Below are 115343 nucleotides of genomic sequence, written 5' to 3'. Positions count from 1 at the left end.
ACCCTTTATAAAATTTTTGAATTATGATGAAAAATATTTTCACAAAAAACGTGACCGCAAAAAGAATTCTATCGCTAGCCTTGGTCATTATGGCGATAACTCCCGCATTTGCTCAAGGTGGTGCAACCGCAATCTCGAATGCGGCCAGTGATATCAGAGATTATTGGGATCCTGTTAAGCTGATCTTGAAAGCAGTAGGAGGTTTGGTCGGATTCATCGGTGGTCTTCGAGTATATAACAAGTGGACGAATGGTGATCAGGATGTCAATAAAGAAATCCTCGGTTATGGAGGAGCAATGATCTTTTTGATTGTAGTTCCGGAATTCGTAACAGCATTCTTTGCCTAACATGGGATTCTACCTCTACAAGGGGCTGAAAAAGCCTCTTGTATTCTTCGGACTCAAAGGGAAATACATCTTTTACGCAGTCGGTGTCATCGGAGGCGGAGTCATTTCAGCATTGGTACTCTCAAAGTTCGGTCTCTTAGGCTCTTTACTTGGTCTTGCAGTCACCGCAGGTGGAGTTTATTTCATCTTCAGAAGACAGGACAAATATGGTTTGTATGACAAAACCAAAAACTTCGATCACATCTTAATTTTTCCAAAAAGGTTAGACAGTAATAAACTTTTAAAGAATGGCAACAACAAAAAAACAAGTATTTAGCATTCCTTTTATCGGATATGATCATGGAAAGGATTTCAATTGGGATTTTGATGTTCTTTTCGGACAATACGGAAACCCTATTATCGGGATCAAGATAAAAAACATTGTCGAACAATATTCGGCAGATCCTGACAGCTATCTCAATTTCCACACGGTATTAAATCAGGTGGTGTCGATCATTGGAGAGGGAAGAATTGTTCAGAAGCTTGATATTTTTTCTAAGAAAAGATACACCGCTGAACAATCAAACCAGTTTCTGCAGCAAAAATATTCGGAACATTTTGATGGCAGGCTTTTTAAAACCATCGAAACGGTGCTTTTTTTTACAGATATCATCGATGATAAGCTGAAAAAGAAAACGAAGCATTATCATTTTTCGGATAAAAGCTATAAGGAACTACGGGATAAATGCCAGAAAGTTCTGATGCTTTTGAAACAGAATAATTGTGAACCTGAGTTTTTATTCGAGAAAGATTTTGAATACTATATTTCCGGTGTGCTATCGATGCAATTTTCCGAATCCCCAACATTTGATAACATCAAAAGCACCAACGAATTTTTACAGATCGGAAACCGGTTTGTGAAGAACATTTCTTACGTGGATGTAGAAAATATTGATCTGCCTTCAGAAATTGAGCCTTATTCTGTTCTCGGCGGTAACGGTGCAGCAGCTGAAACAGCAGTGGATAATTTTAGTTTTATCAATGAACTGGAAGACTACGAAACGATTGTCTACAATCAGATCATTACCATTCCGCTTCAGGCACAACAGCAGAGGGAACTCGACAAAAAAAAGAAAAAGCACGAAGGAGCAGCCAACAATTCTCCGTCCAACGCTATTATAGCAGATGAAATTCAGACTCTGCTTCATAATATTGCCATTGATGGACAGCTCGTTGTGAATGCCCACTTTTCCATCCTTTTTTCAGCACAGACACTGGAGAAAATGGAAAATATTCAGTCGATGATTGAAAATAAGCTTTTTACGAAAGGAATTATAGTTTCTAAAAATGCCTACAACCAACTCGAACTCTTTCGGTCAGCCATTCCGGGCAATGGAACAGAACTTAGAGAATACGATTTATTTATGACGACAAGCGAAGCGGCCTTGTGTTTTTTTTTTAAAGAAAGTTACCCCGTGAATGAAGAATCCAATTTCTATTTAAGATTTACCGACAGACAAGGCGTTCCGCTAAAAGTAGATCCTTCGGATTTACCGATGAAAACAGGAAAAATAAACAACAGGAATAAGTTTGTTTTAGGACCCAGTGGGTCAGGCAAGAGTTTTTTAATGAATAATATCATCGAGCAATATCTGACCTACAATTATGATGTAGTCATTGTTGATACAGGAGATTCTTATTCAGGAACTTGTAAATACAAAGGAGGAAGATACATTCAGTACACCGAAGAAAAACCTATTACTATGAATCCTTTTCTAATGGATAAGAAAGAATTTAATATTGAAAAAATCGAATTTTTGACCAATTTAATTTTCTTGATTTGGCAAGGGCCGGATTCTTCAATGTCATCAGCCCAAAAATCCATTTTAGATAATGTGTTATTGTCTTACTACCACGGTTATTTCAATTCTGGGACACAGTGGTATGAAAATAAAACTTCCGAGGAACTGATTCAATATCTGGGTAAATACAACATATATGAAGAGGATCTATTTTCTGAATCTGAGAATGAATCAAAGGGGCAGCATACATACTATGACATCTTGGGGATCAGTTTCGATGCCAGCTCTGATGAAATAAAGGAAGCGGGAAGAAAATTGTTGAAATTTTATCATCCCGACAAGAACATCAATAATCCGGAATATGAAAGCGAAAATTTCTATAAAGTTTATGAAGCGTATGACACGCTGAACGATGAAGAAAGACGGAAAATATACAATGAAACGCAGTTGATATTGATCAAGTCGAATGACATCATCAGGCAACCCAGATCAGCTGAAGAATGGAATGAATCCTTTAGAAAAGCCATTATCAGAAAAATAAAAGAACTGGAAGAAAAGCTGATCGTAACTGAACTTTCGTTCAATGGGTTTTATGATTATTGCGATCAATTTCTTCCTATCTACCTAAATAATAAGAAACACAATATCATAGAAAAGGAATTCAATCTGCGCACTTTTTTGTTTGTCCTGAAAGATTTTTACAAAGGAGGAAGGTACGGAACGACATTAAATGAAAGCGCAGACAATACCCTGTTTGAAGAATCTTTCATCGTTTTTGAAATTGATAATGTAAAGGATAATCCCAAGCTCTTTCCGATAGTAACGCTCATTATTATGGACACCTTTATTCAGAAAATGAGACTCAGAAAAGACCGAAGAAAAGCACTGATCATCGAAGAAGCGTGGAAGGCAATCGCAAGTAAACTGATGGGAGGCTACATCCTCTATTTATATAAAACGGTGAGGAAATTTTGGGGAGAAGCAGTAGTGGTAACACAGGAACTTGATGACATCATCGGAAATGCAGTGGTAAAAGATTCCATCATCAATAATTCGGACACGTTTATATTGCTTGACCAGACGAAGTTCAAGGACAATTTCGACAAGATTGCATCACTGCTTTCACTCAATAAAGTAGAGCGAAACAAGATTTTTACTATCAATAATCTGAATAATAAATTTGGTAGAAGTCGTTTTAAAGAATTTTACTTGAAACGAGGTTCCAAAGGCGAAGTCTATGGAAATGAGGTTTCATTGGAGCAGTATTTAACCTATACCACAGAAAAACCTGAAAAATCAGCAGTTGAATATTATGTACATCAATATGGCGACTATGATGAAGCATTGCGCAGAATAGTTGGTGATCTCAAAACCTTCGGAGACAGTCTGGAAAACTTGGTGTCACTCGTGAACTTATATCAAAATCCATTGGATGATAAAATCAATTCCTTTTACAGAATGATGAAAAAAGAACACAAAGGGATGAATGTTTTTAAAGTCATCTCGCAGGAATTGGAAGAACGTAATATCAGTTTTTCAGAATTCATAAATAAACAACAATATGAAAAAATATAGCATTTTATTTTTATGTTTTGTCAATATTCTTTATTCGCAAAACACCTACATAGACCCAACGGTAACGGCGGCAATGATTCTCTATTCTGAAAATTTAAAAGCGAAACAGAACGAAGTCATTGAGGAAACTTCAAAATTAAAGGACGCACAGACCTGGGTGGGGACTCAGATGGTGGCAGCTAATGACATTCAGAATAAAATTCTGAAGGGTTTAAAAGAAGTTTCCGGCACTTTACAAAACGGAATTCAGGCACAGGAAATCTACTCAGAACTCAATAAATGCTACAATTATTCCTCACAAGTAGTACAATTGGCATCAGAACATCCGGAATATGCCATTTTTGGAGTTAAAGCTTCACAAAAGACGTATGAGCAAAGTTTAAAGATTGTGACCGATGTATCTGATATTCTCGCATCCGGTGAACTGAATTTGGCTACTGCAGGAGATCGATACAAAATACTGCATAATATTTCCGGTAATGTGAAAAATCTGAAGCTTTGGCTTTTAGCAATCAAACTGCGATTAGAAAAAGCCAATCGATTGGGATTCTGGAATTCCATTAATCCATTTGCAGGCTACATCAATACCGACAAGGCTATTGTTGAAAATATAATGAACAGGTATAAACGGAATTTTTAATACCAAAAAGATGAAAAAGAAAATTGTTGTCAGTTTGTTTATTCCTGTAGTTTATTTCGTATTGACATCCTCCGGTGGTGGTTCTACACCAGCTTGGCAGCAGGAAAATGTTTCATTTCCAATGATGGATATAGAGATCAATGCCACGATGAAAGAACATGACCGACAAAAAGAAATGCGGCAAAAGCAAATTGCCAATGCTACCGTAGAAACGGCCAATAGAAACCAATGGAACCAATTCAAAGATAAGATTACCAAAGTTCAGGACAGATTGCGGATTGTTTCGTTTTCCATTCAAGCCATACCAACAGGAATAGCAATGAGCAGGGAAATAACCAAAATAACAAACAATCAGACTGCTATTATCAATGAAATAAACGATGCTCCTTATTCCATTATAGCTGTTTTGCCTTCTCAGGTTCAGTTTGTTGATGATCTGCAAATGGTGACACGGCTGGTAACAGGGATCATTTTGTCTTACGGAGCCATTAACCAAATGGAAAAATCAGAACGTAAAGCATTGTTAGACTATGCCTTGGGTGAAGTAAAAACCTTGAGCAGGAATTCCACGCATATGCTTTTGAAGATAAGGGATATTAAAGCCAAAGTAAAACGTAACAAAAGAGCCTTTCAATATTTTGTCAACAGGGATAAGCAAGTAGTTGAAAGCATAATGGATAACATTAAATCTTTCTAAAATGAAAAAAATATTTTTTTCCGGAGTTTTATTCTTCTCTGTTGCATCGGTAAAAAGCCAGCAAATAGTGATTAACGACAAACTTCTGTCACAGATCACCGTAAACCACGGAGTCAGATTAGGAAGTGAACAAGCTTTTCTGGATTCATACGAAAAGCAAAAGGAATTGTATGATGATATCAACAATAAAATCATGCAGATCATTGCGATTCAGGAGTATATCTATCAACAACTGAAAAATGTGAATTCAGCCTTGACCCAGAGTAAAAAACTTATATACCTCTATCAATATCTCGGTAAAATAGTGACGAACTCCAATAAAATGCTGGATTTATCCGCACAACATCCTGAATATTCGGCACTCATTTCAAAATATTACATAGAAATCGGGAAGCAGACGATGAAACTTCAGCAGGAAGTTACCCAGGATATTCTCAATGAAGACAAAGATTTTCTGATGGATGCGATGGATAGAGAAATGCTGATTGAAAAGATATTTACACGAGTAAGAAATATCAATGGGAACATTCTGTACATCAATCTGCGATTAGAGAATGCCAAGAAAATCCCTTATCTGTATCAGGTTCCGGTGCTTCGTAATTACATCAATATCGACAGAGCCATTGTTGGCGACATCATCACTAAATACCACTACATCTTTAATTAATTATTATGGAAAATTTACTAAAAAAAATCAGCCTATTTCAGTTCCTCTTGATTGCAGTCACTGTGTTTGGACAATTGAGTGTAAAGAGATTGAATGACCCTTCCATTGTTGCCCAGCATAAAAGAATGGTCTTTCAAGATTGGGGAGACTGGCGTCCTTATCCAAAATACTTTTTAGGTATTCAAACCAATTTTGCCTACGCGACGGTTTGGGGAATGTGGGCACCGAAGATCAACAGGGATTATAAAGACGGTGAAGATATTCGACCATTAAAACCTACTGGGGTGCAAAATCAGAGATTCTCTCAATTGAAGTTTCAGGAGGAAGAAGCAAAAAAAATAAAGGCAGCTTCAGATACCATTCATAAAAGAAGTGTTCAGGATTTTGCCCATTGGACTTCCGCTACGGTCGATGCCGATCCTCTTTGGCTTTTGTATTATAAACGAATGCTAAGACCCATTACCGAGTTCCCTGATATACCACAAAATTTTATCGAGTGGCGACTGAAAGACCAGCAAACCTTTGAAACACTCAGCTCAACAGGAACATTAAAAAGACTTCAGGAAGAACTGGATTTAATCAAAGAAAAATATTCAATGTCCCGGTCTATGGATATGCCAAGGGGAAAACGGTTCATTATGTATCACGAAACCCTTATCAAATGGAGAAAGTTTGTAAGGGAATTAAGGAAGCACAATAATAAGACAACACTTCTTACAGATTATAAAAACATTTTAAAGAACCATTCAAATTATGCTTTACCACAAGCTTGGGCTCCGGCATCAGACCAGCAAATTGTTCAAAATATGATGAATCATTATAAACACCGATATTAAAAATGAATAAAACAACCTTATTATTTTGCCTTTTGACAATATTACTGCCAATTATTGGCTTCGCCCAGACAGACGGCGATTACAGTAATCTACTCCAATTTTTAAAAGGAGACGGGGCTTTTGAGAACTGGTTTATGGAAGTTTTTACAAAGCTGGATAATAGCGTACAAGATAGTGCTGCCGGTTCTGCTTTGGTAGGAAAAGCAATAGGCGGTTTAGGCGCTCTTATGTACCTCGGATATATGGGTTGGCAAATGGCCGCCGGAGACAGGGAGTGGGAAATCACACCGATGCTGAAGCCCATTCTTATAGGATTTACCCTTGTTTACTGGAGCGGATTTGTCAGTATGATTCAGGCACCATTTGAGGCGATTGCCGAACCCGGAATTTCAATTTTCAGTGAGATAGAATCGGAAGTCAATGATTTAAGGATCGAGAGATTTAAGAAGCAGCAACAATTATTAGATGCTGTCATTAAATTAAAGGCGGAAGAAGATGCCAAACAGGAAGTCATTGAGAGTACTACTGAAGATGCGGATGATTCGTGGTATGACATCAGCGAAGGATTGGATAAACTCATTCAGCCCATCAAGGAATGGTCGATAAGAATGGAGTTCCAAATGCAAAAATTAGTAGCAGAACTCATTGAATTTTGTTGTCTTTCCATTCTTAGGATTTGTGTATATCTCATTTTCTTCATTCAAAAAATATGGTCTTACATTTTAATTATTTTGGGACCGATAGCTGTTGGAATGGCTCTTATTCCCGGATTTGAAAATTCATTATACAGTTGGGTCTCAAAATTCATCAATATCAATCTCTACACTTTTGTTGCCTACACCATCATCAACATCGGTCAGCAACTGATCGCTTCGGGTTATACAATGGAGATTGAAAGATACGATACGCTTTTATCCAACGGAACCATTACCAACTTAGACGCTTTGATGGTCTATGTGAGTAATTCGGGAATGATCTACAATCAGCTGTTTACATGTGTTGCCTATGTGGTTACAGGAATCGGAGTTTTAATGACTCCAACTATTGCAGACAGTATTGTTTCTGCGGGAGGAGCAGGATCAATGACCAAAATGAAAAATGCAGCAGGAAAAATAGCAAGCAGTGCCAAAACAGCAATATTGGCGGCTAAAACAGGAGGAGCTTCTGTCGCAGCGAGTGCAGCAGCAGGCTCAGCTTCGGGAAGAGTTAAGGAAGCGATGAAAAACGGAAAATAATCTCAAAAATTACCATAAATGCTTATTAAAAACATAGAACAAAGAATTAAAATCAACAAGGTTATTTCAATCTCAACCATTGCTTTTGCTGTTTTCATTGTCATTGCAGGATTTTTCTTTGCGTACAGAATGATCGAGGATTCCAGAAGATCCATTTACATTTTAGATAATGGGGTTCCGGTTCTTGCCAAGCAAACGGACGTACTTCTCAACCGACCTGTTGAATACAAAGCGCAGATAGAACTTTTCCACAGACTGTTTTTCACACTCGCTCCAGATGATACCTATATCAAGGATAATATTCAAAAGTCATTATATCTCATTGATGACAGCGGGAAAAAAGAATATACCAACTTAAAGGAAAAAGGTTTTTACAATCAGATCATCGCGTCCAGTTCGATGGTCAGTATCCATACCGATTCTATTGCACTCAATATGGAACAGAAGAAATTTAGCTTTTTCGGAAAACAGATGATCACAAGAAAATCTTCTGTCATTACCAGAATGCTCATCGCCGAAGGTTTCTTTGAAGACATCATTCGGAGCCCTAATAATCCTCACGGCGTGATTCTTAAAAACTGGCGAATCATCAATAACGAAGAACTATCCAATCAAAATAAAAACTCTTACTAAAAATGGAAACTACATTTAAAAAAAAAGGTCAGAAATGGCTGCAGTGGGCAGTTCAAAATCCGAAGAAATTCTTCACGTATTCAATGATTCTACTGTCGGTTTCATTTATAGGGTCTCTCATTCAAGGTATCTTTTTCCCTTCCGAAACGGCTTTCAAAATAAGGCCTCCGGTTCTCTATTCTAAGAGTAAGATGAGTCAAAATCCACCTGTGAACAATGATAAAGAGATGGAGAAAATTGTGAACGAACTGAAAACTTTAAAAGAAAAAAGAGACCAAAACGCTCTTGAAAAAGAAGACAGCTTACGAATTGACTATCTGTTCAACCAATACCAAAAATTAAAAAATGGCCGGTAGCACCGGAGGCAATTTATACAAAAATCAAAAATAAATGAAAAAAATAAATTTTAAAGAAAAAAAATATATTCTGCCTCTTTTGGCTTTGCCATTTCTTTTTCTTTTCGGCTATGTAGCAGCGCAGTTTGTCAAAGAGGACACTTCTGAAAAAGACAAGCCAAAAGAATTATCTCTTTCACTGGGTGATACGCAGGATTCTATTATGAGCAAAAATGATGCTTATAATGCTTTCTTCAAAAAAGAGGATAACAGAACAATGCTCGGTGGATTGGACAAAGAAGAAGACAGTTTATTGAACTATGATGACCAGTTGTCATTAGCGCAAAAAAGGAAAATAGATTCACTAAAAACGGTCAATAGTAGACAAAATCAATATGAGGCGAAAGGAAATCAATCCTCGTATTACAAACCAAATCAATCACAAAGGGACGATAAGGATTACAGCAGGTCTTCGGAGATCATCAAAATGCTGAATGATAAATCTTACGGAAACCAGGAAGATAAATACGCTGATACACCTAAAGAAAAGACACAAAGTGTCCAAACGGATCCTGTAAAATATTTGAAAGAACAAATGTTGGTAATGGATTCTTTAGAAAAATCTCGTGACCCGGAGTACCAAGCTAAACTCGCTGCAGAAAAGAGATTGAAATCAAATACGGATAAGATGGAAGATTTTCTAAATTCAACTTTCAATGTGAGCAAATCCGGAATCAACAATGAGTTCAATGCTTTCTATAAGGAGAAAGAAAATAGTTTTATCAAAGCAGTCATTGACGAAAACAACAAAGGATTTTTAGGAAGCAGGATCAGATTTCGATTGTTGGAAGACATCTTTGTTGGAAACAAAAAAATAATAAAAGGTTCCATTTTATACGGGCAAATCTCAGGATTTTCGATGCAAAGAGTCAATCTCAGTATTGTTTCGGTCTATACAAAAGGAGAAATCTATCCTGTCAATCTTTCGATTTATGATGTTGACGGTATGAAGGGATTGTACGTTCCACAAAGTGTTTTTAGAGATATGATGCGGGAAATGGGAACTAACTCGGTTCAGGGCACACAGATGGATATGGGCGGAAAAGGATTTTTCTCAAGCATTGGATCCAGCCTGTTTACATCAACATCTAAATCTATTGCCAACCTGATCAAAGAGAACAAAGCAAAATTGAAATACAATTCTTACGTTTTTCTCATCGACGAAAAACAATTGAAAGATTCACAAAACCAACAAAAAAAATAAAACAATGAGAACTTTATTATACATCCTTTTATTATTCACAGCTCAATTTTTGACAGCTCAAACTGCAACCAAAGAACAGATTATTTCCGATTTACCGGAGATTGAAATTACCGAAGGGATCAACCTGCATATTATTTCGCCGGAACCGATTCAGTATGTGGATTTGTCAACCGAACTGCTAACGGGCGATTTGCCAGCGACCAATATTGCTAGAATAAAAATCACAGACCATCCTGATTTTGGTGAGAAAGGAAAAATCAAAGCACCTTCCATTTTTTTTAATGGAGATAAAATCGGAGTGATAACCGTTGTTGCGCAGTCTTTCATCGCACAGTACAAAGTGGTGCATAGAAACCAGGACAACCTCAATACGATTACTAATATCCATATTCAACCCGAAGCGATGCAACCTATAGAGTTTGATAAAATGGTTTTCTCAAATCTTGAATTGCGAAAATTTGCGATGGATATTATTCGAAAAAAATCTGAGAAAAATCCAATTAGAGAAGAGAAAAATTTAAAACTCAGCTTTCAGCTCAATAATGTATATGTGATAAGCGATTACATCTTTTTGGATATGACTATCAAAAACAATTCTAATCTGAGCTATGATATTGAGGAATTGAAATTTTCGTTAGAAGACAAAAAAATCCACAAATCAACAAACAACCAAAGTGTAGATCTGACGCCCATTTTACAACTCAATCCTCAAAAGCACTTTAGGAAAAATTTCAGGAACATCTATGTTTTCAAAAAATTTACTTACCCAAACAGTAAAGTGATGATGATTCGTCTGATTGAAGAACAACTCTCCGGACGTACCATAGAAATGAAGGTGAACTATTCTGAAATTCTTAAAGCCGATACCTTTTAATTTAATGATTTATACAATGGAAAATTTTTCAATTACACTATGCTTTGTGCTCTTGCTATTAATATTCACCTACCATTCTATTTTGATAATCATTTTTTCTAAAAAACGAAAATTACTCTTAAATGACTATGAAAAGCTATTAAACCTTAAAGATTGGTATGAGAAAATATCTGAAGAAGCAAGCCGCTCATACATTATTGAGAGAGTCGAAAAAGAGGAAATGAGCTAATTAATCAATTGAATCTGTTGAATTCCAATCTTATTGCAATACAAGAAAAGCAAAAAAAATTGCAGGAACAGCAACAAAAGCTACACAGTAACTTATTAAAAGAACACAAATTACTTAATCAATACTTCGAAAATTATTCTTAATGCAAGAACAACAACATCAAATCAAGATCTATGGCTTTCTACAAAAAGCTGTCTATGCAGTCGTTGCATTGGATTGTGCTTCGCTTTTTTACCTTAATGCTGATGTTCCAATAGTATCCAACTTGTTAAAAAATTTTTCAAAGCTGAGTTTTATTTACCCGCCCATCAATGCCAAATTTGCAACATTAATTTTGGTTGGATTAGTAGCTGTAGGAACAAAAGCCAAGAAAAAGAAAGACCTTAATATTAGTAAAGAAATTATCGCTCCTATGATTTTCGGTCTACTGATGATTTTCTCTTCGCTGATATGGCAAACTGAGGCAGGTAATGCAACACTTCCAAAAGTATTTCCCGGCTTCAATCTCTATCAGGTAATTTATGCTGTTCTTTCTTTTTTTGGGGCCGTTATCCTTCAAATGGGTGCAGACAGTATTTCAAAACTGATGCAGCAGAAAATGGGAAAAGACCGATGGAATGTAGAGGAAGAATCCTTCGATCAAAACCAGAAGTTAGTGAACACTGATACTTCCATTAACATTCCTTATATCTTCAGATATAACAATAAGACATATAAAGGGTATATTAATATTGATCCTTTTAGAGGAACAATGGTCATCGGAACGCCGGGTTCAGGGAAGTCGTTTGGTGTCATCAATCCTGCCATAAGACAAATGATTGCAAAAGGTTTCTGTCTCTGCATCTACGATTTTAAATTCCCCGATCTAGCACAGATTGCATACTATCATTATTTATTGAAAAAAAGTAAGGAAGAAGACTACGATTATAATTTCCACGTCATCAACTTGAACGATGTCGAAAAATCAAAACGAGTAAATCCGTTTCATAAAAAGTACATTCAAACTTTGGCAGAAGCCCAGGAAATGGCAGAATCAATGGTGTCCTCTTTACAAAAAGGAGGTTCGAGTTCAGGAGGAGGCTCTGAAGCTTTCTTTACCCAATCTGCCATCAATTTTCTTTCGTCCTGCATTTATTTTTTTGCAACATTCGAAAACGGAAAATATTCTGATATGCCGCACATTCTTTCCTTTATGAACCGAAGTTACAAAGAAATTTTCGACACGCTTTTTACCAACGAAGAAATTTTCTCTTTGCTTTCACCTTTCAAAACGGCTTATGACAACAAAGCATTTGACCAATTGGAAGGACAAATCGGAACACTCAAAATTTTCCTTTCAAGATTGGCAACAAAAGAAAGTTTTTGGGTGTTTTCAGGAGATGAAGTGGAATTGAAGATAACCGACAGAGATAATCCTTCCATTATTATTCTGGCTTCAGACCCGGGAACACAGGATATTAATTCGGCCCTTTATTCCTCGGTGTTAAACAGTGCTTTAAGATTGATCAATTCCAAACACAATTTACCGGGAGGAATTATCGCAGACGAATTTCCGACGATCTATATTCATAAAATTGACAACATCGTAGCTACTGCAAGAAGTAATAAAATTGCTGTAATGCTTGGGCTTCAGGAAATTCCGCAACTCAGACAATTCTATAAAAAAGAAGTGGCAGACACCATTTCTGCCATTGTTGGAAATATCCTATCCGGTTCTGCCAGAGACAAAAATACATTGGATTGGCTGGAAAAACTTTTCGGAAAAATTAAACAAAAATCATACTCACAATCCATTTCGCAGCAAGGAACAACCACCAGTATCAATGAAAAGATGGACAATATGATTCCGGCAGGTAAAATAGCAGCCTTGAAAACCGGAGAAATGGTAGGAATGATCGCGCGGGGAGAAGAAAACGCTGCTGAGGAATATAAAACATCTGCAATTAGGGGCAAAATTAATTTGGATATGAAAGCCATTCAAGAGGAAGAAAGCAACTATGTGAAAATGCCCTCTTATTATTCTTTTGTGGATAAGAAAGGGGTTAACCGAAAGGAAGAAGTGTTGATGACCAATTTTAGAAAAATCAATAAAGAAGTGGAACTCATTGTGAATGAAAATATTAAAGCTGCATAAAATGAAAAAACTAAAATACACATTTACATTGATGGCGCTGTTTTACAGCTGCTTATGCTTTGCCCAATTCAATACGATTACACCAACAATACCGAAAAAATCTGAAAATCCAAAAGTATCAGATAAATCTAATATCGAAGAGCCGGTAAACCAAAAGAAGGCTAAGAAATCTTGGAAGCAAGTTTTAAATATCACCACAAAATCAGATTTAAAAAATGAAACCAAAGGTTCGACGAAGTGGTTAACGAGTCAAATAGATTCACTGAAAACACTGATTAAAGAGTATAACAGTGTAAAAGAAATACGAAAAAATGAGTTTGAAAAACTGAAAGATTCTTTGATGCTGCAAGCACAAAATAGAGTAGAAGAAACAAACCAAGCATCAAAAAAACAAAACTTTTTTACAACGTATGATTTTGTAGATGAACCGGCAGCATCTTTTTCAAAAATTGTAATGCCCCTTAAAAACAAAATTACCGTTACATCTCCCTTTGGAACAAGAACGCATCCTTTTTTCGGAACAAAAAAAATGCACAACGGGATTGACTTAAAAGCCAATTATGAAAATGTGTATGCTGTAATGGATGGAATTGTTACAGCAACAGGCTGGGATTCTAAAGGTGGGGGAAATTTCATAAAAGTAAAACATTTTAACCGTTTCGAAACTTCCTATCTGCATCTCTCAGAAATATATTATCGGGCAGGAGAACAAGTAAAAGCAGGCTTTATCATTGGGAAAAGCGGAAACTCAGGAAACTCTACAGGTCCACATCTGCATTTTTCGGTGAAAGAATTCGGACAAAGCATCAACCCTTCTCATTTTTTAAATGACATCATAAAAGTAAACAATTTAATAGCAAACCATTATGAACACTAATACTTTACCAACAGACGAACTAAAAAAATACGGAATTATTAATGAGGATAATTCTTTCTCTAAAAAGCTAAATATAGAGGATGTTCAGAAATTTCTGCAAGGATATACCATCGTTGCAGACCACGACAAAAACAGGGCAACTTTTCAGCTTACTGATAATAATACCCAACTGAAGGTCATCCATTTAGAACGAGACAAAAACCTACCGGAAATACTTAAAAACAGTAAGGACAGAGTTGAATATTCCGATATTCAAAAGGTCTCTAACAATCTGTTGCCGGAGTTTTCGAAGCTTGAGAAAAAAGCCTTCATTTTCGACAAAGAAACCAGCAAAGTTGTTGAGTTTGACTTCATCAAAAATGCTACGGAGCTTACTGCGATCATTGCTGATAAAAATGATACGGAAGAACTGAATCGTTATAAAGATGAATTGCTAAAACTGAAAAGTTATCTTTTGGATAAGATAGACCAGTATCCTGAAATAGCCAAAGAGATTACGAATGATCTCAGCATTGTTTCCAGAGAGATCAATACCGTAAACAGTATAGCGACCAACCACAAACAAATCTCCAAAGCAGACGATTCCGGCATTCAGCTGAATGTGAACGACCCGGATGTGTATCAGGATGCCAATCAAAGAAGGGACGATGAGCAGGAGCATGAAGAAGAAGTGGAGAAATCAAGAAGGTTTAGAAGATAAATAAAATGGAAGATAATCTAACCTGGTTTGATAAGAATTTAGTTCCGAGAACGAAGGCTTATAAAAATTTTGCGAAGGAAATGGAAAACACTTCACCTGAACAGTTTTTTCGGGACGGAGAGAGGATATTTACTGATAAAGAGAAAAATTTTATGGCAATTCATCAATCTAAAGGAAAAGAATTTATTCAAGGTTCAAATTTTACATTGAAAACATTTTTCAATTCAAATCAGGATTTCCCTATTAAGGATAAATTTAATATTCCCGCTGAATTAGTCAGATTTATTGAAAAGCAGCAACTAGCCAATAAACAGTTGATTATGCAAAATAACACGGAGTCTACTGAAATTACTATAAGTAACGAGTCCATAAAGCAGAAATTTCTCTCTGATCTCTGGGCTCAGGAATTGGAGAAAAAAACTGATTTAAGTTCCGGATTGACCTATACACAAATTGATGAAAAGCAAGCTTATCATTATCGAAATTATGAAGTTGAAGCTACAAAGTTATCATCAGAAGGAAGCCATCAAATTGAAATGACTGATCTGGAAGAAAATGCAGACTTTTTTTCAGATGAAGGCTGTGAAGAAAATTTAATCCCTGCATCTGACCTTCCGGATGGCTGGTTATGGCGCGACTACGATGATGGGAGCGGATCTCTGAAAAGCCCCGGTGGTTATAGTTACTACAGCTATGATCTGCAAACGCAGGAATATAGATTACCGTATGGCAGCAAAGAATGGACAGGTATGACAGATTTTTATAATGAACCAAAAACTTTGCACGACTTTAAAATATATGCGGAAGGAGACATAAAGGAAAAAGCAGTCAAAAATAATCTTTCTCCGAAGCTTTCTGTAGAAGAAAAAAACGATCTGCTCAATCACAAAAGTTTTAATAAAGAAAACAAATTCTTGCTGGAGAACTTACAGATTACATCAAACCAGAGAAAAGCTTTTTCAGAAAAAATAGAATTTGGAACAACAGATGGAGATTATTCGCTTATAAAGGAACAAATGGACAAATCCCAAATGTTATTGATGGTCATACGTTGTGAAAAAATGACAAATACGAATTGGCTTTCGGCCTATTGGAAAAACAGCTATATGGGGAATTCTACGAATTATTGGATAGCGGTAAAATTCTAAAAAATTATCTGGATGAAGATAGTTTGCCAAAAACTCGAATATTAAAAATCAACGAAATAAAATTTAACAATCAAAACCCAAACATTATGGAAACACAAAAAGAATTCGATCAGGTACAATACCTAAAAGACCAAATGAAATACCTCGGTTTCGGAGAGGGTGAAAAGCTTCACAAAGATTTGGAAAAAGGAATTAAATCTACCAAACAAGAGTTTGAAATTAAAACCACTTCAGACAAAACTTTGCCCGAAAACAAAGTAGATTTTACCTTAAAATTCAACAAAACGGAAAGTGGTGGTGTTTTTCTCAATTCTTATAATGCAACGCTTAAAAATAAAAAAGATGAAAGCATGTCGCATGAATTTTATGTAAACAAGGAAAATACATTTACTGCAAAAGAAGCGGTCAATCTTTTGGAAGGTCGCACTGTGAAAATAGAGTTCACCAATCCAAAAACAGAGCAATTAGAACCTGCCTTTGTGAAGCTCAATTTTGACGAACCGAAAACTGAAAAAGGAAATTATAATTTCCAGAATTTTTACAAAAATTATGGTGTTGATACGGCTCTGATCGTAGAAAAATCCAACCTTATTTTTGATAAGCCGGAATACAAAGAGAATACCATCAAATCTCTTGAAAAAGGGAATATCGTCAAGGTAAAATTTGAATTGGACGATAAAGTGGTAGAAGGCAAAGCGGTACTGAATCCGCAATACAAAAATTTGAATCTGTATGATTCCGATATGAACAGAATCAACACCAATAAACCTTTAGAAGGTTTGGAACAGGATAACAAGCACGAAAAAAATAACATGAAAGAACAAAGTATTAAACGATAGATAACACGTACAACCAATCATTTATTTCCCAGCGGTAAGTCAAATTAATTAGGCTGCCGCTTTTTTAAACCCTATATATCTATGAAAAAACTTTTAATACTACCCAGCTTGTTTTTTCTTTTTGTAAGCACTTCCTGCCACAAAGAAATCAAATCCGAAAAAGGAGGAATCGATGTTGTCTCCAATGTGTATTTTGATGTTTCCAAAAATCTGAACAACATCCAAAGCTTTCATTTGTCAAGCCTTAATTATTCGGGAGATTCTATTATAGAAAAGATTCCGGATGCTAATGCTCCCGAAATAACCCAACAGATTTATTTCATTAAAGATTCATTGTGCTATACCATTGAAAATGAAAATCCCGGCAAAATTATTCTGTCAGACATCATAAAGAAACAAAAGCCGCTTTCGGTTGAAAAGAAAAAAGGAGGAACATTGTTTTCTCAGGAAAAAATCCCCAATTACAGAAACAGAAAAAATCTGAGTGATACGGTTTTGTTCAAGAAAAAATACAAACGATTTGAAATCAACTCACCTTGGATGTACACCCGGTTTTACATTTATCCAACGGATACTATTTTACCGTACTCTATTTACAAACACGCGGAAAAGGACTACCACGGAAGGCTCGAAAGGATTGATTCTTACAATAAAAAGACGGACATATTCGTGACGCTTCAATTAATATCAAGAAAAAAATGGGACAGTGAAGCCAAAGAAATTTTTGAATTTAACCACTTCATAAAAAACAGAAAAAGTGAAAGATGAAGATTTTTTTAATGAGATAAATGATGACATTTCTGTAGTTGAAGGAAATAAAAAGGAACTTATTGTTTTCACAAACAGTAAGGATATGCTTTCATTCTTGGAGCTTCTTCAGTTGAACAAGCAATTCAATAATAGAACATTGATTACGCTTAATTCCGGTTCAAATAGCAAAAAGTTCCTCAATAGATACCAGAATTATGATGGTAAAATGTTTCTTTGTCTTACCGGGGATAGAACGGGAAATGCAATAACCAGGAAAATTCTCACAGAATTTAATGGCAAAAATATCAAAGACGTTCGTCCGTTGTATGAAATTTCTGAAAATGGGAATCAAGACCTGACCGGATATTTAGACAATAAACTCAATCGTCAAGATAAAAATACTAATTTAGTTGAACCAAAAATTTCTGAAAATGAAAGCAATGCAATTGAATCCGGAAGAACTTCCGATTCTCAGCAAGTGGGAAACGGAACACCTGAACACAACACTGGAAAACTTAGCCCTGAGATCCAATCCGAGCAAAACGGAAGTTACGGAAGCGGACAAGCAGTGGGCAGCAACGATGCTGGAAATGGACTTGCAGGCACAGAGCGGAGCAATTTGGGAAACCGAGACCGAGGAAGAGGATCCTATGACGACTCACAACAGAATAATGTTGGAGAGACTCAAGGACGTTTCGTGGGCGGAATCGTACCCGGGAGAATTGTATCCGATAGAGGAAGATCCGATGGAAGAATTACAGAAGGAAGACCTTCCGAGATAAGTGGAAATTCTTCAAACAATGTAGAATTAGATACTTTAATTTCAAAATATAAAGTTCAAAAAATGACCAATTATCAAGTTGCAGAAGTGGTTTCCGCAGCTTGTTTTGTTTCCGAGAATCACAAGGTTATTCTCAAAGAAAGCCTTAAAATTACCGATGATTTAAAAGAGATCTGCAACCAATTCCAAAGTGGCGGAACCGCAAAAGAAGGACGAGGAATTTTAGATGAATATTATACTCAGGATAAAATTGTTGATGCAGTCCGCAATCTAATCAAAGACCATTTCAAAACCCTCAATGAAATTTCGGTTTTAGAACCCAGCGTAGGAACGGGAAATTTCATCTATGCCACTAATGAACTATCTGTAAATTCTAAAATTACAGGATTTGAAATCAACGAGACCACCGCAAAAATTGCCAAAATTCTACATCCCGAGGCGGACATCAATCTTCGTTCATTTGAAACTGAATTTATTGATGATCGAGGTAATAGAAAAGACTCAAAAGATTTTTTAGAAAGATATGATTTGGTCATCGGAAATCCACCTTATGGCGAACATCGAGGATTTTACAAAGGATTGGGCGAAGAACCAAAAATTTCAAAGTATGAAGATTATTTTGTTAAACGGTCATTAGATTCTTTGAAACCCAACGGCGTTTTGGCGATGGTTCTTCCATCAGGTTGGCTCAACCGACAAAAGAATTTACAAAATGCTAGTGTTTTGGATGGATTTCGTTTGCCCAACGGAGCTTTTGCAGGAACACAGATCGGAACCGACATTATCATTCTCAAAAAAAACAATCACCAGATTTCTGCGGATATTTCCAATTATTTTGAAAGTAACCCAGCAAGAATTTTGGGAGAAACCCGAGAAAAAACCAACCGTTTTGGTCGCTTGGAAAAATATATTCACGGAAATTTAGATGAAGCTTTATTTAAGATTGACCAGTTTAAAAATAGGAAAGAAACCCAACGGATCGGAAATCTGTTTGAAGATTTGTTTTTAGAGGAAGAACATACAGTTCTTGTACCCAAAGGAAATGCAATAATCGACGATTCCGCGAGGATTGAAAACCAAAATGAAAATGAAGTAAATGTAACAGAAGCTAAAGAAAAAATTGACCAGGTGCTTTCCAAACTTAATGACATCAAGTTTAAATCTCCCGCAATTACGACTGAAATTAGCAAGTATCAAAAACTGCGCGAAGATCTAATCACAAAGTCGACTTCGTTTTCTGATGAAAAATTAAAAGAATTGGTTGAAAAAAGTGATAGGATAATTTCTATTCACAATACGAGAGCCGAGAAGGAATATCAAGTTCAAACAAAACCGCAACTAAAGAAAGGTGTTTTAAAATATCAATTCTCGAAACAGGATCAAATTGTCAATACTTCCTTGCAAAATAGTTCTGATATTACCAAAGAAAAAATTGAAGCATTCAGGGATACGTCTTATGACGGCACATTAAATAATCGTGGAAATCATTATCAATTTGCTAACTTCATTGATGGAAACTGGGTTCACGATTTTTATTACACTGAAGGAAATATTTATGCGAAACTGGAACAATTGGAGCGGGATTTTTGCCGAAGTTCGGCTTCCAATTTTTTAATTAATGATAAAATTGGCGCCGGCACTGCCGGTCAATACGAAAAACAAAAGTCATTATTAGAAAATGTTCTACCAAAAGCGAAATCTTTAGATGAAATTTATATCAGTCCGAACCACGAGTTCGTACACAAATTTGAGTTAGGACAAATAAAAAAAGACCAATATAATCATATTACAAAACGTACCGAATCAGTCATTGTAGATTACAATCTTGCGGAAAAATTCAAAGATTTTGTCGGCACTTTGTCAAGTGAAGCCTTTGTAGGTTCTTCAGCTTGGGAAGTACGAAGTTTTGTAGATAACGAAACAGTTACAGGAAGCGATAAAGAAAGAAATGCGTTGGTCAGAGAAAGACGAAAAGCTGCTGCGAATGATTTGTTTTACAAGTTTATTCGGGAAGAACTTTCCGCTGATATTAGAAATCGCTTTGTAAAAGAATTCAACAGAAATTACAATAACATCCACGTTCCGGATTATTCTAAATTCCCATTATTTTCCAAAATTTATCTGCATTTCAAAGGTCAAGAATTGCGTTTGACCGAAGTTCAAAAAGCAGGAATCGGAAGACAAACCACAAAGGGAGTAGGGCTACTAGCACATGAGGTTGGTTTTGGAAAAACACTTTCAGGAATTCTTGCTATGCATGAGGCAATGGAGCGAGGAAATTGTACAAGACCTTTGATTGTGGTTCCTAATGACAGTATTTTAAAACAATGGGTGGAAACGATATTTGAAACGATTCCCAATGCTAAAGTCAATGTTTTAGGGAATCTGGGGAAAGATTATGACCTTTCAAAATTTGATAATAAAGACGGAGAAATTACCATTGTTACTTATGAGGGTTTCAATAATATTGGATTTTCATCAGAAATTACCGAAGAACTTTCTTCAAAATTCAGTTACATCTCTGCAAGCGAAATGAAAGGCGTTACCAATACGGAAAGAGAACTCCAAATTGAACTTCAGAAAGAAAAGGAGATCGAGGGAAAAATGAAGCGTGGTAAAATCTATGACTGGGAAGATTTTGGATTCGACCATTTGACTTACGACGAAGTTCACAATGCCAATCATATTGTAGGAAAGGTAAAAATTGAAGACCGAAGATTTACTTCCGATTTCAGAAGTCAAAACCAACAGACTTCCAAATTGGGAATTAATACATGGATGGCAGCTCAGCACATTCAAGATAAAAATGATGGCAGAAATGTAACACTACTTTCCGCAACACCCTTTACCAACAAGCCTTTGGAATATTATTCCATTCTTTCATTGATAGCAAATAAAAGATTAGAAGAATCGGGATATTTCAACGTCAATACATTCTTCGAGACCTTTATGGAAGCGGATAATGATATGGAAATTGACGCAAAAGGTGATGTGAAGTTTAAAGCCAATGTTCGGAGATTTAAAAACAATTCGCTGTTTCAGCAATTACTTTCGGAATTCATTGATATAAAAGGAGAGGAGGATAACCCTGAATTGATCCGTCCGAATAAAATTAACAAAGAGTATAAAATTGAGCAGAATGATCTGACAAGAGAACAATATGACTTGCTCAATGAAAATTTCAGTGAGACTGAAAAGGGAGCAATTCTAACGCATATTCTCAATGCCCGCTTAATTGCAATTTCGCCATATCTATCACCATATTATGATGGTGAAGAACCTTCTGTAAAAGAATTTATAGAAAATTCTCCGAAGCTGAAACAGACGATGGATTTAATTTATCAGAACAAAAAAGATCTTCCCGAATCCGGACAAATCATTTATTCTGAATTAGCTGTTGCTCAATTTCCAAAACTGAAAGAATATCTCATTACAGAAATTGGTTACAAACCCGAAGAAATCGGAATTATTACCGGAGCTACCAGTAAAAATCAAAGAATTGCTGTTCAAAATGATTTTAATGAAGGAAAAATAAAAGTGGTTATTGGTAGTGAAGCCATTCAGGAAGGAATGAACCTTCAGGAGAATACAACGGATGTATATATGCTTACTTTACCCTACAATTTCACGTCTTTGCGACAGGTCGAAGGACGAGCGTGGAGGCAAGGAAATAAAAACGAAAATGTGAGAATCAATTTTATGTTGACCAATGACAGTATTGATGTTTTTATGCTTCAAAAACTGCAATCCAAACAGGCAAGATATTTAGAAGCGATGAAAAAAGGAGCCGATGTTTTGGATATTTCGGATATCAGTACACAAGAGCTTAAAACGTCTATCATTACAAATCCCGAAACCAGAGCCAATATTGAAATCGAATTGATGAAAAAAATGATTGAAAGTGAGAAAAATAAACATTTGGCCGATAGTGCTTTTGTTTTGAGAAAGTATGAAGACTTCTTGAAAGTGAAGGAACTGGTGAACAAAGCTGAGCATTCATATAATAGAATTGAAGGCTATTCAAAAAGTGGCGATGGAAATTCTGAATATTGGGCAACCCAATTGCCATCTTATCAAAAAACAATCGATCTGCATAAAACTCAAGTTCAAGAAGTGATTGAAAATCTCGCTGCAAAAGGGGTTAATGTTGCCGAAATTGCGAAGCAAACTAAAGCTACTGAAGAGAAGATTTCTGAAATGGATAAAAAGTTGGAAGAACTACCCGAAACGAAAGAGAATCTAATAGCAAAATATAAAATTGAAAAACAGAATAATTCCAACAACTCAAAGACTGACTTCAAATCAGAACGAGCAGCCGAAAACAAAATGATTTTCAAATTAGATCATGAAGCTTCAATTATATCTTCTAAACCTGAGAATTTATTAAATTATTTAGATATAATGAGAGAAGGCGAAAATTATGAAAATTCATATTTAGGTAAAAGGCGATAAAAGTTAACTAAGTTTTTAGTAATTTTTGAGTTGTCCTGTGATTAGCTAATATAGTTAGGGCTAACCAAAAATGATTACTTGCCGAGCAGATTTTACTTGCAAAGACTTCTATGATGAGGTTCATTTTGTCCACTACAAAAGATTAGAAAACACGTTGTTTTCTAATCTTTTTGGAATTAAGATGTTTTCAGCTTGTAGAACACTTTCTCCTAGCCTTAGATGCAGCTATCTTAAAAGATTAAAATAAATACCTAGTTACAACACAATTCGTTCACTATTTAATCCAACCAAATACTTTTTAGCCCAAAATCAGTGTTTATCTATTTTTAATAATCCAGATTACTCTTGAATAGCCTGCTGCACCAAATCCATATAGTTTTATTCAAAAATATTATAGATTTTTATTGAATAATAGCACCGACAATTCTATTTCTTAAACTAATAAATCATCAGTGATAGTAGTAAGTTGAAATTGAGTTTTAAAAGATTTCATGTAGTAAAGATTAACAATGGCTAAAAGGGAAATAATAAAATATCCGATTACTGAAAGCTCAAATAAATTTGAGTTGGAGTCGGTTATGAAATTTCAGGAATTGCCATTAAATGTAGCTATAAAAATGCTAAAGGATTCAGGCACTATCGTTTCAGATGACGAGGCTGCTGAAATTTTATTATTTTTTCATACACTGGTTAAAATTACTATCAAGGAGTTTTTATCACCTGAAGATTAATTCGTACTTTAGTGATTACAAAGTATTTAAATCTTACATTATTCTATTCTTGTAAAGATTCTCTTATTCCACTTTTAAATAAAAAATTATGAAAGTTGCTGATTTATATATTCGCGTGTCAACTGACGAACAAGCAGATAAAGGGTATTCACAACGTGATCAGGAAGAGCGTTTACGCAAACATTGTTCTTCTCTGAACATAACGATTGATAAAATTATTTATGAAGATCATTCTGCCAAAACTTTTGAGAGGCCTGAATGGAAAAAATACCTTTTTAGTATTAGAAAAGGAAGAGGTTCTAGACAAAACAAATTCTTATTTTTCACAAAATGGGATCGATTTAGCCGTAATACCAGTGAGGCTTATCAGATGATATCCAACCTTAATAAATTGTGTATTACGCCTCAGGCTATTGAACAACCATTAGATTTACGTGTACCCGAAAATAAACTTTTGTTAGCAATATATTTATCAACGCCTGAGGTGGAAAATGACAGGAGGGCATTGAATGTGACGTATGGGATGAGAAGAGCGATTAAAGAGGGTAGAATGATGGGTATCGCTCCATATGGCTATATTAACAGATGTACACAGGACGGCCGTAAGTATGTAGCGGTTAAAGAACCTGAAGCAACAAACATGATATGGGCCTTTAAGCAGGTGGCGAAAGGACATCTACCTACAGCAGTTATTTTAAAAGAAATGAACAGGAGAGAAGGCAGAAAGCTGACAAAAAATTCATTTATGGATGGTTTGAGAAATATAGCGTACTGCGGAAAATTATTTCTAAAGGCATATAACGATGAGGAGGAAAAAATTGTTGAAGGAAAACATGAAGCACTGATCTCTGAAGAACTTTTCATGAAAGTTCAAAGGGTTCTTCATCGTAAGAGTAATAAGGATGCTTTCTTACCAGCAGGAAGGATAATAAATGAAGAACGTTATCCTTTGAGGGGATTACTATTATGCCCACAATGCAATAAAACTCTTACTGCCAGTAGTGCTAAGGGAAGAAGCAAGCATTACTATTATTACCATTGTACAACCTCATGTGGTTTCAGGCATAATTCTGAAATAGTTAATGATCTTTTTGTCGAAGAATTATCAAAATTTAGATTCAGCATCGGTGCTGAGAAAATATTGAAAACAATTTTAGAACAGAACTTTTCAATAGTTTCAAATGGTCTAAATGATGAGAGAAAGGTTTTGCAAAATAAACTTAATGCTATTGAAGGAAGAATTGACAAAGCAAGAGATATGTATCTTGAAGATAAATTGGATGAAGAAGATTTTAAGAGAATTAAAATGAAGTATAAAGTGGAAATTGAAGATATCAACTTTAAATTAAATTCATTAAAAAATTCTGGTCATACTGATGATATTGAGAAGAAGATGACTCAAGCATTAAATGCCATTGTCAACATCTCTGAAAGATATAATAACGCAAGTACAATTGACAAGCGCGCAATTGTTGGTTTGATATATCCTGAAAAGTTAACTTTCGACGGTGAGTATTTTCAAACCACAAAAATCAACAGTCTTGCTGGTAATATCGCCTTGATTAACAGAGAGTTAGGAAATAAAAAAAACCGACAAAGAAGTGAAAAAACTTCAAATGTCGGTCTTGTGACCTCGACAGGATTCAAACCTGTAACCTTCTGAGCCGTAATCAGATGCGCTATTCAGTTGCGCCACGAGGCCGTCGTTTCCTTGATGTTTTAAGGTTTGCAAATATAGCACTTTTTTCTTTTCTTTGAAAGATGAAACAGAGAATTTTACTTTTATTTACAGTTATAGCGCTAATCTCCTGTAAAAGAGAACAAAAAATTTCGTCCTCAGACTGGACTCAAATCTCAAACCGTACCCAATTTAAGGAACATGACGGTCTTTTGGAACTGAAGTCGGGAAATTTTACCTATAATTTTAAGAGAAATCAGACTCCGTTTAAGAAAATTATCCTTTTAAATGCGAGCATGGCCGGGTATATTTCCGAATTGGGAGCCGAAGATCTGATCATAGGTGTTTCAAGTCCGGAATACATTTATTCGGAGAAAATTCAGAATCTTTTGAAGCAGGGGAAAATCCAGAATGTAGGAAGCGAGCAGAAGTATGATGTAGAAAAGATCATTTCCATGAAGCCGGATGCTATTTTCACCAACTATATTGCAAGCTTTGATAACGCGTATCAATTGCTGAAAAATAATGGAATTCAGGTTGTTTTTCTGGATGAGTACATGGAGCAGCTTCCGTTGCAGAAAACGGCTTACATTAAACTTTTCGGAGAATTTTTCGGAAAAGAGAAAGAAGCTGAAGCAAAATATAAAGAAATTGAAAAGAATTACAGCGACCTGAAGCAGATGGCCTTAAAAGCAAAAGATAAACCTGTAGTGCTTGCCAATGAAATGTATGGCGATATCTGGTATCTGCCGGGTGGAAAAACATCGGTAGCAAATTATATCAGTGATGCCAATGCTGCTTACATCATGAAAGACAATAAAGAAGAAAAGTCTCTGACCATGAGCTTTGAAGAAGTCTATGCCAAGTCACCCGGCGTACAGTATTGGGTGAATGCAGGAAGTCATATCTCTAAAAAAGAAATGCTGGGTACCAATCCTTTCTACGGAAAACTGGAAGTATTCAATAAAGGAAAGATCTACACCATTGCCGGGAAAGAAAAAAATAAAGCCAACGACTTTTTCGAAAGCGGGGCAGTGAGAGCAGACCTGATCCTGAAAGATTACATCAAGATCTTCCATCCTGAACTTCTTCCGGAATATCAGCTTACCTACATGAAAGAGCTTCAATAACTCGAAGAATTGTTTATTTTTGCAGTTCCTTTTTACAAAAAATTATGTGGAAAAAAATTAAACAGCTTATTTTCATCGTTCTTGTTCTGAATGTGGTCTTCATTATCTGGGGCAGGTTTTTTAATCCTCCCATTACCATCACGCAGATAGGAGGCATTTTTGAATTCGGAAAACTGCACAGAGACTATATTTCCTATGACGACATGGGAAATAATGTCAAAAAGGCGGTAATCGCTTCTGAAGACCAGAAATTCTTTGACCATAACGGGTTTGATTATACCGCTATTGAAAAGGCGATGAAGAATAATGAGAAAGGAAAAAAAATCCGTGGAGGAAGTACCATTTCGCAGCAGACTGCAAAAAATGTATTTCTCTGGCAGGGCAGAAGCTGGTTCAGAAAAGGACTGGAAGCCATGTATACTTTCATTATTGAGAAGGTGTGGAATAAGGATATTATTTTGGAAAGATACCTGAATTCCATTGAAATGGGGCAGGGCGTGTTTGGAGTAGAAGCCGCGGCTCAGTATTATTTTGGAAAATCATCCAAAGATCTAAGTGCTTCAGATGCAGCCTGGATCGCTGCTGTATTGCCCAATCCAAAGAAATATGACCCTAAAAACCCATCCCCTTATTTAAGAAAGAAACACAATTGGATCATGAGACAGATGAGGAATGTGAGTTTGAAATAGTATCTTTGTACTAATGAAATTTTTTAATTCCAGCACAAATTTTGAATCAGTTCTTAAAAAATATTTCTCTTTTAAGAACGAGACCCATTCGTTAGAACCTTTTGCCGAGTTTTTAGAGAGCGTTAAAAGGTCAGATTTTACGGATGTTCTGAATTTTCTGAGAAACAACCCGAATTTTGCTGAAAATTTTAAACATTACATCCACAATGTTTTTAAAGAAAGACCTTTCAATCTTTCCCTGACCGAAGCTAATATTCTTTCAGAAAACGCCTTCTTTCCGGAACTTAAGAAAAGAATCCTGAATAAAGTACTGCCGCCCGTAGAAAACGAAAAAACGGTGTGGTACATGATTGATAACGTCAGCCTGAGACCCAAAAAAGATCTGGCGTTCCTCAATAATCTTCCTGAAAATGAAATGGATGAGTTTTTAGGCCTTCTGGGAGCTTCAGATTTCATCATCAAACCCAATGTCAAAAAAGAGCTGATCTTCTCGATGAGCATTCTTTCCTGGCGTGTAACAGGAATGGCGATGGAAGTGGAGGTCGTAAGAATGGCTCCGCAATACAGAAATCTCGACAATCCGTTTCTTGCTCTTCAGAACGAGTTGGAAGCACTTACAGAGGACCTTAAAAAAGATCCGGAACTGCAGCTGAACTCCAAAGACAGCCGCTACAAACAGATCAAGATCTATACAGAACACTGTCACGAATTTGTCAATATTGCTTTTAAAAATTCTGCTAAATATGGAATTTCGGGCAAAATCAACCAGTCTCTTCTTAAGATCCGCCAGCAAACCGAAAGGATTTACGAGATTGTACAGCTTCTTGTGATTGATAATGAACAGGATGTCACCATCAAATCAAAGCAGTTGATTTTTAATATTCTGAATTATAAATCCCATAAAAATAATATTGCAGACCTGATCAACGACAGTACACGTCTGATCTCTCACCTTATTACCAATCACACCGCTGAAACAGGAACCCACTACATCACTTCTACCCGTAAAGAGTATATGACGATGTTTTACAAAGCCAGTGGTGGTGGAATTATTGTTGGCGCACTCTGCGTCTTAAAAATGCTTTACGGTTATATTCCCGGAAGTGATTTTTCCCATGCGTTTTTATATTCCATGAACTATGCGATGGGGTTTGTGATGATCTATCTGATGGGCTTTACCCTGGCCACCAAGCAGCCCGCAATGACTGCCGCGACCATGACCAAAGTACTGTCAGAAGAAGGGAACAACAAACGGAATAACACTGAATTTGCCCATCTTGTATCCAAGCTTTTCAGAAGCCAGTTCATCGCCTTCGTAGGAAATGTACTGCTGTCCTTTCCAATTGCTCTGGCGATCATCTATGGTCTCGATGTCTTTTTCTCACAGAATTTGGCCGTTGAAAGATCAGATAAATTATTAAAAGATCTCGATCCGTTTAAATCGAAAGCTATATTACATGCCAGTATCGCGGGTTTCTATCTTTTTATTTCAGGAATTATTTCAGGAAATATAGGGAACAACTCTGTTTTTTATCAGATTCCGGAAAGGATTGCAAAAAACCTTTCGATCAGAAATTTTCTGGGTAAAAAATTCGCTAAAAGTTTGTCTAAATATTATGCTAAAAACTGGCCGGGAATCGTGTCCAATTTCTGGTTTGGGGTATTTTTGGGAGCAACAGCACCAGTCGGTCTTTTCTTCGGACTGGACCTTGATATCAGACACATTACGTTTGCTGCAGGAAACTTTGCTTTAGGCCTTTACGGGAAGGATTTTTCAGTAGACTCTTATACGTTCTGGATATCTTTCGTTACCGTTTTCCTCATAGGATTCTTCAACTTTCTGGTAAGTTTCAGTTTATCCATGTTTCTGGCATTCAGATCAAGAAAAATGAACTTTGGGCAGGTAAGTGAGATCTACAAAGAAATTTTCAGGTATTTTGTAAAGCATCCATTCAAATTTTTCATTCCCCTGAGTTCAGGATTAGATAAAAAAGCGGATGACCTGATGAGCAGCACTCTTACCAATAAGTCTGAAGAACATTAAATTATTTTACAGCCATCTAATATGCATATAAGTGAAAATGCTCCCTGAAAGGAGCATTTTTTGTTTTGTATACATCTGTCAAATATAAATTACCAGCAAATATCCGGTGATGGACATCTGTTCGGGAGGGTAACATAAGATAAACATTCCCCAGTGTCACAATTAGCCTCACAGCATATTTTTACTCCGGAGCCCATAATCTGGCTTAAATTTTCTCTGCTTAGTTTTTTAATTGATTTTTTCATGTTTAGGTGATTTAATATTGTTTTCAAATATAATATTAAATCCAATATCATGGATTAATTTAATGAAAAATAAACCTATAAAATACGGATATCATTGAATTGATCCTCTCCAAACTTGTCCTGAAACTTTTTAAGATAAAAACTTTTACGCATTTGGAAATCGTGTTTGAGAAGAGGAGAATCTATTTTGATGATGATGCATTTATCTTCAATACCAACGCTTCTGATTTCATTAAAAAGACTATCATCAAGATATTCTCCAAGGAAATCTTTAATTTCAAAAGCAATCAGCTTATGCTCAAAGCCATGAATCCTCGCAAAAGATTTTACGAGTTCTGAGGATTGAAATTCACGTTTTTTATTCCTTTTCATTTTACCTCTAAGTATTGGGTTTTGATTCCTGCTGTATTAAAGAACTTTTCCAGCAGTCCGTAAATATTCTCACAATAAAAATCTTCTTCAAATAGATTCTTTGGTTCTTGCTTATTTCCATCGCACTCAAAACATAGTTCGAGATATGCGAAAACCTGATCATTTTCATCATAAAACAATACCGCATTTCTGGGAAAATAACATCCTGATTCGGATAACAGTCCTGTGGTATATCTGCTACAGGTATTATGCATGATATCAGTCAGCTGCCGGATTTCCAAAAGATTCAAATTCTTTTGCTGCTGAATGCCATTCAGATTTTCAGTCCCAAGAATAGTTTCTAAACGAACAGGTTTCTTTCTGTTTTCGTATTTCTTTATGGCCAAAGAATCATCAGGAGGTGGAGGGGTATCAAAAGGTTCTCTCTTAAAATCCAGATTGTAGGATATCAGTTTTATTTTGGAGGTTTTTTTAAAAGGAAAGCTTTTAATACTATTGGAAAACGGTTTGGGTTTAAAATTTTTTTTAATGAAACTGCTACCTGCTTCATTAGGAGCGGGCGGTGCTTTTCTTTTCTGTGCAAATGATAAAGAAAATAACAGCAAAATGATCAGGAAAGTGATATTTTTAATCATAATTCAAAAATTATACTCTCTTCATTAATCTTCTTCACGACACTTTCCGTACGTTCCCTGTGAGTATCCGTTATAAAGATCTGTCCGAAACTTTCCTGATTAACCAGCTCGATTAGCTGTGAAACCCGCGTATCATCAAGCTTATCAAAGATATCATCCAGCAGAAGGATGGGAGTCTTCTTCGTTAATTCTTTGACAAGGCTCATCTGTGCGAGCTTTAACGAAATCAGAAAAGATTTCTGCTGTCCCTGCGAACCTATTTTCTTGATCAAAACCTGATCCATTTCAAATAGAAGATCATCTTTGTGAATTCCTTTTGAAGTGTAGGTAAGCATCCGGTCTTTATCAAGGCTTTCTGTTAAAAGCATCTGAAAAGCCCTTTCAGGATCTGCAGCGCTAAAACTTTCACTGAGGTCAGACTGGTACTGTACCGAAACGGTTTCCTTTCCTCCTGAAATAATCCTGTAAAAATTCTGAACGATGGGGCCGAGCTTCTCAACAAAGTTTCTTCTTTTGATAAAAATACGGGTTCCGTACTTACTGATCGGAGCATCATAGATTTCCAGTGAATCCTTGTCCCAGGTCCTGTTTTTGGCAAAATATTTCAGCAGTGCGTTTCTTTGCTGTACTGTTTTTTGATATTGTATCAGATCAAAAAGATATTCCGAATCTGTCTGGGAAATCATGGAATCCAGAAATTTTCGCCTGCTTTCTCCCGAATCTGAAATCAGATTGGAATCATAAGGTGAAATCATGACGCTCGGCAGATATCCGATGTGATCTGCAAGCCTGTCATAGCTTTTATCATTCTTTTTAATGATCTTTTTAGCTTCTTTCGGCTGAGAGATTTTAATCACATCTTCACTGTCTTCATTCTGAATCTCAGCATCAATCGTGAAGAAATCTTCCTCCCTTTTGATGTTGTTGGCATCTGTATTTCCTAAAAAACTTTTTCCTACCGATAAATAATGAAGTGCATCCAGGATATTGGTCTTTCCGGCACCATTGTTTCCCACAAAACAGTTAATCTGCGGAGAAAATTCGAACTTCTTCTCCGAATGGTTTTTGAAATTATAAAGGGAAAGCTTTTTGATAATCATTCGTCAAAAATACTCCAATATTAGCAGAAATAAAAAAGGAAGTGCAGAGCATGTTTCTATCCAGAAAGAAAAATAAGTGTCATCTCTTTTATTTTCAGAGAAATAGATAAGAATAAACGTAATAATTCCGGAAAAGAAAAATGCAGCGCCATAGATCATTTTAAGATAAAAAATGGCGATCATGATACTGATGAAGACCAGAATGTAGGCAATATATTTCGTATTCTGAACACCGATGAGCTTTGGAAAAGTTTGAACCGTATCACTTTTCATATCACGGATATCAAAAGGAAGCACCAGCGCTGTAATGTAAAAGAAACTTATCAGAAATAAGGGAATACTGAATTCAGGAAGCGTGAGCCAGCAGTTGACCAGCGCCCACACCAGCCCCACATAAAATACTTTCAGCAGTGGAATTTTCCTGATATAAACATCAAGGAAAAAACTATTATACAAAAGTCCCAGAACGACAATAATAGACCATTTCAGAAGTCTTACCTCATTGTGATTATGGATGATGAGCAAAGCACAGATAACGCCGGCTGCTGCATTCAGAAGCAGTATTTTGAAAAAGTGCTTGGTATACTGATATTTAGTGTAAATATATCCGCTGAAATAAGTGATGAAAATTAATAGAATTGTAGGGAAACGGAATGTGTTTTGCTCTTTCATAAAAAATACTGCAAAAAAAGTTCCCATCAGGGAGACATATAGCTGGCTGTCAATGACAGTTTTTTTCAGTATTTTTAAGACATTCATTTATCAAAAATAACATATATGAAAAGATTTTCCAAGATTTTTATGCTTTTGCTTCTAATGCTGAGCTTTTCCATTGTTTCGGCGCAAAAATATTATGACGACCAGTGGAAAAAAGTGACTGACAACAGTGCAAAAGGTAGCTATAAATCTAATCTTCCCATCATTTTAGACCTACAAAACCATGCCATGAAAGAAAATAATGCTATTCAGCTCATCCGTTCCCTGAAAGCGGAATTCAGTATTGTGAATCTGACAGTAGACGACGAAAAGAATGATGCTGCTTCCAAATTTTTCACAAAACTTCAGGGTGCTGATGCGCAATTGAAAGGTGAAGAAAAACTCTTATATACCATTCTTCTGAACGGATTTTTCATGGATTATTATAATCAGCATTCGTGGGAAATAGAATCAAGAACGAATGTCAATACACAGGACTTGTCACAGATTGAAACCTGGAGCAAACTTGATTTTAAAAACTACCTGAAAAAAAGTTATCAGGAACTTGACCAGCAGAAGCAGGACATGAAGAAGGTGATTCTGACGAAGTACAAAGCTATTTTTACCGATAGCAGGGATATAGCCTATTTCCCGACTTTACTGGATTGGTATTCTATGAAAAAGATCAGTTTTCTTTCCGAAAACAACCTTTTTACAAAAAATGAACTGGCGGAAAACAGAACACAGATCAATGCCACTTTTGATGAACTGATTGCTCAGAACAGCGGAAATCCTAAGCTGTATTTCATGAAGGAAAAGCTGACGGAAAACTGTAATTACAATCAGTGCAAAGACAAACTGGAGAAGCTTCAGAGCCTTTTGAAATCTGATGTAGAAGGAGATTACAAGGTGATCGTCATGGAAGATATCATGAACGAACTTGTCGCAAAAAAGAAAGATAAAGAAGCTTTGGCTATTGTTGATCAGGCGAAAAAACAATATCCGAAGTCGCCATTTATTGAAAACATAAAAAATAAAGAGAATCAGATCACGAATCCTTTGCTCACGATTAAATACGAGCAGCAGACCCAGAATAATCTGCCTGTTCATTTTGTAGCGGACCATAAGAACGTGAAAGAATTTTCATTAAACATTTATGAAGTAAAAGAAGACCTGACAACATTGATGCAATATGTACAGAATTCTTACAACAATACTTTTAGGAATGTGAAAAAAAATCTAGTCAGAAAAGAAACTTTCCAGCTTGGTGACGCGAAAGATTATCAGATGCATAAAACCTCACTGGAGATCAAGCCTCTCCCTTCCGGAATCTATGTTGTGGAATATTCCGTAGCAGGATCTGATGCAAAGGACAGCAATGCAAGACAAAATTTCTACTTCCTTGTTTCTGGAAACAGAGTGATCTACCAAACAAAAACAGACAGAAACCAGCTTTCCAATGCGTTGAAATTAGTCAACAGTGAAAATGGAAAGCCTGCTGCTAATGAAAGTCTTACATTCTATGAATTTGTTGCCAATAAAACCTTAAATAAAATCGACGGAAAAACTGATGCGAACGGTGTTTTTAAATTCCCTTCCACAGCCAGCAGTGAATATTACAGAACATTTTTGATCAGCCAGCCTAAAACCAATGATTTCCAGATCATGCAGGTCTATGGAAACAACGGAAATGTGGAAAACGCCGAAAATTACAATCCCAATAAACAAACCCGTACCCTCGCTCAGATCTTTACGGACCGGGCGATCTACAGACCGGGACAGACCGTTTATTTCAAAGTCATTAATACAAAAATTGATAAAGAAGCAGAATCTGTAACCTCAGGTTTAAAACAAAAAATCACCCTTCTGGATGCCAACAGCCAGGAAGTTTCTTCCCAGAACTTCACCACCAATGAGTTCGGATCTTATCACGGAAGTTTTATTCTTCCTAAAGGCCAGTTGAACGGTGTTTTCTACTTAAGAACCGATGAAGGATCTCAGGGCTATAAAGACATTAGGGTTGAAGAATATAAGAGACCCAAGTTCGAAGTGACGTTCGATCCTGTAAAAGAAGAATACAAATACGGACAGACCATTGAACTGAAAGGAAAAGCAATGATGTTTTCAGGAGTCGCTCTGAGCAATACGACCGTTAATTATGAGATCAAAAAACACAACATCAGATGGAGATATTTCTGGTGGTACCCTCGTGGAAACGACAATGAAAACTCGATTCTTGGCGAAGCTAAAACCAACGAGAAAGGAGAATTCGTTATCCGTCTTGATCTGAAAAAAGATGAAAAGCTGGAAGGAATCCAGATTGATAACTATGAGATTAATGCTTCGGTAACGGATATTAACGGAGAAACGCAGTCTGCCAATACCCAGCTGAAAGTAGCTTCAGTGTCACACTATATTAAAGCAGATGGAATCAAAAATACATTCAGTGATGAAAATGTAAAATTAAAGGTAGAAACCTTGAATTACAACGAACAGGATCTTAAAAAATCTTACAACGTTAAACTCTCAAAACTTCAGACTCCAAACAGAATCTTCAGGGATAACTTCGCCCAGGAAGTGCAGGATCTTCCGAAATATACCAAGGAAGAGTTCATCAGCAAATTCCCGCACGATCTGTTTGATAAAAACGAAGAAACCAAAAACTGGAAAGCAGAAAAGGTAATTTCTGAAAAGCAACAGCAGCCCGTTACAGAATTGGATTTAGGAAAACTGGAAGCAGGTGATTATCAGTTGGAGCTCTACAATATCGAAGGGAAAGACACGATAAAATCATCTCAGAATTTCAGCATCTGGGATAAAGGTTCTTTAAAACCTTCTCAGAAAACTTTCTTAACCGTTATTGAGCCAAAAAATGAATTTTCAAGAGGGGAGAAGGCTAAAGTATATGTGTATTCAGCAATTCCTGATGCTCTTGTGAATGTATTTGTTCAGGACGGTTCCGGAAAAACAGTGTCAGAAGTACATCAGCTGAAAAAAGGTGTTTTGGAATACACGACAGATATTCCTAAAGACAAAGGCGTATCCGCATTAAATCTTCAGTTCCAGATTGCAGCATTCAATGATGTACAGACGCAGGCGGTGACTTTAAAAATAAAAGATACTGAACAACCTGTAAAAATTGAAACAGTAACATTCAGAGATAAACTGGAACCGAACTCCAAAGAAAAATGGACGGTAAAAGTTTCAGGAAGCGATAAAGAAAAAGTCAATGCAGAAGTCTTGGCCAATATGTACGACATGTCACTGGATCAGTTTGCAGTGAATACATTCAGCTGGCAGAATTTATATGAACCCTATTCTATTGTTACCTCTTACGACATCAGACAGTATCTGCTACAACAATACTATCAGAAAAGATTGAAGTATTACAATGGAAAATATGTAGATATACCGAATTTTAATTGGTTTGATGGTGATTATAGTAGTTATGGATTAGGTGGACGAGTGGCCGGATTACAGATTGAAAATATGGTAGCATCACCTCCTTCTCCTATTGCAAAAGCATCTTCGGCAGAAGAAGTTGTAATGATTGGAGCTGTACAAAAAAGATCAATGAAAGTGAGTGCAAACGCAGGTGCTCAGGAAGCTCAGGCTGATGCAGCAGTATCTTTAAATGAAATGACAGTTGAGAAAAAAGATCTGGAAAAAGTTCCCGTACGTCAGAACTTAAACGAAACCGCATTCTTTTATCCTGATCTGAAAACAGACGCAGAAGGAAATGTAAGTTTTGAGTTTACGTCTCCGGAAGCATTAACGAAGTGGAAATTGATGTTCCTGGCTCACACAAAAGATGCCAGAGCAGCTGTATTGGAAAAACAGGTGGTAACGCAGAAAGAATTTTCTGTAACACCCAACTATCCAAGATTCTTAAGAGAAGGGGATGAACTGAATCTTCAGTCCAAACTGTCCAATCTTACCGATAAAAAACTAAGCGGTTCAGCAGAACTTCAGATTCTTGATGCCTTTACGAATGAAAATATTTCTTCTCAATTCGGAATCAATGCCGGAACACAGAATTTTAATTTAAATGAAAAAGGAAACAGTGCGTTAACATGGAAATTAAAAGTTCCGAATAATGTATCTTCCATTATATTAAAAGTAGTGGCCAAAGCAGGAGCATATTCAGATGGTGAACAGCAGGCGATTGCCATACTTCCGAACAGAATGCTGGTGACGGATGCAGTACCGGTTTTTGTGAAAGAAGGTGAAACGAAAACCTTTGTTTTGGATAATCTTAAAAACTCAAACTCTACAACAATGACCAATGTGTCGAATACACTGGAGTTAACCACGAATCCAATCTGGGAAATCATGTTTGCATTGCCAAGTCTGAAAAACGATCAGAACAGCTCAGCCGATGTGATCTTCAACAAGTGGTTTGCCGATGTACTGGCCTCTGAGATCTTTAAGGCCAATCCAAAAATGAAAACCGTTTTTGAAGAATATCAGAATAAAGGACTGCTCAATTCAAATCTTGAAAAGAATCAGGAACTGAAACAACTTTTACTGGAAGAAACTCCCTGGGTACTCGAAAGTAAAAATGAAGGTGAGCAGATGCAGAAGCTGGCTCTCCTGTTTGATGCCAATACAATGAGAAATTCAATCAATCAGGATTGGAGTGATCTTAAAAAACTGCAGAATCCGGACGGTGGATTCTCATGGTATCCCGGCTATCCAAGTTCTTACGGAACGTCTCTCTATATTCTTAAAAACCTGGGTAAGATCAATACCTGGTTAAAAGATAATGCGAAAGATTATCAGAGCGCGGATCAGCAGGAATTGATTACTAAACTGGTTCAGTATGCAGATAATGAAATCGATAAATACTGGGATGCGAAGAAAGATAATATCTGGAACAACTGGGCGATAGACTATCTTGATACCCGAAACTATTGGGAAAAACAATACCCTTTAAAAGGAAAAGGAGCCTCATTGAAAACACTGGTGAAACAGAAAGCGAAAACAGCGAAGATCACAGATTTCACTTTCTTCGGACTCCATCGTGCCGCTTTATTAATGAATGACTATGGCTTAAAAGACGTTTCAGATAAATTAATGAACTACCTGAAAGAAACATCCACTGATACAAAAACTCAGGGCGTTTACTGGAAACAAAACCTGAACGACTGGGGATGGTTTGGATCTAAAGTAGTGAATCATGCAGGAGCTTTAGAGGCATTTAATAAATTAAAATCCAACGATCAGAAATTCGTCGAAGACATGAAGATCTGGCTGATCACCCAGAAGGAAGTGAATTCATGGGGAAGCTCAAGAGGGACTTCAGAAGTCATCTTTACCATCTTGAACTCAGGTAAATCCTGGACATCTGCTGAAAGTGATAAAGCAACCATCGTTTGGGGTGGAAAAGAATTGGCTCCGCAAACACAGGCGACAGGCTATGTAAAATCAACAGTGAAAACTGATGTTGTAGACAAAAACTTAGGAACCGTTACCGTTACCAAACCTGGTCCCGGAATTGTACAGGGAGGATTGTTCTGGCAGTATTATGAAGATCTGGATAAAATCAAATCTTCTGAAAACTACATTTCCGTTACCAAAGAACTTTACAAAAAAGTAAAAACGGTAAACGGAGAAGAACTTCAGAAAATTTCAGCGGATAAGCCTTTAAAAATAGGCGATAAAGTAACGGTAAGAATGATCCTGAATACAGACAGGGCAATGGAATTTATTCACATTAAAGATATGCGTGCGGCTGGATTTGAACCTACAGATGTATTGTCCGGTTACCAGTGGAAAAACAGTTTAGGCTACTATCAGTCTACCAAAGATGCATCCACGAATTTCTACATCCAGTACATGCCAAAAGGAAAATACGTCTTTGAATATGATGTGATCTCCAATGCGGCAGGGAAGTTCTCTAATGGAATTACAACGATGCAGAATTACTATGCACCACAGATGAATGCCCATACAAAAGGAAGCAATGTTCAGATTTTGGAATGATTTTTGGCTATAGGGAAGTAGTAAAATTTTTAAAATAAAATAAAATGAGATTTTCAAAAACTTTAATGACGGGACTGATTATGTTGGCAGGTGTAAATGCTTTCGCACAAAAGAAAGCAGAAAAGTTTGAGAAGCTGGAGATTGAAATGTTCCCAAAAGCTAAAGAAGGATTTAAGCAGGTATATATTCAGTTGCCTGTTGCCAAAAATGAAAGCGACTTAAAAGTAGAATTTTTTGTAGGGGCTGAAAAATTGCTGGATTGCAACAAACATTTTTTAATGGGGAATGTAAAAACACAGGATCTTCAGGGTTGGGGATACAACTATTATGAAGTAGAATCTACTGGTGAAACAGGAGGAACTTTAATGGCTTGTCCGGATCAGAAGAAAACAAAGAAATTTGTGACCCTTCAGCCGGAGATCGTAAGATACAACAGCAAGCTGCCTTTGGTATTCTATGTACCGAAAGACCTTGAAGTTCGTTACCGTATTTTGCGTCCTGATACTAAAATGAAATCAGCGGTTCAGAGATAATCTGATCACCTTAAATAATCAACTCCTCACATTTTGTGGGGAGTTTTTTGTTTTTCAGAGGGTCTATTCTGTGGCATCATCAAATATTTGTCCCGCAGATTACACGGGTTTCTCAGATAAATCTTGAAGTACTACAGATAGCATAATTATAAAATTTCAATATTTTGAATCATAAATTTTACACACTTTTTGATCTGTGTCATAGGAGACATCTACGGAAACTAAAAATTGAACCATTAAGGCGACATTAAGTTTTTAAGAATATTAAGAATAGCTCTGCTTTAAGAACAACGCTTAAAAAAATCTTTAGATTTTCTCTTAACTATTCTTATCTCCTTCACTCATCTTACTGTTTCGAAAAAAGATTACATGAAATTAGAAAGACAACTATTCCTATGAATAAAAGATAATTCAATATTTTTTCAATTAAAATGAATTTTAAATCATAGTTAAACGAATCTTCTATGCCAATCATCATGAGAGCGTTAAAACTAAACAATTTTTAAACTTAATTTAAATTCACCCTATTGGCGAGTTATCTCCATTGATTTAACAAATTTTTGCATTATATTTGTTATAAACATAAACCATGAAAAACAATTTATTGATTTTTACGTTTAGTTTTTTGACTTTCCCTGCTTTTTGTTGGGCACAGTCTGCGCCGGACTTTAAGGAACTTTTAGACAGTGCCATGGTTCGGGATTCCGATCTCAAAATGCAGATTACCCAAAACAAACTCACAGATCTTGACGAACACAAACTGAAAGACATCTTTCTTCCTACCCTGGAAGTAAGCGGACAGGTCGGATATCTAAATGCCACAGCGAGACTGACGTCGCCGGAAATAAATCTGGCTCCTTTTATCAATATTCCCGAAGGAAGTTTTAACAATAACCTGAATGTTTCCGGGTTTTCAGGAATTGCGAAAGCAGATGCCAAAATGCTTCTCTACTCAGGCGGAAAAGTAAAGTATCTGAAGAAAGCAATCGAAGAAAAGAAGATCTCCGAAGATATTCTCCTTGAAAAAACAAAAGATGATGTCATAGCCAATATTTCAAAAGCATACGACCAGCTGGCCCTGATCCATCAGTCTAAAAAAGTTCTTGATGAAAGTAAAAAAAGACTTGACATCAACCGTAAAACAGCGGATAAAGCTTTAGGCTATGGCCTGATCACTCCATACGATCACAAAAAAATAGAATTGGCACAAGCCACACTGAATGCCAAAATAGTAGAGTATGAGGGGAAAAAAGAACTCCTTCTTACCCAGCTGTATATTCTGACCGGGATTAGTAAAGAACGTCTTAAAATGATCGATCCGGTACTTTCTCCCGTAGAACTTTTATCTCCGGAAAGAGGAATCGAGGAAAGAGCTGAAGTGCGTGCACTGGAACATGGCATAACCGCGGCAGACTACAAAATAAAAGCTGAAAGAACATGGATGATCCCTAAAGTACAACTGATGGCATCCGCTTATTATATCGGTCTTTACGGAAGCCGTATTAAAACTTCAGAAAATGTAATTCCTGCAGTTCCTGCTTTGGGATATGAAGGGGCTAAACTGGACTGGCGACCTACCAATATCAATGTACTTCCTTTGTTAACGGCTGGTGTAGGTTTTAAATGGGAAATTTTTGACGGAAAAGAAGGAAAACATGCAGAAGAGACCGCAAAAGTGGGAAAAGAAGTTCTTCAGAACAAAAAAGAAGATGCCTTAAAAAAATTAACCCTTAATCTGGCTAATAATCAGACCAACTATGATATTGCAACCGCTCAGATCACTTTAAAAGCCAAAGAAAAAGAACTCGCTGAAAATGCACTGGTTCAGGCCGAAAAAGAATTCAGGTACGGAATGAGCAAATCATCTCAGCTCATTGATGCGGAAAATGATCTTGAACTGGTAGAACTCGAATATCAGAATGCTCTTTTTAACCAGAGAAGAGCCGGAATAGAACTCATGAGATCGACTCAGGAACTTGATATTACCAAATTATATTAACCCCTTACCATTAAAATAATGCATAAAAATATATTCATAGCCTTTGCCGTTCTTTTTCTAGTAGGGAGCTGCAGTGAAAAAAAAGAAAACCTTAACGATTCTGAAGGCAAAACCAAAAAGGATGTCATTTCCTTTGCTCCCAAGGTTACCGGAAGAATTTTAAAAATATATGTAACTGAAGGTCAGTCTGTAAAAAAAGGAGATACTCTGGCTCTGCTTGATGTTCCGGAAGTGTCTGCAAAAATTGCCCAGGCTCAGGGTGCTGTCAGTGCGGCAACAGCTCAGGAGCAAATGGCAAAAAACGGAGCTACCGCAGATCAGCTGAGACAGCTTCAGGCTAAATACAAAGGTTTAAAAGAACAGTATGAATTTGCTCAGAAGTCTTTTAAAAGAGCCAGTAATATGTACCGCGACAGTCTCATGTCTCCACAGGCATACGATGAAATTTATGCAAAAATGCAGGGAGCAAAAGCCCAGTATGACGCCGTTGTAGCAGAGCTGGATGATGTGCAGAGAGGAACCCGTGTAGAAAAAGTAGAAATGGCGGCAGGACAGGCTTCGCAAGCCAAAGGAGCCCTTCAGGAAGCCAATGTAGCCTATTCTGAAAGATACATTATTGCAACCAATGATATGGAAATTGAAACCATCAGCCTCAATACCGGAGAATTGGCTACGGCTGGTTTTGCATTATTCAACGGATATATTCCCGAGAGTACATACTTCAGATTCACAGTGCCTGAAAGCGCAATCTCAAAATATAAAAAAGGGCAGACCGTCACCATGCAGGTGGTTTATAACAAAGAAATGCTTACCGGAACCATTGTCTATATCAAACAGCTGACAAGATACGCAGACATCACTACCGCTTATCCCGATTATCAGCTGCAGGATGCGGTTTACGAAATCAAAGTGAAGCCTTCTGACATGAATAAAGCTAAAAGTATATTGGTGAATGCTAACGTTATCCTGAAATAATTATGAAAGAATTTTTCCGACTTTTAAAACGGGAGTTCAAGCTTTTTATAGGCAATTCTACCCTAAGGACCGTATTTTTTCTGGCTCCGGTATTCTATGCCACATTATTGGGTTTCGTGTACAAAAGCGGAAAAGTAGAAAATACACCGGTACTGGTGATCGATCGGGATAATACTCCTTTGTCAAGTCAGCTGACCGATATGCTTGATGACAATAAAAGTATCAGCATTATTAAGTATGCCCATGAACCCTTAAGCATAAAAGATGAGGTGATCAGACATGAAGCAGCGGCGGTCGTTATCATTCCATCAAGGTTTGAGGCAGAAATGCTCCAGAAAAAATATCCCGAACTGAATGTTTATATCAACACCGGAAACGTTCTTACCGCCAATTTTGCCTCCAAGGCACTTCAGCTTACGATAGGTACTTTTTCTGCCGGAGCATCCATCAAAGCACTGCAGAAAGCAGGAATGCCCGCAACCAAAGCGGCGACCCAATATGAACCATTCAAAGCCAATTATATCACCCTTTTCAATACTACAGGAAACTATCTGATCTTCATGTGGCCGGCCATGCTGGCTGTAGTCCTTCAGCAGGTTATTCTTCTTGCGATGGCAGTAAGTTTTGCCGCAGAGTTTGAAAGAGGATCTTTCGTGAAAGAATACGCGAAGATGAAAAGATGGGCTTTCCCGACCATGCTGATCAAAGTGTTTCCGATCTGGGTATTTTCCATCCTTATTGTCGGAGTCTATTACTTTATGCACATGATTTTCCGGGTTCCGATGCCGGAAGGAATATTTAATTTCATCCTTCTTACAGCGGTATTTGTAGGCTCCGCATCATTTTTGGGCGTATTCATCAGTATATTGATTCCTGATGCTTTAAAAGCGACTCAGATCCTAATGGTCATTGCGTCTCCAGCATTCATTATCAGTGGATTTACATGGCCTTTGAGTGCAATGCCTGCTTTTGTACAATTTATAGCTAACATTATCCCTTTAACTCCTTTTCTTCAGGCCTTTAAAATTCTGTTGATACAAAAAGGCTCTGTCGAACTTACCTTTCCTTATTTAAAACATCTAAGCATCCTGCTGGTAGTGTATGCTGTTATTGGCTGGATTGCTTTAAAAATAAAACTATGGTTTATTTTTAAAAAGGCCGTTCCGGTGGAGAGTAAGGAATTGCATGAGGAATAGAATTGCGGGTGATGCGAACGTTAGGGTAATTAATAGTCTCGGGGGGGGTGTTGTGAGTATTTAAAATATAACCAATTTCACCAATAATTGACCCAGCATTATGAAAACCTGCATCGCTCAAATAGCAACTCAGAACGGGCAGCCAATAATCGGTACTCCTTAAACTCGTTCCCTCAAATGCGTCACCGTTTTTTTTATCCCTTTGTAAAAATCAAAAGAAAAAACTGATATATTTGCTTTCAGATAATTAGACATAATATGGAAAATGTATTTGATGCAAAAGATGCTCAGAACTATATTGATAGGATAAATAATTTGGTGGAGGATACCCACGGACTATGGGGGAAGATGACGGTTGACCAGATGCTTGCGCACTGCTGTGTATCTTATGAAATGGTGTACGAACCGGAAAAACATAAAAAACCGGGATCTATTGCCAAATTTATTTTAAAAACATTTGTAAAATCTAAAGTGGTGGGAGAAAAGGCGTATCCCAGAGATTCCCCTACAGCGCCTCAGTTTTTAATTACCGGAAGAAAAAACTTTGATGACGAGAAGAAAAGACTCATCGGCTTTATCCAGAAAACACAACAGCTGGGTCCGGAAGCATTTGATGATAAAGAATCATTTTCTTTTGGAAAATTGAAATCTACAGAGTGGAATAATATGTTTGCAAAACATTTGAACCACCACTTATCCCAATTTGGAGTTTAAATAACACAATATGAAAAAATTTTTATGGATCCTCATTCTTGCCTGCAATTTTGCATGGGGGCAAATGCCGGATATTTCTAATGTCTGGCTCAACAACAGTAAACCTTATATCGGAACCATTGGCGACCGCGGACAGGAACTGAAATTGAAAGTCAATATTTCTGAACAGAACAAAAAGAATGATCAGGAATATTTTATTTCAGGGTATTCTCTTGTGGATAATAATTATTCCAAATATGAAGGAAAAGTTACCATCACAAAATATAGAGATGCCAAAAGTAAAGGCTTGGTATTCGGGGAATATGAACTTGCAGAAGAACCCAAAGGAAAACATTCAGGTATTTTCAAAGGTAAATTTGTGTATAGCTTTAGATGGAATAAAAAAACTGAAAAAGTAGATGGACAGTATATAGAATTCATTGGAGATTGGAAAAGTTATGACGGGAAACTGGACTTCAAAACCCGTCTAAAAAACCAATAATAGTGATAAGAAGAATACTGGCTGTTCCTGCCGGACTGATTGCGGGAATCATTTGCATTACCATCGTTGAAAAAATAGGTCATCAATTGTATCCTCCGCCTGCCGGAGCCGGAAGTGATGATATGGTAGCGATGAAAAACTATGTGGCACAAGCTCCTTTTATGGCGCTGTTCTTTGTGATTATTGCGTATGCTATAGCAGCTTTCATTTCAGGATTTACAGCTTCAAAAGTAGCAAATAACGGAAAACATACCTCTGCGGTAGTCTGTGGAGTTATTTTTCTATGCATAACGATCTATATGATGGTTTCTTTGCCCACACCGATCTGGTTTTGGATTTTGGGGATTGCTGTATGGGGATTGGTATTCGCAGGAAGTAAACTGGCTTTAAAAACAAAAAAAATATGAAATGGTCATGGGGTACACTCAATACAGATGGTCATTTAAAATGTAAAATAGATATGAAATTAGGAGCATTTTCAATCAGCTTAAGTGTAAAAGATCTTCAGAAATCCAAAGATTTTTACGAAAAATTAGGCTTCTCTGTAATGGCCGGAGCAATGGAACAGAATTATCTGATCATGAAAAACGGAAGTACTTTGGTTGGCTTGTTTCAGGCGATGTTCGACGGCAATATGCTGACCTTCAATCCCGGATGGGACGAAAATGCCCGGAATCTGGAATCTTTTGACGATGTTCGCGATATTCAGAAACATTTAAAAGAAAATGGAGTGGAACTTGAGAAAGCTGCCGATGAAACCACCTCAGGACCGGAACATATATTCCTGAAAGATCCGGACGGAAACATGATCTTAATAGACCAACATAGATAACCTCATGATGAAAATATTAAAAAGAATTATACTCGTTCTCGGTTCCATCCTTATTTTATGGATGATCGTAGCCGCTTTTATCTCAGGAGACTGTGTGTATGAGAAATCAATAACCATCAATGCACCATCCGAAAAAGTATGGCAACAGACCAATACATTAAAAGCAATGGACCAATGGAGCCCATGGAATGAATTAGATCCTCAGATGAAAAAAGACTGGACCGGAACTACCGGTCAGCCGGGCGAAAAAGTATGCTGGGACAGTCAGAAAGGGACTGCAGGAAAAGGATGTCAGGAAGTGAAAAAAGTAGATGCAGCAGCGAAAAGAATTGATACGGAAATCAAATTTTTAACCCCTTATGAAAGTGAAGCCAATGCTTACGTGAAAATCGTTCCGGAAGGCAAAGGAACTAAGGCAACATGGGGATTTACATCCAAAATACCTTATCCGTTCACCGTAATGAAAATGTTTATGAATATGGAAAATGCGATTGGAAAAGATTATCAGAAAGGACTTTCCAGATTGAAAGAATTATCTGAAAAACCTTCAACAGAGACTTATTAAAACTTAACTCATAAAAAAAATCAATCATGGCATCAGTAAACGTTTATTTAACATTTAATGGAAACTGCAAAGAAGCATTCGATTTCTATAAGTCGGTTTTCGGAGGAGAGTATCCTTACATCGGAACATTCGGGGAAATGCCTCCAATGGAAGGCAAAGAAACTTCCGAAGAAGACAAAAACAGAATCATGCACGTCTCTCTTCCTATTTCAAAAGAAACCATCTTAATGGGCAGCGATACTGCCGGAGAATGGTCATCTAAGCTGAAAGAAGGAAATAATTTTGCGATTTCCATCAACGCGGAATCTAAAGAAGAAGCAGATCAGTTATTCAATGGACTTTCTGCAGGAGGAGAGGTAACCATGCCGTTGGCAGATACTTTCTGGGGGGCCTATTTCGGAATGTTTACCGATCAATTCGGGATCCACTGGATGGTCAACTATGACGATCCTGCAAAAGCACAGCAGCATCCTTAAAATTCATTCTTTGTATAAGGGATATAGGAAAAACTTACCGGCTTAGATATCTGCCGGTTTTTATTTTAATAGTACATTTGCATTCCAAAAAAAATTAAATTTGGGAAGAGGTGAAGGAGCAGATGACAGGTAGCAGGTCATAGGGATTAGGGCGTGTTGATAAAGCTTATAGCTTAATGCCTAAAGCCTCTGGCGTAAAAAAACAAACAAATATGAAATTTACAATCGAACAAATTAAAGCGGAACATCGGAAAGTAAAAAGCGGAGCAGATTTTCCGGCATATATCCAGGCTATAAAAAATCTTGGCGTATCGGATTATACGGTTTCTGTAGCAGATGGAAATACCCGGTATTTTGACACAGAAAATAAAAAGGCAGAGACTGGAAAAAAGTACGATCCTATTCTCGTTTCCGGAAAATTAAATCTTGAACAATTTAAAACAAGATTAAAGCTTCATCAGCAAGGCCGTACAGATTACCTCACATTTTGCAATGACTGTGCGGACAATGGAGTAGAAGGCTGGAAGATGGATCTTAATGAGATGACTTGTACTTATTTTGATACAGATGGAAACGAAATCCTTGTAGAACAGATTCCAGGCTAATCTTTATGGTTATGCCTGTTTCTTATAGCCTAAACCCTAAAGTACTTTTTGTTTGCAATTATTGATTTAAATTATTAATTTTGTTCTGTACGATAGATAATAGTAATTGAATTTATGAGAAAGGTATTGACGAAGCTGGCATTTACAGTATTGAGTCTGGGATCCATAGCAGCCTCTGCGCAGAAAAGTGATTTAGGAGCATGGTATATGTATTTTGGAAATAACAAGATCAGCAAGAAGCTGAATTTACATAACGAAATCCAGTACCGGAATTTTGATGCCGTAGGAGACCTTGAACAGTTATTAATTCGTACAGGCATAGGATATGACCTGACTGAAAACAATAATAATGTTTTACTGGGTTATGGGTTTATTTTAAGTCGTCCGTATGTAAACGGCGAAAAAAAAGAAAATATAGAACACCGGATCTTCCAGCAGTTTATTACAAAGCAGAAGTTCGGACGTTTTAATCTTCAGCACCGATACCGTTTGGAAGAACGTTTTCTACAGGATGACTTCAGAATGAGATTCCGATATATGATAGGGTTGAATATTCCGATTACCCAGAAAGAAATGCTGCCGAAATCTCTCTATGCATCAGTGTATAATGAGATATTTCTGAGTTTTGATAGTCCCGTTTTCGACAGGAACAGAGTATATGGAGCTTTAGGATATGTCATTAATAAAAACATGAGGATAGAAGCAGGATATATGAACCAGATTCAGGAAAACAGGAATCGCGGGCAGATCCAGATCGGTTTCTATAATAATATTCCTTTTAATAAAAATTAATACAGACAGTCTCTGCCGGATGCCATGATGAAGAAAAAAAACTGTTAGTTTAGAATTTATAATCAACAGAACAAAAAACAAATAAACACAATATGCATTCAGGGAAAAGATTCGGAGCGCTGGAATTCGCGATTTGGACGAGACGAAGTATTTATATATTAACAATACTATCTGCCATACCAACAGTTTTATACTTTTCAGGATGGAAGTTTCTTTCCGTCCCTTGGCAGCCCATCGCTATTTTGGGAACTGCGGTAGCTTTTATCGTAGGTTTTAAAAACAATGCAAGTTACAGCAGACTTTGGGAAGCCAGACAGATTTATGGCGCCATTATCAATGACAGCCGTAGTTTTGGATATATTCTGAGAGATGCTCTATACGGAAAAGATCCTCAAAAAGTAAAAGAAATGTTTCACCGCCATTATGCGTGGCTTACGGCCCTCCGTTTTCAGCTTCGCGAACCCAGAACCTGGGAGAATATGGGGACAGCACAATACGATGAATATGCTAAGAAATATGAAATTCCGGAGAGACTGACCAACCTTAATGATGAACTGAAAAAGTATCTTTCTGATGCGGAGCTTCAATATATTGTAAGCAAAAAAAACAGGGCAACACAGTTAATGGCAAGTCAGAGCAAAGAATTGTCCGAAGCCTATGCCAGAGGAGATCTCAATGATTTTCAGTGGACACAGATCAACCAGCAGCTGGTGAAATTTACAGACGATCAGGGAAAAGCAGAAAGAATTAAAAACTTTCCGTATCCGAGAAACTTTTCATCAATTACAACCTATCTTTTGTTGCTGTTTATCCTTTTTGTTCCTTTTGGATTACTGAAAGAACTCGATAAATTAGGTGAAGGGACAGCTTTGGAGGGCTGGACCTTATGGTTTAATATTCCGTTTTCATTAATGGTAACCTGGTGTTTTCATACCCTCGACAGCGTAGGAGAAGCTTCCGTAAACCCTTTTGAAGGCAGCCCGAATGACGTGCCGATTACCCAGATCAGCCGTACCATAGAGATTGATATGAGAGATATGCTGGATGAGTCCGATCTTCCTCCAGCCATTGCTCCAAAGAACAATATTGTGTTGTAAAAGGTAATGATCCTGTACTTTAGATTCCAAAAACCTATGCGGTTTAAAAAGGAAAAAAGATAAAAAACAGATGAAAATCTTCGATTTTATCGCGCCTTACAAGCAGCCACTGGATACAAACTTGCGCCTTTGCGATCAACCAACAAAAGTTGTAAATATCGTCAATAAAGATAACCAACAGAAAAGGTTCAGTTGATCTGAAAGTTAACACCTTCAGTTTAACAAAAATTTAAAAGCAACTTAAAAAACATCTCAAAATGATTCACAGTTATGTTATAATATCCATTGCAGTCTTGCTGTCTGTGATGATATTGGTGATGATAGGGCAAAAGCTGAAAGTAGCTTATCCCATCTTCCTCGTGATTGCCGGTCTTCTGATTAGCCTGATCCCGGGAATGCCGCATATTGAAATAGAACCGGATCTGGTATTTCTAATCTTCCTTCCTCCCATTCTGTTTGAGGCCGCATGGTTTACGTCATGGCAGGATTTTCACAAATGGAGAAAGCAGATCTTTTCAATGGCTTTCGGGCTGGTATTTCTGACTTCAATTGTTGTGGCGTATCTTTCATCTTCCATTATTCCCGGACTTACCGTTGCCATGGGATTCCTGCTCGGAGGAGTTAATTCTCCGCCGGATGCGGTGGCTGCCACTTCAGTCTTAAAACATATGAAGATCCCTAAAAAAATCACGAGTATCCTTGAAGGCGAAAGTCTTATCAACGATGCTTCAAGTTTAATTGTATTTAAATTTGCTTTGGCAGCCGTAATTTCAGGTCAGTTTATCTGGAGAGATGCTATTCAGGACTTCTTCATGATGGCGGTGGGTGGAGTCGTAGTTGGTGTTGCTACAGGAATGCTTTTCGGAGCTTTATTGAGGATTATTCCTTCCAATTCTAATATTGATACCGTCATTACACTGATCGTTCCGTACATCATGTATGTGGGTGCAGAACATTTCCATTTTTCAGGGGTATTAGCCGTGGTTGCAGGAGGACTTTTGATGTCTTATAATTCACATTGCTATTTAAGCCATACCTCCAGGATACAGTCCGGAAATGTCTGGAGCGTACTGATATTCCTCATGAATACAATTATTTTCATCCTGATTGGTTTGGAGCTTCCCGTAGTCGTTGCTGCCATGAAAGACTATACCATTTCAGAAGGCATATTTTATAGTGTAGTGATTGGCGGAGCAATTATTTTGACCCGGTTACTGTACAGCTATGCCGTCATGTATTTCCCAAGACTCTGCTCTAAAGAATTAAGACTCAAAATTCCAAAACCGGACTGGCGCGAACCTTTCATCATCAGTTTTGATGCCATGAGAGGAGTGGTTTCACTGGCTGCCGCACTTTCCATTCCTGCATTTTTGCCCAATGGAGATGCTTTTCCTCACCGTAATATCATTTTATTTGTAACTTTCGTTATTATATTGATCACATTGGTAGGACAGGGACTCCTTCTGACTCCGATCTTAAAATGGTTGAAAATAGATGATGCCGGAAGCGAATTACCGGAAGAAAAACAGGAAGTGATCCTGATGCGAAAGCTTAAAGAAACAGCATTGCATAAACTGGAAAATGATTTTTCCGAGCTGGCTGTAACGAACACATTGGTACGCCATCAGAAACACAAGCTGGAAACCGAAATGATGTTGATGGCAGATAAGGCCCAGTGTATGGCTTCAACCGGAGATTATGTGAATGCAATCAACGAAAATAAAGATGTGCTTCGGCAGATCATCCAGGCTCAGAGAAATGAACTTCACAGGATGAAAAAGGAGAAAATATTTGATGATCATGTGATGAGATCTATAGAAATGCAGCTGGATTTTGATGAAGCTAAAATTACAGGGTTTTCTCATGGATAAATGGTAATGTAAACAAATGAACACGAAAAAGATTATTGTAAAAACAGAATCTTCCAATGTATGGTGGGGAATTTACGGCCTTTGCGATAAGGCAGGATGGGAAGATTTGCAATTGTTTTATGAATCTGATGAAAGGATTTGCGTAGTTTGCTTAAATACAAAAGGATATTTAAGAAATGCTTTAGATGATTTGCTACACCAAGAAGATGAAAAAGATTTTTCTGAGGCAGTTCAGCATTATCTATCTGATGAGGTCTGTCATTATTGGTTCTATTATGACGAGCCTGATGATGAAGACTTTCAAGAAGTCGATTATGATGCTCCCAAAAATGAAAAAGGGATTAAGCCTCGATTTATGGATATTTGGCATCCTGATGAAGGGATTGATCTTAAAACAATTGAAACAGCAGTAAGTTCATTTGCCAAAGATTTTTTAGGAATAGAAAACTGTATAGTTGAAGTTGTGCATGAAGAATCTTTGGAAGAATCTATTAAAAGCTTTAAAATACATCAGGAAAGTTTGGGTGAAGGTAATGTTTATATAAGGTTTTCAAACGAATTGGTTTTAGAATTATCAGAACGATGGAAAATGGGAAAAAAGGAGGTGTTGGAAAAGCTAAATTCAAGTATTTAGATCTTTTTTAATTAAAAAATAAAAATATGAACAACCCAATCACTGTTCAGTACAAAATAAATGCTTCCGCAGAAAAAATATGGAAGGCGCTGACGGATAAGAATGAAATGAAATCCTGGTACTTTACGATCCGGGATTTCGAGCTGGAAATTGGGAAAGAGTTTGACTTCTATGAATCCTGTGACGGTGGGAAATACCTCCATCTTGGCCGTATTTTGGAAATAATTCCCAACAGCAAACTAAAGCATAGCTGGTCTTATCCGGAACTTTCTGATGCCGTAACAACTGTGACATGGGAGCTTCAGCCGGAAAACGACGGAACATTAGTAACGGTGACGCATGAAAATATTGAAGGATTCGATGATCTGGGAGAAATATTTTCCAGGGCAAGTTTTATAGAAGGATGGAATTCAATTATAGGACAGAGTATGAAGGAATATGTAGAAAAATAGAACGAATGATTGAGCTTCAGATTTTTAAAACCGAAGATGCTCCAGAGCTGATATCCAAAATAAAAGACAAAAGAGCACTTCTTCAGTTTGCCGGCCCTGCTTACCATTTTCCACTGACCAGAGAACAGCTGGAAAATGATCTTGACAACGAAAACAGATTCATGTTCAGGATTTTTGATAAAACCGAACAAAGTGCTATTGGCCACGCTCAGATTTTTTTAAAAGAAAATACTTTTCTGCTCGGGAGAATCCTGATCTGGGACGAAAACAACAGAGGAAAAGGTTACGGAAAGAAAACGGTACTGGAATTGCTGCAATATGGCTTCAATACCTTTGAGAGAGAAACAGCAGAACTTAATGTGTACGACTGGAATACCGGAGCCATCGAATGCTACAAAAAAGTAGGTTTTGAAATTGATCCCGATGTGATGAACCAAGTCAGCATCGATGACGAACTTTGGCTTTCCATTAATATGAAGATCAGTAAAAGTAATTTTAAATCCTGGAAAGTATGACATTTACAGCACTCCGCCCCATACTCTGGACAGAAAATATAGATGAAACAATAGGGTTTTACACCCGGATTCTCGGCTTTAATTTAATCGGAAGAAATGATGAATGGCAATGGGCATCGCTTAAGAAGGATGAGGTAATGATCATGCTTTCGCAAAACGACTATGAAAAACCCAATGGAATAGGCTTTACAGGCTCATTGTATTTCAATGTAGACAATGTTGATGAACTTTGGGAAGATCTTAAAACAAAAGCAAAAGTCTGTTACGAAATTGAAACTTTTGAATGGGAAATGAGAGAGTTTGCGGTCTATGATAACAACGGTTATCTGTTACAATTTGGTCAGCCCGTGGATAATGTTGGCAATACGGAATAAATTTTGCTATTTTTGGGGAAATATTTAGAAATTAAATGAAAAAGAATATCATAGTAGGTTTAGCGGTGGTTTTGATGCTGGCGTCTTGTAATAAAGATGAAAAGATCCTGAACACGCTGAATGAATATAATAATACAATGGTAGAAAAAGGATATCATTTCGGTGATCAACTTGAACTTCCAAAAGAGGTAACGGAAAATGCAGAAAGTATCAGCATCAGCTTTGGAGACAAAGAAACTTCAAATTTAACAGTTGATCCTAAATTCTTTACGTTAGGCGACAATGCCGTTACTTTTAACATTAAAACAAAAGGAGGAAAAACTCTGAATCAGGATGCGACCATTAATGTATTTGCAAAAAATCCTGAGAAAAATATAGCCTACCAGATCATCGCAGAATACCCGCACGATCCGAAGAATTTTGTACAGGGGTTCCAGATCGAAGGAAATACCATTTACGAAAGTGACGGACAGAACGGCTCTTCCCAGATTCTGAAATATACTTTAGGGACCACAACTCCGTTGGCCTCTACAAAACAGGCACAGGAAGATTTCTCTGAAGGAAGTACGATCGTGGGAGATAAAGTGTACCAGCTGACATGGCACAGTAAAAAAGGGTATATTTATGATAAAAGCACTCTTAAACTCCTTTCTGAATTCGCTTATCCAAACGTTTTAGGCGAAGGTTGGGGACTTACTTACGATGGGAAAAACCTCATTGCATCAGACGGAAGCAAGCTTTTGTATTTCCTGGACGCCAACAACCCTTCAAAACTGATCAAATACGTAGCAGTAGCAGGAAGTTCACAAATTTATGACCAACTGAACGAACTTGAATACCACAACGGATTCATTTATGCCAATGTATGGCAAAAACCTGTGGTATTAAAGATCAATCCTGCAACGGGAGAAGTCGTAGGAACATTTGACTTTACAGATATTGCGAAACAGAATACCAAAGGAAGTGATGACGTATTGAACGGAATTACTTTCAAAGGCGACAATATGCTTGTAACCGGTAAAAACTGGCCAAAAATCTATGAAGTTCAGATCAAATAAACTGAATAAAGATCTATCCATAAAAAATAGCGTTCCTCAGGAGCGCTATTGTCATGTAAGGACTAAAAATTTACTATTTTTGACGAATGATTAAAAATTCAATGAAAAGAAATATCATAGCCGGTTTAGCAGTCATTTCCCTGTTGTCATCATGTAATAACAAGGAAAAAATGCTCGATTCACTGGCTGATTACAATAATTCAAAGGAAACAACAGGATATCATTTTGGAGACCGGCTTACTCTTCCAAAAGAAGTTACAGATCATGCAGAAAGTATTAGAATAAGCTTTGGTGAAAATGAAACTTCAAATTTGACGATTGATCCTAAGTTTTTCACCCTGGGAGATAATGACGTAACCTTTACCATTAAAACCAAAAGCGGAGAGACCTTAAACCAGGATGCGACCATCAATGTTTTCGCAAAAAATCCTGAACAGAATATTTCATACAGCATCGTTGCAGATTATCCTCATGATCCGACTAATTTTGTTGAAGGTTTTCTTATGGAAGGCAATACGGTTTACGAAAGTGCTGGCTTGGACGGTGCTTCTAAACTGATAAAATATACTTTAGGTTCATCTACTCCTGGTATTGTGGAAAAACAGCCCGCTGATATTTTTTCTGAAGGCTGTGCTATGGTAGGAGATAAAATTTACCAGCTGACGTATAAAAGTAAAATTGGTTTTGTATACGATAAAAATACGTTAAAAAAACTTTCCCAATTTCCGTTACCGAATGTCATCGGAGAAGGGTGGGGTCTGACCTATGACGGGAAAAATCTTGTCGCAACTGACGGTTCAAAAAACCTTTATTTTCTGGATGTTAATGATCCTTCCAAGGTAGTCAGAACAGTCGCCGTGGCAGGAAATGCAGAGATCTATGATAATATTAATGAACTGGAATATCATAAGGGGTTCATTTATTCCAATGTTTGGCATCAGCCGATTATTCTAAAAATCAATCCTGCTACAGGTGAAGTTGTAGGAAAGTTTGATTTTACCAAATTAACGCGTGAAAATGATCAGGGGAACAGCGAACATGTTCTAAACGGAATTGCTTTTAAGGGTGATAATATGCTGGTGACGGGCAAAAACTGGGCGAAAATTTATGAAATTGCTGTTCAGTAGTTCATTATTTAAAATTCAAATAAAAGGATGTAAATTGCTGACGTTCCCCGGAGGAAAGTTATCTTTGCCAAAATAGATTTTGAAACTACTTTATATCATATTGACCTTCTTTTTCTGTACAGTTTCTGCACAGAAATCACTTCCTTTGGACACCTTGAAACTAAAGGAAGCCAAAGATATGCTCGCCGACGATTACGGCTACCTGTATATCTATAAAAATAAAGATTTCAGTTTCACCAAATATGATTCTTTGGGCAGACAAATTGGCAAAATGATGCTCACGGTTCCCTATAAAGTACAGTCGGTACAAAATCCTCTGAGCCTCGCATTATTTTCAGAAAATGCTCAGGAAATGAAATTTGTAGATCAGAATATGAACGAGATCCAAAAGGTTGACTTCAAACAAAAATTTGGGTTTATCAAAATGGCTTACGCAGAAGATCTTCAGCAGCTATGGCTTCTGGATGACAGTACGAAACGCCTCATTCAGTACAATTTCAGAAATGATACCATGATCAACGCTTATCCTTTTGATATCAGCTTTGATGATCTGATGGATCTTTTGGTCTACGAAACCAAGGTCTATATTTTAACCAGAAAACATATCAGGATATATTCGCTGAAATTTGAAAAACTTTTTGAAGCCCCGCTGGAAAACGGCAAACGTTTCAGAAGAGAAAATGAAACTGTTTTGGTAGTCGCAGACAACGCGATTCTGAAATACGATCCTGAAAAAGGAATGGTGAAAGTTTTTGAAGATAAGGATGCACAAATTGTGGATAAAAACATCCTTTCTTATTTTGAAATCAAAGCCAACAAACTCTATATTTACAACCTGGAAAAAATAAAGGAAACTAAACTGCAGACAGAACCCGAAAACAAGCAGGAAACTGCACCACCGGTAACAGAGCCTTCATCTGAAAAAACGGCGGGAGAAGAAGGGAAGAAAACAGAGGAAGAGAAAAAGGAATCCATTGAGAAAGCTCCTGATCATACCTTACAGAAGCTGATGGAAGATACTTCCGAAGTTCAGGCTGCAGGTGTTTAGACCAATTAATAAAAAAAATACTTAGGAGAATGCATATTGCAGTTACAGGAAACATTGGAGCAGGAAAAACAACTTTAACCACGATGCTTGCCAAGCATTACGGATGGGATGCACAATTTGAAGATGTAGACCACAATCCTTACCTTGAGGATTTTTATGCCGATATGAGCAAATGGAGTTTTGCCCTTCAGATCTATTTTTTAGGAAGCAGATTCCGTCAGGTAAAAGAGATAAGAGAAAGTGGGAAAAATATTATCCAGGACCGTACCATCTATGAAGATGCCCACATTTTTGCCGAAAACCTGAATGATATGAAACTTCTTTCAGACAGGGATTTCAATAATTATATCTCTGTTTTTGGTTTGATGAAATCATTTGTTTCTGCGCCGGATCTGCTGATTTATTTAAAATCTGACGTTCCGAACCTTGTGAAAAAGATCTACAAGAGAGGCAGAGAATATGAAGCATCCATCAGTATTGAATACCTTTCAAAACTGAACCAGAAATATGAAAAATGGATCTCCGATTATACAGAAGGAAAGCTTCTTATCATCGAAGTAGACGATCTGGATTTTGTGGAAAAACCTGAAGATTTCGGATTTATCCTGGAAAAGATCGAAGCAGAACTGAACGGTCTTTTTTAACAAATTTTTATCAGAATTTAAGACCGCTTTCAATTCATTTCTTCCTAAGTTTGAAAGAAAGAGTTTCATCTTTAAAAATAATTATATTATGATGGTTAAGGTTTTACATAACGGAAACTGCTCAAAATCAAATGCTGTCCTGGAGTATCTGGATGAAAATGGTGTGCCTTTTGAGATCATCAACATCCTGGAAGATCCTTTGAGCATATTAGAGATTAAAACAGTACTGAAAAAGCTGAATCAGAGTGTATTTCATATGATCCGGAAAACAGATAAACTGTATATGGAGCAATATGCGGATAAAAATTATTCTGAAGAAGAATGGATCAAAATCCTTTCTGAAAATCCTTCCCTGATACAAAGGCCTATTCTGATAAAAGGATCTGTTGCCATGCTGGGAAGACCTATTGAAAATGTGAAATTTTTTATTGAAAAATAATGAACATAAAAAAAGTCAGCGTAAGCTGACTTTTTTGTTCTTTATAATAGAATAACGCCTTCTATTTTTGCTACCTCTTTATAAATAGTCACTACCTGATCAGCATCCAGAACAAATGCGTTGATATTGCATGCCGTGTATTTGCCGTTTTTACTTTCGCGGTTTCCCAGGGTAAATTTAATGCCATCAAAAACTTTATAAATTTCAGTAAGTTTTGCCTCGTCTGTAGGAATGATAAACTTGAATAAATAATCTTCAGGAAAGTCATGATGACCTTCCAGTTTTTCCTTAAGGGAATTATAAAATTCCTCTGGATTTGCGTGTTGGTTTCCTTGTAATATGTCCATCTGCCGTTGTTAAATTATATATAAATATAGCGAAAAAAAATCTATTTTCCAAGAGGTCCGAGCAGCGCTTTGGAGTTCTGATGCTCATAATCTTCGATAATATTGAACAATCCATTGACTAACTGTTCAGAAGCCAGTTTACTCAATCCGCCTGTATTTACATTGCTGTTGCCTCCGCCTAAAAGACTTCCAAGAAGATTGTTTCCAGAAAGAGCGGTATTAATGGTTTTTGCAATTCCATATTCATTTAATTTCTCATCTACTTTCGGAGCAATAGCTGCTACAAGCTGTTGAGAAGTTTTTTCCTTTAAAATTTGCGTCGCTGTAGTACCTTGGATGATTCTTGTAACATCCTGTGCATTTAAGCTGTTCACTGCATCCTGTAGAATAGGCTTTGAAAGATTCACAGTATAAGCTGCTGCCTGCGCAATAAAATCCCTTTCCTTGGCTACCAGCGATGGAGCAATCTTTTCCAAAGTGGAATTGATGTCTCTAAGTTCTTTGGGAAGGGCTTTGTCTACCATATTATTCTGAAGAAAGGCTTCTTTATTACTGTAGATTCCCATTCCTTTATCAATACCGTTCAGCAAAACCCTTTTTATGATGGATAAACCTAGGTCAGTCGTGGCCATTGTCTGGCATGATTGGACACTGGTTAAAACCGCGACTCCGGTTCCTATTAACAGTGCTGCCGAGATGATATATTTTTTCATTGATCTTTTATCTTATTTTTTCAAATATTGCGCCAAAGGTAAACACTATTCCTGTATTAACAAAATATTAAATTTCTGGTACCAATTTGGTGAATATTTTGTTAAAAACACTGGTTTTTTGATTGGTTATTTTATTGTAAATTGATAGTTATAATGTCATTTGCTTAATTAAGTCTGATTTATTCAGTTTTTTGTTTAACATTTATGTATTTTTTTTAAATTTTTAAGATATGTTAACAATGTTCATTTTTTTTTCTATTTTTGACTAATGTCTTTTTTTGAGAATTTAAATAACTCCACCAATAAGGACATCAGTTAAAATTAGATTGTACGAATAAAATTGAACTATATGAAACAACGTGATTTAAAGTATTCATGTCTCATTGCAGTTTTGTACTTCGGTATGAATGTCAATGGACAGACTACTCCTAAAGATACTGCTGCCAAGGAGCAGAAGATCGAGGAAGTAGTTCTGATCGGATATGGATCTCAGAAAAAAGAGAATGTTACCGGAAGTATCGGGATGGTTTCTGCAAAAGACCTTGCAGATAAGCCCAATGCCAATCCAATAAGCTCAATACAGGGTAAATTATCCGGTGTACAGGTGTTAAACTCAGGAACGCCGGGAACTTCTCCAAGAGTAGATATCAGAGGGGTCGGTTCACTGACAGGGAAGACTGTATTCATCGTAGACGGAATGATTACCGATGATATATCTTTCCTTAATCCTCAGGATATAGAATCTATGAGTGTGCTGAAAGATCCGTCCAGTTTGGCGATCTTTGGAGCCAGAGCAGCCAACGGAGCGGTAATTATTAAAACAAAAACAGGGAAAGGAAAGCCAGTTTATAACTTCAGTTCTTATTTAGGGGTGAAGAAAATCACCAACGTTCCTAAAATGCTTAATGCTGATCAGTATATTGAACTCTATAATGAAAAACTGATTAATGATAACGGAAGCAGCAACGGATCTATTTCCAGAGCCCAGTTTCCTTCTGATACTGATTGGTTTAAAGAGATCTTTACCACAAGTATCATCAATTCAAATGATTTTTCAGCATCCGGAAGTTTAGGAAAACTGAATTACTACGGTAGTGTAGGTTACCTGCAGGATGAAGGAAATTTTGCTGCAGGAAGAGGTTATAATTCAGGAACAGGATTTAACAGATTCAATACGAAGGTCAACCTGAGCTATAAGATCACGGATAATTTAACGATCGGAGATAACTTTTCATTTTCAAAAATGCGTACCGATCTTGCAAAAAATCCTTTGCTGAATGCATATAACGCCCCTCCGACTTTTCCTGTAATGAATCCTGTTTCAGGAGACTATCAGTATTTTAATGGATATTCTATTCCTAACCCAAGAGCTGTACTGGATCTTTACCGGTCGCAGATCAGACAGGAAAGAATGCTGAACAATATCTGGGCTGAGTATAAATTTTTAAGTGATTTTACTTTAAGAGTTAGCTATACAACAGATAACTATAATACAAGCCAGTACGAATTTACCCCTACAATTACTTCTGCTCCCACGTCGGACCAGAAACCTAATAAGCTCATCACAAGGGATTCTAAAAACAGAAATTATATCTGGGATAATACATTAAGCTGGAAAAAATCATTGGGTAACCATAATCTTGAGATTCTTGCAGGATATTCCAGAACAAGAAACTCCTATTCACAAACGTATTTAGAAGCCTTGAATGTCAACTTTAACGGATCAAATGAGTCCCTGAATATCTTTAGTGGAACAGATATCGTTAAAGTTTCCAATGCAGTGGAAGCTTATGGTGTAGCACCTTATCAGGATAGGATTGAGTCTATGTTTGGGAGAATCAATTATGATTATAAAGGGAAATATCTTCTGAACGGATCTGTTCGTAGAGACGGTACTTCAAAATATTCTTCAGATGACAGACACAGAATATTTCCGGCAGTAAGTGCAGGATGGGTGATCTCTAAAGAAGAATTCATGAGCAACCAGAATGTATTCAGTTTGTTAAAATTAAGAGCAAGCTGGGGTAAACTTGGAAACCCGGATGTAAAAAGAGCTTATACTCTTTTGACTACAATCTTTAAAGACGGTGCTTATTATGGAAATACTGGAGCTCCGGCACAGACGATCGATACTGTTATTGATCCGAACATCGGGTGGGAAACTACCACAGGTAGAGACATCGGTTTAGAAATGGGGTTATTCAATAATAAACTTAAAATTGATGCAACCTACTTCGATAAAGATACCAAAGATGTGGTATACGGAGTGGTTCAGGGAACCGTTTCAGGAGCGAGTAACTGGAATAATTTCGTTACGAACGCATACTCTTTCAACAACAGTGGTTTTGAAGTATCAGTAAACTATGATACCAGAATCAATGATAAGATAAAGTTGGGGGTTTATGGAAACTTAACGACCATCAAAAACAAGATCACTTCTGTATATGAAGGATCATATTTAAATACAGGAGCCAGTTTATTCGGAAACTCTATTGTTAGATTAGAGAACGGACAGCCGGTAGGTTCTTACTATGGATATCAGGTAGTTGGGGTATTCCAGAATCAGCAGGATATAGATGGTTGGGCACAGCAAAACACCCCTAAAGTAGGAGGTTTCAAGTTTCAGGATATAGACGGCAATGGAGTTATTGATTCCAGAGACAAAACATTCCTGGGAAGTCCGATTCCAAAAGGAACGTACGGTTTTGGTGTTAATTTAAATATCTATGATTTTGATCTTGCTTTAGATTTCCAGGGTGTATTTGGAAACAAGATTTACAACTATAACCGTGAACAACGTTATGGAAACGAAAACTGGGATTTAGATTTCTATAACAACAGATGGCATGGAGAGGGAACTTCAAATACCTATTCTATGACAACCAATAACCAGGAAATCATTAAGCCGAACAGCTTTTTCGTAGAAAGTGGAAGTTATATAAGACTTAGAAATATTACTTTAGGATACAACCTGCCTAAAGATTTTGCTAAATCTTTAATGGTAACCAAGCTTAGACTATACGTAAGTGCTCAAAATCCATGGACAAGCTTTAAGTATAACGGATTCTCTCCGGAGATTTTAAATACAGACAGAGTACAAATGGGTGTTGACAACAGTATCTATCCAATTTCAGCCATCTATACCATTGGTATGAATTTAACCTTTTAATTAGAGAAAATCATGAAAAAAATATTTTTATCCGTCGCTTTATTTTCACTGGTGATCAGTTGTAAAGATGATTATCTGGATATAAAACAGGAAGGGACAACAGAAGCTGGAGCATTTTTCAAGACACAGGACGATGCGATGCAGGCTACCAATGCCATTTATTTATTCTTAAGAAGCTGGGAAAATTCAGCCTTTCCTTATCAATTTGTATTTGGAGTGCCGGCAGATGACGTGGTTAAAGGTTCCAACCCTGGGGATGGATCTTTCATCAATGCTTATGATCAGTTTACCTATACCGTAAGTGATGATGGAGTAAGAGGATACTGGATCGGACAATGGCAGGCTGTCAACAGATGTAATCAGGTGATTTCCAATGTTCCGAACATCAGCATGGACGCTACCCTAAGAGACCGGTTGGTGGCAGAAGCTAAAATGTTAAGAGCTTATTTTTACTTTAATTTATTAAGAATTTACGGTGGCGTTCCTATTTTTGACGGTATTCCATCTACCTATAAAATTCCTAGAAATTCTGCTGAAGAAGTATATAATTTCATTATTTCTGACCTTACAAGCGCTGCGGCAGTTCTTCCTCAGTCTTATGGAGCAGCAGATCTTGGAAGAGTAACCAAAGGCGCTGCTTTAGGAATGCTTTCCAAAGTGTACCTGTATAAGAAAGATTGGCAGAAAGCCTATGATACCTCTAATCAGGTTATCGGAATGGGCTATGGTCTTGATCCTGATTTCAATCATTTATTCAGAATTGCAGGAGAATTTGGTTCTGAGTCTGTATTTGAAGTAAACTGCGAATGTTCTTCTCAATATGGAGGAAGTCAGTATGCTGAAGTTCAGGGCGTAAGAGATCAGTTCGGATGGGGATTCTTCACTCCTTCTCAGGCTTTGGAGAACGCATTTGAGCCGGGAGATATCAGAAAAGAGCTGACTATTCTCAGAAATGGGGAAACCACTCCTGAAGGTGATCTTATTGCCATGGGAGATGCGGCTTCTGTGACGACGTACAACCAGAAAATATATGTTCCCAAATCTCAGAATAACAGCGCTTGTGCCTACGGTTCAAGACAAAATATCAGAATCCTTAGATTTGCAGAAGTACTGCTGATCAATGCAGAGGCTGCCAATGAGCTTGGAAACACAGGAACTGCTATTACTAATCTTAATAAAGTGAGAAACAGAGCTCAGTTAGGAGCTACTACAGCATCTACTCAGCTGGCTCTTAGAAATGCGATATGGCATGAGCGTAGAGTAGAGCTGGCTCTGGAAGGCGACCGTTTTGTAGATCTTGTAAGAACAGGACAGGCGGCTACTGTATTGGCCCCTTACGGATTTAAGGCTGGAAAGAATGAACTTTTCCCGATTCCATTGGACGCAATCAATGAAAGTACAGGATTGTTTACCCAGAACCCGGGATATTAAAATATAACCATAAGCTTTAGAGGAGAATGAAAGTTCTCCTCTTCTTTTAGTAGAAACAGGTAAAAAAAAGATTTCATGAAAAGGACCGTATTATCAATTGCCGTAACTTCTTTATTTTTTGCATATTCGTGCAAAAACACCCAAGCTTCCAAGCCGCAAACCGCTCAAAATAAAGCCGTAAAAAGCAACATTACCGATGAGCAGCTGATGGATAAAGTTCAGAAAGATGCACTGAAATATTTCTGGGACTATGCAGAACCCAAATCCATGTTGGGAAGAGAGCGCTATCATGAAGACAATATCTATCCGGATCATGATAAGCATGTAGTGACTACCGGAGGTTCAGGATTTGGACTGGCCACATTATTGGTAGGCGTGGAAAGAGGATTTATTCCAAGACAAGAAGCTGTAAAGAGACTGACTCACATGATGGATTTTCTTGCCAAAGCAGACCGTCATAAAGGAGCCTGGTCCCACTGGATCAATGGAGAAACAGGAAAAACAGTTCCTTTTGGAAAAAAAGATAACGGTGGAGATCTTGTAGAAACTGCATTTCTTACTTCAGGGATTCTGATGGTACGTGAATACTTTAAGAATGGTAATGCCGAAGAAAAAGTCCTGGCCGCAAAATGTGATGAGCTTTGGAAAGGAATTCAATGGAACGGGTATACAAAAGGAGGCGAAAAAGTATTGTATTGGCACTGGTCACCCGAATATCAGTGGGAAATGAACTTTCCTCTGGAAGGATACAACGAATGTCTGATCACCTATATTCTCGCAGCTTCATCACCCACGCATCCTATCGATGCAGAAACTTACTACAAAGGCTGGACGAGAAACGGAACTTATCTTACTGATAAGACAAAATACGGACTTCCTCTGTACGTAAAACACAACTATGCCGAAGAATACGGCGGACCACTTTTCTGGTCACAATACTCCTATATCGGCCTGGATCCTACGGGACTTTCCGATAAACTGGTGAAAAATTATTTTGACCTAAACAAAAATCAAGTCCTAATCGACTATAAATACTGCGTGGAAAATCCAAAACAATGGAAAGGCTACGGCCCGAACTATTGGGGACTCACCGCAGGTTACACAAGAAATGAAGACGGAAGCACAGGCTACACCGCCCATATGCCAACCAACGACAATGGCGTGATCACACCAACTGCCGCATTGAGTAGTTTTCCCTATACGCCGAAAGAGTCTATGGACTTTTTAAGATTCCTCTACACTCAAAAACCAGAATTTATTGGATCAGCAGGACCTTACGATGCGACTTCAGTAAATTACAACAACTGGTTTACCCCAAGATATTTAGCAATAGATCAGGGAACCATTGCTCCTATGATCGAAAACTATAGAACAGGATTTCTGTGGAAACTGTTCATGAATGCCCCTGAGATTCAGCAGGGACTGAAGAAATTAAGCTTTCAGTCTGAAAAATATGGAATCAAATAATCCGATTTTTAAGATGATCTTTATACCAAAAGATTAAAAGATAAAGTATCTTGTTTAAAAAACAACAATACATCACACCTCTAAATAACGATATGAAATTAAGACTAAAACACCTTCCTCTATTACTCTTGCCGCTTTCACTGTCTATGAATGCACAGGAAATTAAAGGAGAACTCAACAAAGAAGTCAAGAGACAGGAAAAAATATCCTACATCCTTGATTACCCTCAAAAAGTAAAAGGAAATGTTCCTTTGATTGTATTCCTCCATGGTTCAGGAGAGAGAGGAAACAATCTTGAAATGGTAAAAGCCCATAGCCCGTTCACCTATAAAAATCTGATCAAGGAACCGGTAGCGATTTTAGCACCACAATGCCCTGCGGATACATGGTGGGATACAGTGACGCTTTATAATTTGATCAAAGAAATTCAGAAAAAATATAAAATTGATGCCTCAAGAATTTACCTTACCGGACTTTCGATGGGAGGCTGGGGAACCTGGAAGCTAGCGATGGAACATCCGGAAATGTTTGCAGCAGTAGTTCCCGTATGCGCTCCGGCAGACAAAGTAATGGGAGCCAATATTGAGCGATTTAAACAGTTGCCTGTAAAAATTTTTCACGGGGGAAATGATGATGTTGTTTCTCCAATGAATTCAATAGAAATGTATCAGGCTTTAAAAAAAGTAAACCCAACGGCTACATTAACTATTTTTCCAGATGATAACCATAATTCGTGGGATTCTACCTACTCTGATCCAAAACTATATGAATGGATGCTGTCACAGAAAAAAGGACAATAAATTTTAATTAAAGAATAAAGAATAAAGAATAAAGAATAAAGAATAAAGAATAAAGAATAAAGAATAAAGAATAAAGAATAAAGAATAAAGAATAAAGAATAAAGAATGATAATCTTTAGAATTAAAAAAGATATTCAGCTAAAAAAATAACGTTCAGGATTCAATGGTAAAGTTTAAAGTTGAAAAAAATCAGCCTTTGCTGAGTGTTAACGCCCTTACGTTCTAAAGAAGTTTGATTTACAGAAAACTTCGCGTCTTTGCGTTAATTGATAATAAAAAACTTAGCAATCATTTTGTTATAGACTTTGTATCCAAAAATAGAATGTTTGAAAAGGGTTAACGCCTCCCGTTAAAACAAAAATAAAATTAGAACTATAATTTAAGAAGATAGATTTATGAAAAAGTTAATTGTACTCGCAGCTTTAGCGCTTTCGCCGGTCTTTTCCGCACAGGAAATGGTAACCAAGCCGGTGCAGTCTTTCCAGACAGCACAATATCAGGCGAAAAGAAAAGCTTTTGTAGAAAACCTTTTGTCTAAAATGACTTTAGATGAAAAGATCGGTCAGCTCAATCTGCCAACCTCCGGAGATTTTACAACTGGACTGGCTCAAAGTTCGGATATCGGAAAGAAAGTAGAGCAAGGATTAGTAGGAGGATTATTCAATATAAAAGGCGCTGAGAAGATTAAAGCAGTTCAGAAAGTGGCCGTAGAAAAAAGCCGTCTGAAAATTCCTTTGATCTTCGGGATGGATGTCATCCACGGTTACGAAACCACCTTCCCGATTCCATTGGGACTGGCTGCTTCATGGGATATGAATCTGGTACAGCAGTCTGCAAGAGTGGCTGCGAAGGAAGCTTCTTCAGACGGGATCAACTGGACATTTTCGCCAATGGTGGATATTTCCCGCGAGCCAAGATGGGGGAGAGTATCTGAAGGTTCCGGAGAAGACCCGTACTTAGGAAGTGAAATTTCTAAAAATATGGTGTACGGATATCAGGGGAAAGACCTTTCCGTAGGCAATACCATTTTAGCGTGTGTAAAGCATTTTGCCTTATATGGAGCAGGAGAGGCAGGCCGTGATTACAATACGGTAGATATGAGCCACGTAAGAATGTTCAACGAATATTTTCCACCTTATAAAGCTGCAGTAGATGCAGGAGTAGCTTCTGTGATGGCTTCTTTTAATGAAGTGGACGGAGTTCCGGCAACCGGAAGTAAATGGCTTCAGACCGATGTTCTGAGAAAAATGTGGAACTTCAAAGGTTTCGTTGTTACCGATTATACAGGAATCAATGAGATGATTGAACATGGAATGGGAGATCTTCAGCAGGTATCTGCTCTAGCTCTGAAAGCCGGAGTTGATATGGATATGGTTGGAGAGGGATTCCTGACCACTCTTAAAAAATCGCTTGATGAAGGAAAAGTAACCCAGGCAGAAATCGATAGCGCAGCCAGAAGAATTCTGGAAGCGAAGTACGATCTTGGATTATTCGACGATCCTTACCGCTACGGAGATGCAAAACTGGCAGCAAAAGAGGTTTACAATATGGAAAACCGAAACATCGCAAGAAGTGCAGCAGCCCAGTCAATGGTTTTACTGAAAAATGAAAATCAGGTGCTTCCGTTGAAAAAATCCGGAACAGTAGCGGTGATCGGACCGTTGGTAAATAACTCAATGAACATGGCTGGAACATGGAGTGTTGCCACCAAACATGCCTCCTCAATATCTCTGATGCAGGGTCTTCAGGCCAATTACGGAAAAGAAGTGAAATTCCTTTCAGCAAAAGGAGCAAACATTGATTACGATGCAAAATTAGAAGAGATTTATGCCGCTCACGGTAAAAAAACAGACAGAGACAGCCGTTCCAAAGAGCAACTGTTGAAAGAAGCTGTTGATATTGCTAACAAAGCAGATGTTATCGTTCTTGCGATCGGAGAATCTGCAGAAATGAGTGGAGAATCTTCTTCAAGAACAGAGATCACCATTCCTCAGTCTCAGGTAGACTTATTAAATGAGTTGAAAAAGACAGGAAAACCTATTGCTATGGTTCTTTTTACAGGTCGTCCACTAGCTTTAACCAACGTAAAAGATACCCCTGATGCTATTGTCAATGCATGGTTTGCAGGCTCAGAAGCTGGAAATGCGATTTCAGATGTTTTATTTGGAAAAGTAAACCCTTCCGGAAAGCTTCCGATGACATTCCCAAGAAGCCTTGGGCAGGTACCGATCTATTATAATGCAAAAAATACAGGACGTCCGCTGAGCCAGGATAAAGTAGATAAATGCGTATATGAAAGATTCCGTTCCAATTATATGGATGAATGTAACACACCGTTATATCCATTTGGATATGGTTTGAGTTATTCTAAATTTGCCTATTCAGGAATGTCTGTTTCCAATCCGAATCCAAAAGGAAATCAAACCGTTCAGGCTACAGTGACGGTAACGAATAGCGGAAACTATGACGGTGCAGAAGTAGTACAGCTTTACATCAGAGATATGGTGGGAAGTATCACCAGACCTGTAAAAGAACTGAAAGGCTTCCAGAAAGTATTCCTTAAAAAAGGAGAATCAAAGAAAATAACCTTCGATATTACTCCGGAAAGCTTGAAATTCTACAACGGAGAATTGAAATTTGACTGGGAACCGGGAGAATTTGATATCATGATCGGAACCAATTCTGATGATGTACAACATTCAAAAATCAACTGGACTAAATAATAATAATAATAATAATAATAATAATAATAATAATAATAATAATAATAATAATAATAATAATAAGCAAAGCCATTCTTTTGAGTGGCTTTTTTCCTCTTTTGGCATGATTTTTAATAGCACATTTGTAACTTTAAGATAATAATTATGAAAAAAACAATTGTACTTAGCGCAATGTTTCTGGGATCTTTTGCTTTCGCACAGACGGTAGGAGGAGACAGAGATGCCCATGGATGTATCGGTTCAGCGGGGTATACCTATTCCCAGATCAAAAAAGATTGTGTAAGGGTTTTTGAACAGAAGATTAAATTAACAGAAGTTGCTCCAAAAGGAAGTTCCACTTCAATGGCTGCCGTAATTTTCAGCAAAGACATGAAAAAAGCTGAAGTTTTCGTGCCGGATACAGATGGGGAAAGCTTGATTCTTACAAGATTGGGAAAAGGTAAAGCATGGAAAAAGGATGGCTATCTATTAGTTCCTTTTAAGAAAGACGGATATCAGCTTAAAAAAGACAATGTTGTCATTTATCAATAATTACAAATTTTATACATACCATAGAGACTGCCTGTTAAGGTGGTCTCTTTGTTTTTAGAATTACGTCTTGAAAAGGCCACCTCAAAAATCAGAAAGGGTTAAAATAATATGCAGATAAGCAGCTTAAAATAAGCTTGTTTTTTTGTATCTTAGGTCAGCTAATACCCTTGTTGCTGTTATATTTTTATACAACTCAAACCATTACTATTTTACTATGAGAAAAACTATTTTATTAGGCGCAATGTTCTTCAGTTGTTTAGCCTTTACCCAACAGAAAACTCCTGTTCTGGGAGGTGATAGAGATGTTCACGGCTGTATAGGCTCGGCAGGTTATACCTATTCACAGATCAGGAATGTTTGCGTAAAGGTCTCCGCACAAAAAATCAAATTAAAAGAAGTAGGTTCAGATAAAAGTTCCACATCTATGACCGCTGTTATTTTTAGTAAAAACATGAAAAAGGCTGAAATTTTCATTCCTTATGACAATGCAAAAAGCATTATCCTTGACAGAGAAGGAAAAAGCAAAATCTGGAAAAGTGGTAGCCATATTAGAGAAACGTATGTTTTAGTTCCGTACAAAAAAACAGGGTATCAGATTAAAAAAGATGATGTTGTGATTTATCAGTAAATCCCGGTTCCTGGTATAAAAAGTTGTTTCGTAAGAGCGGCTTTTTTGGGCTTTAATAGCAATTTAATGATCCTGTGTTGATTTTTCTTAATCATAAATAAAATTAGGATTAAATTAAAAAATGTATATTAGTATCACCAAATCATAGCAGAATCCGAAAAGCTTATAGAGTAGGAAAGATCAAAAAAAGACGATATGAAAAATCTAAAAAAACTTTCAAAACAAGAATTGAAAACAGTTCAGGGTGGTATTCCTATGTGTTTAGCCGGATATTTCTGATGTTCATTTGTAAAAAAATGTATTCCTGTAGGATCTAGCTGCGGACTTGAGTTGTAGCCGGTAGCTTTTGGTCCGGATAACGTAAAGATCATTTTCTGATGCTTCAAGTTATTCACTGAAAAAAAATAAAGCCGTTCGGAAGAGCGGCTTTATCTTTGTGATTTTCGATAATCTGAATAAGATTCAAATCAGCATTAATAACACTTATCAGCATTAATAACACTTATCAGCATTATAAATTCTGCACGGACCGTTTTCAGTGTACTGGCAAGTTCCATCCGGACATCTCCCTCCCTGTGGCGGAACCCAGCCTCCTGAAATTATTTTTAAATCAGATGGAGTTAATTTTTTTAAATTTTTCATAGTACGTTTGGTTTTGATTTGTTGTTTTAGTTCGTAAGCTTTTCAAGCTTCATGTTTTTACTAAATTAAAAAATAAATTCAAATAAAATCACCTTTCGTTGAAAAATTAATAACGATATACAAAAGACCACTCCTGTGAATGGTCTTTTATCTATACCCAATGACAAATAGTTGCTGTTAAAAACAGAATATTAGCCAAGAACGGTTTCTTCAGCATATACAAGGCCTTCATAACAGGCATTGTAGATAATTTTCAGATCCTCAAGTGTCGGTACACGCGGATTGAAACCTGTACAAGGATCAATTAATGCATTGTTGGCGATGTAATCCAGGTTTTTATCCCAATCTTCTCTTGAAATTCCAAAATCCTTCAGCGATGAAAGGTTATTCACTTCAGATCGCAATGCTTCAATAGCCTGAGCCAGATCTTCTGCGGTTTCCTTGCCAATTATTTTGGCCAGATCAGGGAAACGGTCGGTAGCCTGTGCGTTGAAACGGATCACATTAGGCAAGAAAATAGCATTGGAAGCTCCATGAGGAATGCCGTACAATGCACCTACCTGATGAGACAGGGAATGAACAATTCCCAACCATGCATTATTAAACGCTAAACCTGCCATAAAAGAGGCATCATGCATATTCTGACGCGCTTTAATATTAGTTGGATTATTCACAGCTTCTTTCAGATTGTCAAACACAATTTCTAGACCCCCTTTAGCCAATGCATCTGCATAGTTATTTTCGATATTCGAAACATAAGCTTCCACACAATGGGTCAATGCATCTAAACCTGTATTAGACGTAATATCAGCTGGCATTGAAGCACATATTTCACCATCTACAATAGCAATATCCGGAGTCAGTTCATAAGAAACGATAGGATATTTTACTCCCTTTTCACGGTCTGTAATCACTGCTAATCCTGTAGTTTCAGTTCCCGTTCCGCTGGTAGAAGGGATTGCGATAAATTTAGCTTTATTTCTCAATACAGGGACAGAGAAAGGCTTGATTAATGAATCAAAATCCGTATCAGGGAATTCATAGAATACCCACATAATTTTTGCGGCATCGATCGCAGAACATCCTCCCAGCCCGATGATCCAGTCCGGTTCAAAAGTACTCATGACTTCAGCGCCTTTAAGGCTTGTTGCAGATGAAGGGTCCTCTTCCACACCGTCAAAAACTTTAGTTTCTATTCCTGCCTCAGTTAAAAAAGCAATCGCCCTGTCAAGCGTTCCGCTTTTTCTCATAGAACCCCCTCCGGTTACGATAACCGCTTTTTTACCTTTAATATTTTTTAACTCTTCAAGACTTCCAGGACCATGGAAAACTTCTCCTGCAATAAATAATTTACTCATTTTTCTTTTTCTTATAATGATGCAAAATTAGAGAAGCCGGAACGCATGATGCTATACAAATGAGACTATCCGTTATACATTTGCGCCAACTCCTGCTGAAGTTCTGTTGGAGTCTCTTTTAATTTTGATTTTACAAACTTATTGAGGGCAGAAGGAGAATTGAAACCAAGATCAAATGCAATCTCTTTATGCGTAAGGTCTGAGAATAAAAGCTGTCTTTTAATCTCCATCAGAATACGGTTATGAATCGCATGAATGGCCGTTTCTCCACAATGTTTCTTGGTGATGGAATTGAGTTTTTTAGGTGTAATGGCTAATTTTTCAGCATAATACTGAACCGTTCGCTGCTCTTTATAATGTTGATTAAGATATTTTTTAAAGCGCACATACAAAGGCTTATCCGTAGTTTCCTTGTACAGTACCGGATGCAGTCCGTGAATAGACTCAATGAGACCCAAAAGGAAAATTTTAATATAAAAACGGGCCTGTTCTTTTTTGATAAGACTCGGGTTCATGTAAATATCCTGGATGATTTCCAAAAGATTCTTACTTCTCTCAAAATCTTTCGGAGAAAGGATCGTGCAGTTAAGCTGCGTCGAAAGATTCACATTATAAGTACTCAGTTCATTTTTCAGAATATCAGAGCAGAAAAGTATTTCTTCAAACAAAATAATTTTCCCTTTTAAATCCTCACCCGGATTTGAGATAAACTGAACCTGTTCAGGGAAAATCACAGAGATCTTTCCCGGCTTAAGATGATGTGTTTTTTCTTCAATATGAACCTCAAGATGGCCGGTTTCCATGACAATAATACAGAAGTGATCTTTTTTGTGGGGCTGCAGGTATTCCCCAAGCTTTTCTCTGTCCAGATCAAAAATGCGGAAAGACAAATTCTTATCCTCTTCTTTTTGGATGTTTTTCTTTATTTCCAGTTTCTGTAAGCCCATGGGATTGATGAATTATTATGGTTTAAAAATGAATCCGCAAAATTAGTCCTTTTCAGGAAATCTCAATGACACCAAAGAAGATCCGTGTTTATCAACACAATTGACGAGAGAAATACAATCATTGGAAAAAGGCTTTTACACGTTTACCGATGCAGAAAATAAAATTGCCTTAAACCTATGCTTAAAACACCCGTTACAATTTTCATCTCTCACCGAAAATCCTTATTTTTGTACATCTAAAAGTAAAAGAAAGAATGAATTCCTACAAAAATCCATTGGAAGAGCGCTATTCCAGTGAAGAAATGTTGTTTAATTTCTCACATAATAACAAATTCCGTACCTGGAGAAAGCTTTGGATAGCTTTAGCTGAAATTGAAAAAGATCTTGGTCTTGATATTACAGAAGAGCAAATTGCCGAGCTGAAAGCCAATGCCGAAAACATCGATTACGATAAAGCGGCTGAGTATGAAAAAAAATTCCGTCATGATGTAATGGCTCACGTTCACACATACGGTGATGTGGCGCCTTCAGCAAAAGGAATTATCCACTTGGGAGCTACTTCGGCTTTTGTAGGAGACAATACCGACCTTATTCAGATCCGTGACGGGCTTTTAATCTTGAAGAAAAAGCTGGTGAACGTCATGAAAAGTTTAGCAGATTTCTCCATTCAGTATAAAGATCTTCCAACCTTAGGATTTACTCATTTCCAGCCGGCTCAGCTGACAACTGTAGGAAAAAGAGCGACCCTTTGGCTACAGAGTTTGGTTCTTGATATCGAAGAACTGGATTTCTTCTTAGAAACCCTTCGTTTCAGAGGAGTAAAAGGAACTACTGGTACTGCGGCAAGTTTCCTTGAGCTTTTCAACGGTGATTATTCAAAAGTAAAACACTTGGATAAAGAACTTTCAAAAAGATTCGGTTTCGAGAAAGTATTTGGCGTTTCAGGTCAGACGTATGACAGAAAAATCGACGCTAAAGTCGTTGCTTTATTAGGAAATATTGCTCAGTCTGCTCATAAATTCACCAACGATTTACGTCTTCTTCAAAATCTTAAGGAAATTGAAGAGCCATTCGAAAAAAACCAGATCGGTTCATCTGCTATGGCGTACAAGCGTAATCCAATGAGAAGTGAAAGAATCGGAGCTTTGGCAAAATATGTAATGTCTCTGACGACCAGTTCAGCAATGGTAGCGTCTACCCAGTGGTTTGAAAGAACACTGGATGACTCTGCGAACAAGAGACTGACGATTCCTCAGGCATTCCTTGCCGTTGATGCGATTCTTTTAATCTGGAACAACATAATGAACGGAATCGTTGTATATCCGAACAGAATCAACAAACATATCGAAGAAGAGCTTCCTTTCATGGCAACAGAATACATCATCATGGAAGAAGTGAAAGCTGGTGGTGACCGCCAGGAAATTCATGAAGTCATCAGAGTTCACTCTATGGAAGCTTCCAAGAAAGTGAAAGAAGAAGGAAAAGAAAATGACCTGATTGAAAGAATCTTAAATGATGATTCTTTAAAACTAGATAAATCAAAATTAAAAGAAGTTTTAGATCCTAAAAACTTTATCGGTTTTGCCCCTATTCAGACAGAGGAGTTCATTGCGAATGAAGTCCAGCCGATTCTGGATCAGAATAAAGACCTGATAGGATTGGAGGCTGATCTTAAAGTATAAAGCTTATGCAGCCTTTTTGGGCTGCATTTTTTATTTTAGCCAGTATGAAAAAAACTCTTTTACTCATTGCCATGATCCCCATCCTTTCTTTTTCCCAGAAGAAAGAGGTTTTAAAGTATTTTATCTCAAAAGATACCTTGGCAGGCGTAAAAGATCAGGACGGGAAAATTATTGTTCCCGCCCAGTTTAAGATCTATTCGGATCTTCAGGACGGCGATTTGGTGAAAGAAGAAACCATCTATTTCGACGGTTCTAAAAAAGGAGAAACCAAAGAGAAAAATGCATGGGGCTATGTGTATGATAGAAAAGGAAACTTTCTTTACAGACCGTTTTTTTATGACAATGGAGCAGATTATTTCAAAGAAGGACTCAGAAGATTCGTTAAGAATGGGAAAGTAGGTTTTGCTGACCGGAATGGGAAAATCGCCATAGAACCAAAACATGATTTTGTTTCATATTTCGAATACGGTTATGCATTGTTTTGTGATGGCTGTGACTGGGAGAAAACAGAAGATGAACATAAAGGAATTGTTGGTGGAACATGGGGAGTAATGAATACCAAAGGCGAGACGGTGAAGCCCATTGTAAAATCATCTGATAAAGACAAAGAAATTCAGGGGAAATACTATCCGAATCCTTTTCACTACAATGAAAAAGAGAAGAACATTCTTCAGTTTTTTGAAAAGCAGAATAAAACACTTTCAGGATTGTATTATATCAATGTTTATCCTGAAATGTCTGAGGCTGAGAAGAAATTAATTTTTGAAATCGTGGAAAGGCCCAAAGAGAATTTTCCTTATTATCAGATTAACACCTATGCTGTAGGGATGGATCTTACGATGTGTGATCGGTTTAAATTTCTGGTTTCAGAAGAGGGTAAAGAAAAGTATACCATGGATTATGGTGAAAAAGTTCCTTACGAAGAATGGCTGAAGAATGAAATAAAAGAAGCGGAACAGTTTCAGAAAGAACGTCCTGACAATCCTAATAAATTTGTAAAATAACAATAGCCCATGAAGAACCTTTCGATTTTTTTATTGATTCTTGTGTCTGCAAAAAGCTTCTCGCAAAGTCAGAAAGAGATGTATTCCATCATGGAAAAAACTGCACAAAAATTAAAAGAAAAATCGGGCGCTTATTCCGTATCGGTCGGAATAGTGAAAGATGGTAAAGTGTATACAAAACATTACGGAGAAATAGATAAAGGAAAGGGAAATAAAGCAGATGACAATACCTATTTTGAAATAGCATCGGTGACCAAGCTTTTTACCGGACAATTGTTGGCTCAGGCTGTTTTGGAAAATAAAATTAATCTTGAAGATGATATCCGTAAGTATCTGAAAGAATCCTATCCTAACTTAGAATACAATGGAACTTCTATTAAAATTAAAGATTTGATTTCCTACAAAACCGCATTGCCGCGCAATCTGCCTGATGACACCGAAATTAGGAAAACAATGTCAGGCGAAACTCCTTTTCAATACAATACATTAGGAGAAAATTATACAAAAGATCATTTTAAGCAGGATCTTCAGAAAGTAAAACTGGATACGATACCCGGAACTAAATATGCTTACAGCAACTTAAGTCTTGAGTTGACAGGTCTTATGCTGGAAAATATATATGGGAAAAGCTATGAAATGCTGCTTTATGAAAACATCTTGTCAAAAGCAGGAATGGATCAAACCAAACTGGAGTTGGGTAAAGGTGAAGTTTTATCGAATGGGTATCATTCAAGCGGACGTCTGATGCCAAAATCCATAAGCTATTTATGGGGTGCAGGCGGGTCAAAAACCAAATCGACCATGGGAGATATGGTGAAGTTTTTAAAGTACGAACTGGATTCAAAAAATTCAGTTGTTCAGGAATCTCAAAGAAATATCAATAATAGCAAAGGAGATTGGTACGGCTATTTCTGGGATGGCTTTGGTCTTAGCGAGCATGGTAAAATGGGATATAAGCATGGTGGAGCATTTGGAGATCAGACCTGGTTTATGATCTATCCTGAGCTGAATATGGGGATTTGCTTAATCGTCAATATCAGCGGACCAGATACGTTTCCAGCTCTTTATAATTCAGCTGCCAGATTAGCGAACGATCTGACTATAACACCAGGCAAAAAGAAAACAGAAGGATATTATCTGAAAGGAGAGAATGTAGTGTTTACCTATACCCATCCAAAAAATTTAAACTCAAAACTGATCAATAGCGCTTCTGTTGCAGGATCTTTCAATGACTGGAAGACCGACAATAAGAATTATCAGTTAACGAAGAAAGAAGATAACCGCTTCGAGTTGGAAATTCCGAAATCCCGTTTTGAAAAAGGGAAAACCTATTCCTTTAAATTGGTTTTAAACGGAGAAGACTGGATCAATGCATCAGGAAATGCTTCCAATACAGACGGAACAGATGATAATAATCTGACCTTGAAGTTTTAAAAGATAAAGGACCGTTATAGGTTCTAAAAAAGTAAAAAGAAAGTAATAAATCTAATATTTAAAATCTGACATCTAATGTCTAATAACAAAAGAATTTTCGTAGAAAAAAGAGGTATTTTCGATGTTGAAAGTCCAAAAATTTTTGATGAAGTAAAAGCAGTCGTTCCGGCGGTCAAAAATGTGAAAGTGTATAATGTGTATGATATTTTCGGACTGAATGATGGAGAGTTCGAAAAAGTGGTCAACAGCACTTTCGTAGATCCTGTGACTGATATTTTACACACAGAAAATCCTGGAGAGGAGATCTGGTTTGCCATGGAATTTCTTCCCGGCCAGTATGATCAGCGGGCAGATTCTGCACAGCAGTGCATCGCTTTACTCACGGAAAATGAAAAGTCCAAAGTAAGAAGCGGAAAACTGATTCAGTTTGAAGGCATTTCTGAGAGAGACCTTGTAAAAATCAAAGACCTTCTGATCAATAAAGTGGAATCTCAGGAAAAAGATCTTTCCATCTTAAACATTCCTGCCGATGAAATTCCTACAAAAGTTTTGATCCACGAAAATTTCATCAGTTTCGGTGATGCTGAACTTGAAAATTTCTATAATGATCACGGTTTTGCGCTGGGATTGGATGACCTTAAATTCATTCAGGAATACTTTAAAACTGAAAAGAGAAATCCTACCGAAACGGAACTGAAAGTTTTAGACACCTATTGGAGTGACCACTGCCGTCACACCACTTTTGAAACAGAATTGTCAGATATCCGGTTTGAAGGAGCATTCAAACAGACATTGGAAACTATTTTCAGTGACTATATCGAAAAAAGAAAATTCTTAGGCCGTGAATTGAAGCCGATCTCTCTAATGGATCTGGCAACGGTGTGCGGTAAATATTTCCATAAAACAGGGAATCTGGAGAACCTTGTGATTTCAGACGAGATCAATGCATGTACCATCCAGATCGAAGCTGAATACGATGGTAAAAAAGAACCGTGGTATTTATTATTTAAAAATGAAACCCATAATCACCCAACGGAAATTGAACCTTTCGGAGGGGCCTCCACCTGTTTGGGAGGAGCGATCAGAGATCCTTTGTCCGGAAGATCCTTTGTATTCCAGGCAATGAGATTAACAGGGGCTGCTGATGTTTTAGAGTCTGTAGACAAAACTCTGCCGGGGAAACTTCCTCAGAAGACCATCACCAAACAGGCTGCCAACGGATATTCATCTTATGGTAACCAGATTGGTTTAGCCACTACTATGGTTTCTGAAATCTATGACGAAGGCTATAAAGCCAAGAGAATGGAAGTAGGATTCGTTACCGGAGCCGTTCCTGTAGATTGGGTAAGACGTGACAAACCTGAAAATGGAGATTCCATCATTATTTTGGGAGGGGCAACAGGTCGTGACGGTGTTGGCGGTGCGAGCGGAAGTTCAAAAGTACAGGATGAAAACAGTATCCACACCATGTCTACTGAAGTTCAGAAAGGAAATGCCGTTGAAGAACGTAAAATCCAGAGACTCTTCAGAAATCCTGAAGTAACGAAACTGATCAAGAAATCAAATGACTTCGGAGCAGGAGGAGTTTCTGTAGCGATTGGTGAAATTGCAGATTCTTTAGAAGTAAACCTGGATGTTTTACCTTTAAAATATGAAGGATTAAACGGAACCGAGCTGGCTATTTCTGAATCTCAGGAAAGAATGGCTGTAGTAGTTGATCCAAAAGATAAAGAACAGTTTATTAAATTCTGTCAGGATGAAAATATTGTTGCTGTAGAAGTAGCAAAAGTAACAGATTCAGGAAGAATGCAGATGTTCTGGAAAGGGGATAAAATCGTTGACCTTTCAAGAGAATTCTTAGATACCAACGGATGCTCCAAAACTCAGGAGGTGAAAATTACTCACCTTGAAGAAGTAAAAGAAGAAACTGTATCTTTTACAAAAGAGAACTTCATTAAAATATTAAGCGACAAAAATGTAGCTTCACAAAAAGGACTGTTGGAAATGTTTGACTCTTCTGTAGGTGCCACTACGGTTGCGATGCCTTTGGGTGGAAAATACCAGCAGACACTAATGGAAGGAAGTGCTCAGACATTACCCATTTTAGGAGCAAAAGATATTGAAACGGTTTCCTTTGCGAGCTGGGGATTTGATACCGGAATTTCAAAGCAGAATTCACTGTTGGGAGCTTCTTATGCAGTTGTAGAAAGTGTCGCTAAGATCGTTGCGATGGGTGGCGATTACAGAAATATCAGATTAACCTTCCAGGAATATTTTGAAAAACTGGGTCAGAATGCTGAAAAGTGGGGCAAACCTTTAGCTTCTCTTTTAGGAGCTTATGATGCTCAGATCAATCTTGGTCTTGCTGCGATTGGAGGAAAAGACTCCATGAGTGGCACTTATCAGGATCTGAACGTTCCGCCTACCTTGATCTCATTTGCATGTGCCAACGGAGAAAAGAAAAATGTAATTTCCCCTGAATTCAAACAGGCTGGAAATAAAGTCTACTTCTTCAACCATACTCCGCAGGAAAATGGTCTTCCGGACTACGCAAGCTTAAAAGGAATTTTCGAATTTATTTTTGAAAATATCAAAGCCGGAAAAATCGTTTCTGTAAAAACCATTAAAGAAGGTGGGGTAGCAGTAGCTTTAGCCAAAATGAGCTTTGGAAACAGGTTGGGAGCAGAGATCACGGTTGACGAACATGTTTTGTTAGCTAAAAAGATCGGAAGCTTAATCATCGAATCAAAAGAAGAGTTGAGTCATACTTCTCTACAGCAGATCGGTGAAGTAAAAGATTCGGGTATCTTGGCGATAAACGGTCTTGAATCTTCAATCTTAGATCTTGTAGCTGCTAATACCGGAACATTTGAAAACCTTTTCCCAACGCAGGAAAAAGAAAAAATTACGGTTGAAATCGATGAAAAATCAAACTCGATCAACCCACGAAATATCATTATCAAAAAGCATGGAATTGCCAGTCCGAAAGTATTTGCTCCTGTATTCCCGGGAACCAACTGTGAGTATGACACCTTGAATGCATTCCAGAAAGAAGGCGCTGTCACCAGCAGTCTTCCATTGAAAAATATCAGCCACCAGTTGCTGGACGAAAGCATCGATGCATGGGTAGAAGAGATCAGAACATCTCAGATTCTGGCCTTCTCAGGAGGTTTCTCAGCAGGTGATGAGCCGGATGGTTCTGCAAAATTCATCGTTAATGTGTTGAAAAACGAAAAGATGAGAAACGCTGTTCACGAATTACTGGACAGAGACGGCATGATCATCGGAATCTGTAACGGTTTTCAGGCTTTGGTTAAATCAGGTCTGTTACCTTACGGAAGAATCAAAGATCTGGATGAAAACTCTCCGACATTGGCTCATAATGCCATCAGAAGACATATTTCCCAGATGGTCAACGTGAAAGTAATCAATGATGAAAGTCCTTGGTTAAAAGGAATGAAAGATCAGGTATTCACCATTCCGATTTCTCACGGTGAAGGTCGTTTCATGGCTTCCGAAGAGGAAATCAAAAAGCTTTACGAAAACGGACAGATCGCGACTCAATACATTGATCTTGATGGAAACATTGCCCATGGAATGCCATTCAATCCAAATAACTCATTATTCGGAATTGAAGGAGTTACCAGCCCTTGCGGAAAGATTTACGGAAGAATGGGACATCCTGAGCGTTTTGCAGAAGGCCTCATGAAAAATATACCGACCGCGAATTACCACAATATATTCAAAAACGGAGTAGAATACTTCAAATAAACAGACCAATGACCGCCACTGAATGGCGGTCATTTTTTTATATTTACAGGGATTAAATTTTAAGGATAACCCAACGGGCTTTCGGCAATATATTCAGAACAATGTTGAATTCAGATAAAAATAAATTAATTACAATCAATGGCAGTCATTTTTCGGATCTGTCAGGTTTCTACGACGAAGTTTCTTTGGTATTGATGAAAAATACAGACTGGAAAGTGGGAACACTGGATGGCTTTGATGATATCCTTTACGGAGGGTTTGGAGTATTTGAAAGCGGCGATGAAATTCAAATCACCTGGAAAGATTCCCAAAAATCAAAAGAAGATCTTGGTCTGGAAGATACCCGTCATTTTTATGAAAACAAGATCAGACAGGGAAAACCTTTTAACGTAGAACTGATTCAGCAAAAAATGAATGAATTGATTTCCGGAAATGGTCAGACCTTATTCGAAATTTTAATAGAAATTATAGAATCGCATAAAAATATTACCTTAATTTTGGATTGATATTAGACGGATGATGAGTGATGAGTTATAAATTATGAGTGATGATCAACTGTATTACTTATATCCCAACATTGCTAATATCTAACATCTAACATCTAATATCTAACATCTAGCATCTAGCATCTAGCATCTGATATCTGATATCTAATATCTAACATCTTATTTAAAAATGAAAAAAATGATTTACGGGCTGTTCTTTGGCGACAGCATTACCTATGGAGAATATGACGGAGTTTTCGGAGGATGGGTAGACATCCTCAAAAGATATGCACTGCAAAAGTTTCATGAAGGAAGTAATGAAGCCATCCTTTTTAATCTGGGAATAGGAGGTGAAACCACAGAAGGACTACTGAAAAGGATGCCTTATGAAATGGCAGCCAGGAATTCGGCGGAAGGAAATATTATTTTTATCGGTTACGGAGCCAATGATCTGGCAAAGAAGAACGGAAGTTACCTCGTAGCACCTGAACAGTTTGAAGAAAATATAAAAACAGCGGTTCAGTATGCAAATCAATATTCCAATGATATTTATCTTGTAAGCATCCTCCCATTTTCCAGAAACGTGGATGGAGTAGAATCGGCCACAGGGAAATTACGAGTAAACGGAGACGTTTTGATGTATAACCAAATCCTTACCAATATAGCAGCTGAACATTCTTTGCATTACATTGATTTCTACGCTGCAATTGTCCCGGATAAAGAGATTCTGCTTTCCGCAGACGGAGTTCATCCTAATGAAAAAGGCTACGGAATAATGGCTGAAACGATAATACCCATCATAGAAAAATACTTATCATGACGCATTTATTTTCATACGGAACCCTGCAGAAAGAGCAGGTACAACTTGAAACATTCGGACGACTTTTAGAAGGTGAAAAAGATATTCTTACCGGCTATAAACTGAGTAAGGTCGAAATTACAGATCCTGAAGTTTTGCGCAAAAGCGGCCAGAAATACCATCCGATATTAGTATTTTCCGGAAACAGCGAAGATGAGGTTGAGGGAATGCTTTTTGAAGTGACAGAAGAGGAAATTCTTCAGGCAGATGAATATGAAGTGGATGATTATAAAAGAGTAGAAACTGTTTTCAAATCCGGAAAGAAAGGATGTATTTATATTGGAAAATAATTCCTTTTATAAAGCATATAAATGTCGGTACAAAAACATTCTGTAGATGCTAAAAGAGATACTTCCAGTACACAATAATTCCCACAACAACAGCTCCGGCAGCCATGAGTAAAACAGCCCCCGCGGAAATATCTTTAATAAAGCCGATTCTCTTGTCAAAATCAGGTTGGATGATGTCACATATCCTTTCTATGGCAGTATTGAAAATTTCAGCACTTAAAACAGCAACAGAAGCCATGAGAACGAGTGCGGTATCTGTTCCGGAAAGGTTAAAATAGAAAATAAAGAAAAGGTTAATGAAAAAAGCCACAAGTTCAATCTGAAAATTTCTCTCCGTGAGTACCATCTGGAAAATACCCTGGAAAGCATGCAGAAAACTTTTATGGATAAGTGGTTTTTTCATGAGTCTTTTTCGCAAATATAGGATTTGTATTTTGATGGTACCCAAATTCCGGATCTTTGATGTGAAAATTAATCATGATAAAATCTGAACATAATGTCAAGTCTGAAAACAGGTTAATGATATTTGTTCAAAACTCCTTAGGATTATTTTTTTCATTATAGTTTCTATTTATTATATTTGTAGAAACTTATTTTTAAATCTATGAAATTTATTATTTCAAGTGGTGAACTGCAGAAAGCATTGCAAACTGTAAGTGGCGTAATATCAAGCTCTCAGTCGAGACCGATTTTAGAAAACTATCTTTTTGAATTAGACGGAAATAACGTTACCATTACAGCTTCTGATGGCGAGACTACGCTCGTTACTTCTCTGGAGGTAAAGTCTGACGATTCTGGTAAATTTGCCGTTCCTGCTAAAATTTTTCAAGATTTTATCAAGACTTATGGTGAACAGCCTCTTACGTTCGTTGTGAAGGATAATGCGGAAGGAACCGGAAGCCAGCTGGAGATTTTAGATGAAAAAGATAATTTCGCTGTAGCGCTGGATAATGCTGATGACTATCTTGAACTTCCGGAATTCGATGCTTCCCAAAGCGTAACAATGCCTGCCGGAGTTTTATCTGAAGCATTGACCAACACTCTTTTTGCAACCAGCAATGACTCTCTTCGTCCCGTAATGACAGGAGTGCTCTTCCAGTTTGGAGAAAATGAAACGAATTTTGTTTCTACAGACTCCCACAGACTGGTGGTTTACAAAAGAACAGACCTGATGAATGCCGAGCCCATGGAGTTCATCATGCCTAAAAAACCTTTGAACATTTTCAAAAATATACTGGCAAGTTCCAATGAAGACGTTAGAATCGACTTCAACGAGAACATGGCTAAATTTACTTTTGGAAAACATATCTGGATCTGCAGACTGATTGACGGAAAATATCCTAACTACACGGCAGTAATCCCGAAAGAAAATCCAAATGTACTGACGATCAACAGAAACCTTCTGTTAGGAGCCATCAAAAGAGCGTCGATCATGTCTAATAAATCGACCAACCAGGTAAGATTTAAATTGTCGGCCAACATTCTTCACCTTCATGCAGAAGATACAGAATATGCAAACAAGGCAGATATGCAGATTCCTTGCGACTATAACGGAGAAGATATCAATATCGGTTTCAGCTCTAAATTTTTAACTGAAATGCTTACGATTTTAGGTTCTGACGATATCACTATGAAAATGTCACAACCCAACAGACCGGGGATCATTGAACCTCTTGACGGTCTTGAAGACAGCGAAAATATACTGATGTTATCAATGCCGGTTATCGGATTGTAATATTTGACAAATACATAAAAGAGGTTTTGATTTTTCAAGACCTCTTTTTTATTTTAAATAATCAAATGAGCTTCTTACAGGTCTATTCATAGCAGATTTAAAATCTAATATTTCATTTTATCTGTTTTCTGTAATACGATAGATTCTGAGAACTGTCGTAAAATAATAAAACTATTTGTTTTAAAGTCATTCCTAAATTTCGCTGTTTCTCAAAAAAACACGACATTTGTACGGGAAAAACCGTACAGGAAAATGGGTACGGAAATTCAATAAATTTTTCAAAATATAGCAAATGAAAATATCAAACAACTGGCTGAAAGACTTTATCAAAACGGAACTGAAAACGGAGAGAATCGGGGAATTCCTTACAGATATAGGTCTTGAAGTTGAAGGGATAGAAAAATTTGAAAGTGTAAAAGGCAGCCTGGAAGGTATTGTAGTAGGAAAAGTATTGACCTGCGAAAAACATCCGAATGCAGACAAATTAAAGAAAACAACAGTTGACGTAGGTAACGGAAAAATATTGAATATTGTTTGCGGAGCTCCCAACGTAGAAGCAGGGCAAACCGTTCCTGTAGCTGTAGTCGGAACTAAAATCTATGACAAAACCGGAAACTTTTTTGAAATCAAAGAAGCTAAAATCAGAAGTGAGGTTTCGCAGGGAATGATCTGTGCAGAAGATGAACTTGGCCTTAGTGAGGACCACGGCGGAATTATGGTTTTGGATGAAACCAAATATGAAGTGGGAAAAAACTTTGCTGATTATTTTGAGCTCACCAACGATGAAGTGTTGGAAATCGGTCTTACGCCCAACAGAACAGACGCAATGTCTCATTATGGAGTGGCAAGAGATCTTCATGCATTCCTTTCAACCAATCAACAGAAATCAACATTTGAAAAAGTGTCTTCAGAAGCTTTAAATAGTGAAGGTTCACACAATTTCACTTTGGAAGTTGAAAATGCTGAGTTATGTCCAAGATATATCGGAGCGGTAATTGAAGAGGTGAAGGTAGCAGAATCTCCTTCTTGGTTAAAAGACAGATTAAAGGCGATAGGCTTAAGTCCTATCAATAATATTGTCGATATTACAAATTATATTCTTCACGGTTACGGGCAGCCGCTTCATGCATTTGATGCAGATAAGATTGCTGACAGTAAAGTGAAAGTGGGAACTGTAAAAAAAGGAACAAAATTCACAACGTTGGATGGTGTTGAAAGAACTTTAAACGGTTCTGAAGTCATGATCAAAGACGGAAAGGATCATCCGCTATGTATTGCCGGTGTTTTCGGAGGGGCGCAGTCAGGAGTGTCCAATGAAACAAAAACCATCTTTTTAGAAAGTGCTTATTTTAATCCGGTAGCGGTAAGAAAAGGAGCTAAACTTCATAATTTAAATACAGACGCTTCTTTCAGATTCGAAAGAGGAGTGGATCCTAATATTACCAGAACAGCCATCACGCGTGCGATTAAACTGATCCAGGAAATTGCAGGAGGAAAATTGGTGGGAGATCTTTTGGAAGAATATCCTAAGAAAATCGAAGACAATTATGTGATCATCAGATTCTCAAAAATTGAGCAGATTTTAGGAACAAAGATCCACAGAGAAAAAGTAAAAGAGATCTTGAAAGCTCTTGAAATCCAGGTTTTAAACGAGATCCAGAACGGGCTTGAAATCTCTGTTCCGGCTTACAGAGCTGATGTAACAAGAGAAATTGATGTTATTGAAGAAATCTTAAGAATCTACGGATACAACAAGATCGATGCTCCGCAGAAAATTTCATTTACCCCTGTAAAACTGAGCGCTAACGATCAGGATGAACTGGAAAACAACTGGGCAAGAACCTTACAGAGTATTGGATTCAATGAAGTGATGAACAACTCACTGACTTCTGTAAAAGACGAAACCGATGCAGTGAAATTACTGAACCCTTTAAGTGGAGATCTTGCATTCATGAGAAAGTCTTTATTGGAAGGACTTCTTCAAAATGCGGTCTACAACATCAACAGAAAGAACCAGGATATCAAGTTCTTTGAATTTGGAAAAATCTACCATAAAAAAGATAAATACGAAGAAAGAAAGCAATTGGCGATTCTGGTAACAGGTAGAGATGTTGCTGAAAACTGGTTACAGCCTAAATCTGCGGTAAGTTTCTACAATCTTAAGGCCTACGTAAAGTTTTTATTGGAAAGACTTGGGGTAGATTATAAAGAAGTGGCTTTAGCAGACGATAGATTCTCTGATTCTTTAGCGTATGAAGCAGATGGGAAAACTTTAGTGAGAATTGGTAAAGTATCTCCGGTATTACTGAAAGATTTTGATATCGATCAGGAATGTTTCTATGCAGAGATCGAACTTGAATTGGCGCAGCAGTTACGTTCTGGAAATGCACTGAAATTTAAGGATATTCCAAAATTCAACAAGATCCGGAGAGACCTTGCTTTATTGATCGATAAAAATATTAACTATCAGGATCTTTATCAGACCGCTAAGAAGAATAAATCTCCATTCATCAAAGACATCAATTTATTCGATGTGTACGAAGGCAAAAACCTTCCGGAAGGGAAGAAGTCTTATGCTATGAGTTTTGAACTTCTGAATGAAGAAAAAACATTGGAAGAGAAAGAAATTTCTGAAGTAATGGATTCTCTGATCAAAGCATTCCAAAAAGAATACAACGCAGAGTTAAGATCTTAATAGAGAACAGATATAGTATTGAAACGGGCTTTATAGCCCGTTTTTTTTGTTTTTCACCACAGATTATGGAGAGGTTTCTCAGATAATGATTTTCAATGATTCGGGTAAAAATGTTCAGTCATCAGTCATCAGAAGAGTTTATTTTATCCAAAATATTCAATGATCCGGTGTTCACTCCATGATTTTATGATCTGAAATCAATTTAGTTTTATTCTTAAAATAAAGAATATGATTTACAGAATATAAAAGATTTATGATTAAAAATAATTGGAAAATAGAATTCTTAAAAAGTAATAAAATCCTCTGCAGCCCGTTTAAATAATATAATTTCCTTAAATTTGAGTAATTCAAAAAGAAAAAAATGAAAAATCTTTTTTTAAGTATAGGTGCGGCGGCTATTCTGGCGTCGTGCGGTACAATGTCCAGTGCTTCTGCCTCTAAAGTAGGAAAAGCACAGCCATCACTGGCGAATACAAAATGGACGTTGGCAGACAATGTGAAAGGCAAAGTTCCAACCCTGAATATTGAGGGCGAAAAGATCAATGGAAACGGAGGGTGCAACAACTATTTCGGAACCGCTAAAATAGATCCTTCTACAGGTGATTTCTCTGCAGGACAGATGGGATCTACCAAAATGATGTGCAACAATATGAGTGTTGAGCAAAACTTTATGGATATGGTAGGGAAAGCCAATAAATATGTAATTTCCGGAACTACCTTAGAATTGTATAAAGACAATCTTCTGCTGTTGAAATTCAACAAAGCGGAATAAAATAAAAAAGGAACTCAATTTGAGTTCCTTTTTTTATGTTTAGGTCGTTATTATTCTTCCTCTTCTTCGTCGTACTTAGCCAACTCTTCATCACACCATTTGAACGCAGCCTCTACCACTTTTGTAGCTTCGTCTGCCATAGTTTCTTCATCGTCACCTTCTAAATCATCTAACCACTCAACTTCTTCTTCTTCAACGTTTAAGATGAATCTTGGATATTCTGTGTGAACTACGAATAAATCTTCAGGAAATTCCGAATTGTCTGCTAATAAAAACTTTGGTAATTTCATTTTTTTAAATATTTTAACTTTGATCAAAGATAAATAAAATTATTGACTTAAAATTATTTCAAAAACATTTTTGAAACTTTTTCAGCTTTTTTACTTTCTGAATAATCATAAAAACCTTCCCCTGACTTTACGCCTAGTTTTCCAGCCATTACCATGTTCACAAGAAGTGGGTTCGGAGCATATTTAGGATTTTTGAAGCCGTCATACATTACATTAAGAATGGCAAGACAGATATCCAGACCGATAAAATCTGCCAGTTGAAGCGGCCCCATCGGATGTGCCATACCAAGCTTCATCACCGTATCAATTTCTTCTACACCAGCCACTCCGTTATAAAGTGTTTCGATAGACTCGTTGATCATCGGCATAAGAATTCTGTTGGCCACAAAACCAGGATAGTCATTCACTTCCACAGGAACTTTACCTAAAGTCTTACTCATGTCATAAATGGCATCGAAAGTTTCCTTAGAAGTAGAATAGCCTTTGATGATCTCTACCAGTTTCATGATAGGAACCGGGTTCATAAAATGCATTCCGATCACTTTGTCAGCACGTTTTGTAGCCGCTGCGATCTTTGTAATAGAGATAGAAGAAGTATTGGTTGCCAGAATACAGTTGGCAGGTGCCAGTTCATCCATCTGTCCGAAAATTTTCAGCTTCAGATCCTGATTTTCAGTAGCGGCTTCTACAATAAGGTCTGCAGATCCTGCGGCCTCCTTAAGCTCAGTAAAAGTGCTGATATTTCCTAATGTTTCAGCTTTCTGCTCTTCAGTAAGGTTTCCCTTTGCAATGATTCTGTCAAGGTTAGTTGTAATCGTTTTCAGGCCTCGGTCCAGTGCGTCTTGAGATACATCTACCAGATTTACTTTGAATCCGCTTTGTGCAAAAGTATGCGCAATACCGTTCCCCATGGTCCCAGCTCCAATTACTACAATGTTTTTGATCATTTTTTTCTTTTATTTATAGATAGTTAAATTTTTAATGTTCGTAAGATCAGATTGACCAACGATCACTGAAGAATCGAAACTTACAGTGCCATCGCTGTCTTTCTTTCTGTTTTTATTTTGTAAAGCTACAGCAGATTCAAGACCTTTTACAAAAGCCATCTTCTGTTTTTTGCCCAGTCTGTCTGTTCCGATGTATAAATTAAATTCGCCCTCTCTTCCAAGTCCGCCATGTCTTAAAACTTCAAAAGATTTAATCCGATTCCTTTTCTCAAACTTTTTCAGATAATCCGTTACAGGTTTTGTTGAGGGGGTTCCACAACAGATGCTTCCATAGCTGATTTGTAGGTAGCTCATATTCTTCTGGGAAAAAAAGAATACAGAGCAGAACAGACTTATCGTTACTAATGCCTTTTTCATATCAATGATTTATGGGTCTGAGAAATGATATTGTATCAATTTCTCTGCTTTAAAAATAAGCTTAATATTTTACTTATTAAAATCGTCCCATACGGCCTTTGAAATATCAGAAACCACTTTGCAGTTCACGGCATCTGTCTCGGTGGAATTGCTTACAAATATGGCAATTGCGTAATGTTTTCCATTGGGAAGAGTAATGATTCCCATATCATTTTCAGCTACCGTAAGACCGTTGTCATACTTTCCTGAAGACCCGGTTTTATGAGCTACTGGTGTGTTTTTAGGAAGTTGTTCAACAATTTTATTGGTACCCGTAGTGGTTCCGATCATGATCTTCATCAGATAATCCGTAGATTTTTTGGAAAGTAATTTCCCGTCATAGAATTTTTTCAGGACCAGAACTGCAGAGTTGGGTGTACTGTAATTGTCATATTGAGTTTTCCAGTTTTTGTGCATATCATCTTCATTGCGTTTGATCTGGAAGCCTTTTACCCCTTTAGAATCCATGAAATTCTGAACTGTCTTCGTTCCTCCGATAATTTTCAGCAGCATATCACAACCATTGTTGTCGCTTTGGGCAACAGTATAATCCAGCACTTCCTCCAGAGGAATTGAAACATTTCCTTCCGGATACTTTTTGCCGATGGGTGACCACGTATTTGGCAGCATATCCTCCTTTTTAAAGAAAATATTCTGGTCCAGCGAAAGTTTCCCTTTATCCACAAGATCCAAAACTGCACAGGCAATATGAAACTTGAATACACTTAACGTAGGAAGTGGCTTATCGCCGTTTTTATGGTATTTAAAATTATTTTCAAAGCCCAGAACGGAAACACCAACGGTCGCTTTTTTACCCTCAGTAATAGCGTTTATTTTTTGCTCCAAAGCTGATTTCTGAGCGAATGTGAATGATGAAACCAGAAAAAAGAAAAGTCCTATTTTTTTCATAAAATGGCCATTAAAACAGATCCCTTTTATCCATTAAAAAGAAAACTGAGGTTGAGAATAATTAAGAAATGAGTTTTACAATTTCCAGAGCTACCTTTAAAGCTTCAGTCCCGTCTGCAAGAGAAACTTCTACATTTTTGCCGTCAGTGATGGCGTCTGCAAAAGAATTCAATTCGTCAAGGATGGCATTATTAGGCTGAATGTCCGGATATTCAAATAAAATCTGGTTTTTTTCTCCGTCAGCATTTTCAATGATCATGTCGAATGGAGTAGGGTTTTCAGGAGCATCCTTCATTCGGATTACTTCTGCTTTTTTCTCTAGAAAATCTACTGAGATATAAGCGTCCGTCTGGAAAAAACGACTTTTTCTCATGGCTTTCATAGAAATTCTGGAAGTCGTAAGATTGGCTACACAGCCGTTTTCAAACTCTATTCTTGCATTCGCGATATCCGGAGTTTTACTCACCACACAAACACCGCTTGCATGAATATTTTTAACCTTAGATTTAGCCATGCTCAATAAAATATCCAGATCATGGATCATAAGATCAAGAACCACAGAAACATCAGTCCCTCTTGGGTTGAATTCTGCCAGTCTGTGAATCTCTATGAACATTGGATTTTGAATGTATTCCTTCGTCGCAATAAAAGCTGGATTATATCTTTCCACATGTCCTACCTGCGCTTTGATACCGTTTTCCTGACATTTTTGAAGAATCTCTTCTGCCTGTTCAAGGGTTTGGGTCACTGGCTTTTCTATGAAAAAATGAAGCTTTTTTTCAATCGCTTTTAAAGCATAATCATAGTGATATACTGTAGGCGTCACAATATCCAGCATATCGATCTGCTCAAGAAGTTCATCAAAATTTTCAAAATATTGATATCCGAATTCAGCTTCTATTTTTTTTCCGTTTTCAATATCTTTATCGTGGAAACCTACCAGCTCGTACTTATCTGACTGGTTAAGAAGTCTTAAGTGGATCTTTCCCAGATGTCCGGCACCTACCAAACCTGCTTTTAACATAGATTTTTTAATTTTGGTAAAGATAAGAATTTTAGGTATTAGGAAAGACGTTGTTGCTTTTTGGTTGATAAGTATTGATAGTTTTTTTACTTTTGTAGAAACTACTACCCGTAACCTAATAACTACTATCTTACTAATGATGCATGATTCGTTTGTACATAAAGGAAAAAGAAAAATCCTGGTTGAATATTTAAGACATAAGATCGGGATCTCAGATGAAAATGTACTTTCGGCAATGAGTGAAGTTCCGAGACACCTTTTCATCGAAAGCATTTTTGAGGATTTTGCCTACGAAGACCGGGCATTTCCTATTTTATCACACCAGACCATTTCCCATCCGTCAACGGTGGCCGAACAGTCTGAGCTGCTTCAGATAAGACCTGGTGAAAAAGTACTTGAAATAGGAACCGGATGCGGCTATCAGACGGCTGTATTGATTGCGATGAAGGCTTTGGTATATACGGTGGAAAGACAAAAAGACCTGTTTGATTTTTCAAAGAAGAAATTCCGTGAACTGCATTTAAGTCCAAAATTTCAGAGCTTTGGAGACGGTTTTGCCGGACTTCCCACGTTTGCGCCTTTTGATAAGATTATTGTCACCTGTGGCGCTTCCGTTTTGCCAACAGAATTATTGAAACAACTGAATATTGGAGGAAAAATGGTTATTCCATTAGGACCAACCGATGAGCAGATTTTATACCGGTTTACCAAAACGGCTCCTACCCAATTTGAAAAAGAGGAATTCGGGGCTTATAAATTTGTTCCGATGTTGGGGGATACGAACCATTAGAGGTGATAAGGTTTTGACCAGAAAATGTGTTGAAAAGCTTTTGTGGTTGATGTTTAACTTTTTTAAACCACCCCGTCAAAAATTCTTTGAATTTTCGCCACCCCTCCGGAGGAGGGGAATTTTGAGATTTCCCTGGGAATTGAAATTGGTTTAAGAGATTTTGTTGTTGTTTTTGCTTGTGGATGCTTATCTCACCGCAAAAAGCACAAAAGCCTTTGCGTATTTAACACTTTAGAGCATTTTAGTTTTAAAAGTTTTACCATTCTGAAAATAGCAAGAACACCTAAGAAGAAAATCAAATATTTTCGTCGAAACTTAGGTGTACTTCTTCTATATGCAATATATTCAACTTAAAAGTAACTTAAGTGTCGAAAAAGCTTGTCACTTTTATGGTTAAAAATTGAATTTTCTCTATTTTAATAAACGTTAAGACGGGTTCGGAATAGTAATTGAATGCAATCTAAAACCGATTGATGTCGCATGCGGAAAAATCAGAAAAAGATGTTTGGGAAGTAACTCGGAGATGGCTTCAGATGCCTGAGACAAAAACAAAGATAAACCTCAGTAATTTTAATACTAAAGTTAAATAACCTCACTTTTAACCTGGTGGGGTTTTTTATTTGAAATTTTAAAAACACGAAATTAAATCAAAATAAAACATGAAAGTATTTGTAAACAGAAGAATTCCTGAAACTGGAATCAATATGCTGAAAGATGCGGGGCTGGAAGTTTTTATTCCCGAACATGAAAACCTTTCTCACGAAGAATGGCTGATCTATTGTCAGAATCACGATGCTATTTTAAGCGTGGGCGGAGAATTTAAATATGACAAAGATTTTTTTGTTCAGTGTCCCAATATAAAGACCATTGCCTTATATTCCGTTGGTTTTGATCATGTAGATATTCACGAAGCCAACCGTAGAAATATTCCCGTAGGAAATACACCTGATGTACTCAGTAAAGCCACTTCTGATGTCGCTTTTCTTTTAATGCAGTCGGTGGCCAGAAGAGCGAGTTATAACTTTCAGAAAGTAAAAGACGGGAACTGGGGAGACTTTGATCCTTTGCACGCTTTAGGACAGGAATTATATGGCAAAACATTGGGAGTATTGGGATTGGGAAGAATAGGTTTTGAAATGGCTAAAAAGTCCCAAAAAGCTTTTGATATGAACATCATTTACCATAACCGTCATCCAAATGACGAAGCAGAAAAAGAATTGAATGCTACCTATGTTTCTTTTGACGAATTAATTGCGCAATCTGATGTATTAAGTATTCATGCCAGTTTTACTCCTGATCAGAAAGATCTTTTCAATGGTCCTGTTTTCGAAAAAATGAAGGAGAATGCTATTTTCATCAATACGGCAAGAGGGGGTTTCCAAAATGAAAAAGACCTCTATGAAGCCTTGGTTTCAAAAAAGATTTGGGGAGCCGGTTTGGATGTTACCAACCCTGAACCGATGTCTAAAGAAAGTCCTTTGTTAGAGCTTTCAAATGTATGTGTATTGCCCCACATTGGTTCTGCGACCATGGAAGCAAGAACAGGAATGGCCAGAATCGCTGCTGAGAATATTATCGCTTTCTCTAAAGGTGAAAAAATACCTTATTGTGCCAATCCTGAGGTATATTCGGTGAGTTCTTAGCATCTTGGAATTATTTTTGTTCTTATTGATAAACCTTAAACACTTAATATTATGACACCAGAAAACAATACCAACGAACAAAACAGAAAGCTTGAAGAGATGGATTATAATCCTAATGAAGATATATTCAACAAGGAAAAACATATTCCGCTCGACGGTGACGGAAATCCCATCCTCAATGAAGAAGACGATGACAAAATAGATAAGGGCCTGGATATTCCCGGCACTGAAGATGATGACGACATGGAAGAAATAGGATCTGAGGATGAAGAAAACAACTACTGGAGCACCAGCGATAATGAAGATGACCATGAAGAAAAAAATGATGATGTTTTAACGTAAATTCTAAGCTTACAGCATACAAACCTTACTGAAATTAGTAAGGTTTTTTTATTTTTGAAAACCATCTGTTCTGCGACGAATATCATTCCCCTCTTTTGGAGGGGTGGATTCGACTAAAAGGAGAAGACGGGGTGGTAAAAAACAAATACACAAACAATGAAAGAAATCTTAACCCACATCCAAGGCGTTCCCATCCAAAGGAACTTCGTAGAAAACCTGCCCTTTAATCCCCATCTGATACTATTGTTGAAAGAAAAACGAAAAGCACGTATTTTAAGTGAGGTCATTTTCTGGAAAAAAGTTCGGGCCGGAACATTTCACCACATTGATTTTGACAGACAAAGAATCATCGGAAACTATATTGTAGATTTCTATGTAAAAACTTTAGGATTAATTGGTGAGATTGACGGTTCCAGTCATGATGAAAAACAAGTGTATGATGGAATCAGGCAGGAATATCTTGAGTCTTTGGGACTTTTGGTTTTCAGAATCAGCGACTTTGACATAAAAAATAATTTATATGTAGCCATGAAGGAACTGGAGTATTTTATTATAGAAAATTTTGGGATCACCCCGTCTTCCAAAATTCCATAAATTTCACCATCCACCCCTCCGGAGGAGGGGAATCTTCGGTTGGCGTATGTATAACAGTCGGTATCTACAGATAATCCATCAACAAGTTCACTATTTCAGACAATCATCTATACTGCAACGAATATCATTCCCCTCCTCCGGAGGGGTGGATTCTCCTGAAAGGAGAAGACGGGGTGGTCAAAAATTATACACGCATTTTCAACATACGCATTACTTAGTAACCACCCCGTCTTGCAAAATTTATAGAATTTTCCAATCCACCCCTCCGGAGGAGGGGAATCTCGGTTGGCGTATTTATAACAGTCGGTATCTGCATATGAAGACATCATCAAATTCCCTTGCCTATATTTTCTAATTTGAATATCTTTAAAACTTCAAAACGTTGAATTCTAAACATTGAACTAGATAGCAATATGACATTTCAAGAACAGATACAGCAGGGGATTCCGAATCAGCTGCCACAGCCTAAACCATACGAAACCAATATCAACCATGCACCGAAGCGTAAAGAAATTTTAGGAGAAGAAGAGAAAAAGCTTGCTCTTAAAAATGCCTTACGGTATTTTGAACCTCAGTTTCATGCAGAATTGCTGCCTGAATTTAGAGAGGAACTGGAGAAATACGGGAGAATTTATATGTACAGATTCCGTCCGGATTATGAAATGAAGGCAAGGTCCATCGCAGATTATCCCGGGAAATCGGAGCAGGCAAAAGCCATCATGCTGATGATTCAAAACAACCTGGATTATGCAGTGGCACAGCATCCTCACGAACTGATTACCTATGGTGGAAACGGAGCCGTCTTCTCCAACTGGGCACAATATCTTCTGACGATGAAGTATCTGTCTGAAATGACAGACGAACAGACTTTAACCATGTATTCCGGGCATCCGATGGGATTATTCCCTTCTCACAAAGATGCACCAAGAGTAGTGGTAACCAACGGAATGATGATTCCTAATTACTCCAAACCGGATGATTGGGAGAAATTCAATGCGCTGGGCGTTACCCAATATGGGCAGATGACAGCGGGAAGTTATATGTACATCGGTCCGCAGGGAATTGTTCACGGAACCACGATTACGGTACTGAATGCTTTCAGAAAGATCAAAAAAGAACCGCAGGGAGGCCTTTTCGTCACTTCAGGATTGGGTGGAATGAGCGGTGCGCAGCCAAAAGCAGGAAATATTGCAGGCTGTATTACGGTATGTGCTGAAGTAAATCCAAAGATCACAAAAATCCGTCACGACCAAAAATGGGTGAATGAGATTTATGAGAATATAGAGGAATTGATAGAAAGAGTAAGAAAGGCTCAGGAAAATAAAGAAACCGTTTCTCTTGCTTACCTTGGAAACATTGTTGAGGTTTGGGAAAAATTTGATGAGAAAAACTTAAAAATCGATATCGGTTCAGATCAGACATCGCTTCATAATCCTTGGGCTGGCGGCTATTATCCGGCAGGTCAGAGCTTTGAAGAATCGAATGCGATGATGGCTGAAAATCCTGAATTGTTTAAAGAAAAAGTTCAGGAAACCTTAAGAAGACACGCAGCTGCGATCAATAAACATACTCAGAAGGGAACATACTTCTTTGATTATGGAAATGCCTTTTTACTGGAAGCTTCCAGAGCCGGAGCGGATGTAATGGCTGAAAATCCGACTTTAGGAAGAGAATTTAAATATCCGAGTTATGTTCAGGATATTATGGGTCCAATGTGTTTTGATTACGGTTTCGGGCCGTTCCGTTGGGTATGTGCCAGCGGAAAACCGGAAGATTTGCAAAAGACAGATGATATTGCCTGTGCTGTTTTGGAAGAGATGGTAAAAAACTCTCCTGAAGAGATTCAGCAGCAGATGAAAGACAATATCCAGTGGATCAAAGGCGCTCAGGAAAACAAACTGGTGGTAGGTTCACAGGCAAGAATCCTTTATGCAGACGCAGAAGGAAGAATGAAGATCGCAGAAGCTTTCAATACTGCTATCAAAAACGGAGAAATCGGGCCTGTTGTTTTGGGAAGAGACCATCACGATGTTTCCGGTACAGATTCGCCTTACAGAGAGACTTCCAATATCTATGACGGTTCAAGATTTACCGCAGATATGGCGATTCACAACGTGATTGGCGATAGTTTCCGTGGGGCGACCTGGGTATCTATCCACAACGGTGGCGGAGTAGGCTGGGGTGAAGTGATCAATGGTGGTTTCGGAATGCTGCTGGACGGAAGTGATGAAGCAGACCGAAGACTGAAATCTATGCTCTTCTGGGACGTGAACAACGGAATTTCCAGAAGAAGCTGGGCCAGAAATGAAGGCGCTGTTTTCGCCATTAAAAGAGCCATGGAAGCAGAACCCAATCTGAAAGTGACGCTTCCGAATTTTGTGGATGAGAGTTTGTTTTAATTCAAAAGAAATTAAATCATAATAAACAACTTTGCTGTATTTTGTATAGCAAAGTTGTTTATTTTTATATAAATCTTAAGCCTAAAAATAGTTGAAAAAATATACCGCACAAATTAACAACAAACAACTTGTCTTAGTTTCAGAAGATCAAAAAGAGATTGGGCGGATTGTAAAACTCAATAAGTTCTTTTCTTCAGGCTATTATATCATTTTCAATTCCAGAAGCTATGATATCAAAAATGTAGGTTTTCTAAAGAACGATGCAGAACTTTTTAATTCCAAAGGCGTCATTTATTTTACAGATTTGGGAAAAGAAAGAATCATTAAGTCCGGAGCCGATGTTAGGATTTATAATTTTAAGTTGAGTAAAACAAATCAGCTATTTGAAAAAGGAAAACTCTTAATAGAAGTAACAACCGAGGATAAAAAGAAACTTAAATATCCTATTTATCACCTTGAAGTTGACGAATCTGTTGATGGCTTGCTAGCGTTGTTTTTCTTACATTATTCAACGCAGGAGTTTAGTTCTATTGGTGGGGACGGGGATTAGATTTTTGTAAAATCTAACGGAATCTTGAGAAGAAGCTGGGCCAGAAATGAAGGCGCCGTTTTCGCCATTAAAAGAGCCATGGAAGCAGAACCCAATCTGAAAGTAACGCTTCCCAATTTTGTGGATGAGAGTTTGTTTTAAAAACTTTTTAGATATAAGAAAAACCTGCTTCACAACAGGTTTTCGTTTTATTATAGTTCGGATTTATTTTATTTAAAGCTTTTTTCTAACAGCTTTTTGTCATTTTCACTGAGCTTCTCATATTCTTCAATTGTCATTCCTAATCTTTTCAAATTTCTATCTATGTATATATTAACTTCATCAACTACTCTTTGAGCATCATCAATCAATGCTTGATACTGACACTCAATTAATTTACCCAATAATAGAGCTTCGGCAGCTTTATAGTGATTTATAAAATCTTCCTTATTCTTAAAACCATAACGAAGAGTATTTGTGGTCTTTTTATCTCTTTCAACATTAAATGCGTCATAATATTCTGTAAGCGGTTTCATAAGAACTTTCTGCATTGTTTTGTTGTTAAAATTTTCCAGTTTTAAAACATCATCTACAACAGATTTTAAAACCTTTCGAGTATTTTGTAAATATTTAACTTTATTATCTTGGATATTATATTTTTGTAGTTCTAGTGTCAAAGAATCTGTTTTTAAACTCCTTTTATTTAAAATCTCATCAACATTTTGTCCATAGGAAATTCCAAAAAAAATACTGAGTAGTAAGAAAATAAAAATTCTTTTCATTTATAAATATTTTTATCTAAATTATTATAGATCCATATTCTAATATAATACCTGGTGTTGGTGTGGCATTTCATCATATTTACCATATTAGACACGAACTTGAAAGCTCGCCTAGCGGGGGATATATAATTTGATTGTAATTCCTAGTAAAGAGACCTATTTATTATTATCTCTATCTCTATCTATTTTTATCAGCTTTGTAAAAATCTCATGATCAAGTTCAGAATTGTAAGTATTATTATACGAATTTCTATATAAGTGCTTGTTTATAAATTCAATTTTCTCTTTAATAGAATCTCTTTCTTTTCTTAATCCTAAAACGTAGTTATTATAATTGTTTACTTTTTCTTCTATATCTTCAATATTGTTATGGTCGTTTAAAAAAGAAATAACTTTATCATCATTATGAATTAGTTTTTCAATTTCGAGTAATCTTTTATGTAAAACGTCTGTTTGATCCCTAGTTGTTTCTTTGAAATAATAGTTGTTTTTTTCATTATTTTTTAGGGTTTCTAACTCTGCAAACTTCATTGCTTGAATTTCTTCTAATGCTTTCTTATTAATCTGCTCTTTCAAATAAGTTTGACCATAGCTTAAAAATCTTTCAGATGAGTACATATGAAATTGCTTTTGTGATTCTTTATAAACTTCTTCCACCAATTCTTGTCTTGGACCCATATTTCTCCCATCTTTTAATTTCCACCACCAATCGATTTTTCTTTCGTCTGTAATTAAAATGATATCTTTATCTAAATCTTTAGAAATTTTAATTATCTGTTTCCATAATACTAAATCTCCAAATTTTCGGAAGCCTTCTTTAGTTTTTTCATCTTCAAACCCAGGAGGTATTTTTTTAGCATATCTGTTTTCGCCTTCTTTATATATTATTTCTAATTCTTCATTTTTAAACTCATCGCCTAACTTTGATTTAAAGATTGTAGCAAGTTTATTATAAATTGGATCTTCTTTTAAAAAGTTACAATATTTTTTTATACTATCCTCGACCTCAATACTTACATTTTCAAAAACTTTATTAAGCTTAGAGTCAATGCTAGATGATAAAAATGGTGGCTTATTTGTGGACTGTAAATCTTGCTGAATTTGTGAAATTTTACTTAAAAAATCTTTATATGCTTTTTCTTGTTCGGCAATAACTTCGTACCTATTACGGTTATATTCTAATGCTGCTTGATGAGGTAGGTATATTTTATCAGAGAATTTTGAAATTAAATCAATAAGTGTTTCTCTTGTTGTATCAGAATAACGATATAAGTTGAGTAAAACATTTGTATCAAATATTATTAATCCATTGTCCCATATAGCTTTTATTTCTTCTTCGGTTTTTTTGTAATAGCCTTGAAATATTGTTTTCATCGATATTAGTATAGTTTTTAATAGTTCCAAAAATTTTCGTTGTCTAATATATATAATTTTAGAGATATCTGAATACGGTTTCCCATAATCAGAAGTTTCCAACTCCAAAACACCTGTTCTCACAACCCACCCAACCCCTCCGCAACTCCCACCCACTACTAAAACAAACCACCCAACCCCTCCGGAACTTCAAAACAAACCTGTTTCTAATCTCCGGAGGACTCCGGAAGTCTCCCGCTACGTGCAGGAAACCACAGAAGTGCTCCGGAGATCACGCGCAAGACTGTTTGTAACCTAGCGACTTTTTAATATATTTGATTCTGAAAATAAGTTTCCATTCATTAACCAATACACAAAAAAACGTATGAAAATCGCACTCACCAAGCTGAGTACTAAGGATCTTGCGACTTTAGCTCAGAGAACCATTTCAAATGCCCAGTCAGGGAAATATCCGGTTATTGCCAACCATCCGCTGCTTGCAGATTTGCTGGCTTCCTATACCGAATACGATAGGGTATACACCAAGCAGGTCTACAGCGGAAAAGGAAAAGACGTTGCCGCGCTGGATCATGAAAGAGATGTGGCGTACAACAGCATGAAAGCATTCCTGAACGGGTACCGGAAGCTTTCTTCTGCCGCCAATTATCAGCTGGCGGAAGACCTCTATCGGGTATTTAAAACTTTCGGGCTGGATCTGGACCGAAGAAGCTATTCTTCCCAGACTGCCCAAATGAAAAAGCTGATCGAAACCCTGGAAAGTTCCGAGAATATGCAAAAAATCAGAACACTTGCTCTGGAAACCGCACTGGCTGATATGAAAGCCAAACATGAAGCTTTTGAAACGCTGTTTTCTGAACAGGCAGGGATTAATGCAGATCTTCGCCAGATGAAAAGCGCATCGGCCATCCGAAAGGATCTGGAAAAAAATCTGAAAACGTATATCAGTTTATTAACCGTGATGAAAAACGTTCCGGGGTGGGAACTTTTCTACAATGATGTCAATGAATTGGTAAAGGCCGCGAAAAACTCTTCGGTCTTAAATCCAAAGCAGGAAAAACCATCTTAAAACAATGAAACCAAAAAAACTCAGCACAGCGCTGAGTTTTTTGTATTTCTTATCGTTAGACCATCGCAAAGGCGCAAGGTTTTTTTTAGCTATATGATGAGGTAAGGCGCAAGAAAACCGAAGATTTTCGGCAATGGGGAAGTGAGCTTGCTTCGTCGCAGCACCCATCGCAATCACGGCAGGAATCATTAAGAGTATTTGAGCTGTTTAGAAATAGTAAGCGTCATGCTTTATAAAACATCTTTGATGTTTCTTAACGACCCTTAATACCTTAAATTTTCTTAATGGTTCAAAATAAATAAAGTTTAGAAACTCTTTATTTTTTATACTTTTTCAGTTCTTCCTCCAGCCTTTGGTTCTCCTTTTTCAGGATCTGTATCAGGTCTCTCTGGCTTTCCAGAAGATATTCCGGGACGTTGCAGTAATAATTACCATTGATATTGCCTACATCAATTGTATTATTATTAAAATGATTTATATTTTTAGCTTCGTCTTCCTGATAAATTTCCTCCACAGGAACTTCCAGAAAACGGGCAATTTTTTCCCATTCTTCTTTTCGGATGCTTACATCTCCGCTTTCTTTTCTACTGTAGTTGGAAACGTCTGTGGCAATGATATCTGCGATCTGCTGCTGTGTGATGCCTTTTCTTTTTCTTACCTCGCGTAGTTTTTCTTTTTGCATAGCTGTATTTTCTACAAATATGCAAAATATTACGCAAAAAAAACAGGGGTTGCGCTTTATTGTTTTTCATATTCTTTCAAAAAATTAAAAGTAGCATCTTTCAGAGATTTTTTTAGATTGTTCGTTTTGTCTCCACCACCGCTTTTACGGATTCCGGTTGTTTTTATTTCTTTATTGTCGGTGCGAGTTTTATAATTCACCACTGTTTTTAGGGTCGCTATAGAAAGTCCAAAGTGCCAGTTTATTTCCGAAATGTCAGCATCAATAATTAAAGGATCTTTATCGGTGATTTCTTCTGAATTTTCAATAAATTTTAGTTTTATTTTGGTCTCACTTGCCAGCTCATTTATAGATAATTTGAAAGTTTCTTTTACATCCGGTGAAGGGGTAGGACCAAAAATAGTTCCTACTGTTCCCGTCATATTAATTTGATTTTGGCTTTTAGGATTTAGTTTGAAATAAATAGATTTTTCTGCATAAAAATTTTTATTCAAAGTTTTGTTCGTATAGTTATGAGAGGTTCCACAACCTATTAAAGTAATGGCTGCTACAAATAATAAAAGAAATTTTAAAGTTTTCATGGAGTTTGTTTTTAAATGTGGTTTGATGTTTAAATTAACGAATTGTATTGACCTAAAAAGAGTTCCCAAATATAAAAAATAGATCTTAATCAAAAAGCTTCCCTTTGCTGCTCATTTTTACAGAACTTATCTACATGTTTCCAACCTTTTCCCATCATCCCGCATCTCTATATAAAAAGAGACTATGAAAATCACCATACCAAAACCATGTCACGAAAACTGGGAAATAATGACGCCCGAAGAGAAAGGTAGATTTTGTTCCGTTTGTTCCAAAACTGTCCGGGATTTCACCGGGGCTTCTGATCAGGAAATTATAGAGGTTTTTTCCCATTCTTCAGAAGACATTTGTGGGAATTTTAATGCATCACAGCTTAACAGAGATCTGCAATATTCTTTTATCAATTCACTCTTTACGAAGTTTGCGGTCGGTTTTATGCTGACAACAGGAGGATTTGTTTCAGTATATGCACAGCAAGATGAAGTACACGATACTTTAAAAGCAGACGAAATAAAAGACGTTGTGATCTTCCCACAAAAACAAAAATTGCTGCTGGGTTCAACGACCGTAATACCGGGAAATCTTTTAGTGAATACTCAACGGAGTGAAATGCAGGCCCAGCTGAGCGGTTTGATGGGTAAGGCAATTACTACTGTAAAAAAAGACGATACCGCTCACCGGAAAATGATGATTGGAGGCGCTTCATCAACGCTGAGGAGTACTGAAAAACCTTTATGTGTCATCAATGGAAAGGTGAGTAGTTTCGAAGAACTCAGTTCGATGGACACTAAAATAATAAAAACAATGAATGTTCTGAAAGGAGCTTCTGCAAAGGCAATTTATGGTGAAAAAGCCCGAAACGGCGTCATTGTAGTAACCACTAAAAAGAAAGAAAAGTTAAAAAAATAACGAGTTGCGGCGATCGAAGATCGCCGCAACTCGTTTTAAATTATTTTAAAAGTAAAAAACTTACTTTTTCACTGCTGCAATAGCTGCTTCGTAATTAGGCTCGTGCGAAATATCATCCACCTGCTCTTCATACACAATCTTTCCTGAAGGATCAATCACCACAACGGCTCTGCTTAAAAGCCCTTTCATCACAGAATCTGTGATTTCCACCCCATACGTTTTCCCGAAATCAGAACGGAAATCCGAAAGCATCACCACATTCTTGATGCCTTCTGCGCCACAAAATCTTTTTTGGGCAAAAGGTAGATCTTTGGAAATACAAAGAACCACCGTGTTGGGGATATTGGCCGCATCTTCATTGAAATGATGGACGGAAGCCGAGCAAACGCCTGTATCTACGCTTGGAAAAATATTAAGAATGATGAATTTGCCTTTGTAAGACTCCAGAGTCTGGTCTTTCATCGTAACGTCGGTAAGCGTAAACTTGGGTGCTGCTTTATTCACGGCCGGAAGTTTGGCGTAGGTATGGACTGGTTTTCCTCCCATCATGACTGTATTCTGAGCGAAAGTGCATACTGAGAAAAGGAATAACGTACTGAAAATTATTTTTGAAAACATGACATTTTATTTTGAAGCAAAATTATTCTTTTTTTGGTCTCCGTTTATTAATTTTAATTCAAATACCCGATCAATAGAGCAAATCTATCAACTGTCTCTTTTTAAAATCAATTTTAACGGCTACCTTTATTCTGTATAATATTAGAATCACACTCAAGTATCAAAAAAATAAAAATTTATGAATTCAGTCAACAAGCCGTTATTTCAAGATATTTTTAAAAATGAAAACGATATTCCCGAAGAATATAAAGTTCCCGAGATTCACCAGAAGGTCTATCTTCTGAATGGGGAGCTGGTAGAATGGAAAGGAGAGGTGCAGAATATCTATTCTCCCGTCTGCATTCCTACAGAAAAAGGTCTCGAAAGAAAACTTCTCGGAAGTATCCCCAACATCGGCCCCAAAGAAGCGATGGACGTTCTTGACGCTTGCGTGAAAGCTTATGATAATGGCCTGGGCGAATGGCCAACCATGTCTGTAGAAGGGCGCATCCAATGCATGCAGAAATTTGTGTACCTCATAATTGAGCAGCGTGACCTGGTCATCAAACTGCTGATGTGGGAGATCGGGAAAACGCTCGCCGATTCTACCAAGGAATTCGACAGAACTGTAGATTATATCAATCAGACCATTGATGCACTGAAAGATCTGGACAGGGAATCTTCCCGTTTCCAGGAAGCGGAAGGAACGATTGCGCAGATCAGAAGAGCTCCGTTGGGCGTTGTTTTAAGCATGGGACCATTCAATTATCCTTTGAATGAGATCTTCACTACCTTGATTCCTGCCCTGATCATGGGAAATACCATTTTATTTAAACTTCCAAAACATGGTGTTTTAGCCCATTACCCGTTACTGAATGCTTTTAAAGAAGCCTTTCCGAAAGGAACCGTCAATACCCTTTATGGTAAAGGTTCAGAGATCATTACTCCCATCATGGAAAGCGGAAAAGTAAACGTTCTTGCCTTTATCGGATCCAGTAAAGTCGCCAACGGCCTCAAAAAGCTGCACCCTAAAGTCAATCGTTTGCGCGCCATCCTCAGCCTTGATGCTAAAAATGCAGCCATCGTCACTAAAAATGCCAATCTGGATGTGGCAGTCACCGAATGTATTCTGGGAGCTTTATCCTTCAATGGACAGCGTTGCACCGCTCTTAAACTGATATTTGTTCAAAAAGAAATTGCTGAAGAATTTACAAAAAAACTAAGTGCTGCTGTTTCTGCCCTGAAGCCGGGGCTGCCGTGGGAAAAAGATGTCAAAGTAACCCCACTTCCCGAAGTGAATAAACCTTCTTATCTGAAAGAATGTATTGAAGATGCTTTGGCAAAAGGTGGAAAAGTTTTAAATGAAAACGGAGGATTCACGGAAGAATCTTTTGTTTTTCCTGCCGTGGTTTATCCGGTAAGCAGTGATATGAAATTATATCATGAAGAACAGTTTGGCCCTGTGATTCCTGTGGTTCCGTTTGAAGACATAGAAGAGCCTATAGATTATCAGGTCAATGCCTCTCATGGGATGCAGGTGAGCATTTTCAGTGAAGATCCGCAGGAGGTTTCCCGATTAATTGATCCTTTTGTGAACCTGGTAAGCCGTGTGAACATCAATTGTCAGGCCCAGCGCGGCCCGGATGTTTTTCCGTTTACAGGAAGAAAAGACAGTGCCGAAGGAACACTTTCTGTTTTCGATGCACTCCGTTCATTTTCTATCAGATCTCTGGTAGCCGCAAAACTTACGGATTCCAATAAAAAATTATTAAATACCATCGTGAGAGAACATGATTCTAATTTTCTAAGTACAGACTATATTTTCTAGACAGAATTTCTATTCTATTTAACATAAAATAATAATCCTCATTAAATTTCTTTGTTTTTTGAGGATTTTGTATTTTGAAGCGTGGCTATTTTAGTTTTTATGTTAAAAAAGTAGTATTTTTATGAAAATGCTGCTGTACGAGTAGAGTTTCGAGCATGTCTTTAATGGAAAAAGAATTTTTAGAGAAAATTGAGAAACATAAAGGTGTTATCTTCAAGATCTCTAAAATGTATATGGACGATCAGGATGATCAGAATGATCTTTATCAGGAGATCATTTATCAGGCCTGGAAATCATACAGCGATTTCCAAAGGAGAAGTGACTTCTCTACATGGCTCTACAGAACAGCGCTGAATACAGCCATTGTATTTCTGCGCAGCGAAAAAAAACGTAGTTTTATACAAAATCAGGGGATAGAGAATCTTGTTGTTCCGCATGAATCCTATAATGATGCAGATGATAAAAATATGAAACTGATGTATGAGGCCATCCACCAGCTCAGCCCCATAGACAAAGCACTTATTTTTTTCTTTTTGGAAGATTTTCCGGGCAAAGAAATTGCCCTCCAGTTGGGAATTACGGAAGTGAATGCCCGCGTAAAGCTCAATAGAGCAAAAGCAAAATTAAAGGAAATCATCGAAAAGCAAAAAAAAGATAAGATCTAAAACAAAAACAAATGGAGTTAGAAAATTTAAAAGAACTTTGGAATAAAGACAACAGGCAGGATCTGCCTGAAATTTCCCTCGAAAAACAAAACGAGATCCATTCTCCGATGCAGATGCTGAAGATCAATATGGAAACAGAATTCTGGCTGATGGTCGTCACCATGCCCATGCTTCTGATCGGCTTTCCGTTTGCCTCTGGTGACCGGAATATTGTGATTATCTCGGCCTTTGTCGTCGTTCTGACGGTGGGGTTTATTATTTATTTTTTTTCCCGCTTTCTCAAACTTTACAAAATACTGTGCAAAAGCGGCATCAATACCAATTATGATCTGTTTAACCTTAAAACACAGCTTTTAATATCGAAAGAAATCTACATTTCCTATTATATTTCCTACATTCCGCTCGCTTTTCTGCTATCCCTTATCAAGATCAACTTTCATTTTGAAGTGCAGTATAATCTGGCCATTTTCGGGGTCAGTTTTCTGATTACCCTCATGCTGGTCTGGTTTATTATAAAATATTGGATCTATTATATGTACGGCCGGTATATAGAAGATGTGGTACGTTTGGTAGATGAACTGAACGGCTTGGAAATACCACCCAGAAAAGCCGGAAAAAATTCATGGTTTGAGCGTTCCCAGAAGTTTTTTATGAATAAATTCGGACTTAAAGGAAATATCGTGAATACCGTCATTTGGTTTGTATCAGTCTATGTCTTTATCATCCTTTTTTTGACCCTCGTTCTTCTGCTTCTCATCATCATTGGTGTCAAGCTTGATTGTATAGATCTTCATACCCTTCAGAAGGCTTTGGACCGGCTGAATTAATTTCTTTAAAGAACTTAATAGAATACCACACCCCGAAGAAAATTTTCTTCCGGGTTATTTTTTAAAATTTTGAACAAGAGGTTAATGGCTGAAAAACGCCTGTATGAGGGGACCCGGGAATATTGGGTTAAATTGTATACGAATGATACTGCTTTTTTGTGTAAATTTTTCACCTGGAAGTGTAACATTTTTACTTTTTTCCTACTAACTACTAGAAACATAAAATGTTAGTAATCTATTGGGACTTGTGCTGCTCAAATGAAAACTGACTGTTCAATTTAATAGATAAACCATTCTGTAAAAGTTTATAGATTAAATTATTTCGTACAAAGGCGCTGTTTTATGAACGGATGCCGGAGAAAAATAAATAAAACACACAATGGAGCCCGGCAGGAAATTTTCTGTTGGGTTTTTTATTTTTAAGAAATATCTGTAACATTTTTTTACATTTAAAACTAACTCTGTAGAGCCCGAAGATATGAACTCATCAGAGCAGGAATTTTTAGACAAAATAGAAAAACATAAAGGAATCATTTTTAAGATTTCTAAAATGTATATGTCCGAAAAAGACGACCGGGATGATCTTTTTCAGGAAATAACGTATCAGATCTGGAAAGCCTATCCCAACTTCAGAGGCCAGAGCGAGTTTTCTACCTGGCTCTACAGGATTGCCCTCAATACCGCTATTATTTTTTTGAAATCAGAGAAAAAGAGAGGTTTTATTTCCAATGAAGATTTTTCCGTGTATAAAGTTATTCAGGAAGAATATGACGAAGGAAAAGAAGAAAAACTGATCCAAATGTATCAGGCCATACGCCAGCTGAATGCCATTGATAAAGCTTTTATTTTTTACTATCTGGAAGACTTTTCCGGAAAAGACATTGCAGAACAGATGGGGATTTCCGAAGGTAATGCAAGGGTAAGAATGAACCGCGCCAAAAATAAACTGAAAGATATCTTAAACTCAAATCAATCATAACTTTAAATCAGTACCCCAATGAATATAGATGAATTAAAAAACGTATGGAATGAAGAGGTTTCGGAAGAAACCCCTGAAATAAGTATTGAGCAGAGAAATAAGATCAACCTTCCGCTGGAAAAAATGCGTAAAAACATGCGCATGGAATTCTGGTCTATCATTGGGATCTTTATATTTTCATTTACAGTATGTGCCTTCTGCAGGCCATTCAAACTCCAGTTTTATATTACGGTCCTTATCGCATCCATGCTCCTGGTGACGATCTTCTTTTTCAGTAAATTTTTCAGATTGTACAGTGATATCAGCAATCCCATGCTCAAAACGTATGATTCCCTGAAAGATCTCGTGATGCAGGTCAATCTGAATAAACAATATTATTTGTCATACTATCTGAGCTTTGTGCCTTTCATCGTCTGCGAAATGATCATTGTAATAGAATTTATTCCATGGCGTGAGCCGATGAGTGAAATAAAAACAGCCATTATTCTGATCAGCTCAGTGACAGGCGGACTTTTCTTCCTGTTTCTGACCGGAAAATTCTGGTTCAACCGTTATTATGGAAGATATATTGTCCATATTGAAGATCTTATGAAGGAATTAAAGAAGTAGAAACAGTTTCGGCGGGCTGAAAGCCCGCCGAAACCCTATAAAACTATTGATGTTCTTTTTCTTTCGCAATTTCTTTTTTTACCCATTCCAGCTGAGGATCTCTCTTTTCAATAATATCCTGCATACTTTCTGTAATGGTAATATCCGGCGCAACTCCTTTTTTCGTATGTAGAAAATTGATGTTGGGTTGTACCAGTAATAATCCGATGGGAAGATTGATTCTGGAATGAGGCAGTTTTTGGTAGGAATAAAATCCAGCCACCGTTCCGTCATTCGCACCCCCGGTTTCTTCACCAACCAGAACTGCCCTTTGATCATATTTCAGCTTTGCTGTGATGATCGAAGAAGCTGAAAAACTTCCCCCGTTAATCAAGACAAAAACCTTCCCGTTGAATGCATCCTTGTTGGGTTTTGTAGGCTTGTCTGCTTTCATTTTATAAAAGACTTTTCCATCCTTTTTATAGGTGCTGAAGGTCTGTGCAAAAACATAAGTAGGGTAGGCCAGACTCTTAAAGGCATATTGAAAAGCATTGCTTTTTCTGAAATAATTCGTCTTTAACGGAGTAAGCCTTGAAGTAAGCTGCGAAGGCTTGATCAGTACATAAGGCTGTGGTGCCAGATATGAATACAGATTGTTGATCTCATACAAAGATCCTCCGTAGTTGTTACGAACGTCGATGATAAGGTATTTGGATCCTGCTTTTTTGATCTTCTCAAAGGTTTCCTTGTAAAACTTGTCAGAATAATCCCTTGAAAAACTTTTAACTTTTATGTAAGCAGTGGTGCTGTCCTTATCCAGAAATTTAAAATTCCGGTTATAAGAATTGCTTGATGCTACATAATCATTCACTTTCTTTTCAGGCGTGCGTTTTTCCTGCTGCTTATCCTGGTCCAGATCATTTCTGGATTTGGATTCCCGGTGTAATGTATACGTGTTTTTTTGCCCTTTGTACAACGTTTCTATCGTTGCGGTATCTTTAAAGCCGTTTTCTGCCGTATAAAAATTAAAGAATACATCTTTTAAAAAATAAGACTGAAAAGTAGTATTGTATCCGTCACTGCTGATCAGGGCACGGTATTTTTTTAAATATTCACTGACAGGAACCGTATTGATAGACAAAACTTCAGTTCCCGGTTGTATGTTTTCTATCGAGTCTTTATTTTCAGTGATGTATAAATGATCATCTTTTACATAATATTCAAAGCGGCTGAACAATCCTTTCTTGTTTTCAAGAGTCTTGATCTCTCTTTTCGAAAATTTCTTTCTGGGAATTCTCAGCGAAAGATGTCCTTCACGGATATCCGCGATCACGGGTTGCAGTTTAAAATAAAACTGTAGGGGAGTAAGAGGTTGGTTGATTGTTTGTTTCAGACTGTCAAATTTGTGGTCAAGATCCTGTTTGGAAATATACCAGTAAAGCTGGGGATGCATCTTCTGAAGCTTTGAATACGCATAGTCTACGTCTTCCTTAAGCTTGTCTGGTTCAATGCAAGATGCCCGCTGTTCATTGTGCCTTCTGATAGATGCACATGAGGATAGCGCTGCGGCCAGCAATATAATCGAATAATTTTTCAACGTGTTTTGACTTTTTTCAATCTGCTAAATTAAAAAAGATTAAAAATATTCTGGTTAAATAAATGCTAAATTATTCAGAATGTTTCATAAAATGTTCTGAATTTACAGTTTTCTATATTTACAGATTCATTTGTTTCTCCTTTAAAATATTTACTCTACAATAAGTGATAAATGTCAGGTTATGGAAAGATGCATATTGTTTCTACTCTGAAATCATTAGTTTTGCGCGAAAAATATATAAATTATAAAGAATATGAAAAAATTATTATTACCATTAATAACTTTAAGTTTATTAAGTTGCTCATCGGAAGATATCCTGGAAGATGTGAACATTCAAAACAATGAGATTCAAACTAAAAATGATCTGTTACAGCGTGGAGGAGGAGGATTTGTAAACACTCCTACTGATCCACAAAATAAAGTATGGCAGATTATTGATTATCCTTGGCAGATTTATGGATTTTACAGCAGCTTTTTGAATAAACATATGTATTCAAGCAGCGGGCATCCTTCCATGATTCCTAAAACCCAGCCAGGACAGTCATGGTATTTTCTGGACAGAGCTTTGGGAGCAACTGATGGCGAAGGAAATGGTAATGGCAGCATGATTTCATCCTGGTTTAATACCAATACCCAGGATTTGGTTCTGACGACCAATCCAAATGAATTTACAGGGCAAAACGGCTGGGAAAAAGTGAATGATTTAGGTAAAAGCTTTATTGGCAATGAGCCGGGAACCTTCCCTATATACAGATATTTCAGAAATGAAACCAAATCTCATTTTTATACAAGAGACAAAAATGAATTAGGAGACGGAAAGAACGGTTTTGTATATGAAGGAATCGCTTTTTACCTTAAAGAACCTGCACCTTATGAATACAGAATCCATGACGGGACTTTCTATCAGGATAAAAAGACTAATTCTGTATATGTAGTTATGGAAGGACAGCTAAGAATGATTGAAAATACAGAGGTTCTTACCAGGGTATTTGATTTTAGAAATAAACGTCCGCTTAACATGCCTGCCACTTACATCAATAAGGTTGATGATATTGAAATTATTCAGGGAAGCAGAGGGCCAATGATACAGGCAAACGCACGTCTTTCCGAGGATGTAAATACCGGTATGAGGTATTTTAGTGATCCTAACGGTACCCGTGGTAATCTGAAAATTATACCTTCTATGCTATTATTTGATATCTACCATTTTAATGATGGCTCTCTTGTAAGAACAACCGGTACCAATAATAGTCGTTTGCAGGAACTTAAAAAAACATATTAAAATCCTGAAAAATTGCCCTGTAATCTCAGATTAAGCAATTTTTATAACTTCATAAACTCCCAATTATCTCTGATAGGTAATTGGGAGTTTTTTATTTAATTGCCACAATTTATATTTGAATTATGCTAAAAAAAAAGCTGAATTTCCATGTCAGTTTAAAAATAAATACCTTTGAAGCTTATTTTAATGCAGATGATCTATTTTATTTTACCAGCCGTTTTTTTGATTGCTTTATCCTTCATGGTGATGAATCTGCCGGCTTTTGGAGCGGCACCAAAAGGCAAAAGACTCGAGCGCATAAAACAGTCAAAACTCTATAAAAACCGTCAATTTCAAAATATCAGTCATACCCCGAATATTACCGAAGGGTACAGTACTCTAAAAGTTACTTATGATTTTATTTTAGGTAAAAAAGATCCGCTCCTCAAACCATTGAAGATGATTCCTTCCGTTCATACAGATCTAAAAAAACTAGACAAAGATCAGGAGGTATTCATCTGGCTGGGGCATTCCTCTTATTATCTGCAGACGGATGGTGTGTCTTTTCTTGTAGATCCTGTGCTGAGCTTATATGGTTCTCCTTTTAAGTATTTTAACAAAGCATTTAAAGGATCAGATATTTTCAAACCGGAAGATATTCCCAATCTTGATTATCTGGTGATTACGCATGATCATTTTGACCACCTGGATTATCCTACTGTGAAATCAATCAAAGACCGGACGGGTAGGGCTATTGTGCCTTTAGGAGCCGGAGCGCACCTTGAAAGATGGGGCTATCCTGAAGAAAAATTGATTGAAGAAGAATGGGGAGCAGAAGTGCTTTTAAAAAATAACATAAAAATCAGTTTTACACCGGCAAGACATTTTTCCGGAAGAAAAATAAAGCAGAACAATACACTCTGGACCTCCTACGTTCTGGAAACGCCTACAAAAAAAATATTTCTGGGTGGTGACAGTGGATACGATTCTCATTTTAAAGCAATAGGTGAGCAATTCGGACCTTTTGATTATGCAGTTCTGGAGAACGGACAATATGACGAAGCCTGGAGGTATATCCACGCACTTCCTGAAGACGTTATTCAGGCTGCGATTGACCTGCGGGCCCAAAATACTATTCCTGTCCATTCTTCAAAGTTTGCACTTGCTCTTCATCCATGGAATGAACCGCTTCAGAAAGTAACGGATTTAGGAAAAGAAAAAGGACTCAACATCCTTACCCCAATGATTGGGGAAGTATTGGATATGAATGCTTTAGATCATCAGTTTAACCATTGGTGGGAAGCCTGATTCATGCATGCCAGATATTCTTATATCTTGAAGGATGATTTTCAAACTGCTGGCGTACAAAATCACACTCGGGATCTACCAGAAGATCTTTTTCCTCGGAATAGCGGACCAGTTCATCCAGAAGCATTTTGGCATAGCCGTGGCCTTCGCGTTCCTCAATAATTTTAGTATAATAAACGATCAGCAGCCTTCCGTCAATTTTTATAGACATATATCCTGCTTTTTCTCCATCCAGTAAGAGTTGCAGTTCGTCCTGATAGGGAGATATTTCAAACTTTATATTTTCCATAATAATTAAGATTTGGTTGGGTTAAAATGATTTCCTTAATTCCGGTTATCAAAGATGGTCATCAGGTGAAAATGTGAAATTTCTTGCAGACTTATTGTTCACCCATTTAAAATTACAAATTAAAATAATACAAAACATCAGTTTTTATCAAACTTAACGAAATTTTAAGTCATTATTCTGCTATCATTTTAAAGATTGTCATGGGTTTGTTCTTTTTTAACAAAGATTGGGAGTATAATTTGAAGGATTGGCATTTTAATTGACTTTAGTAGAGTAATCTAATTTTAAAACGATACTAAGAATGAAAAAAATATTAATCGCATTAATGCTCACAGGAACTTTTGGATTGAGCTTTGCACAGTCAGATTATTATAATGATTACAGAAGAAGTATCAGTGATATCAACTGGCAGTCAGTGGCAGCAGATCTTTTGCTTTCCGTATCCCAGACCAACCAGCTGAATTCTTTAAATGACAGATACAGGGATTATGATTCTTGGAACAGGACTTATGTAAGTCATCCGGACAGATGGAGGGAAGACCGGTATAATGAGATCGAAAGAATACTCGGAAGAGAAAAGTATACTAAGTTTAAAAAGAACTATTATAAAGGGCAGAATCCTGTAGCAGTATATAACCGTAACAAAAATAACGATAAGAAAAATAAAGGCCATAAAAACAAAGAGTATAAAATGAACAGGGAAAAAAGGCATCATCATTAAATCTAATATCAATTATATAGTCAATTACAGGTGACTGGCATTTTTGTCAGTCATTTTTTTGTTGCATAATAATCAGTTTAAAAACATTGTATTGGTTTGAATTTTATAACTTAGTACAATGGAATCTAAAGAAACAATACAAGGATTTTATTTACGGAATGCCTCAGTGGAAAGACTGGAAACTGATAAGACTGCCGGAGTCGGGCATTTTAATGTGTTTACGCGTGAAAGCTGTTCTCTGTTAACACCTTACAGCAGAAGGGATTATTATAAAATTTCGCTGATCATTGGAAAAGGAAAACTCCATTATGCAGATAAATGGATCTATGTAGACCGTCCGGCGCTCTTGTTTTCAAATCCTGTTGTTCCTTATTCATGGGAAGCAGATGACGAAAACCAGACCGGATGGTTCTGTCTTTTTACAGACCAGTTTCTGCAGAACGGGACCCGTCTGGGCAATCTTCAGGATTCGCAGCTTTTTAAAATTGGGGGAACGCCCATCTTTTTTGTGGATAAAGACCAGCAAAAAACGATCTCTGATCTTTTTATCAAGATGATGTCTGAAATAGAGTCCGAGTATATGCACAAATATGATATGCTCCGTACCTGCCTTCATCTTTTGATCCATGAAACAATGAAGATGCATCCTGCAGAAAACTTTGAACCCTACCAGAATGCTTCCCATAGAGTGGCCTCATTATTTATGGAACTTCTTGAAAGACAGTTTCCCATTGACAGCCCTGAAGCTTATCTGAAATTAAAAACGCCTAATGATTACGCACAGAGTCTTTCCATTCATGTCAATTCTTTAAACCGTTCTGTTAAAGAAATGACCGGAAAGACCACCAGCCAGCAGATTGCATCACGAATCACTCAGGAAGCCAGTGCACTTCTGAAACATACAGACTGGAATATCTCTGAAATTGCCTATGGATTAGGATTTGAGGAGCCCGCTTATTTTACCAACTTCTTTAAAAAGCAAACCGGATTATCTCCCAACGCAGTCAGAACAACGGTTGTTTGATTTTTATAATTCTTGGTTTGAATTCTATAGAATATCCGGACTGGTCTTGTTTTAATTTTGTCTTATCAATTTAAAATCACAACCCATTATGAAATTCAGAAAATTAGGAAACACAGGAGAGCAGTTATCTGCAGTAGGATTAGGATGTATGGGAATGAGCTTTGCTTATGGCCCGGCAGATGAGCAGGAAAGCATCAGTACCTTACACAAAGCATTAGATTTAGGAGTGAACTTCTGGGATACAGCAGATATGTATGCAGATGGAGAAAATGAAAAACTTATCTCAAAGGTTTTGGTTCCGAACCGCGATAAGATCTTTATCGCGACCAAATTCGGATTCAGATTTAAAGATGGAAAACCAAGTCACAGCGGAGCACCGGGGACCTATTTTGACGGTTCACCGGAGTGGATTAAAAAAGCTGTTGATTTAAGTCTTCAACGATTGAAAATCGATACCATTGATCTCTATTATGCTCACAGAGTGGATCCGAATATTTCGGTAGAAGAAACAGTAGGCGCTATGGCAGAACTGGTAAAAGCCGGAAAAGTAAAATATCTGGGATTGTCAGAAGCTTCTGCAGAATCGATCAGAAAAGCGAATAAAATCCATCCAATCACCGCATTGCAGTCAGAGTATTCTATTCTTACCAGAGATGTAGAAAATGAAATACTTCCTACGATCAGAGAACTGGGAATCACGCTCGTCCCTTATTCTCCTTTGGCAAGAGGTCTTTTTGCTAATATCAATGACGTACAGAATTTCGGTGACGAAGATTTCAGAAAAACCTTACCACGCTATCAGGAAGAATATTTGGAAAACAACAGAAATCTGGCAAAGGAAATCAATGAACTGGCTCAGTCTAAAGGAATAAAAGGGACTCAGCTAGCACTTGCCTGGGTACTCAATCAGGGAGAAGATATTATTCCTATTCCGGGCACTAAACGTATCAAATATCTGGAAGAGAATATAGAAGCCGTGAACATTGATCTGTCACCATCAGATCTCGAAACGATCGATGTTCTTCTTAAAAAATACCCTAATGTGGGCGAGAGATATACCGAAGGTTCAATGAAATTAGTCAATAACTAAACCTATCCTATTTCCGGATTCCTGAATATAAGCAGGGATCCGGATTTATTGGATAACATTTATTTTGATTATGAACAGAAGAGAACTTTTAAAAAACGGATTGATGGCGGGAGCATTAAGCTTTGTTCCTTTTACAGATGTTTTTGCAGGAACTAAAATGATGATGCCTGATCCCGAAGAAGACCTTTCAGGGTTTAAAAAGCTAAAACTTGGAGCACTGGAGCTATTTGTTCTGACAGACGGATATATTCGCGAGAAAAATATCGATACATTCTCCCCGAGAGCAGATGTGCCTAAAATGAAAACCATGCTGCGGGATCATTTCCGATCCGATCAGTATGTAGACCTTGCGATGAATCTGATGCTTGTCAAAACAAAAGACAGACTGATTTTATTAGATTCAGGAATGGGCATTTTCGCAGATGAAAAAACAAACTTTCTTTTAAAAAGCCTTCAAAAGGCAGGGTTTTATCCCAAAGATATCACTGATGTTTTTATTTCCCATGCGCATCCGGATCATATCGGTGGAGTGGTAGACCAACAGAACAATCTGGTTTTTCCCAATGCTAATCTCTATATTTCAAAAGTAGAATACGACTTCTGGCTGCAGGCTTCTATAAAAGATTTTAAAAATAGTTTCCTAAAGAAACAGCCTGAACTTCTTAATCAGGTAATTCCGGCGATTCAGAATGTACTGAAAACAATTCGTCCGAAGCTGAAATTTTATGATTTTGATAAGCCATTATATGATCATTTCAATTTCCGGCTGTCTCCGGGACATACGCCGGGACTTACGGTGGTGTCTGTAGATTCGGGCAATGAAAAATTAATCTACATCGCAGATCTTGTCCATTCTGATGTCGTTCTTTTTCCACATCCTGACTGGGGCTTTTCAGGGGATACAGATCTGGATATTGCTACAGAATCAAGAACAAAAATGCTTGGTTATCTGGCCGAAACTAAAGCCAAAGCTTTTGCTGGTCATTTGCCTTGGCCGGGACTTGGCTTTACGAAGAAAAAAGGCGATGGATATGAGTGGATTCCTGAGAGTTTTATGAATTGATTGAATCAAAAATTCAAAATTAAGATTGACCATACCAGACTCTGCTTCAGATTTTTATAACATCTTTTAAATCAAAAATCCTCTCTTTAGACTGCACCCCAAAGTTTAGACAAAATTAAACAATATTATTATATGAAAGAGTTCGGTACTGTACCGGACTCTTTCCTTTTAGATTAAGTCTT

The 115343-nt window shown here is 37.2% G+C and carries 107 protein-coding genes and 1 tRNA gene; 85 read left to right on the top strand and 23 right to left on the bottom strand.

Annotated elements, in window-relative coordinates; genetic code table 11:
* Positions 1 to 26: 26 nt before the first annotated feature.
* The 21 genes from BUC06_RS17675 (at position 27) to BUC06_RS17575 (ending at position 25188) form a co-directional block, all read left to right on the top strand.
* The gene (locus tag BUC06_RS17675; protein WP_394344553.1) at positions 27 to 347 is read left to right on the top strand and encodes a DUF4134 domain-containing protein; all 321 of its coding nucleotides are present in this window, start codon (positions 27 to 29) and stop codon (positions 345 to 347) included.
* A 1-nt stretch (position 348) separates the two neighbouring features.
* Positions 349 to 663, top strand: coding sequence for a DUF4133 domain-containing protein (locus tag BUC06_RS17670; RefSeq protein ID WP_073335329.1), 315 nt, complete (start codon positions 349 to 351; stop codon positions 661 to 663).
* Positions 635 to 3703, top strand: a complete 3069-nt coding sequence (locus BUC06_RS17665) for a TraG family conjugative transposon ATPase (RefSeq protein WP_073335328.1) — start codon at positions 635 to 637, stop codon at positions 3701 to 3703. Before BUC06_RS17670 ends, BUC06_RS17665 begins: the two co-directional genes overlap by 29 nt.
* Complete coding sequence (locus BUC06_RS17660) at positions 3690 to 4343, top strand: hypothetical protein (protein ID WP_073335327.1); 654 nt, start codon at positions 3690 to 3692, stop codon at positions 4341 to 4343. The genes BUC06_RS17665 and BUC06_RS17660 overlap by 14 nt, the downstream gene beginning before the upstream one ends.
* Before the next feature lie 10 nt (positions 4344 to 4353).
* Positions 4354 to 5040 carry a hypothetical protein gene (locus tag BUC06_RS17655; RefSeq protein WP_073335326.1) on the top strand — a complete coding sequence of 229 codons (687 nt, stop codon included), beginning with the start codon at positions 4354 to 4356 and terminating at the stop codon, positions 5038 to 5040.
* A 1-nt stretch (position 5041) separates the two neighbouring features.
* Positions 5042 to 5707, top strand: a complete 666-nt coding sequence (locus tag BUC06_RS17650; protein ID WP_073335325.1) for a hypothetical protein — start codon at positions 5042 to 5044, stop codon at positions 5705 to 5707.
* 5 nt (positions 5708 to 5712) lie between these two features.
* A complete protein-coding gene (locus BUC06_RS17645) occupies positions 5713 to 6543 on the top strand; it encodes a hypothetical protein (protein ID WP_073335324.1) in 831 nt (276 codons plus the stop codon).
* 2 nt (positions 6544 to 6545) lie between these two features.
* Positions 6546 to 7778, top strand: coding sequence for a hypothetical protein (locus BUC06_RS17640; RefSeq protein WP_073335323.1), 1233 nt, complete (start codon positions 6546 to 6548; stop codon positions 7776 to 7778).
* A gap of 18 nt (positions 7779 to 7796) precedes the next feature.
* Positions 7797 to 8411 carry a conjugative transposon protein TraK gene (gene traK, locus BUC06_RS17635; protein ID WP_073335322.1) on the top strand — a complete coding sequence of 205 codons (615 nt, stop codon included), beginning with the start codon at positions 7797 to 7799 and terminating at the stop codon, positions 8409 to 8411.
* Between the two features lie 2 nt (positions 8412 to 8413).
* The gene (locus BUC06_RS17630; RefSeq protein ID WP_063969909.1) at positions 8414 to 8767 is read left to right on the top strand and encodes a restriction endonuclease subunit S domain-containing protein; all 354 of its coding nucleotides are present in this window, start codon (positions 8414 to 8416) and stop codon (positions 8765 to 8767) included.
* A 34-nt stretch (positions 8768 to 8801) separates the two neighbouring features.
* Positions 8802 to 10010, top strand: coding sequence for a conjugative transposon protein TraM (gene traM, locus BUC06_RS17625; RefSeq protein ID WP_073335321.1), 1209 nt, complete (start codon positions 8802 to 8804; stop codon positions 10008 to 10010).
* Between the two features lie 4 nt (positions 10011 to 10014).
* Entirely contained in the window at positions 10015 to 10884 is an 870-nt protein-coding gene (locus tag BUC06_RS17620) for a DUF4138 domain-containing protein (protein ID WP_073335320.1), read from the top strand.
* 371 nt (positions 10885 to 11255) lie between these two features.
* Positions 11256 to 13247, top strand: coding sequence for a type IV secretion system DNA-binding domain-containing protein (locus BUC06_RS17615; protein ID WP_073335319.1), 1992 nt, complete (start codon positions 11256 to 11258; stop codon positions 13245 to 13247).
* Between the two features lies 1 nt (position 13248).
* On the top strand, positions 13249 to 14124 hold the full coding sequence (locus BUC06_RS17610) for a M23 family metallopeptidase (protein ID WP_073335365.1): 876 nt from the start codon (positions 13249 to 13251) through the stop codon (positions 14122 to 14124).
* Positions 14114 to 14824 (top strand): hypothetical protein, encoded by a 711-nt coding sequence (locus tag BUC06_RS17605; protein WP_073335318.1) that lies wholly within the window; start codon positions 14114 to 14116, stop codon positions 14822 to 14824. Before BUC06_RS17610 ends, BUC06_RS17605 begins: the two co-directional genes overlap by 11 nt.
* 5 nt (positions 14825 to 14829) lie before the next feature.
* Positions 14830 to 15972: a hypothetical protein gene (locus tag BUC06_RS24175; RefSeq protein WP_073335317.1), complete on the top strand. Its 1143-nt coding sequence runs from the start codon at positions 14830 to 14832 to the stop codon at positions 15970 to 15972.
* An 86-nt stretch (positions 15973 to 16058) separates the two neighbouring features.
* A complete protein-coding gene (locus BUC06_RS24170; protein WP_073335316.1) occupies positions 16059 to 16811 on the top strand; it encodes a hypothetical protein in 753 nt (250 codons plus the stop codon).
* An 81-nt stretch (positions 16812 to 16892) separates the two neighbouring features.
* Positions 16893 to 17579: a hypothetical protein gene (locus tag BUC06_RS17590; protein WP_073335315.1), complete on the top strand. Its 687-nt coding sequence runs from the start codon at positions 16893 to 16895 to the stop codon at positions 17577 to 17579.
* Positions 17569 to 22794, top strand: a complete 5226-nt coding sequence (locus tag BUC06_RS17585) for a helicase-related protein (RefSeq protein WP_083564117.1) — start codon at positions 17569 to 17571, stop codon at positions 22792 to 22794. The genes BUC06_RS17590 and BUC06_RS17585 overlap by 11 nt, the downstream gene beginning before the upstream one ends.
* Positions 22795 to 23303: 509 nt before the next feature.
* Positions 23304 to 23525 carry a hypothetical protein gene (locus tag BUC06_RS17580; RefSeq protein ID WP_028123493.1) on the top strand — a complete coding sequence of 74 codons (222 nt, stop codon included), beginning with the start codon at positions 23304 to 23306 and terminating at the stop codon, positions 23523 to 23525.
* Positions 23526 to 23613: 88 nt separating this feature from the next.
* Positions 23614 to 25188, top strand: a complete 1575-nt coding sequence (locus tag BUC06_RS17575) for a recombinase family protein (RefSeq protein WP_073335314.1) — start codon at positions 23614 to 23616, stop codon at positions 25186 to 25188.
* Here BUC06_RS17575 and BUC06_RS17570 read toward each other — a convergent pair.
* A tRNA-Arg gene (locus BUC06_RS17570) sits at positions 25154 to 25227 on the bottom strand. The genes BUC06_RS17575 and BUC06_RS17570 overlap by 35 nt on opposite strands.
* A 59-nt stretch (positions 25228 to 25286) precedes the next feature.
* Between BUC06_RS17570 and BUC06_RS17565 the strand changes: the two genes are divergently transcribed.
* From BUC06_RS17565 to BUC06_RS17555, 3 genes are read left to right on the top strand one after another with little or no spacing between them, the layout of a single operon-like run.
* Positions 25287 to 26333 (top strand): ABC transporter substrate-binding protein, encoded by a 1047-nt coding sequence (locus BUC06_RS17565; protein ID WP_073335313.1) that lies wholly within the window; start codon positions 25287 to 25289, stop codon positions 26331 to 26333.
* 44 nt (positions 26334 to 26377) lie between these two features.
* Positions 26378 to 27022, top strand: a complete 645-nt coding sequence (mtgA, locus tag BUC06_RS17560) for a monofunctional biosynthetic peptidoglycan transglycosylase (protein WP_073335312.1) — start codon at positions 26378 to 26380, stop codon at positions 27020 to 27022.
* A gap of 13 nt (positions 27023 to 27035) precedes the next feature.
* Positions 27036 to 29066 carry a recombinase gene (locus BUC06_RS17555; protein WP_073335311.1) on the top strand — a complete coding sequence of 677 codons (2031 nt, stop codon included), beginning with the start codon at positions 27036 to 27038 and terminating at the stop codon, positions 29064 to 29066.
* A gap of 320 nt (positions 29067 to 29386) precedes the next feature.
* Here BUC06_RS17555 and BUC06_RS17550 read toward each other — a convergent pair whose 3' ends face one another.
* Genes BUC06_RS17550 through BUC06_RS17535 form a run of 4 tightly spaced genes read right to left on the bottom strand, consistent with a single transcriptional unit; the run spans position 29387 to position 32177 of the window.
* On the bottom strand, positions 29387 to 29683 hold the full coding sequence (locus BUC06_RS17550; protein WP_073335310.1) for a DciA family protein: 297 nt from the start codon (positions 29681 to 29683) through the stop codon (positions 29387 to 29389).
* Positions 29680 to 30318: a hypothetical protein gene (locus BUC06_RS17545; RefSeq protein ID WP_073335309.1), complete on the bottom strand. Its 639-nt coding sequence runs from the start codon at positions 30316 to 30318 to the stop codon at positions 29680 to 29682. Before BUC06_RS17545 ends, BUC06_RS17550 begins: the two co-directional genes overlap by 4 nt.
* On the bottom strand, positions 30315 to 31418 hold the full coding sequence (gene recF / locus BUC06_RS17540; protein WP_073335308.1) for a DNA replication/repair protein RecF: 1104 nt from the start codon (positions 31416 to 31418) through the stop codon (positions 30315 to 30317). Before recF ends, BUC06_RS17545 begins: the two co-directional genes overlap by 4 nt.
* A gap of 3 nt (positions 31419 to 31421) precedes the next feature.
* Positions 31422 to 32177 (bottom strand): UbiA prenyltransferase family protein, encoded by a 756-nt coding sequence (locus tag BUC06_RS17535; RefSeq protein WP_073335307.1) that lies wholly within the window; start codon positions 32175 to 32177, stop codon positions 31422 to 31424.
* 18 nt (positions 32178 to 32195) lie between these two features.
* Here BUC06_RS17535 and BUC06_RS17530 point away from each other — a divergent pair, with 18 nt between their 5' ends.
* The 24 genes from BUC06_RS17530 (at position 32196) to BUC06_RS17415 (ending at position 56526) form a co-directional block, all read left to right on the top strand.
* Positions 32196 to 38099 (top strand): alpha-2-macroglobulin family protein, encoded by a 5904-nt coding sequence (locus tag BUC06_RS17530; protein WP_073335306.1) that lies wholly within the window; start codon positions 32196 to 32198, stop codon positions 38097 to 38099.
* A gap of 44 nt (positions 38100 to 38143) precedes the next feature.
* Positions 38144 to 38632, top strand: a complete 489-nt coding sequence (eco, locus tag BUC06_RS17525) for a serine protease inhibitor ecotin (RefSeq protein ID WP_073335305.1) — start codon at positions 38144 to 38146, stop codon at positions 38630 to 38632.
* Positions 38633 to 39221: 589 nt separating this feature from the next.
* Entirely contained in the window at positions 39222 to 40631 is a 1410-nt protein-coding gene (locus tag BUC06_RS17520) for a TolC family protein (protein WP_073335304.1), read from the top strand.
* Positions 40632 to 40649: 18 nt separating this feature from the next.
* Positions 40650 to 41606 (top strand): HlyD family secretion protein, encoded by a 957-nt coding sequence (locus tag BUC06_RS17515; RefSeq protein WP_073335303.1) that lies wholly within the window; start codon positions 40650 to 40652, stop codon positions 41604 to 41606.
* 2 nt (positions 41607 to 41608) lie between these two features.
* Positions 41609 to 42802 (top strand): ABC transporter permease, encoded by a 1194-nt coding sequence (locus BUC06_RS17510; RefSeq protein ID WP_073335302.1) that lies wholly within the window; start codon positions 41609 to 41611, stop codon positions 42800 to 42802.
* A 258-nt stretch (positions 42803 to 43060) separates the two neighbouring features.
* Positions 43061 to 43516, top strand: a complete 456-nt coding sequence (locus tag BUC06_RS17505; protein ID WP_073335301.1) for a DUF1569 domain-containing protein — start codon at positions 43061 to 43063, stop codon at positions 43514 to 43516.
* A gap of 10 nt (positions 43517 to 43526) precedes the next feature.
* Positions 43527 to 43997 carry a hypothetical protein gene (locus tag BUC06_RS17500; RefSeq protein ID WP_073335300.1) on the top strand — a complete coding sequence of 157 codons (471 nt, stop codon included), beginning with the start codon at positions 43527 to 43529 and terminating at the stop codon, positions 43995 to 43997.
* Between the two features lie 2 nt (positions 43998 to 43999).
* Entirely contained in the window at positions 44000 to 44404 is a 405-nt protein-coding gene (locus BUC06_RS17495) for a hypothetical protein (RefSeq protein ID WP_073335299.1), read from the top strand.
* 53 nt (positions 44405 to 44457) lie between these two features.
* Complete coding sequence (locus BUC06_RS17490) at positions 44458 to 44829, top strand: VOC family protein (protein WP_073335363.1); 372 nt, start codon at positions 44458 to 44460, stop codon at positions 44827 to 44829.
* 4 nt (positions 44830 to 44833) lie between these two features.
* Complete coding sequence (locus BUC06_RS17485; RefSeq protein WP_228423803.1) at positions 44834 to 45394, top strand: SRPBCC family protein; 561 nt, start codon at positions 44834 to 44836, stop codon at positions 45392 to 45394.
* Between the two features lie 26 nt (positions 45395 to 45420).
* Positions 45421 to 45870: a VOC family protein gene (locus BUC06_RS17480; protein ID WP_073335298.1), complete on the top strand. Its 450-nt coding sequence runs from the start codon at positions 45421 to 45423 to the stop codon at positions 45868 to 45870.
* Between the two features lie 212 nt (positions 45871 to 46082).
* Positions 46083 to 46475, top strand: coding sequence for a DUF1398 domain-containing protein (locus BUC06_RS17475; protein ID WP_073335361.1), 393 nt, complete (start codon positions 46083 to 46085; stop codon positions 46473 to 46475).
* Between the two features lie 114 nt (positions 46476 to 46589).
* Positions 46590 to 47267, top strand: a complete 678-nt coding sequence (locus tag BUC06_RS17470) for a DUF2490 domain-containing protein (RefSeq protein WP_073335297.1) — start codon at positions 46590 to 46592, stop codon at positions 47265 to 47267.
* Between the two features lie 92 nt (positions 47268 to 47359).
* Positions 47360 to 48364: a bestrophin family protein gene (locus tag BUC06_RS17465; RefSeq protein WP_073335296.1), complete on the top strand. Its 1005-nt coding sequence runs from the start codon at positions 47360 to 47362 to the stop codon at positions 48362 to 48364.
* Positions 48365 to 48621: 257 nt separating this feature from the next.
* A complete protein-coding gene (locus BUC06_RS17460; protein ID WP_073335295.1) occupies positions 48622 to 50235 on the top strand; it encodes a Na+/H+ antiporter in 1614 nt (537 codons plus the stop codon).
* A 16-nt stretch (positions 50236 to 50251) separates the two neighbouring features.
* Positions 50252 to 50869: a hypothetical protein gene (locus BUC06_RS17455; RefSeq protein ID WP_073335294.1), complete on the top strand. Its 618-nt coding sequence runs from the start codon at positions 50252 to 50254 to the stop codon at positions 50867 to 50869.
* Between the two features lie 26 nt (positions 50870 to 50895).
* Positions 50896 to 51321 carry an SRPBCC family protein gene (locus BUC06_RS17450; RefSeq protein ID WP_073335293.1) on the top strand — a complete coding sequence of 142 codons (426 nt, stop codon included), beginning with the start codon at positions 50896 to 50898 and terminating at the stop codon, positions 51319 to 51321.
* Positions 51322 to 51326: 5 nt separating this feature from the next.
* Positions 51327 to 51836 (top strand): GNAT family N-acetyltransferase, encoded by a 510-nt coding sequence (locus BUC06_RS17445; RefSeq protein ID WP_073335360.1) that lies wholly within the window; start codon positions 51327 to 51329, stop codon positions 51834 to 51836.
* The gene (locus tag BUC06_RS17440) at positions 51833 to 52210 is read left to right on the top strand and encodes a VOC family protein (RefSeq protein WP_073335292.1); all 378 of its coding nucleotides are present in this window, start codon (positions 51833 to 51835) and stop codon (positions 52208 to 52210) included. The genes BUC06_RS17445 and BUC06_RS17440 overlap by 4 nt, the downstream gene beginning before the upstream one ends.
* A 35-nt stretch (positions 52211 to 52245) precedes the next feature.
* Positions 52246 to 53268, top strand: a complete 1023-nt coding sequence (locus tag BUC06_RS17435) for a glutaminyl-peptide cyclotransferase (RefSeq protein ID WP_073335291.1) — start codon at positions 52246 to 52248, stop codon at positions 53266 to 53268.
* Between the two features lie 101 nt (positions 53269 to 53369).
* Positions 53370 to 54395 carry a glutaminyl-peptide cyclotransferase gene (locus BUC06_RS17430; protein WP_073335359.1) on the top strand — a complete coding sequence of 342 codons (1026 nt, stop codon included), beginning with the start codon at positions 53370 to 53372 and terminating at the stop codon, positions 54393 to 54395.
* A gap of 79 nt (positions 54396 to 54474) precedes the next feature.
* The gene (locus tag BUC06_RS17425; RefSeq protein ID WP_073335290.1) at positions 54475 to 55443 is read left to right on the top strand and encodes a hypothetical protein; all 969 of its coding nucleotides are present in this window, start codon (positions 54475 to 54477) and stop codon (positions 55441 to 55443) included.
* A gap of 29 nt (positions 55444 to 55472) precedes the next feature.
* A complete protein-coding gene (locus tag BUC06_RS17420) occupies positions 55473 to 56087 on the top strand; it encodes a deoxynucleoside kinase (protein ID WP_073335289.1) in 615 nt (204 codons plus the stop codon).
* Positions 56088 to 56175: 88 nt separating this feature from the next.
* Positions 56176 to 56526, top strand: a complete 351-nt coding sequence (locus BUC06_RS17415) for an ArsC/Spx/MgsR family protein (protein ID WP_083564115.1) — start codon at positions 56176 to 56178, stop codon at positions 56524 to 56526.
* Between the two features lie 41 nt (positions 56527 to 56567).
* Here BUC06_RS17415 and BUC06_RS17410 read toward each other — a convergent pair whose 3' ends face one another.
* Together BUC06_RS17410 and BUC06_RS17405 are read right to left on the bottom strand one after the other, a co-directional pair.
* Positions 56568 to 56873: a DUF493 family protein gene (locus BUC06_RS17410; RefSeq protein ID WP_073335288.1), complete on the bottom strand. Its 306-nt coding sequence runs from the start codon at positions 56871 to 56873 to the stop codon at positions 56568 to 56570.
* A gap of 41 nt (positions 56874 to 56914) precedes the next feature.
* Entirely contained in the window at positions 56915 to 57586 is a 672-nt protein-coding gene (locus tag BUC06_RS17405; RefSeq protein WP_073335287.1) for a DUF4197 family protein, read from the bottom strand.
* 349 nt (positions 57587 to 57935) lie between these two features.
* Here BUC06_RS17405 and BUC06_RS17400 point away from each other — a divergent pair, with 349 nt between their 5' ends.
* The 8 genes from BUC06_RS17400 (at position 57936) to BUC06_RS24505 (ending at position 68614) form a co-directional block, all read left to right on the top strand.
* Positions 57936 to 60755 carry a SusC/RagA family TonB-linked outer membrane protein gene (locus BUC06_RS17400; RefSeq protein ID WP_083564114.1) on the top strand — a complete coding sequence of 940 codons (2820 nt, stop codon included), beginning with the start codon at positions 57936 to 57938 and terminating at the stop codon, positions 60753 to 60755.
* 12 nt (positions 60756 to 60767) lie between these two features.
* Positions 60768 to 62186, top strand: a complete 1419-nt coding sequence (locus BUC06_RS17395; RefSeq protein ID WP_073335285.1) for a RagB/SusD family nutrient uptake outer membrane protein — start codon at positions 60768 to 60770, stop codon at positions 62184 to 62186.
* A 75-nt stretch (positions 62187 to 62261) separates the two neighbouring features.
* On the top strand, positions 62262 to 63653 hold the full coding sequence (locus tag BUC06_RS17390; RefSeq protein ID WP_073335284.1) for a glucoamylase family protein: 1392 nt from the start codon (positions 62262 to 62264) through the stop codon (positions 63651 to 63653).
* A gap of 92 nt (positions 63654 to 63745) precedes the next feature.
* Entirely contained in the window at positions 63746 to 64453 is a 708-nt protein-coding gene (locus BUC06_RS17385; RefSeq protein ID WP_073335283.1) for a carboxylesterase family protein, read from the top strand.
* A gap of 395 nt (positions 64454 to 64848) precedes the next feature.
* Positions 64849 to 67176, top strand: coding sequence for a beta-glucosidase BglX (bglX, locus tag BUC06_RS17380; protein ID WP_073335282.1), 2328 nt, complete (start codon positions 64849 to 64851; stop codon positions 67174 to 67176).
* Between the two features lie 144 nt (positions 67177 to 67320).
* Complete coding sequence (locus BUC06_RS17375) at positions 67321 to 67707, top strand: hypothetical protein (protein ID WP_073335281.1); 387 nt, start codon at positions 67321 to 67323, stop codon at positions 67705 to 67707.
* A 214-nt stretch (positions 67708 to 67921) separates the two neighbouring features.
* On the top strand, positions 67922 to 68335 hold the full coding sequence (locus BUC06_RS17370) for a hypothetical protein (protein WP_073335280.1): 414 nt from the start codon (positions 67922 to 67924) through the stop codon (positions 68333 to 68335).
* 195 nt (positions 68336 to 68530) lie between these two features.
* Positions 68531 to 68614, top strand: a complete 84-nt coding sequence (locus tag BUC06_RS24505; RefSeq protein ID WP_139263386.1) for a bacteriocin-like protein — start codon at positions 68531 to 68533, stop codon at positions 68612 to 68614.
* A gap of 213 nt (positions 68615 to 68827) precedes the next feature.
* On the opposite strand, the gene BUC06_RS23890 is transcribed toward BUC06_RS24505, so the two are convergent.
* The 3 genes from BUC06_RS23890 to BUC06_RS17360 all read right to left on the bottom strand — a co-directional run bounded on the left by BUC06_RS23890 (position 68828) and on the right by BUC06_RS17360 (position 71282).
* Positions 68828 to 68977 carry a hypothetical protein gene (locus tag BUC06_RS23890; protein WP_164466194.1) on the bottom strand — a complete coding sequence of 50 codons (150 nt, stop codon included), beginning with the start codon at positions 68975 to 68977 and terminating at the stop codon, positions 68828 to 68830.
* A 191-nt stretch (positions 68978 to 69168) separates the two neighbouring features.
* On the bottom strand, positions 69169 to 70335 hold the full coding sequence (locus BUC06_RS17365) for an iron-containing alcohol dehydrogenase (protein WP_073335279.1): 1167 nt from the start codon (positions 70333 to 70335) through the stop codon (positions 69169 to 69171).
* Between the two features lie 65 nt (positions 70336 to 70400).
* Positions 70401 to 71282 (bottom strand): AraC family transcriptional regulator, encoded by an 882-nt coding sequence (locus tag BUC06_RS17360; protein WP_073335278.1) that lies wholly within the window; start codon positions 71280 to 71282, stop codon positions 70401 to 70403.
* Between the two features lie 254 nt (positions 71283 to 71536).
* On the opposite strand from BUC06_RS17360, the gene purB reads away from it, so the two are divergent.
* The 7 genes from purB (at position 71537) to BUC06_RS17325 (ending at position 80807) form a co-directional block, all read left to right on the top strand.
* The gene (gene purB, locus BUC06_RS17355) at positions 71537 to 72964 is read left to right on the top strand and encodes an adenylosuccinate lyase (protein ID WP_073335277.1); all 1428 of its coding nucleotides are present in this window, start codon (positions 71537 to 71539) and stop codon (positions 72962 to 72964) included.
* 44 nt (positions 72965 to 73008) lie between these two features.
* The gene (locus BUC06_RS17350) at positions 73009 to 73968 is read left to right on the top strand and encodes a WG repeat-containing protein (RefSeq protein ID WP_073335357.1); all 960 of its coding nucleotides are present in this window, start codon (positions 73009 to 73011) and stop codon (positions 73966 to 73968) included.
* Positions 73969 to 73977: 9 nt separating this feature from the next.
* Positions 73978 to 75402 (top strand): serine hydrolase, encoded by a 1425-nt coding sequence (locus BUC06_RS17345; RefSeq protein WP_073335276.1) that lies wholly within the window; start codon positions 73978 to 73980, stop codon positions 75400 to 75402.
* 75 nt (positions 75403 to 75477) lie between these two features.
* Positions 75478 to 79173 (top strand): phosphoribosylformylglycinamidine synthase, encoded by a 3696-nt coding sequence (locus BUC06_RS17340; protein WP_073335275.1) that lies wholly within the window; start codon positions 75478 to 75480, stop codon positions 79171 to 79173.
* Between the two features lie 101 nt (positions 79174 to 79274).
* The gene (locus BUC06_RS17335) at positions 79275 to 79679 is read left to right on the top strand and encodes a barstar family protein (protein WP_073335274.1); all 405 of its coding nucleotides are present in this window, start codon (positions 79275 to 79277) and stop codon (positions 79677 to 79679) included.
* A gap of 169 nt (positions 79680 to 79848) precedes the next feature.
* Positions 79849 to 80478, top strand: a complete 630-nt coding sequence (locus tag BUC06_RS17330; protein WP_083564113.1) for an SGNH/GDSL hydrolase family protein — start codon at positions 79849 to 79851, stop codon at positions 80476 to 80478.
* Positions 80475 to 80807: a gamma-glutamylcyclotransferase family protein gene (locus tag BUC06_RS17325; RefSeq protein ID WP_073335273.1), complete on the top strand. Its 333-nt coding sequence runs from the start codon at positions 80475 to 80477 to the stop codon at positions 80805 to 80807. Before BUC06_RS17330 ends, BUC06_RS17325 begins: the two co-directional genes overlap by 4 nt.
* 49 nt (positions 80808 to 80856) lie before the next feature.
* On the opposite strand, the gene BUC06_RS17320 is transcribed toward BUC06_RS17325, so the two are convergent.
* Positions 80857 to 81210, bottom strand: coding sequence for a diacylglycerol kinase family protein (locus BUC06_RS17320; protein WP_073335272.1), 354 nt, complete (start codon positions 81208 to 81210; stop codon positions 80857 to 80859).
* Between the two features lie 201 nt (positions 81211 to 81411).
* Between BUC06_RS17320 and dnaN the strand changes: the two genes are divergently transcribed.
* The 3 genes from dnaN to BUC06_RS17305 all read left to right on the top strand — a co-directional run bounded on the left by dnaN (position 81412) and on the right by BUC06_RS17305 (position 86009).
* Positions 81412 to 82542 (top strand): DNA polymerase III subunit beta, encoded by a 1131-nt coding sequence (gene dnaN, locus BUC06_RS17315; RefSeq protein ID WP_073335271.1) that lies wholly within the window; start codon positions 81412 to 81414, stop codon positions 82540 to 82542.
* Between the two features lie 292 nt (positions 82543 to 82834).
* On the top strand, positions 82835 to 85237 hold the full coding sequence (pheT, locus tag BUC06_RS17310; RefSeq protein WP_073335270.1) for a phenylalanine--tRNA ligase subunit beta: 2403 nt from the start codon (positions 82835 to 82837) through the stop codon (positions 85235 to 85237).
* A 361-nt stretch (positions 85238 to 85598) separates the two neighbouring features.
* Positions 85599 to 86009, top strand: a complete 411-nt coding sequence (locus BUC06_RS17305; RefSeq protein WP_073335269.1) for an META domain-containing protein — start codon at positions 85599 to 85601, stop codon at positions 86007 to 86009.
* 50 nt (positions 86010 to 86059) lie between these two features.
* Here the strand turns inward: BUC06_RS17305 and BUC06_RS17300 are convergent, their stop codons facing one another.
* The 5 genes from BUC06_RS17300 to BUC06_RS17280 form a co-directional block, all read right to left on the bottom strand.
* Positions 86060 to 86299 (bottom strand): hypothetical protein, encoded by a 240-nt coding sequence (locus BUC06_RS17300; protein WP_007845674.1) that lies wholly within the window; start codon positions 86297 to 86299, stop codon positions 86060 to 86062.
* Between the two features lie 53 nt (positions 86300 to 86352).
* Positions 86353 to 87243, bottom strand: a complete 891-nt coding sequence (locus tag BUC06_RS17295) for a 3-hydroxybutyryl-CoA dehydrogenase (protein WP_181876129.1) — start codon at positions 87241 to 87243, stop codon at positions 86353 to 86355.
* 12 nt (positions 87244 to 87255) lie between these two features.
* The gene (locus BUC06_RS17290) at positions 87256 to 87663 is read right to left on the bottom strand and encodes a hypothetical protein (protein WP_073335267.1); all 408 of its coding nucleotides are present in this window, start codon (positions 87661 to 87663) and stop codon (positions 87256 to 87258) included.
* 69 nt (positions 87664 to 87732) lie between these two features.
* Entirely contained in the window at positions 87733 to 88611 is an 879-nt protein-coding gene (gene bla-A, locus BUC06_RS17285; protein WP_073335266.1) for a CGA/CIA family class A beta-lactamase, read from the bottom strand.
* Between the two features lie 61 nt (positions 88612 to 88672).
* On the bottom strand, positions 88673 to 89635 hold the full coding sequence (locus tag BUC06_RS17280) for a Gfo/Idh/MocA family protein (RefSeq protein WP_073335265.1): 963 nt from the start codon (positions 89633 to 89635) through the stop codon (positions 88673 to 88675).
* A gap of 139 nt (positions 89636 to 89774) precedes the next feature.
* Here BUC06_RS17280 and BUC06_RS17275 point away from each other — a divergent pair, with 139 nt between their 5' ends.
* From BUC06_RS17275 to BUC06_RS17250, 6 genes are all read left to right on the top strand, one after another.
* Entirely contained in the window at positions 89775 to 90425 is a 651-nt protein-coding gene (locus BUC06_RS17275) for a protein-L-isoaspartate(D-aspartate) O-methyltransferase (RefSeq protein WP_073335355.1), read from the top strand.
* 659 nt (positions 90426 to 91084) lie between these two features.
* Entirely contained in the window at positions 91085 to 92068 is a 984-nt protein-coding gene (locus BUC06_RS17270; RefSeq protein WP_073335264.1) for a 2-hydroxyacid dehydrogenase, read from the top strand.
* A 51-nt stretch (positions 92069 to 92119) separates the two neighbouring features.
* Positions 92120 to 92410, top strand: a complete 291-nt coding sequence (locus BUC06_RS17265) for a hypothetical protein (RefSeq protein WP_073335263.1) — start codon at positions 92120 to 92122, stop codon at positions 92408 to 92410.
* A 156-nt stretch (positions 92411 to 92566) separates the two neighbouring features.
* Positions 92567 to 93004 carry an endonuclease domain-containing protein gene (locus BUC06_RS17260; RefSeq protein ID WP_073335262.1) on the top strand — a complete coding sequence of 146 codons (438 nt, stop codon included), beginning with the start codon at positions 92567 to 92569 and terminating at the stop codon, positions 93002 to 93004.
* A 413-nt stretch (positions 93005 to 93417) separates the two neighbouring features.
* On the top strand, positions 93418 to 95403 hold the full coding sequence (locus BUC06_RS17255; RefSeq protein ID WP_073335261.1) for a urocanate hydratase: 1986 nt from the start codon (positions 93418 to 93420) through the stop codon (positions 95401 to 95403).
* A 91-nt stretch (positions 95404 to 95494) separates the two neighbouring features.
* A complete protein-coding gene (locus tag BUC06_RS17250; protein WP_073335260.1) occupies positions 95495 to 95953 on the top strand; it encodes a hypothetical protein in 459 nt (152 codons plus the stop codon).
* A gap of 209 nt (positions 95954 to 96162) precedes the next feature.
* On the opposite strand, the gene BUC06_RS17245 is transcribed toward BUC06_RS17250, so the two are convergent.
* Together BUC06_RS17245 and BUC06_RS17240 are read right to left on the bottom strand one after the other, a co-directional pair.
* A complete protein-coding gene (locus BUC06_RS17245; RefSeq protein ID WP_073335259.1) occupies positions 96163 to 96714 on the bottom strand; it encodes a hypothetical protein in 552 nt (183 codons plus the stop codon).
* A gap of 156 nt (positions 96715 to 96870) precedes the next feature.
* A complete protein-coding gene (locus tag BUC06_RS17240) occupies positions 96871 to 98088 on the bottom strand; it encodes a PIN-like domain-containing protein (RefSeq protein ID WP_139263384.1) in 1218 nt (405 codons plus the stop codon).
* 364 nt (positions 98089 to 98452) lie between these two features.
* Here BUC06_RS17240 and BUC06_RS17235 point away from each other — a divergent pair, with 364 nt between their 5' ends.
* Positions 98453 to 99154 carry a DUF6261 family protein gene (locus BUC06_RS17235; RefSeq protein ID WP_073335257.1) on the top strand — a complete coding sequence of 234 codons (702 nt, stop codon included), beginning with the start codon at positions 98453 to 98455 and terminating at the stop codon, positions 99152 to 99154.
* A 316-nt stretch (positions 99155 to 99470) separates the two neighbouring features.
* Here BUC06_RS17235 and BUC06_RS17225 read toward each other — a convergent pair whose 3' ends face one another.
* Positions 99471 to 99836 carry a helix-turn-helix transcriptional regulator gene (locus BUC06_RS17225; RefSeq protein ID WP_073335255.1) on the bottom strand — a complete coding sequence of 122 codons (366 nt, stop codon included), beginning with the start codon at positions 99834 to 99836 and terminating at the stop codon, positions 99471 to 99473.
* Between the two features lie 56 nt (positions 99837 to 99892).
* Entirely contained in the window at positions 99893 to 100417 is a 525-nt protein-coding gene (locus BUC06_RS17220) for a hypothetical protein (RefSeq protein ID WP_073335254.1), read from the bottom strand.
* A 184-nt stretch (positions 100418 to 100601) separates the two neighbouring features.
* Between BUC06_RS17220 and BUC06_RS17215 the strand changes: the two genes are divergently transcribed.
* Positions 100602 to 101324 (top strand): TonB-dependent receptor plug domain-containing protein, encoded by a 723-nt coding sequence (locus BUC06_RS17215; RefSeq protein ID WP_073335253.1) that lies wholly within the window; start codon positions 100602 to 100604, stop codon positions 101322 to 101324.
* A gap of 60 nt (positions 101325 to 101384) precedes the next feature.
* On the opposite strand, the gene tpx is transcribed toward BUC06_RS17215, so the two are convergent.
* Entirely contained in the window at positions 101385 to 101942 is a 558-nt protein-coding gene (gene tpx, locus BUC06_RS17210; RefSeq protein WP_083564112.1) for a thiol peroxidase, read from the bottom strand.
* A gap of 178 nt (positions 101943 to 102120) precedes the next feature.
* Between tpx and BUC06_RS17205 the strand changes: the two genes are divergently transcribed.
* From BUC06_RS17205 to BUC06_RS17185, 5 genes are all read left to right on the top strand, one after another.
* Positions 102121 to 103749 (top strand): NADP-dependent glyceraldehyde-3-phosphate dehydrogenase, encoded by a 1629-nt coding sequence (locus BUC06_RS17205; protein WP_073335252.1) that lies wholly within the window; start codon positions 102121 to 102123, stop codon positions 103747 to 103749.
* Between the two features lie 155 nt (positions 103750 to 103904).
* On the top strand, positions 103905 to 104414 hold the full coding sequence (locus BUC06_RS17200; protein WP_073335251.1) for an RNA polymerase sigma factor: 510 nt from the start codon (positions 103905 to 103907) through the stop codon (positions 104412 to 104414).
* A gap of 11 nt (positions 104415 to 104425) precedes the next feature.
* A complete protein-coding gene (locus BUC06_RS17195; protein ID WP_073335250.1) occupies positions 104426 to 105241 on the top strand; it encodes a hypothetical protein in 816 nt (271 codons plus the stop codon).
* A 478-nt stretch (positions 105242 to 105719) separates the two neighbouring features.
* On the top strand, positions 105720 to 106220 hold the full coding sequence (locus tag BUC06_RS17190; RefSeq protein WP_073335249.1) for an RNA polymerase sigma factor: 501 nt from the start codon (positions 105720 to 105722) through the stop codon (positions 106218 to 106220).
* Positions 106221 to 106238: 18 nt separating this feature from the next.
* Complete coding sequence (locus tag BUC06_RS17185; protein WP_073335248.1) at positions 106239 to 106829, top strand: hypothetical protein; 591 nt, start codon at positions 106239 to 106241, stop codon at positions 106827 to 106829.
* A 43-nt stretch (positions 106830 to 106872) separates the two neighbouring features.
* Here BUC06_RS17185 and BUC06_RS17180 read toward each other — a convergent pair whose 3' ends face one another.
* Entirely contained in the window at positions 106873 to 108405 is a 1533-nt protein-coding gene (locus BUC06_RS17180) for a S41 family peptidase (protein WP_073335247.1), read from the bottom strand.
* Positions 108406 to 108658: 253 nt separating this feature from the next.
* On the opposite strand from BUC06_RS17180, the gene BUC06_RS17175 reads away from it, so the two are divergent.
* Together BUC06_RS17175 and BUC06_RS17170 are read left to right on the top strand one after the other, a co-directional pair.
* On the top strand, positions 108659 to 109687 hold the full coding sequence (locus tag BUC06_RS17175; protein WP_073335246.1) for a hypothetical protein: 1029 nt from the start codon (positions 108659 to 108661) through the stop codon (positions 109685 to 109687).
* A gap of 171 nt (positions 109688 to 109858) precedes the next feature.
* Positions 109859 to 110974, top strand: coding sequence for an MBL fold metallo-hydrolase (locus BUC06_RS17170; protein ID WP_317041435.1), 1116 nt, complete (start codon positions 109859 to 109861; stop codon positions 110972 to 110974).
* Position 110975: 1 nt separating this feature from the next.
* On the opposite strand, the gene BUC06_RS17165 is transcribed toward BUC06_RS17170, so the two are convergent.
* Positions 110976 to 111263 (bottom strand): GNAT family N-acetyltransferase, encoded by a 288-nt coding sequence (locus BUC06_RS17165; RefSeq protein WP_073335245.1) that lies wholly within the window; start codon positions 111261 to 111263, stop codon positions 110976 to 110978.
* 301 nt (positions 111264 to 111564) lie between these two features.
* On the opposite strand from BUC06_RS17165, the gene BUC06_RS17160 reads away from it, so the two are divergent.
* The 4 genes from BUC06_RS17160 (at position 111565) to BUC06_RS17145 (ending at position 115161) form a co-directional block, all read left to right on the top strand.
* Entirely contained in the window at positions 111565 to 111984 is a 420-nt protein-coding gene (locus BUC06_RS17160) for a hypothetical protein (RefSeq protein WP_073335244.1), read from the top strand.
* Between the two features lie 118 nt (positions 111985 to 112102).
* Positions 112103 to 113008, top strand: a complete 906-nt coding sequence (locus BUC06_RS17155; RefSeq protein WP_073335243.1) for a helix-turn-helix domain-containing protein — start codon at positions 112103 to 112105, stop codon at positions 113006 to 113008.
* Positions 113009 to 113096: 88 nt separating this feature from the next.
* A complete protein-coding gene (locus BUC06_RS17150) occupies positions 113097 to 114098 on the top strand; it encodes an aldo/keto reductase (RefSeq protein WP_073335242.1) in 1002 nt (333 codons plus the stop codon).
* A 70-nt stretch (positions 114099 to 114168) separates the two neighbouring features.
* The gene (locus BUC06_RS17145) at positions 114169 to 115161 is read left to right on the top strand and encodes an MBL fold metallo-hydrolase (protein ID WP_073335241.1); all 993 of its coding nucleotides are present in this window, start codon (positions 114169 to 114171) and stop codon (positions 115159 to 115161) included.
* Positions 115162 to 115343 lie beyond the last annotated feature (182 nt).

The organism is Chryseobacterium carnipullorum (genome assembly GCF_900142785.1).
Taxonomy (GTDB): domain Bacteria; phylum Bacteroidota; class Bacteroidia; order Flavobacteriales; family Weeksellaceae; genus Chryseobacterium; species Chryseobacterium carnipullorum.
Note: the sequence above shows the minus strand (reverse complement) of the source record. Positions and strands in the feature narration are given on the sequence as shown.

What these genes read in the sequence shown, in the direction of transcription:
- BUC06_RS17675 (WP_394344553.1), top strand. Translation starts at nt 27, where the DNA reads ATGAAAAATATTTTCACAAAAAACGTGACCGCAAAAAGAATTCTATCG.
- BUC06_RS17670 (WP_073335329.1), top strand. Translation starts at nt 349, where the DNA reads ATGGGATTCTACCTCTACAAGGGGCTGAAAAAGCCTCTTGTATTCTTC.
- BUC06_RS17665 (WP_073335328.1), top strand. Translation starts at nt 635, where the DNA reads ATGGCAACAACAAAAAAACAAGTATTTAGCATTCCTTTTATCGGATAT.
- BUC06_RS17660 (WP_073335327.1), top strand. Translation starts at nt 3,690, where the DNA reads ATGAAAAAATATAGCATTTTATTTTTATGTTTTGTCAATATTCTTTAT.
- BUC06_RS17655 (WP_073335326.1), top strand. Translation starts at nt 4,354, where the DNA reads ATGAAAAAGAAAATTGTTGTCAGTTTGTTTATTCCTGTAGTTTATTTC.
- BUC06_RS17650 (WP_073335325.1), top strand. Translation starts at nt 5,042, where the DNA reads ATGAAAAAAATATTTTTTTCCGGAGTTTTATTCTTCTCTGTTGCATCG.
- BUC06_RS17645 (WP_073335324.1), top strand. Translation starts at nt 5,713, where the DNA reads ATGGAAAATTTACTAAAAAAAATCAGCCTATTTCAGTTCCTCTTGATT.
- BUC06_RS17640 (WP_073335323.1), top strand. Translation starts at nt 6,546, where the DNA reads ATGAATAAAACAACCTTATTATTTTGCCTTTTGACAATATTACTGCCA.
- traK (WP_073335322.1), top strand. Translation starts at nt 7,797, where the DNA reads ATGCTTATTAAAAACATAGAACAAAGAATTAAAATCAACAAGGTTATT.
- BUC06_RS17630 (WP_063969909.1), top strand. Translation starts at nt 8,414, where the DNA reads ATGGAAACTACATTTAAAAAAAAAGGTCAGAAATGGCTGCAGTGGGCA.
- traM (WP_073335321.1), top strand. Translation starts at nt 8,802, where the DNA reads ATGAAAAAAATAAATTTTAAAGAAAAAAAATATATTCTGCCTCTTTTG.
- BUC06_RS17620 (WP_073335320.1), top strand. Translation starts at nt 10,015, where the DNA reads ATGAGAACTTTATTATACATCCTTTTATTATTCACAGCTCAATTTTTG.
- BUC06_RS17615 (WP_073335319.1), top strand. Translation starts at nt 11,256, where the DNA reads ATGCAAGAACAACAACATCAAATCAAGATCTATGGCTTTCTACAAAAA.
- BUC06_RS17610 (WP_073335365.1), top strand. Translation starts at nt 13,249, where the DNA reads ATGAAAAAACTAAAATACACATTTACATTGATGGCGCTGTTTTACAGC.
- BUC06_RS17605 (WP_073335318.1), top strand. Translation starts at nt 14,114, where the DNA reads ATGAACACTAATACTTTACCAACAGACGAACTAAAAAAATACGGAATT.
- BUC06_RS24175 (WP_073335317.1), top strand. Translation starts at nt 14,830, where the DNA reads ATGGAAGATAATCTAACCTGGTTTGATAAGAATTTAGTTCCGAGAACG.
- BUC06_RS24170 (WP_073335316.1), top strand. Translation starts at nt 16,059, where the DNA reads ATGGAAACACAAAAAGAATTCGATCAGGTACAATACCTAAAAGACCAA.
- BUC06_RS17590 (WP_073335315.1), top strand. Translation starts at nt 16,893, where the DNA reads ATGAAAAAACTTTTAATACTACCCAGCTTGTTTTTTCTTTTTGTAAGC.
- BUC06_RS17580 (WP_028123493.1), top strand. Translation starts at nt 23,304, where the DNA reads ATGGCTAAAAGGGAAATAATAAAATATCCGATTACTGAAAGCTCAAAT.
- BUC06_RS17575 (WP_073335314.1), top strand. Translation starts at nt 23,614, where the DNA reads ATGAAAGTTGCTGATTTATATATTCGCGTGTCAACTGACGAACAAGCA.
- BUC06_RS17565 (WP_073335313.1), top strand. Translation starts at nt 25,287, where the DNA reads ATGAAACAGAGAATTTTACTTTTATTTACAGTTATAGCGCTAATCTCC.
- mtgA (WP_073335312.1), top strand. Translation starts at nt 26,378, where the DNA reads ATGTGGAAAAAAATTAAACAGCTTATTTTCATCGTTCTTGTTCTGAAT.
- BUC06_RS17555 (WP_073335311.1), top strand. Translation starts at nt 27,036, where the DNA reads ATGAAATTTTTTAATTCCAGCACAAATTTTGAATCAGTTCTTAAAAAA.
- BUC06_RS17550 (WP_073335310.1), bottom strand. Translation starts at nt 29,683, where the DNA reads ATGAAAAGGAATAAAAAACGTGAATTTCAATCCTCAGAACTCGTAAAA.
- BUC06_RS17545 (WP_073335309.1), bottom strand. Translation starts at nt 30,318, where the DNA reads ATGATTAAAAATATCACTTTCCTGATCATTTTGCTGTTATTTTCTTTA.
- recF (WP_073335308.1), bottom strand. Translation starts at nt 31,418, where the DNA reads ATGATTATCAAAAAGCTTTCCCTTTATAATTTCAAAAACCATTCGGAG.
- BUC06_RS17535 (WP_073335307.1), bottom strand. Translation starts at nt 32,177, where the DNA reads ATGAATGTCTTAAAAATACTGAAAAAAACTGTCATTGACAGCCAGCTA.
- BUC06_RS17530 (WP_073335306.1), top strand. Translation starts at nt 32,196, where the DNA reads ATGAAAAGATTTTCCAAGATTTTTATGCTTTTGCTTCTAATGCTGAGC.
- eco (WP_073335305.1), top strand. Translation starts at nt 38,144, where the DNA reads ATGAGATTTTCAAAAACTTTAATGACGGGACTGATTATGTTGGCAGGT.
- BUC06_RS17520 (WP_073335304.1), top strand. Translation starts at nt 39,222, where the DNA reads ATGAAAAACAATTTATTGATTTTTACGTTTAGTTTTTTGACTTTCCCT.
- BUC06_RS17515 (WP_073335303.1), top strand. Translation starts at nt 40,650, where the DNA reads ATGCATAAAAATATATTCATAGCCTTTGCCGTTCTTTTTCTAGTAGGG.
- BUC06_RS17510 (WP_073335302.1), top strand. Translation starts at nt 41,609, where the DNA reads ATGAAAGAATTTTTCCGACTTTTAAAACGGGAGTTCAAGCTTTTTATA.
- BUC06_RS17505 (WP_073335301.1), top strand. Translation starts at nt 43,061, where the DNA reads ATGGAAAATGTATTTGATGCAAAAGATGCTCAGAACTATATTGATAGG.
- BUC06_RS17500 (WP_073335300.1), top strand. Translation starts at nt 43,527, where the DNA reads ATGAAAAAATTTTTATGGATCCTCATTCTTGCCTGCAATTTTGCATGG.
- BUC06_RS17490 (WP_073335363.1), top strand. Translation starts at nt 44,458, where the DNA reads ATGAAATTAGGAGCATTTTCAATCAGCTTAAGTGTAAAAGATCTTCAG.
- BUC06_RS17485 (WP_228423803.1), top strand. Translation starts at nt 44,834, where the DNA reads ATGATGAAAATATTAAAAAGAATTATACTCGTTCTCGGTTCCATCCTT.
- BUC06_RS17480 (WP_073335298.1), top strand. Translation starts at nt 45,421, where the DNA reads ATGGCATCAGTAAACGTTTATTTAACATTTAATGGAAACTGCAAAGAA.
- BUC06_RS17475 (WP_073335361.1), top strand. Translation starts at nt 46,083, where the DNA reads ATGAAATTTACAATCGAACAAATTAAAGCGGAACATCGGAAAGTAAAA.
- BUC06_RS17470 (WP_073335297.1), top strand. Translation starts at nt 46,590, where the DNA reads ATGAGAAAGGTATTGACGAAGCTGGCATTTACAGTATTGAGTCTGGGA.
- BUC06_RS17465 (WP_073335296.1), top strand. Translation starts at nt 47,360, where the DNA reads ATGCATTCAGGGAAAAGATTCGGAGCGCTGGAATTCGCGATTTGGACG.
- BUC06_RS17460 (WP_073335295.1), top strand. Translation starts at nt 48,622, where the DNA reads ATGATTCACAGTTATGTTATAATATCCATTGCAGTCTTGCTGTCTGTG.
- BUC06_RS17455 (WP_073335294.1), top strand. Translation starts at nt 50,252, where the DNA reads ATGAACACGAAAAAGATTATTGTAAAAACAGAATCTTCCAATGTATGG.
- BUC06_RS17450 (WP_073335293.1), top strand. Translation starts at nt 50,896, where the DNA reads ATGAACAACCCAATCACTGTTCAGTACAAAATAAATGCTTCCGCAGAA.
- BUC06_RS17445 (WP_073335360.1), top strand. Translation starts at nt 51,327, where the DNA reads ATGATTGAGCTTCAGATTTTTAAAACCGAAGATGCTCCAGAGCTGATA.
- BUC06_RS17440 (WP_073335292.1), top strand. Translation starts at nt 51,833, where the DNA reads ATGACATTTACAGCACTCCGCCCCATACTCTGGACAGAAAATATAGAT.
- BUC06_RS17435 (WP_073335291.1), top strand. Translation starts at nt 52,246, where the DNA reads ATGAAAAAGAATATCATAGTAGGTTTAGCGGTGGTTTTGATGCTGGCG.
- BUC06_RS17430 (WP_073335359.1), top strand. Translation starts at nt 53,370, where the DNA reads ATGAAAAGAAATATCATAGCCGGTTTAGCAGTCATTTCCCTGTTGTCA.
- BUC06_RS17420 (WP_073335289.1), top strand. Translation starts at nt 55,473, where the DNA reads ATGCATATTGCAGTTACAGGAAACATTGGAGCAGGAAAAACAACTTTA.
- BUC06_RS17415 (WP_083564115.1), top strand. Translation starts at nt 56,176, where the DNA reads ATGATGGTTAAGGTTTTACATAACGGAAACTGCTCAAAATCAAATGCT.
- BUC06_RS17410 (WP_073335288.1), bottom strand. Translation starts at nt 56,873, where the DNA reads ATGGACATATTACAAGGAAACCAACACGCAAATCCAGAGGAATTTTAT.
- BUC06_RS17405 (WP_073335287.1), bottom strand. Translation starts at nt 57,586, where the DNA reads ATGAAAAAATATATCATCTCGGCAGCACTGTTAATAGGAACCGGAGTC.
- BUC06_RS17400 (WP_083564114.1), top strand. Translation starts at nt 57,936, where the DNA reads ATGAAACAACGTGATTTAAAGTATTCATGTCTCATTGCAGTTTTGTAC.
- BUC06_RS17395 (WP_073335285.1), top strand. Translation starts at nt 60,768, where the DNA reads ATGAAAAAAATATTTTTATCCGTCGCTTTATTTTCACTGGTGATCAGT.
- BUC06_RS17390 (WP_073335284.1), top strand. Translation starts at nt 62,262, where the DNA reads ATGAAAAGGACCGTATTATCAATTGCCGTAACTTCTTTATTTTTTGCA.
- BUC06_RS17385 (WP_073335283.1), top strand. Translation starts at nt 63,746, where the DNA reads ATGAAATTAAGACTAAAACACCTTCCTCTATTACTCTTGCCGCTTTCA.
- bglX (WP_073335282.1), top strand. Translation starts at nt 64,849, where the DNA reads ATGAAAAAGTTAATTGTACTCGCAGCTTTAGCGCTTTCGCCGGTCTTT.
- BUC06_RS17375 (WP_073335281.1), top strand. Translation starts at nt 67,321, where the DNA reads ATGAAAAAAACAATTGTACTTAGCGCAATGTTTCTGGGATCTTTTGCT.
- BUC06_RS17370 (WP_073335280.1), top strand. Translation starts at nt 67,922, where the DNA reads ATGAGAAAAACTATTTTATTAGGCGCAATGTTCTTCAGTTGTTTAGCC.
- BUC06_RS24505 (WP_139263386.1), top strand. Translation starts at nt 68,531, where the DNA reads ATGAAAAATCTAAAAAAACTTTCAAAACAAGAATTGAAAACAGTTCAG.
- BUC06_RS23890 (WP_164466194.1), bottom strand. Translation starts at nt 68,977, where the DNA reads ATGAAAAATTTAAAAAAATTAACTCCATCTGATTTAAAAATAATTTCA.
- BUC06_RS17365 (WP_073335279.1), bottom strand. Translation starts at nt 70,335, where the DNA reads ATGAGTAAATTATTTATTGCAGGAGAAGTTTTCCATGGTCCTGGAAGT.
- BUC06_RS17360 (WP_073335278.1), bottom strand. Translation starts at nt 71,282, where the DNA reads ATGGGCTTACAGAAACTGGAAATAAAGAAAAACATCCAAAAAGAAGAG.
- purB (WP_073335277.1), top strand. Translation starts at nt 71,537, where the DNA reads ATGAATTCCTACAAAAATCCATTGGAAGAGCGCTATTCCAGTGAAGAA.
- BUC06_RS17350 (WP_073335357.1), top strand. Translation starts at nt 73,009, where the DNA reads ATGAAAAAAACTCTTTTACTCATTGCCATGATCCCCATCCTTTCTTTT.
- BUC06_RS17345 (WP_073335276.1), top strand. Translation starts at nt 73,978, where the DNA reads ATGAAGAACCTTTCGATTTTTTTATTGATTCTTGTGTCTGCAAAAAGC.
- BUC06_RS17340 (WP_073335275.1), top strand. Translation starts at nt 75,478, where the DNA reads ATGTCTAATAACAAAAGAATTTTCGTAGAAAAAAGAGGTATTTTCGAT.
- BUC06_RS17335 (WP_073335274.1), top strand. Translation starts at nt 79,275, where the DNA reads ATGTTGAATTCAGATAAAAATAAATTAATTACAATCAATGGCAGTCAT.
- BUC06_RS17330 (WP_083564113.1), top strand. Translation starts at nt 79,849, where the DNA reads ATGAAAAAAATGATTTACGGGCTGTTCTTTGGCGACAGCATTACCTAT.
- BUC06_RS17325 (WP_073335273.1), top strand. Translation starts at nt 80,475, where the DNA reads ATGACGCATTTATTTTCATACGGAACCCTGCAGAAAGAGCAGGTACAA.
- BUC06_RS17320 (WP_073335272.1), bottom strand. Translation starts at nt 81,210, where the DNA reads ATGAAAAAACCACTTATCCATAAAAGTTTTCTGCATGCTTTCCAGGGT.
- dnaN (WP_073335271.1), top strand. Translation starts at nt 81,412, where the DNA reads ATGAAATTTATTATTTCAAGTGGTGAACTGCAGAAAGCATTGCAAACT.
- pheT (WP_073335270.1), top strand. Translation starts at nt 82,835, where the DNA reads ATGAAAATATCAAACAACTGGCTGAAAGACTTTATCAAAACGGAACTG.
- BUC06_RS17305 (WP_073335269.1), top strand. Translation starts at nt 85,599, where the DNA reads ATGAAAAATCTTTTTTTAAGTATAGGTGCGGCGGCTATTCTGGCGTCG.
- BUC06_RS17300 (WP_007845674.1), bottom strand. Translation starts at nt 86,299, where the DNA reads ATGAAATTACCAAAGTTTTTATTAGCAGACAATTCGGAATTTCCTGAA.
- BUC06_RS17290 (WP_073335267.1), bottom strand. Translation starts at nt 87,663, where the DNA reads ATGAAAAAGGCATTAGTAACGATAAGTCTGTTCTGCTCTGTATTCTTT.
- bla-A (WP_073335266.1), bottom strand. Translation starts at nt 88,611, where the DNA reads ATGAAAAAAATAGGACTTTTCTTTTTTCTGGTTTCATCATTCACATTC.
- BUC06_RS17280 (WP_073335265.1), bottom strand. Translation starts at nt 89,635, where the DNA reads ATGTTAAAAGCAGGTTTGGTAGGTGCCGGACATCTGGGAAAGATCCAC.
- BUC06_RS17275 (WP_073335355.1), top strand. Translation starts at nt 89,775, where the DNA reads ATGCATGATTCGTTTGTACATAAAGGAAAAAGAAAAATCCTGGTTGAA.
- BUC06_RS17270 (WP_073335264.1), top strand. Translation starts at nt 91,085, where the DNA reads ATGAAAGTATTTGTAAACAGAAGAATTCCTGAAACTGGAATCAATATG.
- BUC06_RS17265 (WP_073335263.1), top strand. Translation starts at nt 92,120, where the DNA reads ATGACACCAGAAAACAATACCAACGAACAAAACAGAAAGCTTGAAGAG.
- BUC06_RS17260 (WP_073335262.1), top strand. Translation starts at nt 92,567, where the DNA reads ATGAAAGAAATCTTAACCCACATCCAAGGCGTTCCCATCCAAAGGAAC.
- BUC06_RS17255 (WP_073335261.1), top strand. Translation starts at nt 93,418, where the DNA reads ATGACATTTCAAGAACAGATACAGCAGGGGATTCCGAATCAGCTGCCA.
- BUC06_RS17245 (WP_073335259.1), bottom strand. Translation starts at nt 96,714, where the DNA reads ATGAAAAGAATTTTTATTTTCTTACTACTCAGTATTTTTTTTGGAATT.
- BUC06_RS17240 (WP_139263384.1), bottom strand. Translation starts at nt 98,088, where the DNA reads ATGAAAACAATATTTCAAGGCTATTACAAAAAAACCGAAGAAGAAATA.
- BUC06_RS17235 (WP_073335257.1), top strand. Translation starts at nt 98,453, where the DNA reads ATGAAAATCGCACTCACCAAGCTGAGTACTAAGGATCTTGCGACTTTA.
- BUC06_RS17225 (WP_073335255.1), bottom strand. Translation starts at nt 99,836, where the DNA reads ATGCAAAAAGAAAAACTACGCGAGGTAAGAAAAAGAAAAGGCATCACA.
- BUC06_RS17220 (WP_073335254.1), bottom strand. Translation starts at nt 100,417, where the DNA reads ATGAAAACTTTAAAATTTCTTTTATTATTTGTAGCAGCCATTACTTTA.
- BUC06_RS17215 (WP_073335253.1), top strand. Translation starts at nt 100,602, where the DNA reads ATGAAAATCACCATACCAAAACCATGTCACGAAAACTGGGAAATAATG.
- tpx (WP_083564112.1), bottom strand. Translation starts at nt 101,942, where the DNA reads ATGTTTTCAAAAATAATTTTCAGTACGTTATTCCTTTTCTCAGTATGC.
- BUC06_RS17205 (WP_073335252.1), top strand. Translation starts at nt 102,121, where the DNA reads ATGAATTCAGTCAACAAGCCGTTATTTCAAGATATTTTTAAAAATGAA.
- BUC06_RS17200 (WP_073335251.1), top strand. Translation starts at nt 103,905, where the DNA reads ATGTCTTTAATGGAAAAAGAATTTTTAGAGAAAATTGAGAAACATAAA.
- BUC06_RS17195 (WP_073335250.1), top strand. Translation starts at nt 104,426, where the DNA reads ATGGAGTTAGAAAATTTAAAAGAACTTTGGAATAAAGACAACAGGCAG.
- BUC06_RS17190 (WP_073335249.1), top strand. Translation starts at nt 105,720, where the DNA reads ATGAACTCATCAGAGCAGGAATTTTTAGACAAAATAGAAAAACATAAA.
- BUC06_RS17185 (WP_073335248.1), top strand. Translation starts at nt 106,239, where the DNA reads ATGAATATAGATGAATTAAAAAACGTATGGAATGAAGAGGTTTCGGAA.
- BUC06_RS17175 (WP_073335246.1), top strand. Translation starts at nt 108,659, where the DNA reads ATGAAAAAATTATTATTACCATTAATAACTTTAAGTTTATTAAGTTGC.
- BUC06_RS17165 (WP_073335245.1), bottom strand. Translation starts at nt 111,263, where the DNA reads ATGGAAAATATAAAGTTTGAAATATCTCCCTATCAGGACGAACTGCAA.
- BUC06_RS17160 (WP_073335244.1), top strand. Translation starts at nt 111,565, where the DNA reads ATGAAAAAAATATTAATCGCATTAATGCTCACAGGAACTTTTGGATTG.
- BUC06_RS17155 (WP_073335243.1), top strand. Translation starts at nt 112,103, where the DNA reads ATGGAATCTAAAGAAACAATACAAGGATTTTATTTACGGAATGCCTCA.
- BUC06_RS17150 (WP_073335242.1), top strand. Translation starts at nt 113,097, where the DNA reads ATGAAATTCAGAAAATTAGGAAACACAGGAGAGCAGTTATCTGCAGTA.
- BUC06_RS17145 (WP_073335241.1), top strand. Translation starts at nt 114,169, where the DNA reads ATGAACAGAAGAGAACTTTTAAAAAACGGATTGATGGCGGGAGCATTA.